At 53.8% G+C, this 82,129-nt stretch carries 67 protein-coding genes, 15 tRNA genes, 1 rRNA gene, 1 pseudogene and 1 riboswitch (1 of these 85 cut by a window edge); of the genes and pseudogenes, 59 read left to right on the top strand and 25 right to left on the bottom strand.

All coding sequences use genetic code 11. The features are described from left to right. From PSTEL_RS22040 to PSTEL_RS21965, 16 genes are all read left to right on the top strand, one after another. A 23S ribosomal RNA gene (locus PSTEL_RS22040) occupies positions 1–467 on the top strand; it begins 2,584 nt to the left of the window's first position. A 77-nt stretch (positions 468–544) separates the two neighbouring features. After that, positions 545–620, top strand: a tRNA-Asn gene (locus PSTEL_RS22035). Positions 621–625: 5 nt separating this feature from the next. After that, positions 626–717 (top strand) — tRNA-Ser (locus tag PSTEL_RS22030). Positions 718–730: 13 nt separating this feature from the next. Next, positions 731–802 (top strand) — tRNA-Glu (locus PSTEL_RS22025). 118 nt (positions 803–920) lie between these two features. Further along, positions 921–996: transfer RNA gene (locus tag PSTEL_RS22020), tRNA-Val, on the top strand. A 90-nt stretch (positions 997–1,086) separates the two neighbouring features. Then, a tRNA-Met gene (locus PSTEL_RS22015) sits at positions 1,087–1,163 on the top strand. Between the two features lie 28 nt (positions 1,164–1,191). Continuing rightward, a tRNA-Asp gene (locus tag PSTEL_RS22010) sits at positions 1,192–1,268 on the top strand. Between the two features lie 21 nt (positions 1,269–1,289). Next, a tRNA-Phe gene (locus PSTEL_RS22005) sits at positions 1,290–1,365 on the top strand. A gap of 18 nt (positions 1,366–1,383) precedes the next feature. Beyond that, positions 1,384–1,459, top strand: a tRNA-Thr gene (locus tag PSTEL_RS22000). An 8-nt stretch (positions 1,460–1,467) separates the two neighbouring features. Continuing rightward, a tRNA-Tyr gene (locus PSTEL_RS21995) sits at positions 1,468–1,553 on the top strand. A gap of 4 nt (positions 1,554–1,557) precedes the next feature. Further along, positions 1,558–1,631 (top strand) — tRNA-Trp (locus PSTEL_RS21990). 18 nt (positions 1,632–1,649) lie between these two features. After that, positions 1,650–1,725 (top strand) — tRNA-His (locus PSTEL_RS21985). A gap of 29 nt (positions 1,726–1,754) precedes the next feature. Further along, a tRNA-Gln gene (locus PSTEL_RS21980) sits at positions 1,755–1,829 on the top strand. Positions 1,830–1,833: 4 nt separating this feature from the next. Then, a tRNA-Gly gene (locus PSTEL_RS21975) sits at positions 1,834–1,908 on the top strand. A 7-nt stretch (positions 1,909–1,915) separates the two neighbouring features. After that, a tRNA-Cys gene (locus PSTEL_RS21970) sits at positions 1,916–1,989 on the top strand. Positions 1,990–2,033: 44 nt separating this feature from the next. Next, positions 2,034–2,112, top strand: a tRNA-Leu gene (locus PSTEL_RS21965). A 185-nt stretch (positions 2,113–2,297) separates the two neighbouring features. Here PSTEL_RS21965 and PSTEL_RS21960 read toward each other — a convergent pair. From PSTEL_RS21960 to PSTEL_RS21950, 3 genes are read right to left on the bottom strand one after another with little or no spacing between them, the layout of a single operon-like run. Beyond that, on the bottom strand, positions 2,298–2,768 hold the full coding sequence (locus PSTEL_RS21960) for a hypothetical protein (protein WP_038698673.1): 471 nt from the start codon (positions 2,766–2,768) through the stop codon (positions 2,298–2,300). A 20-nt stretch (positions 2,769–2,788) separates the two neighbouring features. Beyond that, positions 2,789–4,906: a hypothetical protein gene (locus PSTEL_RS21955; RefSeq protein ID WP_156995939.1), complete on the bottom strand. Its 2,118-nt coding sequence runs from the start codon at positions 4,904–4,906 to the stop codon at positions 2,789–2,791. Next, positions 4,801–5,223, bottom strand: coding sequence for a hypothetical protein (locus PSTEL_RS21950; protein WP_169744617.1), 423 nt, complete (start codon positions 5,221–5,223; stop codon positions 4,801–4,803). Before PSTEL_RS21950 ends, PSTEL_RS21955 begins: the two co-directional genes overlap by 106 nt. A 207-nt stretch (positions 5,224–5,430) precedes the next feature. Here PSTEL_RS21950 and PSTEL_RS28230 point away from each other — a divergent pair, with 207 nt between their 5' ends. The 6 genes from PSTEL_RS28230 (at position 5,431) to nifH (ending at position 10,657) form a co-directional block, all read left to right on the top strand. After that, positions 5,431–5,715: a helix-turn-helix domain-containing protein gene (locus PSTEL_RS28230; protein ID WP_218917565.1), complete on the top strand. Its 285-nt coding sequence runs from the start codon at positions 5,431–5,433 to the stop codon at positions 5,713–5,715. Between the two features lie 78 nt (positions 5,716–5,793). Continuing rightward, entirely contained in the window at positions 5,794–6,240 is a 447-nt protein-coding gene (locus PSTEL_RS28225; RefSeq protein WP_218917564.1) for a GyrI-like domain-containing protein, read from the top strand. Positions 6,241–6,356: 116 nt separating this feature from the next. Further along, on the top strand, positions 6,357–7,583 hold the full coding sequence (locus PSTEL_RS21940; RefSeq protein ID WP_245625005.1) for a HipA domain-containing protein: 1,227 nt from the start codon (positions 6,357–6,359) through the stop codon (positions 7,581–7,583). Positions 7,584–7,895: 312 nt separating this feature from the next. Next, positions 7,896–8,813 carry a sensor domain-containing diguanylate cyclase gene (locus PSTEL_RS21935; protein ID WP_052098829.1) on the top strand — a complete coding sequence of 306 codons (918 nt, stop codon included), beginning with the start codon at positions 7,896–7,898 and terminating at the stop codon, positions 8,811–8,813. Positions 8,814–9,278: 465 nt separating this feature from the next. Next, on the top strand, positions 9,279–9,740 hold the full coding sequence (locus tag PSTEL_RS21930; protein WP_038698665.1) for a NifB/NifX family molybdenum-iron cluster-binding protein: 462 nt from the start codon (positions 9,279–9,281) through the stop codon (positions 9,738–9,740). Between the two features lie 29 nt (positions 9,741–9,769). Then, positions 9,770–10,657: a nitrogenase iron protein gene (nifH, locus tag PSTEL_RS21925; RefSeq protein WP_179944908.1), complete on the top strand. Its 888-nt coding sequence runs from the start codon at positions 9,770–9,772 to the stop codon at positions 10,655–10,657. Positions 10,658–10,783: 126 nt separating this feature from the next. Here nifH and PSTEL_RS21920 read toward each other — a convergent pair whose 3' ends face one another. Beyond that, positions 10,784–13,306: a glycoside hydrolase family 31 protein gene (locus tag PSTEL_RS21920; protein WP_084065260.1), complete on the bottom strand. Its 2,523-nt coding sequence runs from the start codon at positions 13,304–13,306 to the stop codon at positions 10,784–10,786. 603 nt (positions 13,307–13,909) lie between these two features. On the opposite strand from PSTEL_RS21920, the gene PSTEL_RS21915 reads away from it, so the two are divergent. From PSTEL_RS21915 to PSTEL_RS21840, 16 genes are all read left to right on the top strand, one after another. Continuing rightward, entirely contained in the window at positions 13,910–15,103 is a 1,194-nt protein-coding gene (locus PSTEL_RS21915; protein ID WP_038694187.1) for a transposase, read from the top strand. A gap of 332 nt (positions 15,104–15,435) precedes the next feature. Next, the gene (locus PSTEL_RS21910; RefSeq protein WP_038698663.1) at positions 15,436–17,211 is read left to right on the top strand and encodes a glycoside hydrolase family 66 protein; all 1,776 of its coding nucleotides are present in this window, start codon (positions 15,436–15,438) and stop codon (positions 17,209–17,211) included. Between the two features lie 81 nt (positions 17,212–17,292). Beyond that, positions 17,293–19,089: a cache domain-containing sensor histidine kinase gene (locus tag PSTEL_RS21905; RefSeq protein ID WP_038698661.1), complete on the top strand. Its 1,797-nt coding sequence runs from the start codon at positions 17,293–17,295 to the stop codon at positions 19,087–19,089. Between the two features lie 18 nt (positions 19,090–19,107). Continuing rightward, positions 19,108–20,679, top strand: a complete 1,572-nt coding sequence (locus PSTEL_RS21900) for a response regulator transcription factor (protein WP_038698659.1) — start codon at positions 19,108–19,110, stop codon at positions 20,677–20,679. Between the two features lie 20 nt (positions 20,680–20,699). Next, complete coding sequence (locus PSTEL_RS21895) at positions 20,700–21,968, top strand: extracellular solute-binding protein (RefSeq protein WP_038698657.1); 1,269 nt, start codon at positions 20,700–20,702, stop codon at positions 21,966–21,968. 69 nt (positions 21,969–22,037) lie between these two features. Further along, positions 22,038–22,724, top strand: a complete 687-nt coding sequence (locus PSTEL_RS21890) for a Crp/Fnr family transcriptional regulator (protein ID WP_038698655.1) — start codon at positions 22,038–22,040, stop codon at positions 22,722–22,724. Between the two features lie 196 nt (positions 22,725–22,920). Next, the gene (locus tag PSTEL_RS21885) at positions 22,921–23,223 is read left to right on the top strand and encodes a LiaF transmembrane domain-containing protein (protein WP_038698653.1); all 303 of its coding nucleotides are present in this window, start codon (positions 22,921–22,923) and stop codon (positions 23,221–23,223) included. A gap of 48 nt (positions 23,224–23,271) precedes the next feature. Continuing rightward, positions 23,272–23,946 (top strand): PspA/IM30 family protein, encoded by a 675-nt coding sequence (locus PSTEL_RS21880; RefSeq protein ID WP_038698651.1) that lies wholly within the window; start codon positions 23,272–23,274, stop codon positions 23,944–23,946. A 4-nt stretch (positions 23,947–23,950) separates the two neighbouring features. Continuing rightward, positions 23,951–24,475, top strand: a complete 525-nt coding sequence (locus PSTEL_RS21875; RefSeq protein ID WP_038698649.1) for a PspC domain-containing protein — start codon at positions 23,951–23,953, stop codon at positions 24,473–24,475. A 2-nt stretch (positions 24,476–24,477) separates the two neighbouring features. Further along, positions 24,478–25,179: a PspA/IM30 family protein gene (locus PSTEL_RS21870; protein ID WP_038698647.1), complete on the top strand. Its 702-nt coding sequence runs from the start codon at positions 24,478–24,480 to the stop codon at positions 25,177–25,179. A 180-nt stretch (positions 25,180–25,359) separates the two neighbouring features. Next, positions 25,360–26,007 (top strand): cell wall-active antibiotics response protein LiaF, encoded by a 648-nt coding sequence (liaF, locus tag PSTEL_RS21865; protein WP_038698645.1) that lies wholly within the window; start codon positions 25,360–25,362, stop codon positions 26,005–26,007. A 51-nt stretch (positions 26,008–26,058) separates the two neighbouring features. Then, on the top strand, positions 26,059–27,111 hold the full coding sequence (locus PSTEL_RS21860) for a sensor histidine kinase (RefSeq protein ID WP_052099319.1): 1,053 nt from the start codon (positions 26,059–26,061) through the stop codon (positions 27,109–27,111). Between the two features lie 254 nt (positions 27,112–27,365). Beyond that, positions 27,366–28,019 (top strand): response regulator, encoded by a 654-nt coding sequence (locus PSTEL_RS21855; protein WP_038701472.1) that lies wholly within the window; start codon positions 27,366–27,368, stop codon positions 28,017–28,019. A gap of 98 nt (positions 28,020–28,117) precedes the next feature. Continuing rightward, entirely contained in the window at positions 28,118–28,936 is an 819-nt protein-coding gene (locus PSTEL_RS21850) for a YwmB family TATA-box binding protein (RefSeq protein ID WP_038698643.1), read from the top strand. Between the two features lie 273 nt (positions 28,937–29,209). Continuing rightward, entirely contained in the window at positions 29,210–30,760 is a 1,551-nt protein-coding gene (zwf, locus tag PSTEL_RS21845) for a glucose-6-phosphate dehydrogenase (protein WP_038698641.1), read from the top strand. 575 nt (positions 30,761–31,335) lie between these two features. Then, positions 31,336–32,922, top strand: coding sequence for a peptide chain release factor 3 (locus PSTEL_RS21840; RefSeq protein WP_038698639.1), 1,587 nt, complete (start codon positions 31,336–31,338; stop codon positions 32,920–32,922). A 402-nt stretch (positions 32,923–33,324) separates the two neighbouring features. Here the strand turns inward: PSTEL_RS21840 and PSTEL_RS21835 are convergent, their stop codons facing one another. Beyond that, positions 33,325–33,567 carry a small acid-soluble spore protein SspI gene (locus tag PSTEL_RS21835; protein WP_038698637.1) on the bottom strand — a complete coding sequence of 81 codons (243 nt, stop codon included), beginning with the start codon at positions 33,565–33,567 and terminating at the stop codon, positions 33,325–33,327. Positions 33,568–33,721: 154 nt separating this feature from the next. Here PSTEL_RS21835 and PSTEL_RS21830 point away from each other — a divergent pair. The 3 genes and pseudogenes from PSTEL_RS21830 to PSTEL_RS21820 all read left to right on the top strand — a co-directional run. Beyond that, positions 33,722–34,387, top strand: a pseudogene (locus PSTEL_RS21830) (potassium channel family protein); the annotation flags it as partial. Between the two features lie 130 nt (positions 34,388–34,517). After that, positions 34,518–35,315: a TrmH family RNA methyltransferase gene (locus PSTEL_RS21825; RefSeq protein WP_038698633.1), complete on the top strand. Its 798-nt coding sequence runs from the start codon at positions 34,518–34,520 to the stop codon at positions 35,313–35,315. Between the two features lie 330 nt (positions 35,316–35,645). Next, complete coding sequence (locus tag PSTEL_RS21820) at positions 35,646–36,116, top strand: hypothetical protein (protein WP_038698631.1); 471 nt, start codon at positions 35,646–35,648, stop codon at positions 36,114–36,116. Between the two features lie 202 nt (positions 36,117–36,318). On the opposite strand, the gene PSTEL_RS21815 is transcribed toward PSTEL_RS21820, so the two are convergent. The 3 genes from PSTEL_RS21815 to PSTEL_RS21810 all read right to left on the bottom strand — a co-directional run bounded on the left by PSTEL_RS21815 (position 36,319) and on the right by PSTEL_RS21810 (position 38,038). Continuing rightward, positions 36,319–37,284 (bottom strand): HAMP domain-containing sensor histidine kinase, encoded by a 966-nt coding sequence (locus PSTEL_RS21815; RefSeq protein ID WP_218917563.1) that lies wholly within the window; start codon positions 37,282–37,284, stop codon positions 36,319–36,321. Between the two features lie 77 nt (positions 37,285–37,361). Then, a complete protein-coding gene (locus tag PSTEL_RS29015) occupies positions 37,362–37,637 on the bottom strand; it encodes a winged helix-turn-helix domain-containing protein (protein WP_425415247.1) in 276 nt (91 codons plus the stop codon). Further along, positions 37,589–38,038, bottom strand: a complete 450-nt coding sequence (locus tag PSTEL_RS21810; protein WP_425415246.1) for a response regulator transcription factor — start codon at positions 38,036–38,038, stop codon at positions 37,589–37,591. The genes PSTEL_RS29015 and PSTEL_RS21810 overlap by 49 nt, the downstream gene beginning before the upstream one ends. A 186-nt stretch (positions 38,039–38,224) precedes the next feature. On the opposite strand from PSTEL_RS21810, the gene PSTEL_RS21805 reads away from it, so the two are divergent. Beyond that, complete coding sequence (locus PSTEL_RS21805; RefSeq protein WP_038698627.1) at positions 38,225–40,603, top strand: ABC transporter ATP-binding protein/permease; 2,379 nt, start codon at positions 38,225–38,227, stop codon at positions 40,601–40,603. Between the two features lie 119 nt (positions 40,604–40,722). Here the strand turns inward: PSTEL_RS21805 and PSTEL_RS21800 are convergent, their stop codons facing one another. Then, positions 40,723–42,750 (bottom strand): serine hydrolase domain-containing protein, encoded by a 2,028-nt coding sequence (locus tag PSTEL_RS21800; protein WP_038698625.1) that lies wholly within the window; start codon positions 42,748–42,750, stop codon positions 40,723–40,725. Positions 42,751–43,068: 318 nt separating this feature from the next. On the opposite strand from PSTEL_RS21800, the gene PSTEL_RS21795 reads away from it, so the two are divergent. From PSTEL_RS21795 to PSTEL_RS21785, 3 genes are all read left to right on the top strand, one after another. After that, positions 43,069–43,320 carry a GGDEF domain-containing protein gene (locus PSTEL_RS21795; protein ID WP_038698623.1) on the top strand — a complete coding sequence of 84 codons (252 nt, stop codon included), beginning with the start codon at positions 43,069–43,071 and terminating at the stop codon, positions 43,318–43,320. Positions 43,321–43,513: 193 nt separating this feature from the next. Continuing rightward, positions 43,514–45,301 (top strand): ABC transporter ATP-binding protein, encoded by a 1,788-nt coding sequence (locus PSTEL_RS21790; RefSeq protein ID WP_084065255.1) that lies wholly within the window; start codon positions 43,514–43,516, stop codon positions 45,299–45,301. Next, positions 45,298–47,361 carry an ABC transporter ATP-binding protein gene (locus PSTEL_RS21785; RefSeq protein WP_038698621.1) on the top strand — a complete coding sequence of 688 codons (2,064 nt, stop codon included), beginning with the start codon at positions 45,298–45,300 and terminating at the stop codon, positions 47,359–47,361. Before PSTEL_RS21790 ends, PSTEL_RS21785 begins: the two co-directional genes overlap by 4 nt. Before the next feature lie 276 nt (positions 47,362–47,637). Here PSTEL_RS21785 and PSTEL_RS26490 read toward each other — a convergent pair whose 3' ends face one another. Together PSTEL_RS26490 and PSTEL_RS21770 are read right to left on the bottom strand one after the other, a co-directional pair. Further along, positions 47,638–50,901 (bottom strand): polysaccharide lyase family protein, encoded by a 3,264-nt coding sequence (locus PSTEL_RS26490; RefSeq protein WP_052098824.1) that lies wholly within the window; start codon positions 50,899–50,901, stop codon positions 47,638–47,640. Positions 50,902–51,104: 203 nt separating this feature from the next. Further along, positions 51,105–51,199: riboswitch (cyclic di-GMP riboswitch) on the bottom strand. Between the two features lie 258 nt (positions 51,200–51,457). Beyond that, positions 51,458–52,426, bottom strand: coding sequence for a LacI family DNA-binding transcriptional regulator (locus PSTEL_RS21770; protein ID WP_038698615.1), 969 nt, complete (start codon positions 52,424–52,426; stop codon positions 51,458–51,460). A gap of 100 nt (positions 52,427–52,526) precedes the next feature. On the opposite strand from PSTEL_RS21770, the gene PSTEL_RS21765 reads away from it, so the two are divergent. Then, positions 52,527–53,942: a glycoside hydrolase family 1 protein gene (locus PSTEL_RS21765; protein ID WP_038698613.1), complete on the top strand. Its 1,416-nt coding sequence runs from the start codon at positions 52,527–52,529 to the stop codon at positions 53,940–53,942. 91 nt (positions 53,943–54,033) lie between these two features. Here the strand turns inward: PSTEL_RS21765 and PSTEL_RS21760 are convergent, their stop codons facing one another. The 3 genes from PSTEL_RS21760 to PSTEL_RS21750 form a co-directional block, all read right to left on the bottom strand. Then, positions 54,034–54,954, bottom strand: a complete 921-nt coding sequence (locus tag PSTEL_RS21760; RefSeq protein WP_038701466.1) for a DMT family transporter — start codon at positions 54,952–54,954, stop codon at positions 54,034–54,036. 23 nt (positions 54,955–54,977) lie between these two features. Further along, a complete protein-coding gene (locus tag PSTEL_RS21755) occupies positions 54,978–55,802 on the bottom strand; it encodes an AraC family ligand binding domain-containing protein (RefSeq protein ID WP_038698611.1) in 825 nt (274 codons plus the stop codon). A 305-nt stretch (positions 55,803–56,107) separates the two neighbouring features. After that, entirely contained in the window at positions 56,108–56,593 is a 486-nt protein-coding gene (locus PSTEL_RS21750) for a DUF6803 family protein (protein WP_038698609.1), read from the bottom strand. A 342-nt stretch (positions 56,594–56,935) separates the two neighbouring features. Here PSTEL_RS21750 and PSTEL_RS21745 point away from each other — a divergent pair, with 342 nt between their 5' ends. Then, positions 56,936–57,850, top strand: a complete 915-nt coding sequence (locus tag PSTEL_RS21745) for a hypothetical protein (RefSeq protein WP_038698607.1) — start codon at positions 56,936–56,938, stop codon at positions 57,848–57,850. A gap of 221 nt (positions 57,851–58,071) precedes the next feature. Here the strand turns inward: PSTEL_RS21745 and kduD are convergent, their stop codons facing one another. Genes kduD through kduI form a run of 3 tightly spaced genes read right to left on the bottom strand, consistent with a single transcriptional unit; the run spans position 58,072 to position 60,498 of the window. Continuing rightward, positions 58,072–58,827, bottom strand: a complete 756-nt coding sequence (gene kduD, locus PSTEL_RS21740; protein WP_038698603.1) for a 2-dehydro-3-deoxy-D-gluconate 5-dehydrogenase KduD — start codon at positions 58,825–58,827, stop codon at positions 58,072–58,074. A gap of 45 nt (positions 58,828–58,872) precedes the next feature. Next, positions 58,873–59,628 (bottom strand): DeoR/GlpR family DNA-binding transcription regulator, encoded by a 756-nt coding sequence (locus PSTEL_RS21735; protein ID WP_038698601.1) that lies wholly within the window; start codon positions 59,626–59,628, stop codon positions 58,873–58,875. Positions 59,629–59,664: 36 nt separating this feature from the next. Then, positions 59,665–60,498, bottom strand: a complete 834-nt coding sequence (gene kduI, locus PSTEL_RS21730) for a 5-dehydro-4-deoxy-D-glucuronate isomerase (protein WP_038698599.1) — start codon at positions 60,496–60,498, stop codon at positions 59,665–59,667. 177 nt (positions 60,499–60,675) lie between these two features. On the opposite strand from kduI, the gene PSTEL_RS21725 reads away from it, so the two are divergent. Next, positions 60,676–62,349: a hypothetical protein gene (locus PSTEL_RS21725; RefSeq protein WP_245625004.1), complete on the top strand. Its 1,674-nt coding sequence runs from the start codon at positions 60,676–60,678 to the stop codon at positions 62,347–62,349. A 212-nt stretch (positions 62,350–62,561) separates the two neighbouring features. Here PSTEL_RS21725 and PSTEL_RS21720 read toward each other — a convergent pair whose 3' ends face one another. After that, positions 62,562–63,506 (bottom strand): substrate-binding domain-containing protein, encoded by a 945-nt coding sequence (locus PSTEL_RS21720; RefSeq protein WP_342666528.1) that lies wholly within the window; start codon positions 63,504–63,506, stop codon positions 62,562–62,564. Positions 63,507–63,719: 213 nt separating this feature from the next. Here PSTEL_RS21720 and PSTEL_RS21715 point away from each other — a divergent pair, with 213 nt between their 5' ends. Continuing rightward, positions 63,720–64,559: a sulfite exporter TauE/SafE family protein gene (locus PSTEL_RS21715; protein WP_218917562.1), complete on the top strand. Its 840-nt coding sequence runs from the start codon at positions 63,720–63,722 to the stop codon at positions 64,557–64,559. A gap of 165 nt (positions 64,560–64,724) precedes the next feature. On the opposite strand, the gene PSTEL_RS26485 is transcribed toward PSTEL_RS21715, so the two are convergent. Genes PSTEL_RS26485 through PSTEL_RS21700 form a run of 3 tightly spaced genes read right to left on the bottom strand, consistent with a single transcriptional unit; the run spans position 64,725 to position 66,363 of the window. After that, entirely contained in the window at positions 64,725–65,297 is a 573-nt protein-coding gene (locus tag PSTEL_RS26485) for a guanylate kinase (RefSeq protein WP_052098818.1), read from the bottom strand. 3 nt (positions 65,298–65,300) lie between these two features. Further along, positions 65,301–65,747, bottom strand: a complete 447-nt coding sequence (locus PSTEL_RS21705; RefSeq protein ID WP_038698593.1) for a GNAT family N-acetyltransferase — start codon at positions 65,745–65,747, stop codon at positions 65,301–65,303. A gap of 58 nt (positions 65,748–65,805) precedes the next feature. After that, positions 65,806–66,363, bottom strand: coding sequence for a GbsR/MarR family transcriptional regulator (locus PSTEL_RS21700; protein WP_038698591.1), 558 nt, complete (start codon positions 66,361–66,363; stop codon positions 65,806–65,808). A gap of 261 nt (positions 66,364–66,624) precedes the next feature. On the opposite strand from PSTEL_RS21700, the gene PSTEL_RS21695 reads away from it, so the two are divergent. The 8 genes from PSTEL_RS21695 to PSTEL_RS26480 all read left to right on the top strand — a co-directional run bounded on the left by PSTEL_RS21695 (position 66,625) and on the right by PSTEL_RS26480 (position 75,061). Further along, the gene (locus PSTEL_RS21695; protein ID WP_038698589.1) at positions 66,625–67,821 is read left to right on the top strand and encodes a quaternary amine ABC transporter ATP-binding protein; all 1,197 of its coding nucleotides are present in this window, start codon (positions 66,625–66,627) and stop codon (positions 67,819–67,821) included. Then, positions 67,818–68,651 (top strand): ABC transporter permease, encoded by an 834-nt coding sequence (locus tag PSTEL_RS21690; protein ID WP_038698587.1) that lies wholly within the window; start codon positions 67,818–67,820, stop codon positions 68,649–68,651. Before PSTEL_RS21695 ends, PSTEL_RS21690 begins: the two co-directional genes overlap by 4 nt. A gap of 12 nt (positions 68,652–68,663) precedes the next feature. Further along, complete coding sequence (locus PSTEL_RS21685) at positions 68,664–69,554, top strand: glycine betaine ABC transporter substrate-binding protein (RefSeq protein ID WP_038698585.1); 891 nt, start codon at positions 68,664–68,666, stop codon at positions 69,552–69,554. 335 nt (positions 69,555–69,889) lie between these two features. Then, on the top strand, positions 69,890–71,248 hold the full coding sequence (gene guaD, locus PSTEL_RS21680; RefSeq protein WP_038698583.1) for a guanine deaminase: 1,359 nt from the start codon (positions 69,890–69,892) through the stop codon (positions 71,246–71,248). 264 nt (positions 71,249–71,512) lie between these two features. Then, positions 71,513–72,124, top strand: coding sequence for a TVP38/TMEM64 family protein (locus tag PSTEL_RS21675; protein ID WP_038698581.1), 612 nt, complete (start codon positions 71,513–71,515; stop codon positions 72,122–72,124). A gap of 157 nt (positions 72,125–72,281) precedes the next feature. Further along, on the top strand, positions 72,282–73,469 hold the full coding sequence (gene yunB / locus PSTEL_RS27250) for a sporulation protein YunB (protein ID WP_084065252.1): 1,188 nt from the start codon (positions 72,282–72,284) through the stop codon (positions 73,467–73,469). 254 nt (positions 73,470–73,723) lie between these two features. Next, positions 73,724–74,260 carry a DinB family protein gene (locus PSTEL_RS21665; protein ID WP_038698578.1) on the top strand — a complete coding sequence of 179 codons (537 nt, stop codon included), beginning with the start codon at positions 73,724–73,726 and terminating at the stop codon, positions 74,258–74,260. Between the two features lie 120 nt (positions 74,261–74,380). Beyond that, a complete protein-coding gene (locus PSTEL_RS26480; RefSeq protein WP_052098815.1) occupies positions 74,381–75,061 on the top strand; it encodes an alpha/beta hydrolase in 681 nt (226 codons plus the stop codon). A 69-nt stretch (positions 75,062–75,130) separates the two neighbouring features. Here PSTEL_RS26480 and PSTEL_RS21655 read toward each other — a convergent pair whose 3' ends face one another. Further along, positions 75,131–76,237, bottom strand: coding sequence for a M23 family metallopeptidase (locus tag PSTEL_RS21655; RefSeq protein WP_038698576.1), 1,107 nt, complete (start codon positions 76,235–76,237; stop codon positions 75,131–75,133). Between the two features lie 252 nt (positions 76,238–76,489). Here PSTEL_RS21655 and lipA point away from each other — a divergent pair, with 252 nt between their 5' ends. Both lipA and PSTEL_RS26475 read left to right on the top strand, forming a co-directional pair. Then, complete coding sequence (gene lipA, locus PSTEL_RS21650; protein ID WP_038698574.1) at positions 76,490–77,392, top strand: lipoyl synthase; 903 nt, start codon at positions 76,490–76,492, stop codon at positions 77,390–77,392. Positions 77,393–77,490: 98 nt separating this feature from the next. Next, on the top strand, positions 77,491–78,333 hold the full coding sequence (locus PSTEL_RS26475; protein ID WP_245625003.1) for a YutD family protein: 843 nt from the start codon (positions 77,491–77,493) through the stop codon (positions 78,331–78,333). Positions 78,334–78,426: 93 nt separating this feature from the next. Here the strand turns inward: PSTEL_RS26475 and PSTEL_RS21640 are convergent, their stop codons facing one another. The 3 genes from PSTEL_RS21640 to PSTEL_RS21630 form a co-directional block, all read right to left on the bottom strand. Continuing rightward, positions 78,427–79,875 (bottom strand): S41 family peptidase, encoded by a 1,449-nt coding sequence (locus PSTEL_RS21640; protein WP_038698572.1) that lies wholly within the window; start codon positions 79,873–79,875, stop codon positions 78,427–78,429. Between the two features lie 40 nt (positions 79,876–79,915). Beyond that, positions 79,916–81,085 (bottom strand): copper amine oxidase N-terminal domain-containing protein, encoded by a 1,170-nt coding sequence (locus tag PSTEL_RS21635; protein ID WP_038698569.1) that lies wholly within the window; start codon positions 81,083–81,085, stop codon positions 79,916–79,918. A 202-nt stretch (positions 81,086–81,287) separates the two neighbouring features. Continuing rightward, entirely contained in the window at positions 81,288–82,091 is an 804-nt protein-coding gene (locus PSTEL_RS21630) for an NAD kinase (RefSeq protein WP_038698567.1), read from the bottom strand. Positions 82,092–82,129: the final 38 nt, after the last annotated feature.

Raw genomic sequence — 82,129 nt, 5'->3', positions numbered from 1 at the left:
AACGGATAAAAGCTACCCTGGGGATAACAGGCTTATCTCCCCCAAGAGTCCACATCGACGGGGAGGTTTGGCACCTCGATGTCGGCTCATCGCATCCTGGGGCTGAAGTAGGTCCCAAGGGTTGGGCTGTTCGCCCATTAAAGCGGTACGCGAGCTGGGTTCAGAACGTCGTGAGACAGTTCGGTCCCTATCTGTCGTGGGCGCAGGAAATTTGAGAGGAGCTGTCCTTAGTACGAGAGGACCGGGATGGACGTACCGCTGGTGCACCAGTTGTTCCGCCAGGAGCACGGCTGGGTAGCTATGTACGGACGGGATAAGCGCTGAAAGCATCTAAGCGTGAAGCCCCCCTCAAGATGAGATTTCCCAATTCGTAAGACCCCTTGAAGACGACAAGGTTGATAGGCTGGGGGTGGAAGTGCAGCAATGCATGGAGCTGACCAGTACTAATCGGTCGAGGGCTTATCCAAAAAGACCCCGAAAAGGGCAAGACGCAAGATTCGTTTCGATCCAGTTTTCAGGTGATCAAGCCTGAATTAAATATTGTTCCCTGATAGCTCAGTTGGTAGAGCACTCGACTGTTAATCGAGTTGTCACAGGTTCGAGTCCTGTTCGGGGAGCCATTTATGGAGAGGTGTCCGAGTTGGCCGAAGGAGCACGATTGGAAATCGTGTAGGCGTCAAAAGCGTCTCGAGGGTTCGAATCCCTCTCTCTCCGCCACTATTTTTAGCATGGCCCGTTGGTCAAGGGGTTAAGACACCTCCCTTTCACGGAGGTAACAGGGGTTCGAATCCCCTACGGGTCATATTTGCTTCTTCGAATGGGGATGAGAACCCCTAAAGGTTCGTCGGAGCATAGACATCGTAAGGAATGCATCGCAGTCGGCTCGCTTGCGAGGCGTATCCCCTACGGGTCACCAATATGGAGGCTTAGCTCAGCTGGGAGAGCATCTGCCTTACAAGCAGAGGGTCGGGGGTTCGATCCCCTCAGCCTCCACCATGATCATCCCAAAAAGTGAAACAAATGCTTCGCAGGGAGTTCCGATTACTTTTCGGGGACCCCGGGACATAAAAAAATATTTTTAACTGACGCGGGGTGGAGCAGCCCGGTAGCTCGTCGGGCTCATAACCCGAAGGCCGCAGGTTCAAATCCTGCCCCCGCAACCAAATCTTCCTTAACCAGGAAGGGCCTTGTGGAACCGTGGTGTAGAGGCCTAACATGCCTGCCTGTCACGCAGGAGATCGCGGGTTCGAATCCCGTCGGTTCCGCCATTTAATTATGGAACATGGTACGGCTCGGTAGCTCAGTCGGTAGAGCAGAGGACTGAAAATCCTCGTGTCGGCGGTTCGATTCCGTCCCGAGCCACCATATTTGACAATTGAATATGCCGGTGTAGCTCAATTGGTAGAGCAACTGACTTGTAATCAGTAGGTTGGGGGTTCAAGTCCTCTCGCCGGCACCATTTATTCTGGAGGATTAGCGAAGTGGCCAAACGCAGCAGACTGTAAATCTGTTCTCTTACGAGTTCGGTGGTTCGAATCCATCATCCTCCACCAGTTTAGGGGCATAGTTTAAAGGTAGAACAGCGGTCTCCAAAACCGTTAGTGTGGGTTCAATTCCTGCTGCCCCTGCCACTTTTTTATTTGAATATGGCGGTCGTGGCGAAGGGGTTAACGCACCGGATTGTGGCTCCGGCATTCGTGGGTTCAAGTCCCATCGATCGCCCCATTTACTTTATACAAAAATAAGCTTCATGTTGGGGATTAGCCAAGCGGTAAGGCAACGGACTTTGACTCCGTCACGCATAGGTTCGAATCCTATATCCCCAGCCATTATGCGGACGTGGCTCAGCGGTAGAGCATCGCCTTGCCAAGGCGAGGGTCGCGGGTTCGATTCCCGTCGTCCGCTCCATTATTACGGCGCCATAGCCAAGTGGTAAGGCACAGCTCTGCAAAAGCTCTATCCCCAGTTCGAATCTGGGTGGCGCCTCCATTGCTTTTTATGATTTCAGAAATATTATGGTTTCCATTATCCGCGCCGGTGTGGCGGAATGGCAGACGCGCGCGACTCAAAATCGTGAGGGAAACCGTGGAGGTTCGAGTCCTCTCACCGGCACTAGTTAAACGGATCTGTAAAATTACTTTAAAAGTAATTTTACAGATCCGTTTTTATTTTGAGGCTTCAGCCCGTTGATTACGCGAAGTGTACGAAACAATAAACCACCCGCTATGAAGGTGGGGAGCAGTCCATTTTGTTCGGCCGTTATTGAAGATCAGAGCAGCGGAATCAACTTTTGTTCCCTACTCAAACAACCTTACAGGAATAAATGCCTCCATCTGTGCCCAACCTTGAGCTTTAATAATATCTGGCGGCGTGATAATGTGTCCCATAGAATAATGGTTCTTGCGAATATCAAGGGCAAATATTGCGGACTGCTCTATATAATGCAATGCCTCCTGGTACAGCTTGTCACGGGCTTCATCATCGCCATCCCTATAATCAAACGTAAGATAATACCCGCCCTCAAAATCCAGCGTATCAAAGCCGCCAGTCTCGCCGCTCTCTGTTAATGCCCAAATCCAGACCATACCCTCTTGCTGCTCATCATAGTAGAGAAAATCTCTTGGCATAAAGCTTTCATGTGGTTTTGGTGTAATCGTGGAGAAAAACGCATCGAAAATGCCTAATTTTCCTGTGGAAGAAAAATCAAACTCCTTGTCTACCTCTGATGCTACCGCCTTGAATGGCGGCAAAGAAATGATTCTGAACATAAGTACCTCCCGGGTTATCGTTATTTAGAATGTGGATTTTTAGCCTTGAATTGGTCAATTGCTGACACAACCTCGTCTATACAATCTGCAAAGCTTCTCAGCTTATCCGCAATTTTCTTGCGTCTTTCCTTATCCTGTAGGGCATCCAGCGTCACATTGAATCCGCCACCCAACGCCTCTAAATCCGTCCCGTTGTCGTTGTTCCAATATCGTTCCATTTGCTCATACAGCACAATTATATCCTGGATAAAGGTTAGGTCGGGATTCAGCACCAGCGCCTTCTCCAAAAAGCTCTTGCTGACGCTGCTGTTGGTAGCAAGACAGCACACGTAGGCCGCATGCTTCTCCCAGTATTCAAAGGCTTCCAGTCGGATCTGCTCAAAGAAGCCTTCATCTATGCTTGTGGCCCATGCACGAAATGCCGTTACTCCAAAACAGTAGTTGTCGGTTTCAAAGGTGAGCAATTTCGGCAAAGATAAAATCGTTTCTCGGTAAATTTCAGCCAACTCCTTGCTTTCCTGTTTGTCCCCGACCAACAGCCAGCCATAGCAATGCTCGCCCTCCTCCTTATAGTCTTTTGGCAGTAGATCCTCCAAAGAAATCGAATCGGGTTCTGTTCCGTCACCGCCCATATAGAGCAGGGTTTTGCCGTAATCTCCATAGCCGACGAGCACACTCCAGCCAAAACGGTTATGCGGATTACTGCCGTAATCATTGATAATAACGGGCAGGCCCTTATCGATATACGCCATCAGCATCTGCACATACATATCCCGGTCGGCCAAGATTTGCTTCAGCGGAACAAAAGAACTGCTATAACCGCTTTTTTCAAAAATCAGCTCAATAGAATGGTGGTTATCCTTTTCGCTGAGGAGGTAATCTACCACACCGTTTCCTCTGAAATGATTGTTTGAGAAAATCTGCGCAAAATTCTCGCCTGTTACCCCTGCAAAAAACCAGTAGTCTAACTCCTTGTGGCCCAGGCATTCCATCAAGTAAGCGGCGCAGCCATTGAACCAGTAGTTTTCGCCATATTCAGGATGGACGATTTGCCTTAAATTCGGTAGTGTATTATTGCTTCGCTTGACATTTATGCTTAATATGCCTTGCTTTATATTGGTTTTCGGTGAGGTTTTCAGCTGTGAAATTTTGATGGAGCGGAACAGCTTTTTCCCTTGTCCGTTTGTGCCGATTATAACCGTCTGAGGTGCTTCCAAATGTAAATCCATATCCATATAAGTGAATTTTACTCCACTAAAGCGGACCTCGCCGTTTAAAATAACCGCAAAATGCTTTTCACCGACAATCCATGTAAGCTTGTTATATTGGCCGTGGGGGTAATTGCCGATATCAGGATACAGAAGTTCATTGCCCAGTACAGGCTGGTGAAAGGAAATAGCGTGCTTTTTCTGGGCTTTGTCGGCGTAGTTATCCGCATTCATAGTGTAGGTGCAGTTACCGTGGGAAAACCATAGATTGCTCTCGGTAGTCCCCCAAAGGTATTCCTCGCTGTTCTCATCTGCCAAAAACTCAATATCAATGCGGAATGGCAGTCTTACGGCAACGTTCGTATCAAGCTTTCTTTCGGAAATCCATGCGATAAACTCTGCTTCACCATTTTCCAAAACCTGATAGTGTGGATAGTAAATGGGCGTGATTTTACGGAAATCCACGTCATATTCACGTAAAACCGGATTGGTTTCTTCAATTTCCTCTACGGTGATACCATAAGCTTTCTCAAAATCATCATAATCCGAAAAAATCGGTTTGCGCTGCTTCACAGAAAGGTAAATGTTCACCCGTTCTCGCTTGCTATCTGGAGAAAATACGGATTCAATAAGGGTTGCGTGGCGTAAATCTCCGTTGTGCAGAAAATCAACTTCATAGTTTGGATTATCGTCAAAACCCTGCAGCATTCTGTACTGCAAAGCTCCTAAATCCTCATCTGCAAAGGCAGAAGAGACTGCGAACAAGCCGCCGGAGAATTCTCTGCACACAAATGGGCAATTCTCAACAAGATTGTCTAACCTATTCATGAAAATAACGTCATCCCCATGCTGATACTCGAACAAGGTTCGGCTTCCCGGCATGCCAAAAGGAATTTGATTAGCGGAAAGCCAGTCCCAAAAACCATCCATGTCCGAAATTCCGTCATCCGACCGTATAGAAGTCGCCGCGAGCATCGGTGGCAAAGCCACAATATCCATTCCAGCGGTTTTGCCAGCCGGTCTGAAAGCGTGTTCAAAGTTTCCATGGATAAATCCCGTTTTTCAATGGACAGAAGATCTGCCTCTACCTTGTCATAGAGCAGGGGCAGGGCAGAAATCTGCGTGATTCCGTGTGCGGTCATAGCGTTTAAAAAATCGCTGACATAAGTTTTAAGCTGGGAGAGGGCATTAATTTCATCTTCGATTTCCTCAATGCGTTTGACAAAGCTCTGCACCAGTATGGCCATGTCCTGACTTTCATAAATCCGCAGAATATCCTTGATCGGAATCTGCATTTTCCGCAGCACCAGAATTTGCTTCAGCCGAGGATATCCCGAATTTTTCCGTCACCTCGGTAATTTTCACTAAGTCCATCACAATGTCCTCCATGTTATTTTAGTGCTATTATATCAATTGACCTAACGTCAATGTCAAAGTCAAATACTTCAGATAGGATGAATCATGCCATCGACTATTTGGAAGCTCATTTATGTGATGACATCAATCCTGATGAGATAAGCCGGATTATGGCATGTCCTTACTCTGTGTTTCAGCGTTCTTTTGCTCCGATTACCGGAATACAGCTATCCGAATATTTGCGACGCAGAAGACTGTCTTGCGCTGCATATGATCTTCAACATTCACATCAGCGTATTTTGGATATCGCAGTTAAATACGGTTATGATTCCGCGGATGCTTTTGCTGCGGCATTCAAGCGCATGCATGGGATCACTCCATAGGAAGCGCGCAGACCGGAGGCCATTCTTAAATTCTATGCTCGCCTGACCTTCACACTTATGATAACGGGGGTACAGGAAATGGATTACAGAGTTGTTGAAAGGAATGCCTTCCGCGTTCTCGGCATCCGGCGTACAACGTCTAACGGCGGCACTTGGGGAATTGTCAAATTCGATGGCACTCGTGAAAAGATGGAAGAGCTAACCGGACAAAAGTGCGATTTGGGCTTATGTTTTGGTTTTGACTCCGAAGATAACAACGACTATATGTGTGGAGTTGAGTATGACGGCGAAGATATTCCCGGCTATGATTACTATCAATACCCCAACACCGCCTGGTTGGTCTTCGCTGCAAAAGGCACAATTTCCAGTGGTGTTCTAGGCCAAACATGGAAGCGTATTTATGGAGAATTTATGCCGCAAAGCGAATACCGCCAGCTAGACCTGCCGACCATTGAAAAGTATATTAAATGGAATGAAACCTCAGATGTCTGTAATGTAGAGATCATGATTCCGGTTCAAAAATAAATAAACTTTTGAATTGTTCCTATGAAGCCTTGAAGGGATTGCTATAATAGAAATAAGGTGGGAATCTCGAACGGGGGAATCATATGTCGGACGTCTGGAACAAAACCTATACACTTATGCACAAACACATACCCGTAGTCGATATGGAGCTGGATGAGGCGTCCGGCTCGATCTCTGCGATCGGCCATGTTCATGCTGAGCAGCATGTGCCTGTAGGCATACCCGTAAAAAAGGGGAGAATTGACCGGGCTGCACTCAATGAATGGTGGAGAGGTCGAGCGATTCCGGCCAGCCGAGACGGAATCAAAGAGGCGTTGCTTGAGTTTAATTTGTCCACCACACAAAAGCTTCTGGATAAAAGCTTGGGACTCAGCTTGTCCGATAAATACTGGATTCGCCCAACGGGCTCGGTAATGGAGTGGTCCTCGATCAATTTCTTTGACCACCCGTTCTCCGAAGATGTCGGGAATGTCTTGTTTGGCAAAGGCTCATCCGGTGAGCCAATCAGTCTGATGTCTCCGGACAATACGTCGGATGGCTGGCTGCGGAAAAAATGGACCATCATTGAGGGCAAGCGTTGTCTGGTGAAGGGCGGGAGCGGCGCGCTCCAGCAGGAACCCTATAATGAAGTAGTGGCGACTCGCATCATGGACCGGCTGGGAATCGAGCATGTTCCCTACCAATTGATAATGCAGGAGGAGTACCCCTATAGCGTCTGTGAAGATTTTATCACACCGCAGACAGAATTGGTTACGGCCTGGTATGTGATGCAGACCCGGCCGAAGGCCAATCATATTTCGGTGTATCAGCATTACTTGAATTGTTGCGAGGCACTGGGCATTCCCGGTGTTGTAAAGTCCCTGGACCGGATGATCGTCGTGGATTATCTGATCGCCAATGAGGATCGGCATCAGAACAACTTCGGCGTCATTCGTAATGCTGAGACGTTGGAATGGGTCGGACCGTCGCCGATCTACGATAGCGGCACATCTCTTTGGTTCTCCAAGCCGCTTTCCTTGATTTCGCCCACCGCCAAGCTGACCTGTAAGCCGTTCAAGCAGACGCATGGCGAACAAATCAAACTGGTCACGTCGTTTGACTGGCTCGACTTGTCGGCATTGCATGGCATAGAGGAAGAGGTCAGAGCGGTGTTTCGTGATTCGGTATTTGTGGATGAGGCCCGGTGCGAGGCGATCTGTCAGGCTTTGAACAAGCGGATTGAGATGCTTACGGAGATCGTTCAATCCCGCCATGCCAAGGGGTGGGCGGATGACCGAAGCGCAGATGTCACCCGGGATATCGCATATAGCGGAGCGCAGTCAGAAGAAGAGCGGGATCAATAAGCTGATAACTGGTAACACGTCCTGTACATTCCGAAGGGAGGGTACAGGACTTTCTTGCTTGTAACAGAACACAGCCGATCTTCTGATCGTGCGAAATTGGCTGAATCTCAAAAAACATCACAATGTGGTCGATTAATATAGGTATACAGGTATCCAGATTCAGGGGAGACACAGACATGATTACGCATAATCATTCACTTCAGACGAGAAAAAGGGTAAGCTTGTCCGCTGTATTAATCGGATTTGTCGGTCTTTCGCTGCTGCTGACTCAAAGGGCGCTTGCTGTATCATCCCGACAAGGCAAGAATCGGAATGGATATCAGTGCGGTTTCCGTCGTCCAGCAATTGATGAAGGATCATGAGGGAAAGGGACAGTACATCAATTTGAGCGGAGTGGATCTGCTGGCGGGGTATGCCAAGATTCCCTCCACGCACTGGGGGCTTGTCGTAGTTTCGCCTACTCAGATCATCTACGACCAGTTATATCGGCATGTCAAGCTATTGCTTCTCTACACGTCGCTTCCCTTGCTGGTGCTGATCCTAATTGTGGTCTGGGCGGCCCATCAGCTGGCCAAACCGTTCGTGGTCCTGGCTAATCTGGTCCAGCAGTTTGAAGAGGGCGGCGTGGAGCTGCCCGAAAGGAGAGAGCATTGGAACCGGGAGGCGGATCTTCTGACTCGAACGGTAGTGGGGGCTCTGCGGAATTTCCAGCGGCAGAACGATCAGTTAAGCCAGGAGGCGAACACGGACATGCTGACCGGGCTATCGAACCGCAGAACATTCGAGGATACCATCCAGAGCTGGGCCGATCAGCACATCGCTTTTGCCATACTTGTTCTGGATATTGACCGGTTCAAATTCATTAACGACACCTATGGACATCAGGCGGGAGATTTGGTGCTGAGGCAGGTGGCTGCGATCATTCGGGAGGAAGTGGCTCCGCAGGATCTAAGCTCCCGATTCGGCGGTGAGGAATTTGTCGTGCTGCTGCAGGGGGCGCATGGTGATGAGGCCTATCTGAAAGCAGAGCAAATCCGGCTGGCGGTGGAACGGGCATCCATGCCGGTCGATCATACGGTAACCGTCTCGATTGGCATAGCCATATATCCGCTGCACGCTTCGGTACCCACGGAGCTGTTTCATCTGGCGGACAATGCCTTGTATCAGGCTAAGGCTGAAGGAAGAAACCGCACGGTCCTCATTCAAGCGCTGGATCTGCCGGGTCAATAGATTAGCATCACTTAAACATCAGGATCGCTACTCCAATGGCATGAAATGCTTGTTGGCTTCTAGAATTACCGCTAGACCGGTTCTCCAAATCAAAGGGAGCCGGTTTTTTTGTATTTGTTGGAGACACATCTGTTGAAACTGTTAACAAAAGGTGAAACTTCTCTTCAACCTGTCTGCGATCTCTCCAATAAAGAAATCATGGAAGGCAAATAGTTGAAATATGTAAACGCTATACTTGAGATATGAAAGCGTATAATAGGAGGTTTATGTCAGTTAATATGACGCGAAATTTGAACGATTTGTCAATACGCCCTGTATGCGCTTTAGTGTCATTGACAGGCTTGGAAGCGGAAGACTAAGATGGCTCTAATAAGTAAAACCCTATGCCCTTTTGGGTTATATAATCTGACATTGAGTTGCTGCTGACGTTCTTTGCACAATCCTTTTTGGCAGGGAGGTGCTGCGGTGGAAGAGAGAGAAGCCGTAGACGAATCAACTGTACGGGTCACGGAGACGAAGCCGAATAATGAAGGCGGCGCCGAAGCCGACTCATCGTCATCCGCGTCCAATAGTGTCCGAATTGCGGTAGCAACCCGGGGGGACGGCAAGGTCAATGTCCATTTCGGTCATGCCACCGAGTTCTGGATCTATAACGTTTCCGGGCAGGAGACGGAGTTTCTGGAGAAACGCAGCGTGGAAGCATACTGCAGCGGACGAACCGATTGTGTGAGTCCCGATGACAAGAAGAAGATTTTTGACGATACGGCGGAGATGCTGGGCGACTGCCGGATTATCCTGTGTGCGGGGATCGGAGACTCGCCAAGAAGCAAGCTGCTAAAGAGAGGAATTATAAGCTTGGCCGGCAGAGGCGGCATCGAGGAACTGCTGCTTGAAAGCCTGGAATTTTATCGCGACCTAGGATTTTAAATAGAAAAAAATTATGGAGAGTGATACACATGGCAAAGAAACTGAGACAAATCGCATTCTACGGTAAAGGCGGTATCGGTAAATCCACTACTTCGCAAAATACACTGGCTCAGCTGGCCACTACTTTCGGTCAGAAGATCATGATCGTTGGCTGTGACCCGAAAGCTGACTCCACTCGTCTGATTCTGAATACGAAAGCTCAGCAAACCGTGCTTCACCTGGCTGCTGAAATGGGTTCGGTTGAAGATCTCGAGCTCGAAGACGTAGTAGCTACCGGCTTCGGCGGCATCCTCTGCGTTGAATCCGGCGGTCCGGAACCAGGCGTAGGCTGCGCAGGACGCGGTATCATCACTTCGATCAACTTCCTGGAAGAGCAGGGCGCTTACGACGGCATGGACTTCATCTCCTACGACGTACTGGGTGACGTTGTGTGCGGCGGTTTCGCAATGCCGATCCGCGAGAACAAAGCGCAAGAAATCTACATTGTATGCTCCGGTGAAATGATGGCTATGTACGCAGCCAACAACATCGCTCGCGGTATTCTGAAATACGCGCACAGCGGCGGCGTTCGTCTGGGTGGTCTGATCTGTAACTCCCGTAACACTGACCGTGAAGATGAGCTGATCATGGAACTGGCTCGCCGTCTGAACACGCAGATGATTCACTTCGTGCCTCGCGACAACGTCGTACAGCATGCCGAGCTGAGAAGAATGACGGTTACCCAGTACAACCCGGAACACAATCAAGCCAACGAGTACAAGCAATTGGCTGACAAGATTCTGCACAACGAAATGCTGACCATCCCGACTCCAATCGAAATGGACGAACTCGAACAGCTGCTGATCGAATTCGGTGTGGTAGAAGACGAAGAAACAGCCATTAAGAAACTGGAAGCCAAAGAAGCAGCCGGAGCCTGATTGAAGAGCACACCTTTACCTAGGTTGTTCTGGTTATTACCGCATAATTTTGACAGAAAAGAAAACGGGTGAAGCCGAAATGGCTTACCCGTTTTCCTTTTTTTTCAGTAACAACCTTGAGTGGTATTACTGAATTTTTACGCTGTGGTTTTCACCGGCCGGTATCTTGACATACAGAACTTTTTCGGCTGAATCGAAATAGTAGCCGTTTTCCTGTCCGTTTAGTTGCTCTAAGCTGCCCGCTTGGTCATATTTGTGATCGGCTGCCTGAACTTTGTTCGGCTGCTCCGCATCATGCAGCTTAAGCGTGTAGGACGTAATGGCGGAAGCGTAGTTTTGAGCCTTTTTATCCTGCTTGAACTCGATGTGGTTGCCTTTCTTGTCCACTTGGAATTCAGTGATGTTGAATTCGCCTTGCTTGTAGTCCAGAGTCTCGGCATCGTCCTCATAGAAGCTGTAGGTGGCTTTATCGTTCAGGTACGTGTCGAGAATTAGATTTTCCAGCTTCTTCTCATCAGTAGATTGCTCCACTTCCTGACGAGGAATGATCGAATTGTTCTTCACGAACATCGGCAGTGTTCCAAGGTCGGCGTTTACCGTGATCGACTGGTTGCCTTCATACTTCTTGCCTGTCCAATAATCTACCCATGTCTCGCCTGCAGGCAGATACACTTCACGGCTCGTTTGGCCTTCTTTAACAACAGGTGCAAGCATCATCGAATCGCCGAACATAAACTGATCTTCGATGTTATACGTTTTTGGATCGTCCTGGAACTGGTATACGAGCGGTTGTTGAACCGGCTGGCCGTTCTCGGACGACTCCTTAAACTGGTTGTACAAGTAAGGCATCAGCTCGTAGCGCATCGAGATGTATTTGCGGCTGATATCCTCAACCTCTTTGCCAAATTCCCAAGGCTCCTGTCCGGTTCCGAGTCCTGATTTGGCACTATTGTCATAGTGATCGCGGGCAAACGGCAGGAAGGCGCCGACCTCGATCCATCTTGCGAACAGTTCAGGCGTCGGAACGTTGCCTGGCGATTTCGCAAAGCCACCGATATCATTGCCGACAAACGGAACACCGGACAAACCGACGTTTGCATTCATCGGGATCGACATTTGCAAATGTTCCCAGTTGCTTACGTTGTCGCCGGTCCAGAGCGCCGCGTAGCGCTGCGTTCCTGCGTACATGTCGCGAGTCAGCACAAATGGGCGGGTGTTCGGTTTGTTTTTGAGGTAGCCGTCATAGGTCGCTTCAGCTTCATGATGTCCATAAAGATTGTGATATTCCGAATGGGTTACCTTCTCTCCATTGTCGTCTTCAAACACGACATCCAGCGGCATCGTATGGAAAGGGCCGTCAAATACGGCAGGCTCGTTCATATCATTCCAAATGCCGTCAACTCCCTCGTTTAAGAGAGTGCCCAGATTGTTGCCCCACCAGTTCCGGACATCCGACTTCAGGAAGTTCGGGAAAGCGGATTTGCCCGGCCATACCTCACCTATGAAAGTGGAGCCGTCCGGATTTTTCGCCCAAAAATTCTTTGCGGTTCCTTCTTGATAAACGCTGTAGTTCTCGTCCTGCTTGACGGCCGGATCATTGATCGTAATGGCGTGGAAGCCTTCGTCCTTCAGCGTCTTCAGCGCTTGTTTATACTCGTCGTTCCAGGTGAACACGCGGTATCCATCCATGTAGTCGATATCAAAATGCATCGTATCCAACGGAATTTTCTTCTCGCGGTAGGTTTGGGCTACCTTCACGAGTTCTTCCGGTGTGTATCCCCATTTACTTTGATGGAAGCCCAGCGACCACATCGGAGGCGTCTCCGTTTTCCCCGTCAGCTCGGTATACCGATCGATAACGTCGCCGATTTCCGGACCGTTGATGAAGTAGTAAGTAAGCGTGCCGCCATTGGCGTAGAAATAGTAATAGTCGTCTTTTTCGCTGGCCATTTCATAATAGGAGCGATACGTATTGTCGAAGAAAATACCGTAAGCCTTTTTATCTTTCAGCCCGATGAAGAAGGGAATGGACGTATACAGATACTTCGTATTTTTGTTATAGGAATAAGCGTCCGTATTCCACATGCCGAGGCTTTTGCCGCGTTTGTTCAGCCCGCCGGATTGTTCGCCGAAACCGTAGAAGTTCTCCGTGCTGTCTGTTTTTTTAAATACATACGGCTTGCCGTTTTCATAGCCGACACCCTGCGCGGCATCTTCATTAATGACATTTCCCTGCTTGTCCAAAAATTTGACGCCGAACGGACTTTTGTTAATTTTCACCGTGATTTCCTTAGTGGACAGAATATACTCCTGATCCGTTTCTTTTGTTTCAAAGTCCGGTGTCTTCCAGTCCTTCTTGGCAATTCCAGGGGAGATGAACTCGTCTTCGCCGTTTTTAACGACCGAGATTTTGGCCATGTCCTCTGAAAAGAGCCGAATAAATCCTTGATAATCCCCCAGGTTCAACTTTACTCCGTTTTCAAGAGTTTCCAACGATTGTACAGATAATGGCTTAAGATTCTGCTTGTCCAGCGGAGTATCCGCTTCCGGCTGCGTTTCCGCAAAAGCTACGTTTGCCGGCAGGACTGCAGCAAATGTCCCGGTCAGCAGACTCAGGCACACGGCTGCCTTCGCCAGTTTTTTTGACATGATTGTAGGCTTTAACCTTTTACGCATTCGTTTCTCTCCCACTCTGTAATTGTATTGTGCAGCAGGTATCCATTCCGTGGAGCGCAAGCTCCCGCTTCCGGCCGCCTATATCAAGTTAGCAAGGATAAAACGCTTGAACAATGGGGAGAACCTCCTATGAGATTGTCGGAAAAACAGATAAGAGCTAAATGAAAACGATCCCAAACATAACGTCCGTTCCGGATAAAACCAGGTCTGACAAGGAGTTCGAGCTTTTTCGCTTTTTATTTTCCTTTCGTGAAGGAATTGAATTTATTAACACTAATATGGGAGTATATGTAAATTTATAGTTCTGCAAGTCTAAGGGACTGCTGCTCTGAAGCTTTCATCAGGCGAGAGTCAACCTCTTCATTTATTGGATTTAATAAAATAGGACACTGAAACCGGAAAATCCTTCAGCGAATACACGATTTTTAATAAAATAACCCGGTTTTTAGGTGAGCATTTTGCATTAATCTAAGCCCTTGTTACACAAAGCAATTTTGAGCATAAAAAAGGACTTCACCCCAACTTGGAGAAGTTTTCAAGTGACCAAACGAGAAAACCCAAGGGAGTGAAGTCACTATGTATATTCTCCAAGAAAGTCTATTTTCCTTTGAAGAGCTTCAAAAAATCGAATCGAAAGAGCGATTGCCCATCTTTTTCAGCGCTTTGGACCTGCGACCTTACGCAAGAGAATTGAGAAATCCCTCACCCCGAGGAGCAGACGGACACTGTCGTCAAGGCATTCTTCGCGCGCTACTCGCAGCTCCTTTAGAGAATATCGATACGTTCACCGGCCTAGCGCGCAGACTAAAGTTTGACCTCCGTTTCCGTTACCAATGTGGGCTTCGACTGGATATCCCCGCTCCTTCGATTTCTACATTAAGTCGAGTCTTTGCCGAGTTGACTGGCAAAGGCCTTGCCAAGCAGTTGTTTGAGGATCTTGTGACTCAGTGCCAAGAAGCTGGAATCATCGACGGAACTCATGTCGCTATCGACAGCGCCGCTATTCACGCTTACGAGAAAAAGGAACCCAAGCGAAAAAGTGAACTCACCGGCAATGCCAACTGGGGTGCCAAGTTTGACACCTTTGGCAACAAAGTCAAGTGGTTTGGCTATAAGTTGCATCTGGCCGTCGATGCCAAAAGTGAACTTCCCATGGCGCTCAAGGTGACCTCTGCCCATGTGAACGACGGAGACGAAGGGCCTGCACTCATGACGACTGTCGCTGCGAAATCTAAAGTGAAATTCTTCATGCTGGATGCGGGCTACGACCAAATAAAAAACTACGAGGCCGCCCGGAACGTCAAGGCGCAAGCCATTATTCCGCTGAATCCACGGAATGAAAAGGAACCGCCAGCGGGGATTACCCGCAAAGGCACGCCCTGTTGTTCGATGGGATTTCCCATGACGTATTGGGGACAGGAAAAGGTGCATTTAAAATTCCGTTGTCCACATGCGACAGGTCAAGTGGATTGTCCTTTGGGCATGGCCGCTTGTTCGTCCTCCAATTATGGAATGGTGGTTAAAATCAACAGTCAAACGGATCTCCGGCGTTATGCGCTACCGCATCGGGAAAGCCGAGGCTGGAAGGAACTTTACAATAAACGAACCAGTGTAGAACGCTGCAATTCTCGAATGAAGACCTATTTAACTGCAGACCAGCTTCACGTCTGGGGGATTCAAAAAGTGACAACTCACCAATATTTAAATGCGATTGTGTTACTTGCCTCTGCGCTTGCCATTGCGAAGCAACGAGTACAGAACGCCGCTTAAAAACTTCCGATTCATTGAAATTCTGTCCGTCTGTCTATTTTTCACTCCACTCTCACAACACTGAGATTTCGTTGTAACCTAACTTTGACTTTAAATCAAAATATGAATTATGCAAAATGCTCAGGTAAAAAAGAGGAGGGGGAAAATTCTTTTGTAATTTCATAAAAATAAGACACTGTATCAAATTGTCAGCGTATACATACTTGATATGACAACAAAAACTCGGACGGAGTGCTAAAAAATGACGATTTGCTCCACACAAGATTTTCCCGGATAATGAACAAAAAGTTAAGAACCGGGGTGGGAGTATGAGATACACGAGGTTTATTCGGATGGCCGGCACTATAGCGATCGGCGCTGCTGTAATGGTGGCTTCGGCTTGCGGGAAAGCGCCGGATCCAGTCGAGAGCCCTCCTGAAAATGAAGAAATTCAAAAAGTTTCCCTGCTGAAGGAGCTGTCCACAGATAAAGCGGCTTATTGGCCCGGGGAGGCCGTTCGCTTTCAATTGAAGTTCAAGCAGGCTTCACCGGGCGGAACCGTCAATATCCGGTATTTGCATTTGAACCGGATCATAAAGGAAGAGAGGCTGCAGGCCGAAGGGGACAAGCTGGTCTGGAGCTGGGAGCCGCCCATGGAAGAAGGGCAAGGTTATTTGGCCGAAGTAGTGTATGAGCGTGACGGCAAGGGGGATCAGATCAACATCGCTGTGGACGTATCCTCCGATTGGGGGAAATTTCCCCGTTACGGTTATGTAGCTGATTTCCAGTCTATGAGCACGGGCGAGATGTCCCGGGTCATCGAACGCTTGAACCGTTTCCATATCAACGGCATCCAATTCTACGATTGGCAGTACAAGCACCAGGAGCCTATTCGTCTGGAAGAAGGCAGGCCGGCTGCGGAGTGGAAGGATATTGCCAACCGATCCGTATCGTTTGATACGGTGAGAGACTATATCGGCTTGGCCCACAATCACGGCATGAAGGCTATGAATTACAACCTGCTGTATGGCGCCTATACGGATGCGGAACAGGACGGAGTGAGCAGAGAGTGGGGCTTGTTCAAGTCCCCGGGCGGTGCCGATCAGGATAAACACCCGCTTCCGGACGATTGGGCAAGCGATATTGATCTGTATGATCCCTCTAACCCCGATTGGCAGAACTACTTGATCGGGAAGGAAAGCCGGACTTTCGAATGGCTTCCTTTTGACGGATGGCATGTGGATCAGCTCGGAGACAGGGGAGAATTATGGACCCATGACGGCAAAAGCGTCAACCTTGCCGCCACTTATCCATTATTCTTGAATGCGGCCAAGGAAAGGCTTGATGTCGATTATGTCATGAACGCAGTCGGCCAGTTCGGCCAGGAATTGATTGCCCGGGAAGCACCGGTCAAGTTTCTGTACACCGAGGTTTGGGGCAATCATCCGCATTATCGGAATTTGAAGGAAGTGATTGATGAGAATTCGAGGTACAGCGGAAACCGGCTGAACACGGTATTGGCCGCATACATGAATTATCATTTATCCGATTCGCCGGGAATGTTCAACACACCCGGAATTCTGCTGACGGATGCGGTGATATTTGCCTCCGGGGGGTCCCATCTGGAGCTTGGGGAGAATATGCTGTCCAAAGAATATTTTCCTCATAAAAATCTAAGCGTATCTCCCGAATTGGAAGAACAGTTGATCAAGTACTACGATTTTCTGGTTGCCTATCAGAATCTTCTACGGGATCACCCGAAAGAGTCAAGCCTTAAAGCTGAAGGGACGGAAGAAATCGCTGTATCCGATCAAGCGGAACAAGGCAAAGTATGGTCCTTCTCCAAATACAAGGATGGAAAAGAAATCATGCACTTTATCAATTTCACGGATGCTTCCACCATGGATTGGAATGATGCTCACGGAACGCAATCGGAACCGGAGGAAAGGCGGAATGTTTCCGTCTCTGTAAAAACGGATCGCCCGATTTCTAATATATGGTTCGCCTCCCCGGATCAAAATGGAGGATCACCCCAAGCGTTGCCGTTCTCGCAGCAGGATGGGGTTGTCGAATGGGAGCTGCCCGTGCTGAAATACTGGGACATGGCCGTTATTGAATATTGGGAGTAGAGGTCTTTCCTGTTTTATACATTGGTATTGAGTCTGACATCGAGTATCCTTTTAGGGGAGAAACGAAATAGGAGAGACTGTATGCTGCGAAACATGACCATATCCAAAAGCTTCACCGCCAAAATCATCGTGGTCCTCCTGCTCGTTATTTTGATCCCGACCATCTTTACGAGCTTGTCCTTTTATTGGGTATCGGACGCTATCCTCAAAAAGAACGTGAGGGAGTCCACTCTCCAAATCGCCGAGCAGACGGCGGATTCGCTCTCTTTTATCCTTAACGTGGGGATTGACACCTCCGATTTCATTTCCAGCGATCCGAATATCCAGCGTGCCGCAATGCAGGTTAACGCCGATCCGTCCTATGAAGACAACTGGAATTTTCAATATATCAATTTACTGTTGAATAATTATGTCTACTCCAACTCCTTCGTCAAAATTGTGTATCTATTGAAGGAGGAGGGCAAAGGATGGGGCAGTGGAACCTTTTCCGACTCTGAGCTTATGCAGATACGGCTTTCCGACGAGGAGTGGGTGAAAGAAGTGAAGCGGAAGGACGGAGAGCTGGTGTGGCAGGGCCTCCAGTATGACCATTTCAGCGGCGGGGGGGAGAATACGGACCTGGTGCTACCGGTTGGAAGACTGCTGAAGGACTTTGACACGCTGAACAATATCGGACTGGTACAGGTTAATTTGGACGGTCAATCGATTCTGGATACAATCCGGAAGCTGAAGCTCGGAAATACGGGGAAGTTCTTCGTCGCCGATTCCGAAGGGCGGATCATGATCGATTCCAACATCGAAATGATCAATAAGAGAGTGCGGAATCCCGATTTGTATAGAAGCATTGTCGACAATGACAGAGTGGAGTTCGAATTTGAAATGGAAGGCATCCCATATTACGGGGTTAAGCAGCCGTTGAGCAATGGTTGGATGGTTGTGGGAACCGTTCCCGTAAATGAAATCAGCGGACAGCTGGAACGGCTTCAGACCCAGATATTGCTGACTTCCGCCATATTCTCCATCCTGGCAGTAGGTATCGGGCTTTTTGTAGCCAGGACAGTGACCAAACCCGTAAAGCAGCTTACCCAAAGCATGCTTCGCGTTCAGCAAGGAAATCTGGAAACACGGACGGATATTCGAACGAGCGATGAAATCGGATTTTTAAGCAAGCAGTTTAACAAAATGGTTCATGAAATCGGGAAGTTGATGCAGCAGGTGGAGAATGAACAGAACGAGAAGCATTATGCGGAACTTCGGGCGGTTATGCACCGGATTCAGCCGCATTTCCTGTTTAACACATTGAGCACGCTGCGTTGGCTTATCGATTCCGGCCAGAAAGACCGCGCATCCGAGGTATTATCGGCGCTTAACCATCTGCTTGAAGCCAACATGGGCAAGAACGGCGTCATGATTACAGTGGATCAGGAGCTCAATATTATTCGGAAGTACCTGATCCTTCTGGAACTGCGCTACGAGAAGCACTTTCATCTGGAGCTGGACGTCCAGCCAGGAACAGGGGAAATCATCATTCCCCGGATGCTGCTGCAGCCGCTGGTGGAGAACGCCATATTCCATGGAATTGTACCGAAAAATACAGATGGCAGGATCACCATCACGATCCGGAATAGAGGGGAAGGCCTCGAAATTCGGGTACAAGACGATGGCAGGGGTTTTGAGGAGGACAAATTAGGACTGTTGAATAAAGCGAAGAACGGTGCGGAAGAAGGAGAAATCGGCATCGGCCTGCGCCATATCTTTGACTCACTGCGGCTCTATTACGACAATGATTGGGAATGTTCATTTGAAAGCAGTCCCGGGCAAGGAACGATCGTACGCATTGTATTAAAACAGGCGAAAGAAACAACCTCTTGGAACTAGCGGAGCAGGGGGAACACTATGTACAGAGTACTTATCGTAGATGACGAGCCGGTAATCCGCCATGGGATCAGCGCATTTATCGATTGGGAGAAAGAAGGGATGTCTGTAGAAGACCACTACGCGAACGGTGTGGAGGCAATGGCCGCACTGGAGTGCCGGTCCTTCGATATTCTGATTACGGACATCAAAATGCCCTTGATGAACGGCATTGAGCTGATGAAGCAGGCACAGGCGGTTTGCCCTTGGATCAAGGTGATTCTGATCAGCAATCACAGCGACTTCGAATATGTAAAAGAAGGACTTAAGCTGGGCGCTGTCGATTATTTGTTAAAGCTGACCTTGGAAAAAGCGGAGCTTCTTGCCGTCCTGCGTCGGAGTATCTCTATGCTGGAGGACGAGAAGAAGCGGGATTCCGAGCTGAGCGTGTATCGGCAGGGAGCTCTTTATCTGGAGCGAAAGCGCGAGGAACAGGAAATGAAACGATGGATCGTACAGGATCAGGTCTCAACGGATGCCGTTGCATGCGCTCCGGGGTGGCTGGAAGAACCCTATGCCTGTGTCTATCTTACGCTGGATGGCTCTGAAGATTGGAGAGAAAATAACGGGTATCTGTTTGTGCAGCTCTTGCTTGAGGACTTGCAGGAGGCCTTCTATGAGCGGATGGAGAAGGGAAGCGCGCTGCTGGTAGCGGAAAGCAGCCTGTTCCTTGTCTTTCCGGAACAGAAGGGGGAGGCGTTACGGCAGCTCCAGGTGTGGAAACGGGAAGTTGAAATGGAATGGAACATTACAACATCGGCAGGCTTAGCTATATGGCAGGGGGCAGGCCGGCTTATTAATGGATATGCTGAAAGCCGCTTGGCCTGTCAAAGGCGCTTTTTCGAGGGGGTGGGCGGTTTGTTCGAAAGCAGAGGTCCGGAGAGCATTCATGAACCATCGTTCCCGGTTCGGGATAATCCGGAAGATTGGGAACCTTTTTATGAGATGATCCGCAATGGCGAACCGGCTTCCCTTGCGGTTGATTTCGCGCTTGAACGCTGGAAGAGCAGGGATAAGAGCCCGGAGCAGGTCCAGTATGAGGCAGGCGTACTTCTTGCCGGCACGTACCGGCTGCAGGGAAGCAATGAATCATTGCCTGTCGAACAGCTTGAACTGATCCGCAAGACGGAAACATTGGAGCAGCTGGCTTCATTCATGGTCGGTGAGCTGGAGCAGAATGGCATGTCCATCATTCCCCAATTGTCCGATAACGGTTACAGCGGACAGCTGATTGCCAGGGCATTGGAATATATAGCCGCTCATTTCACGGAAAATTTGACGCTTCAGAGCGTAGCGGATACGATCCACCTAAGCAAAAGCTATTTCAGCTTGTTATTCAAAAAACAAACCGGCCGAAACTTTATCGATTATTTGATCGAGCTGCGGATTCGGGAAGCCAAGCGGCTGCTCGCCCAGGATGACAGCCGGATTTATGATGTGGCTCAAGGCGCGGGATTTAATGACGTGAAATATTTCAGCAAAGTATTCAAGAAAGGGACAGGGTTCACTCCGGTGGAATACAGGGAAAGCCTGAAGTGCAGTGTTGAGCCGTGAAGAAAGGGGGGATTCCCATCTTGGTAATCCGTTGGTTATCCTTTTTGATGACGATCATGTTAACGGCCGGTTGTGCGGGTGCGTCCGTAATCTCGGAACCGGACAAGGTTCAAAAGCTTCACGGGAATGACAAGACGGTCATTACCTTCTGGCATACGTACAATGATAAAGAAACCCGGCTGCTGGTAAAGGAGCTCATACCGGCTTTTGAACGGAACCATCCGGACATCCGGGTGAAGGGTATAAATTTGGCCAATTCCAATGAACTGAAATACAGCTTGATCGCCCGCGCTTCCTCCAACCGGGGCCCGGATGTCGTACGTATGGATATTGCCTGGGTTCCGGAATTTTCGCAGAAAGGACTCCTTGAATCGTTAGACGGATTACCGGGATTTGAGCCGCTCAAACTTGCATTTCACTTTAAGGCGATTCGCGTGGGCCTTTATAAAGATCAATACTATGCTTTGCCGCTTAACTTGTACACGAAGACGGCAATATTTAACCGGGAGCTGCTGAAAAGGGCAGGATATTCCGAGCCGCCCCGCACCATGTCCGGAATTTTGGAGCTTGCCCGCAAGCACCGCTTCACAATTGGACTGGGGGGATTGGAAACCTGGGACACGCTTCCGTATATCTACAGCCTCGGAGGCTCGTTTACGGACTCGGGATTTACAAGGGCTACCGGATATTTGAACGCTCCGGGCACCGTCCGTGCGGTCCAGGAGTTGACCGATCTATATAAGGAAAAGCTTGTTTATCTCTCGGCGGTGACGTTAAATGGAGATAATTGGGAAAAAGTGCGGAACGGAAAGATGCTTGTTACAGACGACGCGCCGTGGTTCTACAGTTTATTAAAGCCTTCGGAAATCCGTCCTGCTCTTAAGCAGACGCTGCCGGTACCTTTCCCGCACTTATATAGCCCTTCCTCGATTATCGGCGGCGAATATCTGGTTATAATGAAGGGCAGTCAGCATCCTTCCGAGGCATGGGCTTTTATCCAATGGATGACCGGCAAGGAAGCGCAGCTCATTATGTCCCGAGCCGGGTTGATCCCGGCGAACAGGGAGGCTTTCAAGGCTATGAAAGTAAGCGGAAGTTCCTACCTTTATCCCTATGTTGAAGCTATGGATGATGGCTTTATACGGCCGCCTGTCAAGAACTGGGGCAAAATCGATGAGGTATATTCCTATTACCTGCACAAAATATTTCTGAACCAACTTTCGGTCAAGGAAGGTTTGGATCTTGCGGCCGCTGAGATTGACGGACTTTTGGGAATCCCGGATGATTGAACAAAACACGATTCGTGAGTTAATCTATGTTAGTAGATTCACTATTTGCTGGAGAGTGGGGAGACGACGATGAAGCCGGATATCGGAGAGCTGCAGGAGCTCATGCTGTTTCAAACCGTTCGGGAGGATACACTGGAACAGCTCCGTGAGATTTCCAAGGTGCTCCTGATGAACAAAACCGAGCTGCTGTTCTCCGAAAAAGCTAAGCTGGCGCACGCCTATGTCGTGCTTTCGGGCAATATGACCGTCTTTCGCTACACCGAATTCGGGCAAAAGCGGGTCATTTATCTTCTTTCCAAAGGTGATCTGATCAATGAAATTGTGGATGACCATGACATTGCTTCGATCAATTGCGAAGCCTTTGAAAAAAGCAGGGTGCTTGCCGTTCAGCGGGAGGGGCTGCTTCAGCTGATGCAGAGCGATTTTGCGCTCACTTCGTGTCTGATGAATGCCATGGCCAGAAAAATCCGCAGGCTGTACTGGCAGATTAAGAACACTATCCCCTTGAAAATGGAGAAGAAAGTGGCCGCCAAGCTGTGGAAGCTCTGCAAGGACCATGGCGTGGAGACGGAGGGCGGAATTCGCATCGATCTGGACATTACCGCAGGCTATCTTGCCGACATGCTGGGAAGTTCCAGGGAGACGGTCTCCCGGGCGCTGACGGAGCTGGAGAATCTTGAGCTCATTCTAAGGCAGAACCGCCGTATCATCGTTGTGGACCGGAGCAGGCTGGCCGGGTATTTCAAGAGCTTATAAAGGATAGGACGGGCATTCTCCAGATGGAGTGTGTCCGTCTTTTGCTATCGGTTCAATTTAACTGCCGTTCGGCGGTCTTAGGTGTGCCCCGACTAAGGTCCAGTTCCAAAAACCGTCCCCGGTCCGTTTTGAGAAACGCGGATTCATCCTACAATAAGTACATAAGGAAGAGGTTAACGAAAGGCGGTGAGAAGTAATGAGACAGAACAAAGGAAACGGACTCGCGGTTATCCTGATCGCTATCGGAGCAATTATGCTGCTGGGTATGGCGCTTCCGCTGATCCACGGTATTTTCAGACTGTTGTTCCCGGTGATCCTCGTGGTGCTTGGTTATTACGGAATCAAAAGCGGACGCAAGCTGATCGGATGGATCGTGATGTTCATCGGCGTGATGTCCCTGATCGCGAAGCTATCCTGGCTGATCGGACCGCTGCTGGGTCTGGCGCTGGTCGTGTGGGGAATTTCGGTTCTTAAAGGCAAGAGAGGCTCCCACTATTAATCGGGAGATGTACATCATCTAATACTGGCAGGGAGGGAACGGCAAATTATGAGCGTTTTTCGACGAATGCGGGATATAACGGTAGCCAATTTGAATGAGAAGCTGGAGCAGAGTCAGGATCCCGTGAAGCTCATCGATCAGTTTCTGTATTCGACCCGGGAGGAGATCGGCGAAGCCGAGAAGCTGTATCAACAGTATGCGAATCATACGAAGCAGCTTCAGCATCAGGTAGATCAGGCAACGTCGATGCGTAACAAGCGTGAAGAGCAGGCGCTGCTCGCGCTGAAGGCTGGCGAAGACAATCTGGCCAAGCTGGCGCTGCAAGAGAAGATCATCTATGAAGAGAAGCTGGAGCAGTACAGTACGCTGCTGGAGCAGAGCCGCCAGTCGCTGATGGAGCTGGAGCAGCAGGTCGGCGAACTGAAGCTGGAATATCAGACAGTATACAGCAAGCGCCAATATTATGCGGCCCGGATGGAGACACTCCGGCTGCAGCAGAGAATGAACCAGCGTGCCGCCGCTTACGGCGGAAGCGATATTCCGAAGGTATTCGGCCGCATTGAGGACCGCCTTACCGATTGGGAGCTGGAAGCCAAGAGCCTCAGCGATCTTCGTCGGATGGGACAGGAGTATGCGGTTCAGGCCGGCGAGACTGTGGCTACCGTGCTGGAAAGGGAGCTCGCGAAGCTGAAGGAGAAGCTGAACAAAGATGGAAAGGAGTAGCGAAATGACGAGGTTGTATCGTTCTACCCGCGATAAAGTACTTACAGGGCTTACCGGCGGATTGGCGGAGACGATCGGCATCGACTCCACGCTGCTGCGGATTTTATTGCTGATCAGCATCCCGTTCACGGGCGGCGCCGTGATTCCGGTCTATCTGATCGCGGCCCTGATCTTCCCGAAAGAAGTCCCGCCTTATTACCCGCCGCCTTTCGGGTTCGGTCCCGAAGCGGCGGAGGGAGGCTACGGACCGTATCATAAAGGCCACGACGACGGTTATGCCCGCCGCGGCTGCGACCCGAAGCGGCCGCCATTCGGCCCTTACGGACCGCATGGCTCGCAGCACGGCCGCCGGCCTTATGAAGCGCCGGGTCCCCGGGATGCCGGATATGGCAGAACTGGCGCATTTGGCGCCCAGGATTCCGGACTGGATGACATGATGAAGGACATTGAGAAGAAAGCGATGCAGAAGGAAATTGAAGAACTCAAGCGCAAGCTTGCCCAATACGAGAACGAGAAGGGAGATAAGTAATCATGGGAGTTTTCAAAAGAATTAAGGATATGACCAAAGCCTCTGTCAACGATCTGCTGGATAAGGTGGAAGATCCGGTTGTGATGCTGAACCAGTACCTCCGCGATATGGAGGCTGAAATTCACGAAGCCGAAGTAACGGTTGCCAAGCAGATGGCGAACGAACGCCGTATGAAGCAGCGCGTAGAGGAAGCTGCGAAGCTGGCCGCACAGCGCGGTTCCCAGGCGGAGCTGGCTCTGAAGAACGGCCAGGAGGAAGTGGCCCGCAAGCTGCTGGAAGAGAAGATCTATTTCGATCAGAAGTTCGCCGAATACAGCGATCTGCATGCGCAGGCTGAAGTTCACGCCAAAGAGCTGGTTCAGCAGCTGCACGACATGAAGGATGAATTCTACAAGCTGCGCAACAAGCGCAATGAGCTGGTATCCCGCGCCCAGATGGCCAAGGCGAAGAAGCAGATGTCGCAGATCAGCAGCGTCCACAGCATCGAGAGCGGCAGCGCTTCGCTCGGATTCCACCGCATGGAAGAGAAGATTATGCAGCTCGAAGCCGAAGCCGATGTGCTGCGGGCGCCATACAGTCCGGCATCGCCGGTTGCCTACAGCCCGGTAGATGCGGAGAAGCAGCTGAAAGTGGAAGAACAGCTGAACGCGCTGAAAGCGAAGCTGAACGATGCTCCAGGCCCTTCGCTGAGCAAAGAAGAGTAAGCGTCGGTCTCTTGGGCCGTCTCTAAGAATCTATCTTCATAAAACGAGAAGGTTATGATATGCTGAAACGAGGTTAAAGCCATACGGGTGGATATCCATCACGTCATGGCTTTTCCCTCCGTTTGGCGGCAAGTATAAATAAGCCGGTTGTCCGGATGATAATACGAGGGAGGTGCGGGAATGGAGAAGCGGAATCGAATCATTGCCCTGGGATTGATCGCGGTCGGATGCATGATGATATTCGGCAGATGGATCGGCTTTTTTTCCATTGCCGCCCTTCTGTTTCTGCTGCTGGGGATATACCGGACAACGTCGGGGAAAGTCAAACAGGGCTACACGCTGCTCGGAATCGGCGCGGTCATGCTGCTGCTCGATCATCTGGTGCTGGTGCTGGGCATCTGCCTGATCTCCCTCGGAATATTCTTTGTAAAGTCGAAGGGGCTTCAGCAGGGCAGAAACCATATGCAGAAGCAGAATTTCTCCTCCAGCTTTAACTGGGACCGGTCACCTTGGGTGATGCACAGTCTTAGCGCCTGGCATGTGCTTGGCGAGACGGATCTGGATTTGTCGCTGGCTATGGCGGAGGACAAGGAGACCATCATGCTGTTCCAGGGCATCTTCGGCGATATGGATTTGCATCTGGCGGATAATTACGGCGTAGAGATTGAGGCGTTTGTGCTGTTCGGCTCTATCGAATTCGGCAATCACCGCGATACGGGCATGATGAACCGGCTGAACTGGAAATCTCCGAATTACGAAACGAGTGAACAGCGGATCAAGGTCAGCGTATCTTATTTAATGGGAGATCTGGATGTCAGACTGCCGTAGCTTGGCACTAAGGAGGAGAAGCTTCAGGTGGATAAAAAGAACGCCAACATCATGTCGCGCAGCATGGGCGAAGGGGCTTTGTTCTCCTTTGTCCTGCTTCTGGTTATACTGTACATCCTGTATACATACGGATATTTAAAGCCGTTCACCAGTTGGGATTTCGGTGTGCGCACCGTATCGTTGCTGCTGCTGCCGGTGGGTCTCGGGATCGGCTTCAGCTTCTACCAGAGCTTCCGGGTCAAGCGCAGGCTGGAGCGGATGCGGGAAACGCTGCTCATGTGGGAAAAAGGGAACCTCACTCTCACGATGCCGTCCCTCGGCGAGGATGAACTGGGCCGGCTCGCCGAGCAGCTTAATGTCATCGGCGGCAAGTGGGAGAACCAGGTCACGACGCTTCAGCGTCTCTCCACGAACAACGCCCAGCTCGCGGAGCAGGCGAGGGTGTCGGCCATCGTGGAGGAGCGCCAGCGTCTGGCGCGGGAACTGCATGACGCCGTCTCCCAGCAGCTGTTCGCCATCTCCATGACGGCGACGGCCGTAGGGCGGACGCTGGAGAAGGATTTCGACAAGGCCCAGCGCCAAATCGCGCTGATCGAAGAAATGGCCGCTGTGGCGCAGTCCGAGATGAGAGCGCTTCTGCTGCATCTGCGTCCGGTCTATCTGGACGGCAAGCGTCTGGAGCAAGGCATTCGCGAATTGATCAAGGAGCTCAAGGTCAAGGTGCCGATGGATATTCATTTTGAAATGGACCCCGGCGTTCAGCTCGTGAAGGGCGTGGAGAATCATTTGTTCCGCATTGTCCAGGAGGCGATCTCCAATACGCTCCGGCATGCGAAGGCGGAGAAGATGGAAATTCGCGTTCACCGCAGGGGCGACACCGTCCGCATGAGCATCCGTGACGATGGGATCGGCTTTGAGATGGATGAGTCGAAGCAGACCTCTTACGGCTTGTCCAACATGCAGGAACGGATCACGGAGACCGGCGGGTCCATTCAGTTCATAACCGCGCCGGGCAAAGGCACGCGCATTGAAATCATGGTTCCGCTGCTCGCCGAGAGCGGGAATATGAAATCGCAGGAAGCTGCGGGAGCAGAACAAAGCTAGAGGCGGAGGCTGTTCTTCGTGCAAGGGCAGTAGGCGGTGCGGATATGGACATGGATATGGATATGGATATGGATATGGAGACTGCCGGAAATCTTTCGTCCAGTTCCCGTCAAACGTCAAGTCCGGCATTTCAGCAAGGACGAGAAGCGTTTGAGGGGATTCGAGGGAAGAGTTCCGCCGGAACTCACGGCTGCGATAACCGGATATTTGCCAAAGGTCGGATACAAAATTCAATTCTGGGAGGGAATGCTTCAATGGAAACGGGTGAGCCGATTAAGGTGCTGCTGGTGGACGACCATGAAATGGTGCGGATCGGACTGGCGGCGGTGCTGGGAACCGAGGATGGCATAGAGGTGGTTGGAGAAGCCGGAAGCGGCGAGGAAGGCGTCCGGCTGGCGCGGGAGTACAAGCCGGATGTCGTGCTGATGGATCTGGTGATGGAAGGCATGGACGGCATCGAGACGACCCGGCAGATTATGAAGCTGTATCCGGAGTGCAAGGTGATCGTGTTAACGAGCTATCTGGATGATGAGAAAATGTATCCAGTTATCGAAGCCGGAGCTTTCAGCTATCTGCTTAAGACCTCGCGGGCGAACGAAGTGGCCGACGCGATCCGGGCGGCCGCGCGCGGCCAGTCCGTTCTGGTCTCCCAGGTGGCCTCGAAGATGATGAACCGGTTCCGCAGCGACGCTCGGATCGAAGCGCCGGCCCATGCGGAGCTGACGGACCGCGAGATGGAAGTGCTGAAGCTGCTGGCCCAGGGCAAATCCAACCAGGACATTGCCGACCAGCTCATTATCGGCATCAAGACGGTGAAATTTCATGTGACGAACATTCTGGCCAAGCTGGGCGTTGAGGACCGCACACAGGCGGCGATCTACGCCTACAAGAACGGGCTGGCTGAGTAGTCCTGTCTGCTGGATCTGATTCCCCGTATAAAATCTCTCAAACCGGTTATCCTGACTAGTAGATTGCTAGAACGGAATCGGTAAGGGAGAGATACGGGATGAGAGTTACAGTGAGATGGGGAAAAATGATTGTGCTGCTGGCCGGCTGCTGCGTTATCGCAGCGGCGCTTGCCGGCTTCGGCGACTCATTGCGGAATGAAGCCGAGGCGAGCGGGGCGGAGCGCGGAGCAGAAGTACAGCGCGCCGGAAGCGGAGAACCGGCGGAGACACTGACCCGGCTGGCCGCTATTGCCGGCCGGGTGACCGAACCGGGCTCGAAGGTTCGGGTCGTGTTGAAGTGGCAGGGCGAGACGGAGACTGCTCCTGCCGAAGGCGCGTCCGCCTCTGCGGAGCTGGCGGAAGACCTGGGGCTCTCGCTCCCCGTTCCGGCGGATATGGAGGGACATGCCGCTTACCGGGCGGCAGGAGAGAGCGGCGGCGTGCAGATCAAGCTGATGGAGACGGCGCTGGATGACGGCTCCAGCTATGTGATCGTCACGCTGGAGACCGCCGATCTGGCGGCGACGGAGGCCGCCTTCCGGGCGGGAGCGGATGCTGCTGGTGCGGCGCTGGCTCGCGCAGGCATCACGGCGGACTGGAACATGTCGATGCAGGGCACGGCCCCTGGACAGGGAGATCCGCAGTCCGCTCTGGCATTGGCGCAGCGCGGCCTCGCAGCGTCGCTGCCTGGCTTGAAGGCGGAAGAGAGCTACACCGACGCGGCCACGGCGAGCTTGTCGTACTCGGCGCCGGGGCTGGGACGCTCCATTCGAAGCGGGAACCATTTGCTCGGGGTTCAAGCCGCCGTGCATTATGACGGCATCCGGGATATCAACCGGGTGACCATCGGCTTCCCGTTAATTACGATCGAATATTGAGAGATGACAGAGCCGTCCGGGCGGAACGCCTTGGCGGCTGAGTTTTTTTTCATGGATATGATCAGGACTCCACACCGTATAAGTCATAATAAAATTATCCATAAGAAAGATTAATGGAAATTTGCGAAATCCCGATGTAATCTGTCAGGAATCTAATGGCATCCTTTTTCGGAATATGATAAAATGACATCACGTCGTGATATCATTTTTGTGTAACTAACGACTGAGAATCGATTTCAATAAACTATATTACATAGAGAAAGATGAGGAGCCATGGCTGAAAATCAAACCTTTGACGCACAGAAAGCACCAGGCGCAGTATTTTTTATTTTTGGCGCAACCGGCGATTTGGCACGGCGCAAGCTTTTCCCGGCGATTTACAGCCTGTACCGCGAAGGAAAGCTGGCTGAAGACTTTGCGGTAATCGGCGTGGCCCGTCGTCCCCGCACACCGGACGAATTTAAGGATGATGTCAAGCAGTCGATCTCCGAATTCAGCCGCTACCAGGCTGTTGACGACCAGGAGTGGGCCGGCTTCGTCGATCATTTCGAATATAAATCCCTCGATATCAACAACATCGACGGCTTCCGCGAGCTGAGAGCGCAGACTGAGGCGCTGGAGGAACGGTTCCACATTCCGGGCAACCGGCTGTTCTACCTCGCGCTTGCGCCCGAGCTGTTCGGCAGCGTATCCTTCAACCTGAAGGAAGGCGGCATGCTGGACGGGGAAGGCTGGAGCCGCCTTGTGATCGAGAAGCCGTTCGGCTACGATCTGGAATCGGCCGAGAAGCTGAACGAGCAGATTCGCCAGGTGTTCAAGGAAGAAGAGATTTACCGGATCGACCACTACCTCGGCAAGGAAATGGTTCAGAATATCGAAATAATCCGTTTCGCCAACGCCTTCTTCGAGCCGCTGTGGAACAAGCAGCATATTGCCAACATCCAGATTACGCTTGGCGAGACCGTAGGCGTAGAGGAACGCGGCGGTTACTATGACCATGCCGGCGCGCTGCGCGATATGGCTCAGAACCATATGCTTCAGCTGCTCACCATGATCGCGATGGAGCCGCCAAGCCGTCTGCTTGCGGAGGACATCCGCGACGAGAAGGTGAAGGTGCTGCGCTCGCTGCGGCCTTACCCTACTGCTGAAGAAGTGCGCACGAATATCGTCCGCGGACAGTATACCCAAGGCCTGTTCAAGGGCAAGGCCGCTCCGGCTTATCGCCAGGAGGACAAGGTGAATCCGGAGTCCAACACGGAGACTTATTTTGCGGCCCGCGTGTTCGTGGACAACTTCCGTTGGGCTGGCGTGCCGTTCTACATCCGCACAGGCAAACGCCTGCCGGTGAAGACAACCGAGGTCGTAGTGGAGTTCAAACGCATGCCGACCAATGTCTATCTCGGACAGAAGCATAACCTGGAGCCCAATCTGCTTGTCATCCGCGTAAATCCGATGGAAGGCATCTATGTGAAGATCAACGCCAAGAAGCCGGGCTCGGAATCGGATATCGAGCCGCTGGCGATGGACTTCTGCCAGAGCTGCATGGTCGGAATCAACTCGCCGGAAGCCTATGAGCGCCTCCTTCATGATGCGGCGCGCGGCGACTCCACGTACTTCACCCGCTGGGACGAAGTATCGTCGGCTTGGTCATTCGTGGACCATATCGCCAAAGCCTGGAGAGAAGAACCCGGCGATCTGGCCTTCTATCCGGCCGGAACCTGGGGACCGGAAGAAGCAGACAAGCTGCTGGCACAGGACGGCTTCCACTGGTGGCCGGTGAACGGCCAGGAAGAAGACAATGTGGTGTGGAAGGTTAACGAATAACCGGCGAATTACTGGACACTACGGAATCTCTATAGCTGTAACCGACAGTCTCCCTGCCGAAAGGCGGGGGGATTTTTTGCATGGATACAGAGTTTGGTAGGGACACTATGGGGATTGAGGGAAGCGGCTTGAGAGTGCGGACAGGGTGGATTTTTGCATGAATATAAGTTAGTAAAGGTTAGTAAAGGCTAGTAGAGGTAAAGTTCTGCAAACTGGTAATGTTCGATGTCGAGCATTCATGAAGGGCTTCATTTTCCCGGTAAATGCTTTGACTTGAGAAGGGCATGTGTTAGGTGATTATCCCCGAGAGTTGAGGCGGTTTGGGGTAGCGACATATTTTTTCGGACGGCAGGGTTTTGGGTAGATAACGTATGCCCCATTTTGATATAATTTAAAGGATGCCCGTGCTGCCGGTTCTCAAGCAGAGCTCCGGGATCGCATGTATAGAACCGGGACTCCAGCCCGATTTGCTTGATAAGGAGCGCGGAAGAATGAAAGCCACACCGATTTGATTGTAAATGTAAACCGATTGCTTACCGAACGGTTCACAATACAGATATGAAGGGATATGTGCAATGAGTCAAATAACCGATCAACTGCTGCAGCAGGAAGTGGACAAACGCCGGACGTTTGCGATCATTTCCCACCCTGACGCAGGTAAAACAACACTTACCGAGAAGCTGCTCCTGTTCGGCGGCGCCATCCGGCTGGCCGGAACGGTCAAAGCCCGCAAGGCGAGCAAGCATGCGACCAGTGACTGGATGGAGATCGAGAAGCAGCGCGGGATTTCCGTTACCTCCTCGGTAATGCAGTTCGATTACAATGGACACCGGATCAACATTCTGGATACTCCGGGTCACCAGGACTTCAGTGAAGACACCTACCGGACCCTGACTGCCGCGGATAGCGCGGTCATGCTGATCGACGTCGCGAAGGGCGTCGAAGCGCAGACGATCAAGCTGTTCCAGGTATGCGCCAAGCGCGGCATTCCGATCTTCACCTTCATCAACAAGCTCGACCGCGAAGGACGGAGCCCGTTCGATCTGATGGAGGAGCTGGAGCAGGTGCTCGGCATCCGTTCGGTGCCAATGAACTGGCCGATCGGCTCGGGACGCGAGCTGTGCGGCGTATATGACCGGATGAAGAGCCAGGTCGAGCTGTTCCAGGGTGACGATCATTCGGTCATCAAGGTGCAGAAGGTGGAAGATTATAAAGACCCGGTTATCCGTGAGATGGCGGGCGAATATTTACACGACCAGCTGTGCCAGGATCTGGAGCTGCTCGATGTGGCGGGCGATCCCTTCGATTACGAGAAGGTGCTGCGCGGCGAGCTGACGCCGGTATTCTTCGGCAGCGCGATCAATAACTTCGGTGTGCAGACGTTCCTGGAGAACTTCCTGCAACTGGCGCCGAAGCCGGAGCCGCGCAAGAGCACGGCGGGCGTGGTTGAGCCGACGAATGAGAAGTTCACCGGCTACGTGTTCAAGATTCAGGCCAACATGAACCCTGCGCACCGCGACCGGATCGCCTTCCTGCGGATCGTGTCCGGGAAGTTCCAGCGGGGCATGAGCGTGAAGCATGTACGGGCCGGCAAGGACATCAAGCTCTCCCAGCCGCAGCAGTTCCTGGCCCAGGACCGCGACATTGTTGAGGAGGCTTATCCGGGCGATATTATCGGCCTGTTTGATCCCGGCATTTTCCGGATCGGCGATTCGCTGAGTCAAGCAGGGGATGTGGAATTCGACGAGCTGCCGACGTTCTCTCCGGAAATTTTCGCCAAGGTCAGCATCAAAAATGCACTGAAATCGAAGCAGTTCCAGAAGGGGATCGACCAGCTGACGGAAGAAGGCATGATCCAGGTGTTCCGGACCGTCAGCTTCGACGATATTATTCTCGGTGTTGTAGGACAGCTGCAGTTCGAGGTGTTCGAATACCGGATGAAGGGCGAATACGGGGTGGATGTGCAGCTTCAGCGCATGCCGTATCAGTTCGCGCGCTGGATCATCGATGAGAACAAACCGGATACGAGCAAGTTCCGCATCAACTCGACGCTTGTGACGGACAAGAAGGGCAACTTCGTCGTCCTGTTCGAGAATGAGTACGCGATGCGGACGGCGATGGAGAAGAATCCAGGCGCCAAATTCCTCGAAACCGCGCCGTAAGCAGCGTGGCGACGGCGGGAGCGGCGTTCGCTCCATTCGAATTGATCAGTATTCGATCAGTGTTCGATCGATAGGAGAAGATACAGCAAAGCCTTCGCGAAAGCGCCGCAGGAAGCGGCGCGATTCGCGAAGGCTTTTTTGGAAATATAAGAAAGTATAAGCTGCGCGCTTATCACAGTCTTCTATTTCTCGGCAAACGCATGGCGTCTAAGGACGCCGTCAGGCGTTTATCCTTGGCTGTGTCAGCCGTGTCAGCTACGTCGGATATGTCTGATTGTGTCCGGCTGTATCTGGCTGCGTGAGAAAAGATGTCTGACATATGATATACACCTGCACAGAGCATCCTTCCGTTGTCTGGGTTACGTCGTCAAGCGCGCTGCGCAGCGGTCTACGGCTCGCGTATCAGTTCTCCGTCGTCAGCGAGCCGAGCGAAATCTTGTCCAGCCGATCGTGGAGCATTTCGATCACTTTGTCTTTTTTCGCGGGATCGAGGTCCTTCCAGACCATTTCGAACAGGACGCCGAGTCCCGGCAAGGCGGTCTCCGGACCGTCGACGGAGCCGTCGATCATTTCCCGCAGAGTATCCTTGGACTGGCCGTGGGTCTTATGGATAATGGCCTGTCGCAAATCGAGCGTGACGGGCATGGGGCAGCCTCCTTTTTTGATAAGCAAATGGGTTATGCTTCGCTGGATCAATCAACTAAGCTTGCCTTAATATATCCGGAATAGGCCTTGAAAATTCAAGTTTCTCCGGCCGTATGCTATACTGTTACCGATATTGTAGACAACGGGAGGTTGCGGAGGAATGGCCAAGAAGCAGTACGCCATCATCGGGATGGGCCGGTTCGGATCGAGTGTAGCCAGGGCGCTGAGCGGCATGGGCTATGACGTGCTGGCGATCGATGCGGACGAGCAGCGTGTTCAGGAGATTTCAGCTATTGTCACGCATGCGGTGTCGGCGGATTCAACGGACGAGGAGGCGCTTCGGGCTCTCGGCATCCGCAATTTCGATGTCGTTGTCGTGGCGATCGGAGAGGATATTCAGTCCAGTATTTTGACGACGCTGATCCTGAAGGATCTTGGCGTTCCCGTCATTCTGGTGAAGGCGAAGAGCGAGCTGCACGGCAAGGTGCTGAGCAAAATCGGAGCCGATAAAGTCATTTATCCGGAGCGGGATATGGGGACACGGGTGGCCCATCATTTGGCTTCGCCGAATATTTTGGAGTATATAGAGCTCTCGCCGGACTACAGCATTCTCGAAATGAAAGCGGCGGCGCCAATGATCGGCCGGAACCTGCAGGAGCTCGATATTCGAGCTAAATTCCGCTGCAACGTAATCGCCATCCGGCGTGGGGATGAAATGAACATCACGCCAAACGCCGATGACCGGCTCACCAGAGGGGATGTACTGGTTATTGTTGGGCACAAGGACAGCTTGACCAAGCTGGAGATGGCGTATCAATAGGTGCGGGGGAACGGAGAGCAGTCCTGCTGCGCGAGAATGTGCCGGTAGTTGGCGTCATGCGAGTACATGAACATGATTTCGGTTTGAAAATTGATACGTTCTTACAAGCTGTGAAGAAAGGTTGGACCCTATGGAGATTATGTCCCCGCAGAACGCGCGGGTTAAAGAATGGGCGGCCCTGCAGGAGAAGAAGCATCGCGACCGCCAGGGCAAATATATTGTCGAAGGCATCCATCTCGTTCAGGAGGCGCTGCTGGCGGAAGCGGATGTGGAGGTTCTGGCTTACGATCTGGACAAAGGCATGCCCGCCGAGCTGGCCGGGCTGCTTCAAGCCGTCTCCGGCATGGAGACCGTGGCGGTCTCGGCCGCTGTCATCGCCAAATGCAGCAGCACCGGCACGCCGCAGCCCGTATTCGCCATTGTGCGCAAGGCGAAGAATGCGGCAGAGGAGGCGCTGCTGGGGCCAGGCGCCCTTGTCATGGTCCTGGACGGTGTGCAGGACCCCGGCAATGTCGGCACGATCATCCGCAGCGCGGATGCGGCCGGCGCGGATGGCGTCGTGCTCGGCCGGGGCTGTGCCGACCTGTACAACCCGAAGACCATCCGTTCCACGATGGGCTCGATGTTTCATCTGCCGGTAGTGGAGGCAGATCTTGCGGAGCTGCTGCCCAAGGCGCGGGAGCACGGGGCGCTGCTGGTCAGCACTTCGCTGCAGGGAGAGGATTCCTGCTACAGCCATGATTTTCGCGGCAGCCAGTGGCTGCTGATCGGCAGCGAGGGCCGGGGCATCTCGCCAGAAACGGCGGCCCAGGTCGACAAGAGCATCATCATTCCGATGCGCGGCCGGGCCGAATCGCTCAACGCAGCAATGGCCGCAACGATTCTGCTGTTTGAAGCGATGCGGCAGCGGGGGATGCATAGCAAATAAACCCATCTCAAAGCAAATAAACTCATCCCGCAGCAATTAAAGTCGTCTCACCCCACCCATTTTCCACTCATTTCCCAAACCAACCACGGGCAAATGCGGCAAGGGCGGCGAACTGCGGCAAGGGCGGCGAAGTGCGACAACTGCGGCAAATGCGACAAGTTGCAGCAACTGCGGCTAAAACCGCAACCCCCGCCACAGCAAGGAAAATCCAAGGGAAGAGCACCAGGGAAAAGCCAGAAGGCGGCCCTGTCTAAATCGCTCTTCCCCTTCAATTGGCTGAGAGCTTGAGCAAATTAAGGTCGTATCGGGAAATGCATAGGAGAGGCGGGGATGAGATTTAAAGCAATTCTATTCGTTATACTCTGTAGCTTTTTTCTTACAGCATGTACATTTACTAAGGAAAAAGAACCTTCAGGGACGCTATCCTCGATTAATCTATTTCTGTACAGAACGGACTCGATCAAATCACAGCCTGAATTGATTGATGTTACAGTTGACCCTGAATCTTTGAACTCAACAGTATCAGAAATTGACAAGGCTGAACCTGCAAATATTCCCGAAGCCGACCGATTGGATCGAATTTATATTTTACAGTTATCCTATGAATCGAATGGATCTGTTGTAGAGACAAAATATTTTATGTACATCCTTGACGATAGCCAGAATCAATATATTAAACCTTTCGATATGACATCCGACTACAACGTAGATAAGTATGATACAAGACAAAAAGAGACTATACTTCGCATGATCGGTACCGATAACTGGAAAAGGCTATCTACATCTATACTTAATGGCTAGCCAGAGCTCAGCTGTCTTTATCATGTCTCAGATGCTCTTTATGATGCAATGTGTGCGAGCAGTTATGTCTAATAGGGTTGCTGACTAACAGAACAGCAACCCTTTTGCTTTCAGACAATTTTATTTTTCGCTTGGGTTACTCCAGATTCTTAATTCTGACATTTTGCCAATTGGTTGTATTCTTCGGCAAGGAATACTTCAATCAACCCCCAGCAACCGCAGGCAACCTGACCGTAAAAGTTGAGCCTTGCCCGGGTGCGCTGGTTACCTCAATCGTTCCTCGGCTCAAGCTGATAATGCGGGCCACCAAAGGCAAGCCAAGGCCGTTGCCTTCGGCAGAGCGGGCTGGATCACCCTGATAGAATTTCTCGAAAATATGCTTGCTGACGCCTGGCGGCATGCCTATGCCGGTGTCGGATATGACTACCGAAATCCAGGGGCCGTCGAGATGGAGAGAAACCGAGATTTCCCCACACTCCGGGGTGAATTTGATCGCATTGCCGAGCATGTTGAGCCACACCTGCATCATGAGATCTTCATTGCCATAGTAGCGCAGCTCGTCCAAATCAATATTGAGGCTTAACTGCTTGGGAGTCCACATCGATTCCAGTAGCAATAAAGCCTGCCGAAGCTGTTCATCCAGCCGGTATTCCGTTAGTTCTGTGAGCATTTCCTGGTTCTCCAGCTTGGATATTCGGAGAATATTGCCGGAGAGGGTGGACAATTGCCGGGCGCTCTCTATAATCATCCTGGTATATTCGTCATGTTCTTCCTGGCTAAGATTGTCTTCCTGCAACAGGGTTGCGTAGCCTTCGATAGCCGCAATAGGCGTCTTGAATTCGTGGGATACATTGACCACAAAATCATTGCGGAGAGTCTCAATGCTGCGCAGCTCTTGAACCATAATATTAAAGTGATGGGCTACGTCGCTGATCTCGTTGACCCGGTGCGATTCATTCAAATAAATGTCGAAGTTGCCGTTGGCGATCTCCTTGGCCGCATTGCTGAAATCCTTAATCGGGGATAAGATTCTCCGGCCGACCTCTATGGTGATGGATGTCCCGATGACCAGACTGAACAAGACAAGCAGCAGAATGGGAGGGAAGGGATTTTTGTGCACCGTAGTGTTATTGTCTATCTGGAAGTATAGATAAGCAAGAATCGACATGATCAAGATAAAAAACAGAATAATAACAAACACCAGCGATACAAAATACCACCACAAGCCTCTATTTTTTTTACGTCTCATCCCAGCCTCACAGCCTTATATCCGAGTCCTCTTACCGTGACGATTTCAAAGTCGGAACTCTCCCTGAAACGCTCACGCAATCGGTTGATATGGACAACTACCGTATGCTCGTCGGATTCGGAATCCATCCCCCATATTTCATCCATCAGCTGCTGTTTGGTAAAGATTTTGTTCGGATAGGAGATCATTTTGTAGAGAAGATAGAACTCCTTCTGCGGAAGAATTATGCTCTCCCCTCCCTGATGAACAGTAAGCTCATCGTAATCCAGCACGGCCCCCCCCCCCATGCGATCTTGCGTTCATTGTTGATTTTGGCCCGGCGGAGCAGCGCCCCGACGCGGAGAACCATTTCATTGACATTGATCGGCTTGACCATATAATCGTCGATTCCGACGAGGAACCCCTGCTGTTTGTCCGCGAAATTCTCCCGCGCAGTCACCATCAGAATGGGAAGCTGCTGGTTGTTCTCTCTAAGCGTCTGCGTTAGCTCGAAGCCATCCATACGAGGCATCATAACATCGCAAATAATCAAATCGATAAATTCTTTATCAAGTACAGCCAGCGCATCCTCGCCGTTCACTGCCGGTATGGCATGGTATCCATTTCGGGTCAGAACGGTGCAGAAGAGCTGGCGCAATTTACTGTCATCTTCAACGACAAGTACATTAAACATAAGGTCTCCTCCCGGGCGGGTCGTTGTATTCCGTACATAGATAGTTCAAGTGTACCTCATCAAGATCAACTGAATCTCAACTGCTGCAGTTGAGGTTGAGTTTATATTAGACGTTTACAATGGGGGCAGCAAGAAGAGCAGAGACAGAAGATTACATGGATGGAATAGAAATGGAGAGTGGAAAAATTGCTGCAATTGAAAAACGTCACCAAAAGCTACAGGACTGGAGAATTCACGCAGGTTGCGCTGGATAAGATCAATCTGAATTTCAGGAAAAGTGAATTCGTCGCGATCCTGGGCCAAAGCGGATCAGGCAAAACAACACTGTTAAATATCATCGGCGGACTTGATCAATATGACAGCGGAGAGCTGATTATTAACGGACAATCGACGGAGCACTTCAAAGACAGTGACTGGGACGCATACCGTAACAATAGTGTGGGTTTTATTTTTCAAAGTTACAACCTGATTTCGCATTTAAGTCTCTTGGATAATGTAGAAATGGGAATGACGCTCAGTGGGGTGGCTTCGGCTGAGAAACACCGTAAGGCTCTTGAAGCCCTGGAGAAGGTCGGATTGAAGGATCATATCCATAAGAAACCGAACCAGCTCTCAGGGGGACAGATGCAGCGGGTAGCCATTGCCCGTGCACTGGCCAACAACCCGGATATTATTCTCGCGGATGAGCCGACTGGTGCGCTGGATACGGAAACCAGTGAGCAAATCATGGAGCTGATCAAGACCATCGCGGAAGACAAGCTGGTTATCATGGTTACGCATAATCCGGAGTTGGCCGAGAGCTATGCGGACCGCATCATCCGCTTCTCGGACGGTCATGCCGTATCGGACAGCAATCCGCTGGCGAATCAGAAGACCACAAGCTCCTATAAGCTGAAGGAAACCAGCATGAGCTTCTTCACGGCCTTGAAATTATCGGGTAAAAATATCGCGACCAAGAAATGGCGGACGGGCCTGACCGCTTTTGCTTCAAGTATCGGAATCATCGGCATTGCCTTGATCCTGTCCCTGTCGAATGGATTCGATAAGCAGATCAGCTCGTACGAAACCGGGGCGCTCTCCAACTTCCCGATCTCGATTAATCAGACGGCAACGAGTGTGCAGATCGGGCCGCCGGACGAGGGAGAATCGAAGCTTCCCGCCTATCCCGCAGAGAAAAAATTATATCCCTATGACCCCAGCGAGAATTCCAGGCAGCACACCAATGTGCTGACCAAGGAATATATCGACTATTTGAATAAAATCGATCCGGCGCTCATTGATGGAATCTCTTATACCCGCAGCGTGAATATGAATGTACTGGTGTCGGATGGAGAAAAGGCGGCGGCTCTGGATAAGAGCAGAATCAGTCTGACCGCGTATCCCAGCAAACAGGGAAGTGAAACGGGAAGCTATCTGGAGCAATATTATGATGTGCTGGACGGTAAGTTCCCTGCAAGCAAGAACGATGTTGTGCTTATCGTCGACGAATATAACCGCCTGACCGATGCAGCGGTATCTGCTCTGGGACTGGATTATAAGGTGGACAGCATCGATCTGGGCGATCTCGTCGGAACGAAGCTGAAGCTCGTAATGAACAATGACTATTACCGTAAAAATGGCGACCAATTTGTCGTAAACGGAACAGCAGCGAATTTAATGGAGCTGTATAACAGTCCTAAAGCAGAGACGTTGAACATCGTTGGGGTGCTTCGCGCCAAGGAAGGAACCAGCATATCTTCGCTGAATCCGGGCATTGCCTATTCAGACGAGCTTGCCGCTTCTTTTATAGCGGATGCGCAGAAGTCGGAAATCGTGTTGGCACAGCAGAAAGCAGATTTCAACGTGTTGACCGGTCAGGCATTGTCTGATGAGGTGTCAGGCAGTGGTTCAGCCATAGCGGGCGGAAGTCCGCTAGAGAGAATGGGCGCTGGCGCCGGTGCAGCGGGAGGCGCAGCTTCCTTGACCAAAGAGGAGGCGCTGGCGTCATTGGGAGCAACAGATATCCCAACTTCCGTCTCGCTGTACCCGATTGACTTCAGTGCCAAGGAATCGGTTATCGCTTATCTGGACAAGTGGAATGAAGGACGTGACACCAAAGATCAGGTGATCTATACCGACCTGGCGGCTATCGTTACGAACATCTCCGGCAGTATTATGGACGGGATTACGCTGGTACTGATTGCTTTTGCCGCAATTTCTCTAGTTGTATCCTTGATCATGATCGCAATTATCACGTATATTTCCGTCATGGAACGGACGAAAGAGATCGGCGTGCTGCGCGCGCTGGGTGCCCGCAAGAAGGATATTACGCGGGTGTTCAATGCCGAGACGTTTATTATCGGGGCCTGCTCAGGCATTCTGGGGATTGGCATTACGTATCTGCTGACGATCCCGGTCAATGCGATCCTGCAAAATTTGACGGATCTGTCGAATGTCGCTCAGTTAAATCCGCTGCATGCGCTCATTCTTGGCGTAATCAGTGTAGGGCTTACGATGATCGGCGGCTCCATTCCGGCCAAGATGGCCGCGAAGAAAGATCCGGTCGCAGCGCTGCGCAGTGAGTAAAGAGTCCACAAATTGTAAATTGTATTTCAAAATGTTGTAATTCAAAATGCACAAGGCCCCCTCAACCGCTTGAGGGGGCCTTTATTATGCGCTTATGAAGCCGAACGTTCTACCGGGGGTCAGGGAATCAGCGATTGTTCCGGCAGCACCAGGGAGTACTGGATCGCGGCGCATTCCGCTCTCGTCAGACCCCTCTGCGAGCCGTAGTCATACCGTCCGTTCTGCTCCGTAACTTCGGGTCCGTACATTTGAAGATCGATGAGCGTCTTCACGGCCGCCTCCGCCCACGGCGAAGTTCCGCTCGCCAGCTTGGTGCTGCTCTTCTGCGGCTGATATCCGGAAATCTGCAGCAGCTTCAGCGTTATCATGGCTGCTTCCTCGCGCTTGATGACGCGCTGCGGCTCGAACCGGCCGTTGCCTGTACCGGACAGCAATCCGAGCTCGGCTGCCGCCTGGATCTCCGCTGCATACGGCGATTTCGCTACATCCTTAAAGACATGCTCGTTCTGTGACGGTGGCAGATTGAACTGGCTCATGATTCCATGAATAAAAGCTTCCCGGGTAACCGGTTCCCCGGGACCGAAAGCCTGCGCCGAATCGCCCGTCAATACGCCGAGCGACTGCAGCCCGTAAATGTAATTGGCATACGGATGATCCCGGGGCACATCCGGGAAGCCGGACCCCTCAGCCAGTCGGCCCGCATAGCTGCCGGGATTGCTGTACTTCAGATAGGCGATATTGCCCTGGCTGTCTTCCTTAAACGCCATCGGGTAGCCGTCCTCATCGACAAACAGCAGTCTTCCCACCTGCTTGAGCGTCGTGTGCCGGCCCGTCTGATTGCTGCTGGTCAGCGTCCCGTCTCCGCTGGCCGTTACCTTGTTCAGCAAGATGCCTATTCGCAGGTCTCTGTAAATGCCTTCGAACCGTTTGAGTTCGGACTGCGGCTGCGGCGTATACTCCGCGTCGCCTAATTTCTCCGTTCCGGGATAGAAGGCATCCATGAAGGCTGCATATAGCTGCGTCGTTACATCCGATCCCGTCACGGCCGAGACGAAGACGCCGGTCTTCTCGTCAGGCAGCAGGAACATATAGGATTCGAATCCCGGTATGCTGCCGCCCTTCGCAATGATGCGGCGGCCGTTGGCATCCGTCAGCGGTGCGGGCGCTTCGAAGCCGTAAGTCATATCCGGGACATCGGGGTTGATCGACACATGGTAGGTCGACATGGCTTCTACGGAGGAAGTCGACAGGAGCGCATGCCCGTCCTCCGTCTTGCCGCCGTTCAGCCAAGCGATCATGAACCGCGACATGTCCTTCGCTGTTGTAATCATGCTGCCTTCCGGCAGCACTTCCGGCGACAGGCGGTAGAACGGCGCTTCCTTACCGCTGGCGTCATACACCGCCGGAAGCTGTGAGGCCAGGCTGCCTGCCGAATCAAAGGTGCTGGAAGTCATGCCTAGCGGCCCAAACACATGCTTGTTCATATAGTCGTTGAAAGGTTCGCCGCTGACCTCCTGAACGATGTAGCCCACAACCTCGGAAGCGAAGTTGTCATACATGTAGGAGGTTCCCGGCTCACGCACGACTGGCGGGAAATTAGCGAACACCGACTCTTTAAGCGTAAGCGCTTTGGCGGAAGGATCATACAGAATGCTGGCCACCGTGGGGTCTCTTACTTCAAAGCCCGTCGTATGGGTCAACAGCATCTCCACCGTAACCGGCTTGCCGAACGGATTCTTGATTTTGTAGCCGCCGAGATACTTCTCAATGTTGTCCTGAAGCCCGATCTTTCCTTGGTCGACAAGCTGCATCAGTGCGACGACCGTAAACACCTTGGACACTGAGCCGACTCTGAACGGCGTGCTCGCAGGATCGACCTTGGTGCCGGACGATTTGTCACTCTGCCCGTAACCGGCCTCTGCTATAACGCTGCCGTCCTTGACTACGGTTACCGCAGCCGCGCTCGTCGCCGCTTCCTTTTGTTCATCCTCAAAAAATTTGTCCAGAAATGCCGCCGCTGCCCTCGCATCCAGAGCCGTCTTGCTTACTGCTGCCGCATGGATGCCTGCCTGCGCATTTACCGGCACCGCGGCCGAAAGCGCCATCGCCAGAACCAGCAAACCTGCCGCGGCTTTTGTCCTTTTCATCAGATCAGCCTCCGTCGTTCGAAATTGGAATTTGTTGCAAAAAGATCGTACCATTCCCATTCCTTCGGCTAAAACCTACCTAAGACTGTATTTTCAACTGGTCTTAAGTCCAGCTCAGCTGATGAATTCTTCGGGAAATCCTTTGCCTGATCACCCCGGTTATTTTATATTTGATCTTATGGCCGCCGATATAAGGATGATGAGGCGTTCTTTCTCAAACTTAGCACATGGATGGGAGGGGAGCCGCAGTGAACCATACTCTGCTGGTAGTAGACGACAATCCCAACAACGTAAGGCTGCTCCAGGATATTCTGGAGGATGAGGCGTTCACGGTCTGCACGGCCAGCCGGGGCGATCAGGTGCGAACGGATACGGGAGCAGGTCAAGGATCATCTCTTCTCCACGGGCAGCGAGCAGATCCGCATCACCGTGTCGGCTGGCATATACACAAGCGAGGGAGGCGCCGATTCCAGGCCCGAAGAGATGATCAAGAAGGCGGACCATGCGTTGTACCAGGCTAAGAACAACGGCAGGGATCGTGTAGAAGTGTATACCCCTGACGAGGAATAGTCTTAAGCATATCGCGCAAGCCCAATCCAGTTTCGTCAGAGACCGGGTCGGGCTTTTTTGGATTGTCGGATAACCGGTTATAAATCTGTTGGATTTTCGCCTTTGCGGCCGATGTTATATACCCTTAAAATAGGAGAGTATTCCGCATAAATCCAGCGAATGGCAATCTTTTCTCCAGGAAAGGAAGAACTTCATGCGAAGAAAGCATAAGCCTGGCGGGAGCGATACTCGGCGCAGTCCCGGACTGTACCGCAACATGCTGGTCCGCTATGTGCTGCCGCAGCGCCGGCTGCTGGCAGGAATGACGGTACTGCTGCTGGCGTCGATCGGGCTTGCGCTCGTGAATCCGCAGATCATCCGTTATTTCATCGATACGGCACAAGGGCAGGGAGACCTTAAGCTGCTCTATTACGCGGCCGGTCTATTCATTGTCTTCTCGCTTCTTCAACAGGGCGTGTCGGTAGCGGCCGCCTATTTCAGTGAAAACCTGGGCTGGTCGACGACGAACAAGCTGCGGGCCGAACTGGCGGAGCACTGCCTGTCCCTGGACATGAGCTTTCACAAGACACAGACCTCCGGCTCGCTGATTGAGCGGGTGGACGGGGATGTGAACGCGCTTGCGAATTTTTTCTCCAGCTTCATCATTCATCTGTTCGGCAATCTGCTCCTCATGATCGGGATTCTGGCGCTACTGTTCCGGGAAAATATCTGGATCGGCCTGACCATGACCCTGTTCGTCATCGGAGCCGTCTTCCTGATCCAGTACATCCGCAAATTCGCCGTTCCGGCGTGGAAGCAGTGGCGGGTGCTGAACGCCGAATTCTACGGCTTCATCGGCGAGCATCTGGAAGGAACGGAGGATACGCGGGCGAACGGGGCGGCCGGTTATGTGATGAACCGGTTCTATGAGCTGGCCCGCCGGATGCTGCCGGTCCGGGTGCGCTCTTTTTTAGGCTTTTTTCTGATGTGGAGCACGACGATTCTCGTCTTTACGCTGGGCAATGCCGCGGCTTTTCTCGTATGCGCCGCCCTGTGGAAGAACGGGCATGGCACGCTGACCATCGGTTCCATTTATATGGTCTTCTATTATACGGAGCTGCTGGCGAAGCCGATCGAGAAGATCCGCACTCAGCTTGAAGATTTGCAGAAAGCCGACGCCAGCCTGATGCGCGTGCATGAGCTGCTGTCCACGCAGCCGAAGATTACAGACGGCCCCGGTGCGAAGCTTCCGGATGGTCCGCTTGCGGTGGAATTTCGCGATTTGACCTTTGCCTATGAGGATGGAGAGGCGGCGACGCTGTGTGATCTTCGCCTCCGGCTTGCGCCGGGGCAGACACTCGGCCTTCTCGGCCGCACAGGCAGCGGCAAGACGACACTCGCGCGCCTGCTGCTCCGTTTCTACGATCCGCAGGAGGGCAGCATCATGCTCGGCGGCACCGATATAAGGAGCTGCAAGCTGCATGAGCTGCGGCGCAAGGTGGCACTTGTCACGCAGAACATCGAAATTCTGGAAGGCTCTGTCCGCGACAATCTGACCTTGTTCGATGACCGGATCGAAGACGGAAGAATATCGGCTGTCCTGGAGGAGCTGGGACTCGGAAGCTGGCTGGCTTCGCTGCCCGAAGGGCTGGATGCGGAGCTGGCCTCGGGAGGCGGCGGTCTATCGGCAGGGGAAGCCCAGCTGCTGGCCTTCGCCCGCGTCTTCCTGACGGAGCCGGGGCTGGTCATTCTGGACGAGGCCTCGTCTCGTCTTGACCCGCTTACGGAGCACCGGATCGAGGCGGCGATCAGCCGCCTGCTGACCGAGAAGACCTGCATCATCATAGCGCACAGGCTGGCCACCGTGCAGCGTGCCGATCAAATTCTCATCCTGGAGAACGGCCGGATGATCGAGAACGGTCCCCGTGAGGCGCTGGCGAAGGACCCGGATTCCCGGTTCAGCCATATGCTGGCTGCCGGAATGGAGGAGGAGCTGGCATGAAGACAAGACATTTCTTCTGGCGGATAATTCTGTACAGACCAGGCCTATATTTGCTGAATCTGCTCGCCTGGTCGCTGATTCATATGGCTCCGCTCGTGCCCGGATTGCTGACGAAGGCGTTCTTCGATCACCTGGAAGGGACGTACTCCTTCCCTTATGGGGTATGGGGCATCGCCGCGCTGCTTGTCGCTGCCGCGCTCGGACGGATCGCGCTGATCTACGCCGGATTCATGACCGACGTGAATTTCCGCTACCGGGTCACGACATTGTTGCGACGGAACATGCTGGGCCATGTGCTGAAGGAGCCGGGCGCCAGAGCCATTCCGTGTTCGCCGGGCGAGGCGATCAGCAATTTCCGGGACGATGTGGAGCAGGCGGAGGAAGCGACCAGCTGGTCTGTTGACACACTCGGTCTCGTCGGCTTCGTCATCGCTGCGAGCTGGATTCTCGTCTCGATCGATCTGCAGCTGACCGTGCTCGTATTCGTTCCGCTGATCCTGGTTGTTACCGCCGCGCAAATCGCCACCGCCCGTATCCAGAAATACCGGGCGGCCAGCCGTGAATCGACGGCCAAGGTAACGGGAGCGATCAGCGAGATGTTCGCCAATGTGCAGGCCATTCAGGTGGCGGGCGCCGAGAAGCGGATCGTGGAGCGCTTCGTCTCCCTCAGCGAGCGGCGCCGCCAATCGATGGTCAAGGACAAGCTGCTGACGGAGACGCTGTCGTCGATTTTCACGAACTCCGTCAACCTGGGAACCGGCCTTATTCTCGTGCTGGCCGGGTACAAAATGCGCAGCGGCGGCTTCACGGTCGGCGATCTGTCGCTGTTCGTCTACTATTTGACCTTCGTAACGACGCTGATTTCCAATGTAGGCAATTTCATGACCTACTATAAACAGCTCGGCGTCAGCTTCGAGCGGATCAAGAATATGCTTCAGGGCGCGCCGGCGACGCTGCTGACAGAGCCGAATGAAATCGGCATCGAACGGAAGCGCAAAGCCCGCAGCCGCGAAAGCGAGGGCGGAGGGGGCCGGCCAGCAAGAGGCGGTCCGGTCGAGACCGCCTATGTAAGCGGCCAGAGAGACGGTGGCAGTTCGGTCGAGACTGCCTATGTAGGCGGCCAGAGAGGAGGAGGCGGTCCGGTCGAAACCGCCTATGTAGTCGGCGATTCCGGGGGCGGCGAACGCGGATCTGCAAATGTAAGCGATCCGGATGGAGACGACGAGTTCCCGCCGCAGAGAACCGTCGCGGGAGGACCTGGCGGCGGTGAGCATCCCGCCGCCAGTCCGGCCGAGGCGCTCCCTGCGCAAGCCCCGCCGCTTACGGAGCTGTCCGTCCGCGGACTGACATACCGCTATCCCGAAACCGGACGGGGCATCCGGAACATCGACCTGGACCTCCGCCGCGGCTCCTTCACGGTCATCACCGGGATGATCGGCAGCGGCAAGACGACGCTCGTGCGGACGCTGCTCGGTCTTCTCACGGCGGATGCAGGCGACATCCGCTGGAACGGCCGGCGGGTAGACAGCCCCGCCGATTTCTTCGTTCCGCCGCAGAGCGCCTACACCGCGCAGATTCCGCGGCTGTACAGCGACACGCTGCGGAACAACATCCTGCTCGGGAATCCCGAGCAGCCGGGGCGCCTCACGCAGGTGATTCACGCCGCCGTGATGGAGGAGGACGTTCCGCATCTGCAGAACGGCCTCGATACCATGGTCGGACCGCGCGGCGTGAAGCTGTCCGGCGGCCAGGCCCAGCGGACGGCTGCCGCCCGGATGCTGGTGCGCGAGGCGCAGCTGTACGTGTTCGACGATCTGTCCAGCGCGCTGGATGTCGAGACGGAGCGGCGGCTGTGGGAGAGATTATCCCTCATCCGGGGCAACACGGCCTGCCTCGTCGTCTCCCACCGCAAGGCGGCATTCAACCGGGCGGACCATGTGATCGTGCTGGCGGATGGAGAGATCGAAGCGCAGGGAACGGCGGAGGAGCTGCTGGACAGCAGCGAAAGCTTCCGGAAGCTGTGGCACGGGGAAGAGACGAGGGACGAAAGCTCAGGTTAATTTTCCAATTTAAGGACGTCCATTGTTTCAAATTATGCATATTGTATGGAATTACACGTTGATGAAGAGGCCGGTCAAGAAGGTTCTTGGCTGGTCTCTCATTGTCAAATAACAGAATGTGCTGCGGCAATCTCACCAGTCGTTTACCCTCCTGCAGCGCGGCATGAAAGCCGCATATCAATCGCTACAAGCGCAGCCCCAGCTCCGGTAAGTACCGGCTCTGGGGCTGCTGCCATTCATAAACCCAAATGTTAAGAAGCGGATTGCGGCGCTGTGCTATTCCGCCTGTTGCAGACTCTGCTCCGGGCCGTTGATGCTGTATTTATTGAAGGTGATTTTGCCGTTCAGGGTGACGATTTTGAGGGTGTGGCTGCCATCCGCCAGGCCCGTTTTCTCAAATACGACCTTGTTGTAGCCTTCGAGATTGGCGGCGGTAAGATCGACCGTCTCTTGAAGAATATCGTCAATGTACACGCTCGCCAAGCCCATGTTGCTCTGGACATTGGCCAGCCAGCGGACGCCCGTTCCCGTGAAGGTGAAGGTAGCGGTCTCGGATGGCGATTCGGTCTCGTTCCAGCTGCCGTTGTCATTGGTAGTGATGCCGGGCGAGTAGTAGATTCCGATGTCGTTGAAGGCATAATCGTTCCAGCCCGGGTCTGTCTGTGAGGTCTGTGTAGGTGTGATCTCCATAAAGTCGAGATTGACGCCGCCGGTATTGCCGCCGTCATGCCGCAGTATGACGGTGTTCGGGCCGTCTGCAAGCGCAATGTCGGTCGAGATGCTCTTGTAGGCGCCAGCTCCTGAGGCTTTGCCGGTCGAGACGAACGTCAGCTTCCGGATCATTTGGCCGTTCACATACAGATTCAGCGTGGCATCCGCCGAGGTGGCGTAGCCGACGCGCAGGGTGTAGCTCCCGGCGCCCGGCATAATGTTGATGACGCTGACGCTGGAGCCGCTGGCATGCATGTCCCGGACATAGGCGCCACCTGAGGCGTAGGAGTCCGGCGTCGTTTTGGCGATGCCGCCAAGCTGAGCTTTCTCTGTCTCATAGAGCGGTCCGCCCGGCGTAACCGGCATGTCCGGCACGGTGAGCTGCAGCGGATCGCTCGCTGGCGAGAGATTGCCGGAATCGTCGCCTGCCTTGACGGTATACGAATAAGTCCGGTCATAGCTGATCGTCGTATCGGTGTAGCTGGTCAGCGAAGAAGGCAGTACGGCGATTTCTTCACCGTCCCGATATACCCGGTACGAGGTCGTCTCCGCGTTGTCCGACGATTCGTTCCAGCCGATGACTGCGGTGTTCCAGGTCGCCATCTCGGCCTTCACGAGAACCGGCTTCTGCGGAGCCTGCGTCTCCTCCTTAGTCAGGTACAGCTGAACGGCTTCACCGGCCGCCACGGTCAGGTCGAGATCGAGATAAGGGGACGCGGCCAGGTCGCTGACAGAGTAAGCCGCGTCAAGCGTCTGGCCGTCCCGGTACTGCAGAGCCCGGTACGTGCCGCTCTCCGGCAGCGTCACGCGCACGCTCACATGCCGCGCCGGCGTACCGGCAGGCCCGAAGCTCACGACGCTGACGATCTGCTTGTCGGCCGAGGCTCCTACGGCCGACGTTCCGAGTCCGGCCGTGTCGACGGCGCGGACATAGATCTTGCGGCCGGCGGAATCGTCGCCGCCAAGGAACGAGTACGGCAGCGGCGAGCCGTGCGTGGCATAGGCCGCGGCCAGGCGGCGGAACGTGCGCAGCCGGGTCTCGCCGCCTTCGGCGGAATTGGCCGCCCAGGCCATTGTGTCGGCGGCTTTATGCGTGCTCCAGTTCGCCGGACGAAGAAGCAGTGCATAGTTCGGATAAGATGAGTCGAAGGCGGTATGCTGCATGATATGGTCGGCGTAGCCGATGTCCGCGCGCATCTCCCGGTCGAAGACGGCTGCGTATTTATAGGCCGATGCCCCGAATTTGCTCTGGTCGGTGTGCAGATCATTCGCTCCGCTCTCGGTCATAACCATTTCCTTGGGCAGGCCGTCATCGGTGCCTCCGTCATAGCTGAGCAGATTCTCATTCAGCGCACCGCCCCGGGCCTGGGCCAGGCCGGACAGCGAATAGCTGTGTCCATTCGTCAGATCGGACAGCGCCTCGATCGGCTTCCGCTGCGCGGGATCGCGTTCCCATCCGTAGGGCGTGCCTTTGGTCGGCCAGTAGGCCCAGCCCGGGGCGACGATCTTCAGCCAGGGCGTGCTCGCCTTCTCGGATTGCAGGAACTGGGCCAGCTCCACAATCGAAGCCTGATTGTGGCTGAATACACCCGGTTCGTTGTCCATTTCGAGATAGGAGAAGTATGAGCCGTACGAGGCCATGAACTGGCGGTAATAGGTCTTCATGCTGTCTGTCATATGACCGGCGAGCATGTCCGGACTGTTCATGAAATCGGAGCCGAAAATACCGACCATCGGCTGCAGGTTCAGATCTTTCATCGTCTGCAAGTAGGAGACGATGCCGTTCTGCCAGGTGCTCTTGGTGTCCGACCAGAAGCCGGTGCGCAGCATGTTGCCGCTGTAGGCGATGCCGAGCCAGCGGGTCAGGTCCGGCAGCAGCCGGGTCACATTGTCATCGATAACGAAGCCGTTCGCGATGGCAGTCCCCAGATGGATGTAGCGCCCGTGGATTGGCTCGTCCGCCGGGGCGGCGAGTGCGGTCAAGGACAGCTCATCCCACTCGTACCACAGATTGGCGTCGCCTGCCGTGGTCGCGTAGGAGCCGGCGTATACCTCGAGCTTCAGCTCATTGACGCCGGCCTTCAGCAGCTCTTTAGGGATATAGAGCCGGTACAGCTCGCGGAAGGGATAGGCGGCTCCGCTGCCCGAGGTTCCGGCAATTTGCAGCAGGCCCGCGAGACGGCCGTTCGAGTAGACGGCCATTTGGGGCACAGAAATATAGGCGTTCAGAATATGAACGTCGAATTCCGCTCCGTAAGCGGGTAGGGCTTCCAGCGAGTAGCTGATGGAGAGCGTCTTGTTCACGCTGGCTTTCATGCCTTTGGGGAAGGTCTTCCAGTCGTTAGGCGCGCTTCCGTCAGGCAAATAGGCGGAGTAGCTGCCGGTCATGGCGCGATAATCGGAAAATTCAGCGGAGCTGCCGTCATGGGCGCCGATGGTCCAGAGCGGCCCCTCCGGCTGGACGGCTAGGCTGTCCGCCGAAGCGGCGTACACGCTTTGGGTAACGGCGCTGTCTCCAATCTTCCCGGTAACGGCGGTCTCCCCGGTAACAGCGGGTTCCCCGTCTGTTCCGGTCGCTCCGGTGACTGCGGTCTCCCCGTTATCAATGTAGCCGATGCCGTTGCCGGTGCTTGTGGCGGAAACGGCGCTCTGCCGCTCGGCGAACACGGTGTGCTGCGGGAGGGATGGGACGCCCAACACAAGAGCAAGCGCCGTCAGCAGGGCGATACCCTTGGTCAAGAGACGGCGCCGACGCGCGGTTGTGGTCGTGGCGGTTGCTGCGGATGCAGCGGGGACGGACTGATCTTGATGCGGATGCGGATTTCTCATGCTAATTCTCCTCCGGTTCTGGATACCCTTGTACGCCGCCGCTTCGCTCGGGTAAGCGTCGCGGCGCCCGGTACGGGCGGAGGAGGAATGACTTTCACAAACGGTGGCAATATTCAAATAGCGGATTCGTTCAAAAAAGCTCTTCCCCCGAAATGTCCGGGAACCGCGCCCTGAGGCGGGCGCAGCTTCTCGCATTTCTTTTTTCCGGCAGCGCGGCTGCCACCTTCGGCTCGTGTGAGACGAAGAAGGCCCTATGGCTTTGCGTCCTTGCCTTTCGGCAAGTTTGCCTTTGTCACAAATGGGTGGGACGGTACATGCAACTTGTATCAGGATGGGACAACAGCGGCGGGCAGCATCTATGTTAACGCTGCGGCTGAGGGCGAAGGAGGGGGAAGTGCGATTGGTACGTATGCCTCTACTAGGATGAAAGCCGGTACAGCCAAAGTCTTGCAGCGGTTCATGATTTACTATCGGAACGAAAATTGTCATTTTTTAGCGAAAAACAAAGAACGGTTCTATATAACTAGAAGAACCGTTCCAAAGGCAGGCCGTTAGACTAGGTCGTCTCCCGGATGGCAAGGCTGAATGCCAGGGGCTGAAGCGCCAGCGCCTTTCCCAGCAGCGCAGGAGCCAGCAGCCTGAAGGCGTTCTCCGCCTGGCCGGCAACCGGGTTCCGCACGGTCGTGATGCCCATCGTCTTCGCCAGCTCCGTATCGTCAAAGCCGACGATCGCCAGATTCTCCGGCACGCCCAGTCCCTGTCTGCGAGCTTCGCTTACTATACCTGCGGCAACTAGATCGTTCGCGCATAGAATCGCCTCGGGACGGTTCTGCTGCTCCATCAGGGAGCGCAGCACGCGCTCGCCGTCCGCGATGCTGTAGATGGAAGAATAGTACCATTGCTCATCTACAGGGAGGCTGTATGCAGCCATTGCCTGCTCGTACGCCTCCCGCCGGCTCTGCGTATTGATGCTGCTGGGACGGCCGAACGCATTGGCGATGCGGGTGTATCCTCGCGTGAGCAAATGTTCAAGGGCGAGGGCATAGCCCTCGAACTGGTTCATGGCGACCGACGGGATATCTGGATGGTCCATGCGCTGCCAGGACACGATAGGCCCGTATTTGCGGTAAGAGGCAATAAGGCCCGGGGAGCTGACGGAGGTCAGGATGAGCAGGCCGTCTACTCTTTTTCGCTTGAGATCCTCAAGGGCTTGAAGCTCCTTCTGGCTGTCTCCTCCGGTTGTATAAATGATCGTCTGGAACCCGTGCCGTCCGGCGCTCTCCACGAAGCCGTTCATGAAATGCAGAATCAGCTCGTTCAGATTCATCGTAATCATGCCGATCTGCTGGGTCCGGCCTTTGGACAGGGAAATGGCGTTCCGGTTGGGTACATAGTCCTGTTCCTTCATGATGGCCAGTATTTTCTTGCGGGTGTCCGGACTTACATGCCGTGAGCCGTTGAGCACCCGGGATACCGTCGCTTTGGAGAAGCCGGACAGCTTGGCTATTTGATCGAGTGTGGACATGGGTTGTCTCCTTGCCGTGATCTAATGCTTGACATGTAACGCGTTCCAAGGTTTAGGATGCCGGTATATCCTTATCATAACGAAAAAGGCGGGAAAAAACATGAAACTTCAGTTTCCGGAAGGATTTCTCTGGGGCGGCGCGGTAGCCGCGAATCAGCTGGAAGGGGCGTATCAGGAGGACGGCAAGGGCTGGTCTACCCAGGATGTGAGTCCTCATGGCGTCAAGACGCCGCCGACGGATGTGCCGACCGAAGACAATATGAAGCTGATCGGCATCGATTTTTATCACCGGTATAAGGAAGATATCAAGCTGTTCGCGGAGATGGGCTTCAAGGTGTTCCGGACGTCCATCGCCTGGTCGCGGATTTTTCCGAAAGGGGACGAGCTGGAGCCGAACGAGAAGGGGCTGCAGTTCTACGACGATCTGTTCGATGAATGCCATAAATACGGCATCGAGCCGCTGGTCACGATTTCCCATTATGAAACGCCGCTGCATCTGGCCCGGGAATATGACGGCTGGGTGAACCGCAAGCTGGTGGGCTTTTACGAGCGGTATGCGGAGACGATTTTTACCCGTTACAAGCATAAAGTGAAATACTGGCTGACCTTCAACGAGATCAACTCCATTCTGGAGTTTCCGTTCATGAGCGGCGGCATCGGTACGCCCAAAGAGAAGCTGAGCAAGCAGGACCTGTACCAGGCCATTCACCATGAGCTTGTGGCGAGCGCGGCGGCTGTTAGAATTGGACATGAAATCAATCCGGACTTCAAGATCGGGTGCATGGTGCTGAGCATGCCGATCTATCCGCTAACGCCGAACCCGGACGATGTGATCCAAGCGATGAAGAGCGACCATAACAATACGTTCTTCGCAGACGTGCACGCACGCGGTTATTATCCGGGATACATGAAGCGGTTCTTCCGCGAGAACGGTATCGAGATCCATTTTGAGCCGGGGGACGAGGAGATTCTGAAGCATACAGTGGATTTCGTCTCGTTCAGCTATTACATGAGCATTTGTGAGACGGCCGACCCGGCGAAGCAGATCAAGGGAGAAGGCAATCTTCTGGGCGGCGTGCCGAATCCGTACCTGAAATCGAGCGATTGGGGCTGGCAGATCGATCCTCAGGGACTCCGGTACATTCTGAATGCGTTCTGGGACCGTTATCAGAAGCCGCTGTTCATTGTGGAAAATGGCCTCGGCGCCGCCGATCAGCTGGTGACCCTGGAGAATGGCGAGAAGACGGTGGAGGACGGCTACCGGATCAATTATTTGAAGGAGCATCTCGTTCAGGTTGCCGAAGCAATCGCGGACGGTGTGGATGTGATGGGATATACGACCTGGGGCTGCATCGACCTCGTCAGCGCCTCAACCGCGGAACTGAAGAAGCGTTACGGCTTCATCTATGTCGACCGTCATGACGACGGATCGGGAACGCTTGAGCGGTACCGCAAGAAGTCGTTCCATTGGTACAAAGAGGTGATCGGGACGAATGGGCAGAGCCTGTTTGAGTAAGCGGGGAAAATGGACAAAAGGATCGGGCATAAGCGCCGGGTCCTTTTTGTTGCAGGCTTTAGCCCGTTGAGTACGTGAAAAACGATTCAGATTAGAATCGCCCACTCTCTAAAGCTCCTTTTGTTTTTGCAGAGGTTTTAATCTCTGAAATAAATAGTCCGGCTAATGTAAGTACAATCCCGAACACAGAAGTACGGGGAATCGTTTCATGAAGTACAAGAACAGAGGTAACAACGGTTATGACTGGAACCATATAAATATAAACGCTGGTTTTCACTGCACCCAATAGTTTAACCGCAGAGTTCCACGTTACAAAACACAGGGCGGATGCTCCCAATCCCAAGAACAGAATGTTAAACAGATTGACCGGCTGTATCAATTGATCAAGGTTTGGTTCAAACTCAAAGAGGAATAAGGCGGGAATCATGAATATTAATCCATAGAAGAAAATTCTCCGTGTTGCCTGGATCGTGTTATAGTGAAAACCGCTGATTTTCTTTGTCAGGACCGAATAGGCGGCCCATATCACAGCGGCTAAAACAGCCAGTATATCTCCCAATGGATTCAATTTCAAATGACTGCTTCCGTTAAAGCTAATAAGAAAAATTCCGATAACAGCAACCGCAAAACCTATAAAAAATTGCAATCTCAATTTTTCTCCATCTAAAAACAGATGCGCCAAGATAGCAGTAAAAAACGGTGCAATTGAAATAATGACCCCTACATTGGATGCAAAGGTATAAGTCAGGGCGATGTTTTCAAGCAAATAGTATAGGGTGACACCACATAAACCAGCCGCAGCAAAATACAACTCCTGTTTTCTTTTCTTGACTCTTAGCCTGCGAGGGTAAGCCACAAGCAGCACAATGAAACCGATTGTAAATCTTAAAAACAGTACTTCAGTTGGAGAAATGGCTTTCAAAAGTATCTTTGTTGATATGAATGTTGTTCCCCAAATAAAGATTGTAATAAATGCGAATAAATGTCCCGTAATCTCTTGTCTTCTGTCCATAAGAACCCTTTCTATACAAAGACTCAATTGTGAGCATCCTTGAAAATGTTCATGTATTGTTTTGGCGTTAGCCCTATAAACTTCTTGAAGAAGTTGGAAAAGTGGCTCTGGTCGGTAAACCCTGTCTGTAATGCCACATCTATTGGCAAAATGCCTTGCTCCAGCATTTTCTTTGCTTTGTCAATTCGGATCGTTTCTAAATAACTATAAGGAGAGATTCCCTTCTGCTTGGTAAAAGAGCGAAGAAGATAGTATTTGCTTAGTCCGGTCAGCTTGCACAGGTCGTTCAGCGTAATGTTTTCCATGTAGTGATTTTCCAAAAAATCACAGATTGCCCTTGCTTCCATGCTTTGCTCTGTATTTCCTGCTGGTACGGCCTGCTCCGTATATTCTTCTACCAGCTGCTCCAGAAGGAAAAAAAAGATTTCCTCTTTTCTAAAATCGCTTTCCTCCTCCATAAGCATTTGATGTAATTCCCGAAGCACAACAACCAAATCGCTATGAAAAACTACTTGTGACGTAAAGTAGGGTAAATATTCTTTTCCTGTTATTTCACAGATTGCCTTGCTCATAATTTCCGGTTGGATATTGATGCAGCGATAATCCAGTGTTTGACCGTCGATTTGTTCGCAAGCATGGTTATCGCGCGGATTAAACAGTAATAAATCTCCCGGTTCTATGGTGTACTCTTTGTTCTTGCAAGACAAAAGCCGCTGACCTTTTTCAATAAAACCAATCACATAATACTCATGAAAATGATTGGGGAATTTCTGCATAATTCCTTGAAAATGATAGACTTCCACTTTCAGCTCCGTATCATATTTTACCGTTCTTATTTCTTGTTTCAAAAACGTTCCTCCTTTCCTGAATGTCTGATACTTAGTGTACCCCAAGAGGCATCAGCATTCTTGTATGATATTGCTCTATTGGTTTGGGGCAAGCCGCCCCAAGCCCTGCAACTTCGGGCCAGCATGGCCCGAAGTTCCGCTATCCGGATACAGAAATACCGCCCATCTTGTCCCAATGGGCGGTATCTTGTGTAATGTGATAGCTCATATGTAAGTACAGTAGGCTTGAATGAAGCAATCGCAGCTAAATACATTCGTGCACATAAAACAGGAAGGCCGGTGTTCCGCCATGTCGGAAACAGGAATCAGTGACTCATTCCCGCCATGCCGCTGATGATCTCGGGATTAACCATGCCGAAGATCATGGCGATGTGGGCGACGACGAGAAAGCCGCTGACGAAGATGAAATGCAGCTTCATCTTCCGCTCTTCCGGACTCCGGCGGGCGATAAGTCCCAAATCGAGCAGAGCCAATGGCAGCAGGAAGAATACGCCGCTCAGGTAAAAGCTGACAGCCACCACATCCACCCAGGTATGCCATTCCCCGTTCACGGTTAAAGGCACGAATGCGGTAGGGAACAGATACAGGAAGATGCCTGTAAAATACAGGCCGGCCAGGATGCTGCAAACCCGGTTGAAGGAGCGCAGGCCGCCGCCTGTGTTTTTGCCGAACAGAATGAAAAATTCCGTCACCGTAATCGTCTCGGCGAAGATCACGGGGATCGCCATGAAGATAATCAGATTCCAAGGCTGGTTGTCCGCCAGAAGGGACATGTAATGCGTCATATTCATACCCAACAATTCCCCCAGTACAATTCTTTACTATCACACTCAGTGTAAGGGGGAATTGTGTGGAAAGAATGGAGAAAAGCAGATATCGGCAGAGAACACGGGCTGTCCTGGCCGACTAGTGGGCGTAAATGTTCCAAGATCGATATCCGCTTGCAGCAAATGTCTCTTGTCCCGGACTGTTCGCCCGGGCTGTTTGGATGCTGCAGCAGGGTAAGCAGAAGTTGTCAGGGCGAGAGACGCGCCTTCTTCCGCCCCCTTCTTGTGGAAGAAGGAAAGCGCATTAAATCTGTGATATGATCTAGATATACACTCGTTTGTCCGCTCAAGAAGGAGAGAGAACCGTTGAACGATAAGGTGAAGGAAGCTTACGAGTTTCTGGGACTTCCCGAAGAGGTCCAGATGGAAGAAGTGAACCGCCGTTTTGACATGCTGCTGAAGCGCCGCCGCTCGATCGGAGCACCCGGGACCGCGGAAGCACTGGCCTTCGAGAAGGAGGTGCAGGCCTACCGCCTGATTCTGGACACGCATGCCAAGCAGGAGGTGGAAGAAGCCGAGAGCAACCGGCTGCAGAAGTACGGGCGCTTTGCAGGCACGGCACGGCGGCTTGAGGATTTCTTCAGACTATACCGGACACAGGTCATACTGGGAATCATCGCTGTGGCCGTGCTAATCGGAGGCGGAATTGCCTATAAGAATCATCTGGATAAACAGCGCTATCTGGCCAGTCTGCCTCCGGTTGATCTGAATATTTTGTTCCTTGGCAACTTCATGGCCGAGGATGACCCCGAGGGAGACGGCGCCCCGCTGGAGGCTGCGATCCTGAAGTCCTTCCCGGACTGGAAGAGGGTGGAGACACGGCTTATCCCGCTAACTTCGAATGGAGGAGCGACCGAGGTCGCTTACAGACAGAAGGCGATGGCGGAGATGTCGGTTGATCCGCCGGATCTCGTCGTGCTCGACAAGGATACCCTTGCCTGGCTGGCACAGGGAGAAGGTATCGAGAAGCTGAAGGATTCCTGGCTTGCGGAATGGCTCGGAGGCAAGAGCGGAGACGGCATTGTGGAGAAGGCTGTCAATACGGAAGACGGCATTGAGTCGGCTTATGGCATCAATTTTACGGATAGCAAGCTGGCGGCATCCCTGCCGGTTCTTCATAACGATACGAAATTGATCGCCGGGATATTCCCGAACTCCAAAAATCATGATAAAGCGCTGGAGTTCTTGAAGGAAGCTGCTGAGCAAGAGTCTGCGAAGTAAGAGCGGCATTCGTCCGCCAACTTATCGACTACAAGCTCCCCGATGGCATGATAATCATCCCGCAGCCGCTTCGGCATCCGGATGCCTGGAGCATTCGGCCCGGATAACAATACCGGATGAATACCTTTTTGCAAAATAAGCACAGGTCGCTGCTGCAACACAACAAGAAACCGGCCTCCCCAGGGAGAACCGGTTTCTTGTGCTTGCTTGCGGACGGGTGATCAGCGCGCCAGCCAGCCGCCGTCGACGCAGAGAATATGGCCGTTCAGATAATCGGAAGCGGCGGAAGCCAGGAATACAGCTGGCCCCTTCACGTCATCCGGCGTGCCCCAGCGGCCGGCCGGAATCCGGTCAAGGATGGAGCTCGAACGGTTCTCGTCGGCGCGGATCGGCGCGGTGTTCTCGGTCGCCATGTAGCCCGGAGCGATGGCGTTGGTGTTCACGCCATACTGCGCCCATTCATTGGCGAACGCCTTGGTCAGGCCCGCTACGCCGTGCTTGGCGGCGGTATAGCCCGGCACATTGATGCCGCCCTGGTAGGAGAGCATGGAGCAGATGTTGATGATTTTGCCCGATCCTCTCTCGATATAATGTCTGCCCGCGATCTGGGACAGCAGGAATACGGTGTTAAGGTTCAGGTTGATGACGTCGAACCAGTCTTTCTCGCTGTGATCCTTGGCTGGTGCACGGCGGATGATGCCGGCGTTGTTCACGAGGATGTCGACCTTGCCGGTCAGCGTAATGGCTTGGTCGAATGCGGATTGCAGGACGCTGTGGTCGCCGAGATCCGCTTCAACGCTGAGGGCTTTCACGCCGAATGCTTCGGCCTGCTTCACGGTCTCTTCGCTGGTATTCAGCGATACGGATACGATATCGGCGCCGGCTTCGGCAAGCGCCAGGGCGATGCCTTGGCCCAAGCCCTGGGCGGCACCGGTTACGAGCGCTGTCTTGCCTTTCAGGCTGAATAAAGTTGACATAAGCGATATGCTCCTTTTCGGGTTAGAGATGAATGTGTAATCTGTTCACCCGCAGTCGATATCGGCGCCGGCGGCCCGGAATGAAGCCTCTGTTTCGGACGGGAGGCCCTTGTCGGTAATCAGCGCATCGACTTCCCGCAGTGTCGCGAAGGTGCGGAGCGCGGTCCGGCCGAATTTATGGTGATCGACGACGGCAATGACCTGGTTCGCCGTCTTGACGAGCGCCTGCTTATATTCCAGGGCATCTCCCGTATACACCGAGAGCCCGTGCTCGATATGGACGGCGGTAGCCGACAGAAATGCTTTTTTTATATTAAGACTGCTTACATAGGAGACGGCTTCTGGACCGGTCAAGGTGTTCCGGACGCGGTAGCCCCCCGGGACGACAAGCTGAATCTGATCCTTGGGAACAAGCTCGCTGATAATATGGACGTCGTTGGTTATCACGGTCAGGGGAAGATTGTCCAGACGCCGGGCGATGGCCAGCGTGGTGCTGCCTCCGTCCAGTGCGATAATATCCTCACGCTCGATATAGCGGACCGCCCGCTCGGCGATCTCCGCCTTCTCGCCGGAGAATGTGCCCAGCGGCTCTTTGGAGGGGAGTATGCCGAATTGGTCGCTCTGCGCCAGCACGGCTCCGCCGTGCACGCGCTTGATAAGACCCTGCTCCTCCAGTCTGGTGAGGTCCTCGCGGATCGTCTTCCCGGTTACCTGCAGCTTCTCGCTCAGTTCGTTAACCGTAACGTCTTTCTGATTCAGCATCACTTCCATGATTAGTTCGTGCCGTCTGATCGGGTTCATGACCTGTCTGCCTCTCTATCCGTGCGTATTTTGTCTCTATTGTAACTCTTTCATGGAGACAGGGTCCATATCGTCGTACCGGATATTATCTCCGGCCATACTCCAGATGAAGGTATAATTGCTCGTGCCAACGCCGCTGTGAATCGACCAGCTTGGGGAGATGACGGCTTCTTCGTTGCGCATGATGATGTGGCGCGTCTCCTTCGGCTCGCCCATCAGATGCACGACTACGGCGTCTTCCGGAAGCTCGAAATAGAAATAGGCTTCCATCCGGCGCGGATGGGTGTGAGCCGGCATTGTGTTCCACATATTGCCCGGCTTCAGCTGGGTCAGGCCCATAACGAGCTGGCAGCTCTGAATGCCATTCGCATGAATAAGCCGGTGAATCGAACGTTCGTTGGAGTTCTTGATGTCGCCGAGATCCGCAAATTCGGACGATTCCAGCGTCGCCTTGACCGTCGGATATGTCTTGTGGGCCGGAGCGGAATTCAGATAGAACTTCGCCGGATTTGCACTGTCCGCACTCTTGAACTGCACATCCTTCGTCCCCGCGCCGACATACAGACATTCCTTGGCGTTCAGCTCATACTCGGCTCCGTCCGCTACCACGGTTCCTTTGCCGCCGACATTGATAATGCCGAGCTCGCGGCGCTCCAGAAAATAAGTGACACCGAGCTCCTTCAGATCGGTTGCGAGCACGACCGGTTCTTTCACCGGCATGGCTCCGCCGACAATCATGCGGTCCTCGTGAGTCAGCACCAGCTTGAGTTCGTCCGCTGCGAACAGCACCGGCACATGAAATTCTTGCCGAAGACGTCCGGTATCGAACTGCTTGACTTCATTCGGATGGGAAGCAAAGCGTCTTTCCATGATTTTGCATGCTCCTTTTTATAAAAAATGTGGTTCATATTAGTACAATCTACTCCATTTACGTTCATTTATCAAGGTGTGTTTTCGGATTATTTTGTATGTTTAGGTTTATGTGAAGACTTTTTTATTGTAAAATGAACGCGTGAGCAGAAAATGAACCGTATGAACGGAGGCATAATGATGGGGAAAGATGCTGCAGTTCCGGGAACACCCCGGGAACGTCAAAGACAGCTGATCATTGCAATTGCGGAAGCAGCGGCAGAACTGCCGCTGCTTGAAGGCGGATTATGGTTTCATGATGATGTGCGGAATAATTTCTATTATGCGTCCTACTTGTTTGCGGCAGCCAAGGATCAGTCCCTGGACGTAACCTTCGACCGGATCGAGGCGGTGTCGCAGGCGGAAGGCGTGCTGGAGCGGACGCTGCTGCTGCAGAACCGTGTCCCCGGTACGAAGCAGTATGGCCACTGGCCGCTTGGGCTGGCGCCAGTTCCGGCAGAGGCTCTGCCGCATGAGCTTCCGGTTGAAATCATGGGCAGCCTGATGGCCTATTTCCGTCAAAGATACGGAGATGCCCTCAGCGAGCGCGTTCGGGAACTGTTGGATTCGGCGATCGAGCATGTGTACGCCAGCGGCTTCTTCCGCAAGCCGCTTGAATATTATGGACATCACGAGGCGAAATACACGGCGGCCAAGCTGATCTTCGGCAGCCTCTTCGGCGACAAGGAGCTGGTGGAAGACGGGAGAGCCTGCCTTAAGGAGACCTTGCGGTATATCCGGGAGAGCGGCATGCCCGAATACGGCAGCCTGCCTTGGTTCTGGCATTGGGTTCAAGCCTATACCTGCGCCCTGGAGATGGCGGGGGAGAGCGACGAAGACCTGCGCAGCGGTCTGAAGGAGATGCTGGATTACTTGTGGGGCCAGCGGGCGTTGTTCTATTTGCAGGGCGCCTGGGTTGGCGCCCACTCCAGAGGCTGGCCGCATGATGTGCCGGGCGATGCCAATGTGCTGCATGATTATGTGCAGTTCGGGGATTTCGCGCTGCCGGAGAAGATGCCGCGAACGGAATATGCCGGCTTTCTCTATTATGAAGCTCCGGAAGCGGCGCGGCGTCTGGCGCTGGACCGGAGCCAGCCGTCTGAAGCGAAGAAGGCTACGCGGAAGGTTGTCCCGGTCGGCCCGGCTCAGCCGGAGCTTCATTCCTACGCCTATATAACGGAGGACTACGCCGCCGGCGGGCTGTGGGAACGGGTGGACGAATTCGACAACGAGCAGCTTCGCTGGGCTTATTCGCTTCCGGTGAAGCCCGGTCGCCGGGTCAACCGGCTGTATTTCTTCCCGCCCGGCGACGGCTATAGCGAGGGCGATCCGCGCCACCAGAGCCGCCATATGGAGGTGCTGTACCGGCGGAATGTGACGGCCGCCCTGTTCACGGGGCCGGAGGGAAGCCCAAGCCCTGTCGGCATACTGCCGCCCGGCACATGGCTGGCGAAGCCGCGGGCGCTGTACGGACAGACGGACTCCGTCTATTTCGCCGTCTACTTGTCCGGCGAATACGGACTAACCGAACGTCCGGATTATACAGAGGTTAACTTGCAGCAGAGACAGGGCGGAGTCATTGTCGAGGCGCTGGGAGCGGCTGAAGCGTCAGCCGCTGGAATCGCCGGGCTGGAAGCCTTCGCGGAAGCGATGGAGACGGGACAGCCCGCCTTCGACTGGGATGGATCGGCCATCCGGTCGGTCGCCTGGGACAGCTCGGCGGGCGAGCGGATATTTCTTGCAGCCGGGCCGGAGGGGCCGAATGCCTTGGTTGACGGCGTGCCGGTGTCTTTTGAAGATTACTTGGTGTAAGGAAAAAAATTCCATATATCAGGATCAGGGCGTGAAGCAAGCGGCCCTGGTTCGTTCAATATTGTGCTTGATAAATGCTGTTCTCATCGAAAAAAGCTCTTGTCTGCCCGAGATGGGCTGGACAAGAGCATTTTTATTTTGCCGGAGTCTGATCCAATCGGCCTCTGGTCTAATCGGATCTCTCCCCGTAACCAATAACCGCGCCTTCCCCCTCACACCTCGCCCACGATTTCCCCGCACAGCGAGACATCGTAGCCGCCAAGACCGGCCACTTCATGCTTGAATTCGGGCGAGCGGAGTACCGCGAGCAGCGCCCGGAACGCCGGCTTGTCCATATCCTTCCGGTCAAAGACGAGATCATAGCGTTCCTTCTTGAGCGGGATAAAATCGACCCCGGATACTTGCTCCGCAGCCTTCTCCGTGCCGAGTCCCGTATCCGCAAGTCCCCGGGCAACCGCGCTCGCCACCGCGATATGGCTCAGCTCCTCATGCTCATACCCCTGAATGCGCTCCGGCTCAAGCTGCTTGCCCCGCAGCCATTCGTCCAGCATGATCCGGGTTCCGGAGCCTTTCTCCCGGTTGGCGATGGTGATTCCCGGCTCCAGCAGGCTCTCCCAGGAGACGATGCCTTTCGGATTGCCGGGGGCGACATAGAGGCCCTGCTGGCGGAACACGAGACCGACAACGACGCTCCGCTGCCCGGGCAGCAGTCTGCGCACATAGGGCAGGTTGTATTCGTCGGTCTCTCCGTCCCAGAGATGGGCGGCGGCGACATTAGCCGTTCCCCGGTACAGGGCGAGCAGCCCGTCCAGGCTTCCGATATAGGAGCGCAGGGACCGGACGCCGGGATAGCCGGATTCAATGTGACGCGACAGCACGTCCAGCACAATATCCTGGCCGCAAATGATAAGGCCGTGATTATCCAGAATAAGCTTCTCGACGGACATCGGGGGAGCTGAAGTCGGCCGCTGGCCTGCGCCATAGGCGGGGCGGGTATAGGCTTCGAGGTCGGCGGGAGCGACGCGAAGCTTCTTGCCGATCCGGTAAGAGGGGAGCTCGCCGCGTTTCAGCAGATCGTAGACGGTGCCCTTGGAAATTTTCAGGATTTTGGCCACTTCTTCGGGAGAGTAGGACAAAGGCTCGGTCAATGATGTCACCTCGCATGATTTTTCAACATATCGTAAATTTGCGTTTAATTTTGCTCTTGTAACTGATTATAAACTGGGATAAACTTTTTTTAAAAATCCGGTTTTGTTGTGTTTTGTATCAAAATGTAACGTTTCGTTCGGTTTTATTCAATAAATTGATTCGAAAATTGATTCAAAAATGCAGTGGAGTCTTACAGTCTCCGCCGAAGGAGTTGTTTCTCCGTGAAAGATACACCCCGAAAAATGCTGCTCGCCCTGCTGACCGGTGCGCCCATCGGCTGCCTTGGCGGCCTGATCGGGCTGGGCGGCGCCGAATTCCGCCTTCCCGTGCTGGTGGGGATGTTCCGCTACAAGACCCGGCAGGCCGTTGCTTTCAACCTGGCTGTCAGCCTGGTCACCTTGCTGTCTTCCCTGGCCTTCCGGCTGCCCCATGCGTCCTATAAGGAGCTTGCGGATACGCTGCCGGTCATTCTGTCTTTTATTGCGGGCGGATTGGGCGGGGCGTATGCGGGAGCGAATTATTCCAAGAAAATGTCCGAGCGGACGCTGGAGAAGGTCATCCTGATTCTGCTTGTCTCCATCGGCACGCTGCTTGTCACGGAAGGCTTCGTTCCCATCGTTCCGGGCGGCATTCCGATGCCGCTTCCGGCCGCCGTGGCTTCAGGCGTAGTCTTTGGCATTCTGATCGGCATCGTCAGCAGCATGCTGGGGGTTGCGGGGGGAGAGCTCATTATCCCGACTCTGCTGCTCGTCTACGGCGTCGATATCAAAACGGCGGGCACTGCAAGCGTGCTGATCAGCCTTCCTACCGTGGTGATGGGCATGCTGAAGCATGCCTCCCAGGGGGCTTACTCGGAGCGCAAGGAGTGGAAGGAACTGGTGCTGCCGATGGGGATTGGCTCGATCATCGGGACCTTTGCCGGCGGCCTGCTCATCAGCTATGTGTCGTCCCGTCTTCTTAAGTTCGTTCTTGGAGCCGTCCTGATTCTTTCTGCGCTCAAAATGTTCACCAAAGCGCTAAAAACAGCCCGAAGCCAGGAAAAGCGCCCTTCGGCGCTGTAATAGCTGTAATATTAGAAGAGCCCGGCCGAAGGCCGGGCTCTTCATTATGCTGCGGACTTACCGCAGGTCGGAAAACCCGCCTGTCCACTGGGCAGGCCCACACTCCGGCGGAGTGGCTGTCGTCCTTCCTGAATTCGCGTGAAGGTTCGTTAACGTCCCGGACTCTCAATTGCTCCGCCTCTGCAGAGCCGCCAGCGCTTCGCGCAGCTTCTCCATCGTCTCATCGATGCCGGTGCCGTCGCTGTTCCAGATGACGGCATCCGCCGCTGCCCGGTAAGCTTCGCCCAGCTCCTGCGCCAGCGCCTTCTTCAGCCGGGCAGCGCTCTCGGCCGGATCGCCGCCCCGCTCCGAGAGCCTCCGGGCCAGCGAATCGGGATCGGCGCCGACGTAGACGGCCGACACCTTGTCCGGATAAGCGGCCTTCAGCGCAGTCACGCCTCTCAGGTCCAGGATCATGACCGCGTCATTCGGACCAGCCAGCGCCTCCCCGATGCTGGACAGCAGCGTGCCATACAGCTCGCCGTTATATTCCGTCCACTCGGCGAACCTGCCTTCTCCGGTACGCTTCCGGAAGCTCTCCCGGTCCAGGAACAGATAGTGTACGCCATCCTGCTCACCGGCCCGCGGCGGGCGGGTCGTCGCTGTTATGATCCGGACATAGCCTTCCTCCAGCAGGCGGCGCTGGAGCTCGCTTTTGCCAGCGGCTGACGGTCCGTAGAGAATGAACAGACGCCCCATAGGCTACGCCTCCTGCAGCAGCATATCGAGATGCGGAATGCCGTCTTCGTCATAGACTTCCGATACCGGAATGAACCCAAAGGAGGCGTAAAATGACTGCAAATAAGCCTGGGCCTGGATTTTCACGCCGCTATCTCCCGACGTATCCCGGATAAAGGCCAGACCTCGCGTTAGCAGCTCGCGGCCAAGCCCGGTTCCGCGCCTCGAAGCGTCCACGATAAAGCGGCCTACTGAGGCTTCCGGATAGGACAGTCCGGGCGGCAGAATACGGAGGTAGGCGATCAATTCCCCTTGATCCTCAAGGAACAGATGATGGCAGGAGGGGTCTTTGCCGTCCACCTCCGGATAGGGGCAGTTCTGCTCCACGACAAAAATATCGGTTCTGGCTTTCAGAATGCGGTAAAGCTCCAGATTGGACAATTCCTCGAATGTCTTCAGATGCCAGTTCACTGTCTTCACCTCAACCCGTATGAATGCCGTGCTCTTGAATGATGCCTGACGATTCTTCCTATTCTTCTTTTGGAATAAGTTCGTAAATTTTTCCCGTCTCCAGCGCCTCAATCAGTCTCAGCAGCCAGCGGTAATATTTCATGGCGTCGGCGATTTTCTGTTCATCGTTCGCCAGCAGAGCCGTCACCTGCTCATTGTCTCCATATTCGTGTTTCATGTCCTGAATTTCTTTAAGCGACCGGTTCATGACATTCATGTTGCTCTCGACCGCTTTTCTCCATTTGATGGAGAAGTAATCGCTGAAGGTCTGATACCAGTCGGATGAGGGCTCGAAGAGATCCTTGCGCGTGCCTTTTCCCCATACCTTCTCAATCATCTTCAAATCCAGCAGCGTGCGGACGCCGGTGCTCATGGACGTCTTGCTCATGCCAAGCGATTGGCTCAGCTCGTCCAGCGTGACGGGTCCCTGTTTGAAATACATATATCCATATAAATGCCCGATGGACAGGGTAACGCCATAGAGATCCATGTTCTTGCCGATGGAGTCGATGACGCGCTCCCGTGTCTTGCGTATGCGTTCAGTCTGCTCGGGCGTCAGCCCTTCTATATCGTACATGCTGTCCCTCCTGAAGGAAGCTTATGATTTCGCAAAATCTCTCCTAGTGTATTGTAATCTCAACCCGGAAAAGAAGTAAAGAAAGCATGAAAGATGAAAAAGGGAGGAAAACGGAGCATTCGTTACATAAAGTTTGTAAAGTAAAAACTGTACGTTAAATTATAACGGTATACACTATTTGCCCAAAACTCCCCCAAAACGATACACTAATCCAAGTGAATGACCCGGAATCAAAGACAGAAGAAGGGGGATGAACGTTCCATGTCTATACTTGAAGTGAAGCAGTTGACCAAAATATTCGGTCAGGACGTCCGCAAAGGACTGGCGCTGCTGGACCAGGGCTGGTCCAAAGAGCGGATTGCCAAGGAAGCCAAGCTGACCGTCGGCGTGAACCGGGCGGACTTTCAAATTAAAGAAGGCGAAATCTTCGTGATCATGGGCCTCTCGGGCAGCGGCAAATCGACGCTCGTGCGTCTGCTTAATCGGCTGATCGACCCGACGGCGGGCCAGATTCTATATCGGGGGCAAGATGTCGTCAAGATGAATGCCGAGGAGCTTCGTCAGTTCCGGCGCAAGAATATCGGTATGGTCTTTCAAAAATTCGGCCTGTTCCCGCACCGGACAGTGCTTGGCAATGCAGAATACGGCCTTGAGGTTCAAGGTGTGGATAAAAAAGAGCGCCGTGAGCGCGCCCGGCAGGCGCTGGAGCTTGTCGGTCTTGGCGGATGGGAGAATCATCGTCCCGACCAGCTCAGCGGCGGCATGCAGCAGAGGGTCGGCCTGGCCAGAGGTCTGGCCAATGATCCCGACATTCTGCTGATGGACGAGGCGTTCAGCGCGCTCGATCCGCTGATCCGCAAGGATATGCAGCAGGAGCTGCTGGAGCTTCAGGACCGGGTGAAGAAGACGATCGTCTTTATCACCCATGATCTGGACGAGGCGCTGCGGATTGGCGACCGGATCGCCTTGATGAAGGACGGCGTGATCGTTCAGATCGGAACGCCGGAGGAAATTCTGATTCAGCCTGCCAACAAATACGTCGAACGCTTCGTTGAAGACGTCGATTTGTCCAAGGTGCTTACCGCTGCTCATGTCATGAAGCAGCCGGAAACGATCCGCCCCGAGCGCGGACCGCGCGTCGCGCTTCAGCTGATGCGGGACAGCGGCGTGTCCAGTCTGTATGTTGCAGACAAGGACATGAAGCTGCAGGGGATTGTTACAGCGGACGATGCTTCGGCCGCTCTGAAGGAAGGCAAGACGATTCCGGATGTCATGCACCGGGAGGTTCCGCGCGTCAGCCCGGATACGCTGCTGAACGATCTGTTCGAGCTGATGGGCGAGACCCATCTGCCCGTTGCTGTGACGGATGAGCGGGACCGCCTGAAAGGAATCGTCATTAAAGGAGCGGTACTGTCCGCGCTTGCGGGCAATGCCGTTCCTGAAGGGGGTGCAAGATGAATATTCCCAAGCTGCCGCTCGGCAGTTTCATTGAAAGGATTGAAGACTGGCTCACGCTGTACTTCGGTCCTCTATTCGACTTCATTCATTCGGTCATCGGCGGGATGGTCGGCGGTATTGAGACAGGACTGACCTTTCTGCCCGCCATTGTGGTCATTTTTCTGATTACGGCACTTGCTTATTGGATCGGCAAATGGCGTCTGGCGCTGTTCGCGCTGATCGGCCTGCTGCTGATTGACAATCTGGGATTGTGGGGACCGTCCATGCAGTCGCTGGCGCTGGTGCTGACGGCATCCGTGCTGGCCGTGCTGATCGGCGTTCCCATCGGCATTCTCTGCGCGCAGAGTACAGCGGTCCGGAATATTGTAACGCCGGTGCTGGATTTCATGCAGACGATGCCGGCCTTCGTCTATTTGCTGCCCGCGGTATCGTTCTTCTCGCTGGGCGTCGTTCCCGGCGTCATAGCTTCTATTATATTCGCGATTCCGCCGACAATCCGTCTGACCAATCTGGGCATCCGGCAAGTATCGGACGAGCTTGTTGAAGCGGCCGACGCTTTCGGCTCGACTCCGGGCCAGAAGCTGTTCAAGCTGCAGCTGCCGATCGCGCTGCCGACCATTATGGCCGGCGTGAACCAGACGATTATGCTGTCGCTGTCGATGGTCGTCATCTCCTCGATGATCGGGGCCCAGGGCGTTGGCGCCTATGTGTACCGTGCCGTATCGCAGGCCAATACCGGCGCCGGCTTCGAGGCCGGCATCGCGATTGTCGTGCTCGCCATTCTGCTGGATCGTCTGACCCAGAATGCACTCAAACTGAAACAGAAATAGGAGGATTCATTCATGAAAAAAACCAATCGCCGAAAGCTGTTCACTGTCCTTATGTCCGGTCTTATGCTGTCCGCCGTCATGCTGGCGGGCTGCTCCAGTTCCGCTTCGGGCGGCTCGGGCAACGTTAAACTGGCCTATGTGGCCTGGGATTCCGAAATTGCGAGCACATATGTTGTGAAAGAGGTGCTGGAATCCAAGCTGAACAAGAAGGTGGAAATGCTTCAGGTCGACGCGGGTCCGATGTTCGCCGGCGTCGCTGACGGAAGCGCGGATGCCATGGTAGCCGCCTGGCTGCCAAGCACACATGCTTCCTACCTGGAGAAGTACGGGAAAGATATGGAGGATCTCGGAGCCAATCTGGAAGGAACGAAGATCGGCCTGACGGTGCCGGCCTATATGGATATCGATTCGATCGAAGATCTAAGCGATGACGCCGTGGCCAGCTCGCTGGATCATAAAATTATCGGCATCGAACCCGGCGCGGGCATCATGACCGCTACCGGCAAGGCATTGACGGAGTACAAGCTGGATAATTACACGCTGGTCGAGAGCTCTTCGGCCGCCATGGCCCAGGAACTGCAGAAGGCCTATGACAGCAAGAAGCCGATCGTCGTGACAGGCTGGACGCCGCACTGGATGTTTGCGAAGATGGATCTCAAATATCTGGACGATCCGAAGGGCGTGTACGGCGGAGACGAGCAAATCCATACGATGGTGCGCAAGGGACTCCAGGACGACCAGCCGGATGTGTACAAGCTGCTGGACCAGTTCAAATGGACGCCTGACGATATGGCTCAGGTGATGGTAGCCATTCAGGGCGGCCAGTCTCCGGAAGACGCCGCCAAGGCATGGGTGGAAGCCAACCCGGACAAGGTGAACCGCTGGATCGCGGGCATCGAGTAACCTGCATAACTGCACCTTACGCCGCGACCCCAGAGGCAGCTGCATCTGTGCAACTGCCCCAACGCAGCTGCACCACTACGCCACCGCAGGCAGTGCAGCTGCACCCCTGCCCCACAGCAAGCTACGTAGCTGCATCCCTGCCCCACAGCAAGCAGCGCAGCTGTACCCTACGCCACAGCAAGCTACGCAACTGCACCCTATGCACCTGCATCACAGCACCCCGAAAGGGGTGCTTTCTTTTTCCTATGTGGACATGCATCCGGCGCAAGCTTAACATAGGAGGAGATGAATCATCATCGACGATAACGCTGATAAAGAGTGGTGGACAACCAGATATGAAGACTTATGCGCTCGTGTTTCAGGGGACGGCTTATACAAGCAAATCTCCCAAAGAGGTCGAAGTGCTGGAGAATTATTTGTTCTGCGTGAACGATGACGGAATGATCGAGATGGTTATTGCTCCCGGCGATCCCGCTTACCGTGCGACCCAGAATACCCATGAAGTCCGGCGCTTGGCCGAAGGGCAGTATCTGCTCCCCGGATTTATCGACCTGCATGTTCATGCCCCGCAGTGGGCGCAGGCGGGTCTTGCATTGGATGTACCGCTGTATGAGTGGCTTCATACGCATACGTTTCCGCTTGAGTCGAAGTTCTCCGACCTGGAGTTCGCTGCGGATGTCTATGATGACCTGGTCGGTACGCTGCTGGCGAACGGAACGACGACCGCTCTTTATTTTGCCACGGTTCATAAGGAAGCCAGTCTGCTTCTGGCCGAAATCTGCGCGAATAAAGGGCAGCGGGGGCTGGTCGGCAAGGTTGTGATGGATGATCCGGAGCAGAACCCCGAGTACTACCGGGATGCCGACACCAAGACGGCGCTGGCCGAGACGGAACAGTTCATCCGGGAGGTCAAACAGCTTGCGGAATCCGTCAAGCAGGGCGTCTACCCCGTCGTCACGCCGCGGTTCATCCCAAGCTGCACGGACGAGGCCTTGCAGGGGCTGGGCGAATTGGCCGCCCGATATGACGTCCATATTCAATCGCACTGCAGCGAGAGCGACTGGGCGCATGAATATGTGCAGAAACGCTTCGGGAAGCATGATGCTGCGGCACTTCATGATTTCGGGCTCCTGGGCCAGAAGTCTGTAATGGCGCACTGCAATTTTCTCGATGACGAAGATGCGGACCTTTTTGCCAGAACGGGAACGGCGATCGGCCACTGTCCCCTCTCCAACGCCTATTTCGCCAACGGCGTCCTCCCGCTCGCGCGCTGGATGGACAAGGGGGTCGAGATCGGGCTGGGAACCGATATTTCGGCCGGATACACGCCAAGCCTGTTCGATAATGCGAGACAAGCCGTCATCTCCTCCAGAATGCTGGAGGATGGCGTTGACACTGCGCTTCCCGCCGATCGGCGCGGCGTCCCGGAATCTCGCATTACGATCGACGAGGCGTTCTATCTGGCAACAGCCGGCGGAGGCGAAAGCCTCAGTCTGCCGATCGGCCGGCTGGCCGAGGGCTATGCCTGGGACGTGCAGATCATCGATCTGACTGCGGGGGGCATGAAGCTTCCGGTCTTCGGAGGGGGCGATTCGAAGCGCGAGCTGTTCCAGCGGATCATGTATCTCTGCCGTCCCGAGCATATCCGCGAGGTGTGGGTTCAAGGGGAAATGGTTCATTCCCGCTCGCGCTGATGGAACCGGGCGAAATGCGCATACGCGTAAGATTCGCCCGGATTATTTTACACCGAAATCCCGAATGTGCTATGATGAACAAAACTAAACGCATTCATGCCGCCCTTCGCGGCGAATAACTGGACCTGCCCCAGAGGGCGTAGTTATTTCAGGATTAACATTGTCATATTTATATGAGGAGCTGCGCCTGGACGCGGCCGAGAATAGCGTAATGCACGAACACCCCGGACGGGGTGTTTTCTTTGAAGAAAGGGGGAGAAATCCATGACGGATGCGATCAACAGCTGGGTCGAATGGCTGCTGGGCTACTTAGGTCTCAGCGGTCCGGAAATTCTCCTTGTGACGATTCCGCTGGCGGTCTTTCAAAGTCTGATCGGATTAATCCCGTTTATTCTGTTGATTGTGCTGCATGTGTCGGTGTTTCATATTATCGGCGGAATGCTGGTCACCTGGCTGATCGGCACGCTGGCCGGGCTGATTGTATTCGCGCTGTTCCGGCGCTATTTATTTCAATGGTTCGAGACGAGATGGAGCCGCAAGCTCAGGCGTTATGACAAATGGCAGCGCTACTTGAACCGCTACGGCATCTGGACGATTGTGCTGCTGCGCACGCTACCTATTGTTCCCAATAATATCATTAATATAATGGCGGCGGTCTCGCCGGTCTCTCTTTCCGCGTTTATCTGGGGAACATTATTGGGAAATCTCTCTTTCATTTGGCTCTTCGGCACCATCAGCTCGTCGCTGATCGTTCCCCGGGAGCAGTGGAGCTTCTATCTGACCGGTTACGGCTTGTTCCTAGCCGTCATGATTGCCGTCTTCATCTGGAAGCATTGGGGCCATCTGCAGGAAGACAGACGGGAGCGGATGATTTGAAAAAGCCGATGGCTCAGCAAAATCATGAACATTCATAATGAAATCGGGAACGCCTCTCCGGCTTGGCCGGGGCAGGCGTTCTTCTTTTTTGGGACTTCCGCGAATACGATACAGTATAAGGCGGCTTGACCGCCACAGGTGCGGGAGGGATGGCGGAATGGCCAGAGTGAAAAGATGGGGACCCCGGCGGCTTCGCACGCCGCAGGTCCGGTTCCCGCGGCTGCGTCTGCCGCGGATCAGCTGGACGCCGCCCGCCAGACGGCGGGCGTTCCGCTCCGCCGGGCCGCGAAGGCCGGCGGCCGGGTCATGGGGAAGCCGCAGCTCCGGCTTCCCCGCCGGTGGGGCCTTGAAGCCGGGAGCCCGCTTCAAGGCAAGGCCGGGCCGGTCGCCGCGCCCGGCCCTGGGGTTTGGCCGCCGCCGCAGCTCGGGCGGCGGACCCGGCCTGGCGCCGGCGGACGGCAGCCGGCGCAGGCCAAGGAGCCGCCGACGGGCATGGCTGATATCGGCGCTCCTGTTCCTCGCCGTCGTTCTGGCCGGCGTGGGCTATGTCGAGCGGCAGATGAAGCCGCCGATTGTGCATCTCGCGCAGATCCGCGTGAAGCAGATCGCGACGGAGGCGATCAACAAGGCGATCTCCTCCCAGGTGGCGGGAGGGAGCAGCGCTGAGAAGCTGATCGACTGGAAGACGGACAGCGCCGGCAAAATCTCCGGCTTCATGCTCAATTACAACGAGCATATGCGCATTACCTCGGAGGCGGCGGATGTCATCCAGTCTACTTTGAGCGAGCTGCAGACCCGGAAAGAGCATATTCCGCTGGGCCAGGCATTGGACAGTCCTCTCATCGCTTCGTTCGGTCCGGACATTCCGGTTAAGATCGAGCCTCAGGGGGCCGTCAAGGTCGAGCTGAGCACCCGGCAGCAGAATGCCGGAATTAACATGATCCTTGTCGAAGTGTACATCCACATCGTAACCGAGCTGGCGGTCGTCGTGCCGTTCGACATGGAGCCACAGGTGGTCGATACGGAGATTCCCGTCTCCTATCTCATGGTCGTCGGCGATGTGCCGATGTATTATTACGACAACCAGGGCAGACCGGTTGGCGAAGGCAGCGCGAGCGCGCCGAATATCGCGCTGCCCGCCCCCTCCACGGGCGGCGTGTCGAACGGAGCGGCGGCGGGCACCGGCCAGAGCGGCGCAGCGGCGGGTGATGGCGGTACAGGCAGCGGCGCGTCCGCCGGCAAATCCGGCGGCGGAACTGCTGCGGACGGAGGAGCCCGCGCAGGGAGCGGCGCGTCAGGCGGCGGGACGACGCTGCCGGAAACGCCTGCAGAGGGCGGCGAATAGAGAGTCCGGCAGTGAAGCGTGCCGGTCCGGGTTGTGTTGATTGGAGATTTTGTTCCATCTATAATGGTAGAGAGCGCAGCTTCTTGAAGCATTTTTTTAACAGCCTCTTGTTAATGGACAGATCAATCATTCGAATGATTGGCAGGCAAGTCTTGTTAATTGCGGACAGAAGGCTCTGTATTTCGAAACAGGGCCTTTTTTGATTTCGGCATTTTGCATCATTCGATAATTAATAACACCCGGGAGGTACAGCTATGCTGGAGATCGTAACGGACGTGCTCGAAGATATGGACAAGCAGCTCAATCGCATTGTGAAGAGTCTGGATCATCTCGATGATGAGTTGATTTGGACCAGGCTGAAAGCTTCGACGAACAGTATCGGAAATCTGTGCCTGCATTTGGCAGGAAATGAATATCAAAACTTGGCAAGTGCAATCGGCGGCAAACCGTTCATCAGAGAACGCTCGCGGCGTGAGTTTGATCCGGAAGGCGGCATAACGAAGGAGGAACTGAAGGAGCTTCTCTTAAGTACACGCGCTGAATCGGCCCGTATTTTATCCAGTTTAACCGAGGAGGATCTTAACAGGGAAGTTATCATCCGTTATTCTCTGGAGGACTGGAACAGGATGCACCGGGTTAACGCGTCGGAAGACGAAGCCCATGATGTAAGAAAAGTGAGAACTCTGCTTATTCAGGTTGCCGCACATTACGGTTACCATGCAGGGCAGATTGTGCTGATTTCTAAATTGCTGAAAGATAGAGATGACAACATAACCGGTCAATACCATTAATTGTTCAAAATGCGGGAATAGCAGTTGACTATGCCGAAAGTCTGTTGAAAGGCTGCGGGAGTTGCTGGATAGGAGACCGGGCGAGACTTGTACATCCTGTGAAAGAGGGAAGCTTATCTTATGGAGCACTGTCTGTTCATACACGGCTTTACAGGCGGCATATTTGAAATATCGCCTCTGGCGGAATATGCGGAGCGGCGGGGCCTGAAGGCCCATACCTTTACGCTCGGAGGGCACACGGGACGAAGATCCGATCTTGCCCGTTTCGGGCGGGCGGAATGGCTTCGCCAGGCTGAAGGGGAACTGACGGAACTGGCCAAGGCCGCAGCAGCAGGCGTTCATGTCATCGGCTTCTCCATGGGGGCGCTGCTCGCGTGCCATCTGGCGAACCGGTATCGGGAGATGGTCAAATCGCTGACTTTGCTGGCCGCGCCGGTGTTTCCGCTGAATCCGGGTGAGATCGTCCGGACACTGGGAAAACCCGCCATGCTGAAGAACTATTTCCGGAAATTCGGGTCTACGCCGCTTCGGGCCAATCGTGAATTTAACCTTCTGGTGCGGGAGAGTTTCACCGTATACCCCGGCATTTCGGCTCCTGCCCTGATTGTGCAGGGAACCCGCGACCATCTGGTCAAGACCAGAAGCGCATCTTATCTGCAGCAGCATCTGGGATCGCCACGGTCAGAGGTGCTGATGGTGGAGGGAAGCGGGCATCTGCTCTGCTACAGTGAGGAGAAGGACAAGGTTCTGTCCGAAGTGCTGAGATTTATTTCAATGGAAAAAAATACCGGAATGGAATGACCGTCCATCCTCCATTCCATCTCCGCGGGGCGCGCATAATTCTCGCACATGCCAAGAAGCGGCCGCATATCAGCGGCCGCTTCTTTTGCTATGGAGGGCTTTGCGCTCCGCATTTTCCCATTGTCTGAGCAGAGGGTACGGATCGAAGGCCCATTCCATGAGTCCCCGGTCTTTATAAATTCCATAATGCAGATGGGGCGGGAATTTGCCGCTCGTTCCCGGCTTGCCGTAGCCGGAGCTCCCTGCCCAGCCGAGCTGCTGGCCGGGGGCGACGATATCGCCGAGCTTGAGTGTCTTGTCATAGCCGGACAGATGGGCATAGTAATGGTAGCGGTTCTCGATATCGCGGATGCCGATGCGCCATCCCCCATACCGGTTCCAGCCCTTCGTCTCGACAATGCCATAGCAGGTGCTCCGGACGGTAACGCCGTATGGTGTGAACAGATCGGTGCCCTCGTGGATGCGGGCTCCTCCCCAGCTGCGTCCGCTGCCCCAGGTGCTGCGGTAGGAATAAGTGCTGCCGAGTGGCAGAGGGAACGCGCTGCCGGACAGATCAAGCCGTCCGAAATGGCGGTACAGGTTCGAGAACTGCTCGATGCGCTGGGAGGCCCGCCCGTTATGATAATATTCCCAGACGGCAATATTGAAATCATTGGCGGAGGCGCTATGCTTCCGAATATATTGCGCCATGCTGAACAGTACGTCGATATCGCTCTCCGGGTCGGCTCGTCCGTCTCCGGAGCCGTCCTGGCCGAAGCCGCCGAAGAAGGACAGCGAGGAGGGAGAGGCGTCCTCCTGATCAGGATTCAGCGGCCCGCACCAGACCGGAGCCGGGATTTGAATCGCGGTCAGACGGGCGGTCTTGGCCGGCTGATCCGGGTTATGGCTGCCGGACGCTTTGACTTTGGCAATTGTCCGTTCATACTGGTCGATGGCGGCCAGCCGGTACCAGGGAATTCCCGTGGCCGCCTCCATCTGGTCATAGAGCGCCTGGCGGGTGGCGTAGACATCGCCGCTTCCCTGCGCAGAGGCGCTTCGAGCGCGCGGGATCCCGGGTACGGGCTTCCCCGCACCGCCGTTCGCGGAATCGCCGAAGACCGCCGGCCCGCCGGCAACCAGCAGGGAGGCGGCTGACAGGGACACCAGTGTCCGCAAGGCCGCCTTGATAAGGGACATTATGGTGAAAGCCTCCTTTGATGTTTTATGTGAAGTCCTTAATGAATAAGGCCTTAAGCCTTTGGCTGAATTGCAGATGAGGGCCTCGCCCGGTTAGCTTGCGCGAAACGGGAAGTTTTATCCGCCTAAAGTGCAAGGGTGTGAAGTGACACAGCTCATTCACAAAAAGAAGCATTTCCCCTGCGCGCATGTTATAATGTAAGGCAGCACTTTACAACTTTTCACATTCAGGCGAAAGAGGGGATTGTTCATATGGCACAGAAAAATGCGAAACCACTTAAGCCGGACTGGATTCGGATCAAGCTGACAACAGGAGAGAACTATCAGGATATTAAAGGTATGATGCGTTCCAAGACTTTACATACAGTATGTGAAGAAGCCCGTTGCCCCAATATTTACGAATGTTGGGCCAACCGGACGGCTACGTTTATGATATTAGGCGATATTTGTACCCGGGCGTGCCGGTTCTGTGCAGTCAACACAGGCATGCCAACCGAGCTGGATCTTCAGGAGCCGGAACGGGTGGCTGAAGCCGCCGAGAATATGAACCTGCGCCACTGCGTCATAACGAGCGTAGCGCGCGACGACTTGAAGGACGGCGGGGCGACGATTTTTGCCGAGACGGTAAAAGCCATGCGCAAGCGGCTGCCGCTGTGCAGCGTGGAGGTGCTGATTCCCGACTTCATGGGCGACCGGGACAGCCTGCAGATCGTCATGGACAGCAAGCCTGATATTCTCAACCACAACATCGAAACGGTTGAGCGGATGTCGGACCGGGTGCGGGCCAAGGCGAAATACCGCCGTTCCCTGGAGCTGCTTCGCCGGGCGAAGGAGATGCAGCCGAAGATTCCGACCAAATCCAGCATTATGCTGGGCGTGGGCGAAGAGTGGGATGAAATTCTTCAGGCGATGGATGATCTGCGCGAAGTCGACTGCGATATTCTGACAATCGGCCAGTACCTGCAGCCTTCGCCACAGCATCTGAATGTCGTGAAATATTATCCGCCGGAGGACTTTGCGAAGCTGAAGGAGGAAGGACTGAAGCGCGGCTTCAGCCATGTGGAATCAGGCCCGCTGGTGCGCAGCTCCTATCATGCGCATGAGCAGACCCAGTCTGCCGCGAAATCTCGCGAGGAGCGTACGGCAGCGAATTAGGAAGAGACGAAGTCTTGTTATAAGGCTTCGCCGAATTTATATGTGGAAAGGCAGGCGAGTCTTGCTTGATCGTTATTGGCGGAAAAAGCTACGAGCTCATGGCAAATCATAAGGAAGGCTGGAACCCGGAGGGCTTCCGCGGAAGATACAGCGAAGTGCTGGACCGCTACGACTATATCGTCGGCGATTGGGGCTACGGCCAGCTGCGCCTGAAAGGATTTTACCGGGATAATCATCCGAAGGCGAACAGGGACAGCGCGATTTCGGGCTTCGTTGATTATATTAATGAATACTGCAACTTCGGCTGCGCCTATTTTGTGCTCCGCAAGATGAAGGATGCTCCGAGAGATCCGCTCGCCAAGGACATTCTGATCAAGGAACCGGCCGAAGTTCCCAAGGAATCCGCAGGTGCGGCCGAAGCCGGGGATGCCGCAGGAGCCGAAGCGCCTGTCCGAGACGAGGAAATCCCCCAGATTTCCTCCCGCAAATATCAGGTTGAATCGGCGGTGTCCAAGGAACAGCCGGTCAAGGAGCAGGGAGCCAGGGAGAATGCTCCCCGTGACAAGGGCGCCAAAGAACGGGGGCGCGACAACCGGAACAAGGAGTTCCAGGGCAAGCGCAACCGCGACAGCCAGCCCAAGGAAGCCGCTGGCCGCGAGGGCCAGGCACGCGGCGGGCAGCGCCGGGATAATCAGAATCGAGATAATCAGAATCGAGATAATCAGAATCGGGATAATCAGAATCGGGATAATCAGGTGCGCGAAGGGCAGGGACGGGAGAATAGTTCCCGGTCCGGCGGCCCCCGCGAATCCCAGAACCGCGAGCCAAAGGCAAGGGAGCAAAGGGAGAGCCGTGAGAACCGCGAGAACCAAGGCTCTCCCAAAGCCCAGAACAGCCCGCAGAATAACGCACAGAATAATAACCCGCAGCAGACCTCATAACAGCCTGCCTATATGATGGATAACAAAGAGTGCCGCTAACGTTCCCGGGAACGTTTGCGGCACTCTTTTATTTCAGTTATAGAAGCTGTGCGATTACTTGACGGACAATGTTAACCGGTTCTGCGCTGTGTCGTATTTATAGACGAGCGCAGGGAATTTCTTCTTGAACGCATCCAGGGAGATAAGGGTTTCGTCGTTCTGGTACAGCGCCTCTTTGGAGGCAATGCTGAAGCCGTACGCTTTGCCGGCTCCGGTTGTGACAACCGCCTTCTTGTTCTTGGAATCCCAGGTAAGGTCAGCTTCGACCAGAGCCGCCAGAACACGGGCGGAGGCGTAGACCGTATTGCCTTGCTTCACCAGGCCGACATTGCCGGAGAACGCCTTGCCGTTGACGTCAAGGATGTGGTTGTCTCCGGCTGCCTCGATGGATTTACTGCCGGCGAGCTGCATCGCGGTGATGATCTGGGCTGCATCGCCTTTTACTTCGATATCCGGCGTCAGGCCGATATGGTTGAAATCGACTTTGTCCGGTGTCAGGTAGCGCTCAGTGGTCAGCTTGAGCAGTCCGCCGTCCGACAGGTTGAACAGACTTTGAATGCGGGCTTTGCCGTATGTCTTGACGCCGACGACCGTTGCCAGATGATTGTCATGCAGCGCGCCGGTCAACGCCTCGGAGGCGCTGGCGGTGTATTCATTCGTCAGGATGACGACTGGTACGTTCATCTTGGTTCCGTTCGTGATCGTCACAGGCGTCAGGGTGCCGGTATTATCGGCCGTGTACATCATAATTCCCTTGTCGATGAACTGGGAGGCGATGTTGTAGGCGGAATCCATGTAGCCGCCCCCGTTGTTGCGGAGATCGAGAATCATGGACTTCATTCCGCCGGCGCGCATTTTGGACAGCACACTCGTGAACTCTTCGTCGGCGTCCTCCGTGAAGCCGTTCAGGGAGATGTACGCAATGCCCGAACCGAGTATCTGACCGGTAACGGATGGATAATCAAGCTCGCTTCGGGTCACGACCACGTTCTTGACGGTGCTGCCGCGCTTGATGGTCAGCGTGACGTTCGTGCCCGCTTTGCCGCTCAGCGTGTCGCTCTGCAGATCTTCAATCTTGACGCCGTCGATCTTCAGGAGGGTGTCGCCGCGCTTCACTCCGGCTTTCTCCGCAGGAGATCCTGCCATTACCGATTCGATGTACAGTTCGCTGCCCGAATAGACGAGCTGTACGCCGATGCCCACATAATCGAGTGCAAGCTCACTCTGAAGCTCCTTGGCTTCCTCTGTGCTGAAGTACTCGCTGTAGGGATCGTTAAGCGATTCCACCATGCCGTCGACGGCCGCGCGGATCAGCGCATCCTTGTCGGCGCCCGTCAGATTGTAGCTCTCGACATACTGCATCACTTCATTGATCAGATCGGTGCTGGAGGCAGACTGGGCTGTTGTCTGGGTGCTGTCTGCGGCGAGAGCGGCGGGAGAGAAGACAAGGGATAAGGCCAGGAAGCTGCCGGCCGCCGCAGCCGTGAACTTTTTGAATGTCATGATTCATACATCCTTTGCGGATTATTTGCTGTCCCGGCCCTTAAGGGGAGACAGTATAGCTGTCGCTGATGCTCCATGTCCGATCGTATTTGTCCACGACGAGAATGAGAGTCTGATCAGTCGTGGACGAATCGCTCTTATCTGTCACTTGAAGCTCCACATATACGGCGGCTTCACCGTCGCCATAATAGAAAATATTGGATGATTTCACGAAATAGCTCAGGTCATACTGTTGGAAGAATTTTTCCAGAGCGCTCTGCTGCGCGTCGGTGTAATCTTTATCATCGTAAGAAGTAAGGCCGCTCATCACTCCGGCAACATTTTCGGTATTCATGTTCTGATAATGATTGGTCAGCAAGGTATGAATGGCCGCCTGCTCGCTTACCGGAACGTTGGCTTTGGTGATGCCCTGTTCCCGGGTCAGAAGAATGGTCGATTTCTCGGTCGTGATCTTCGATACCTTCCAGCTGCCGTCGGTATTGACGAGATAATAGATGGTCTCATCCTGCGAATTCGGCACGTAATAGCCGCCCGTCCGCGTGTTGATTTCAACGGTGGAGACGGTCGCATCAGAAGCCGTAGCGCTTACGACCGAGAGGCTCTTGAGCTCGTACTTCAGATCATAGTACTTGAACATGGAGTCCAGGCTATCGAGACTGTTGGCAAAAGAAGAGCCGGATGCCGCAAGCGATTTGACTCCCGCTTCATCCTCAGCGTTGAAATAATCGTTCAGCTTGTTGATGACAGCGGTAATGTCAGCCTCCGAATTTCCGGTGTCAGCCGCGGGCTTGGATATTTGCACGCTTCTTGCAGCCGGGTCCCATTTCACATCTCCGCCGGTCGCTTCGCCGATAAAACGTAACGGGACGTATACGGTTCCTCCATTCTGCACAGGCGCTGCGAGAAGCTTGCTGACCACATTATTGACCGAGGCGCGGTTGCTGCCCACCGTCAACGTGATTGCAAGTCCATTGCTGGTGCCGGTTACCGATTTGGTAGAGGGGTCCCAGCCTACCGTAAGGCCGAGGCTTTCGAATACGGCTCTGAACGGAACCATGACGGAGCTGTTCAGGATATACGGAGAGCCGGCGGGGAATGAAACCTGAGCGCCGTCCACATACACCTTAATCGGCGTCTGCGCCGCAAATGCGGGCACGGCGAGAACCAGGGACAACAGGATTGCCCCCAGCGAAGCACACCACTTTTTCAATTTGTTCTCTCCTTTAATTATGTAAGTCTTTGTAAAATAGGATCATTATACCATCCGTTTATTTCTGGTGTCTATTATTATTCGACAGCTATTTTACTAGATTTCCAGGTGCTGCAAGACGCGGAAGAGCGGCAAGCGGAGCGGGGCGCAGAAGGACTTAAGACCTGGCCGGGCCTGCCGCTCGTCCGTTCTTCGATGTACGCTAGACCAGGAAGGACGAGCGCACGCGGTTCCAGAAAGGAAATGGACGGTAGCGCGCGAAGCTGACCTTCTTATCGGATACCTGGCACCGGACGGAAACCAGATCGTCAATCGGGTAGTTGTTATGGTCCACTGTCAGCATGAGCCGCTGCTCCTTGCAAGAGAAAATATCGCAGTGATGATGCTTTGGCAGCAGCAGAGGGGAGCCCATCGTCCGGAACACCCGATTGTTGATCGATGCAATTTCTGCAATCTGAAGCGCCTCGATCGTGGGGTGAACCATCGCTCCGCCGAGACTTTTGTTATAGGCTGTGCTTCCGGAAGGGGTGGAGATGCAGATACCGTCTCCCCGGAACATCTCGAACGTCTCGTCATTGATATCAATCTGGATGACGATCGTTCCGTCTATGCCCTTCAGTGTGAATTCGTTAAGGGCGATATGCGAAGTAGTGCCCGATTTCTTATGAATTTCGAGCTCAAGCAGCGGATATTTGACGATTTTGGCCCGGCGCGCTCCGGCATCGGAGCGTCCGCACATATAGTCCACAAGCGCGGGCAGCTCGTCGGCCTGCCAATCGGCGTAGAAGCCCAGATGACCGGTATGAACGCCTACGAAGGCGAGCTGGGAGATCCGGTCTATGAAGGTGTGAAAAGCATGAAGCATAGTGCCGTCTCCTCCGATGGAGACGACGATTTCCGGCGTTTCGGCGTCAAGCTGCATGCCCCGAGCCTCCGCCAGCTTGTGAAATTGCTGGCTGAGATCGATGGACAACTGATCGCCCCGGTCCAAGACATAATATCTCAAGGTGAATGGACTCCTTTGTTAGGGTTCTGTCATACACC

Source organism: Paenibacillus stellifer, from assembly GCF_000758685.1.
Lineage (GTDB): Bacteria > Bacillota > Bacilli > Paenibacillales > Paenibacillaceae > Paenibacillus_AQ > Paenibacillus_AQ stellifer.
Note: the sequence above shows the minus strand (reverse complement) of the source record. Positions and strands in the feature narration are given on the sequence as shown.

What these genes read in the sequence shown, in the direction of transcription:
- PSTEL_RS21960 (WP_038698673.1), bottom strand. Translation starts at nt 2,768, where the DNA reads ATGTTCAGAATCATTTCTTTGCCGCCATTCAAGGCGGTAGCATCAGAG.
- PSTEL_RS21955 (WP_156995939.1), bottom strand. Translation starts at nt 4,906, where the DNA reads ATGGATGGTTTTTGGGACTGGCTTTCCGCTAATCAAATTCCTTTTGGC.
- PSTEL_RS21950 (WP_169744617.1), bottom strand. Translation starts at nt 5,223, where the DNA reads ATGGCCATACTGGTGCAGAGCTTTGTCAAACGCATTGAGGAAATCGAA.
- PSTEL_RS28230 (WP_218917565.1), top strand. Translation starts at nt 5,431, where the DNA reads ATGAATCATGCCATCGACTATTTGGAAGCTCATTTATGTGATGACATC.
- PSTEL_RS28225 (WP_218917564.1), top strand. Translation starts at nt 5,794, where the DNA reads ATGGATTACAGAGTTGTTGAAAGGAATGCCTTCCGCGTTCTCGGCATC.
- PSTEL_RS21940 (WP_245625005.1), top strand. Translation starts at nt 6,357, where the DNA reads ATGCACAAACACATACCCGTAGTCGATATGGAGCTGGATGAGGCGTCC.
- PSTEL_RS21935 (WP_052098829.1), top strand. Translation starts at nt 7,896, where the DNA reads ATGGATATCAGTGCGGTTTCCGTCGTCCAGCAATTGATGAAGGATCAT.
- nifH (WP_179944908.1), top strand. Translation starts at nt 9,770, where the DNA reads ATGGCAAAGAAACTGAGACAAATCGCATTCTACGGTAAAGGCGGTATC.
- PSTEL_RS21920 (WP_084065260.1), bottom strand. Translation starts at nt 13,306, where the DNA reads ATGTCAAAAAAACTGGCGAAGGCAGCCGTGTGCCTGAGTCTGCTGACC.
- PSTEL_RS21915 (WP_038694187.1), top strand. Translation starts at nt 13,910, where the DNA reads ATGTATATTCTCCAAGAAAGTCTATTTTCCTTTGAAGAGCTTCAAAAA.
- PSTEL_RS21910 (WP_038698663.1), top strand. Translation starts at nt 15,436, where the DNA reads ATGGCCGGCACTATAGCGATCGGCGCTGCTGTAATGGTGGCTTCGGCT.
- PSTEL_RS21905 (WP_038698661.1), top strand. Translation starts at nt 17,293, where the DNA reads ATGCTGCGAAACATGACCATATCCAAAAGCTTCACCGCCAAAATCATC.
- PSTEL_RS21900 (WP_038698659.1), top strand. Translation starts at nt 19,108, where the DNA reads ATGTACAGAGTACTTATCGTAGATGACGAGCCGGTAATCCGCCATGGG.
- PSTEL_RS21890 (WP_038698655.1), top strand. Translation starts at nt 22,038, where the DNA reads ATGAAGCCGGATATCGGAGAGCTGCAGGAGCTCATGCTGTTTCAAACC.
- PSTEL_RS21885 (WP_038698653.1), top strand. Translation starts at nt 22,921, where the DNA reads ATGAGACAGAACAAAGGAAACGGACTCGCGGTTATCCTGATCGCTATC.
- PSTEL_RS21880 (WP_038698651.1), top strand. Translation starts at nt 23,272, where the DNA reads ATGAGCGTTTTTCGACGAATGCGGGATATAACGGTAGCCAATTTGAAT.
- PSTEL_RS21875 (WP_038698649.1), top strand. Translation starts at nt 23,951, where the DNA reads ATGACGAGGTTGTATCGTTCTACCCGCGATAAAGTACTTACAGGGCTT.
- PSTEL_RS21870 (WP_038698647.1), top strand. Translation starts at nt 24,478, where the DNA reads ATGGGAGTTTTCAAAAGAATTAAGGATATGACCAAAGCCTCTGTCAAC.
- liaF (WP_038698645.1), top strand. Translation starts at nt 25,360, where the DNA reads ATGGAGAAGCGGAATCGAATCATTGCCCTGGGATTGATCGCGGTCGGA.
- PSTEL_RS21860 (WP_052099319.1), top strand. Translation starts at nt 26,059, where the DNA reads ATGTCGCGCAGCATGGGCGAAGGGGCTTTGTTCTCCTTTGTCCTGCTT.
- PSTEL_RS21855 (WP_038701472.1), top strand. Translation starts at nt 27,366, where the DNA reads ATGGAAACGGGTGAGCCGATTAAGGTGCTGCTGGTGGACGACCATGAA.
- PSTEL_RS21850 (WP_038698643.1), top strand. Translation starts at nt 28,118, where the DNA reads ATGAGAGTTACAGTGAGATGGGGAAAAATGATTGTGCTGCTGGCCGGC.
- zwf (WP_038698641.1), top strand. Translation starts at nt 29,210, where the DNA reads ATGGCTGAAAATCAAACCTTTGACGCACAGAAAGCACCAGGCGCAGTA.
- PSTEL_RS21840 (WP_038698639.1), top strand. Translation starts at nt 31,336, where the DNA reads ATGAGTCAAATAACCGATCAACTGCTGCAGCAGGAAGTGGACAAACGC.
- PSTEL_RS21835 (WP_038698637.1), bottom strand. Translation starts at nt 33,567, where the DNA reads ATGCCCGTCACGCTCGATTTGCGACAGGCCATTATCCATAAGACCCAC.
- PSTEL_RS21825 (WP_038698633.1), top strand. Translation starts at nt 34,518, where the DNA reads ATGGAGATTATGTCCCCGCAGAACGCGCGGGTTAAAGAATGGGCGGCC.
- PSTEL_RS21820 (WP_038698631.1), top strand. Translation starts at nt 35,646, where the DNA reads ATGAGATTTAAAGCAATTCTATTCGTTATACTCTGTAGCTTTTTTCTT.
- PSTEL_RS21815 (WP_218917563.1), bottom strand. Translation starts at nt 37,284, where the DNA reads ATGTCGATTCTTGCTTATCTATACTTCCAGATAGACAATAACACTACG.
- PSTEL_RS21810 (WP_425415246.1), bottom strand. Translation starts at nt 38,038, where the DNA reads ATGTTTAATGTACTTGTCGTTGAAGATGACAGTAAATTGCGCCAGCTC.
- PSTEL_RS21800 (WP_038698625.1), bottom strand. Translation starts at nt 42,750, where the DNA reads ATGAAAAGGACAAAAGCCGCGGCAGGTTTGCTGGTTCTGGCGATGGCG.
- PSTEL_RS21795 (WP_038698623.1), top strand. Translation starts at nt 43,069, where the DNA reads ATGAGGCGTTCACGGTCTGCACGGCCAGCCGGGGCGATCAGGTGCGAA.
- PSTEL_RS21790 (WP_084065255.1), top strand. Translation starts at nt 43,514, where the DNA reads ATGCGAAGAAAGCATAAGCCTGGCGGGAGCGATACTCGGCGCAGTCCC.
- PSTEL_RS21785 (WP_038698621.1), top strand. Translation starts at nt 45,298, where the DNA reads ATGAAGACAAGACATTTCTTCTGGCGGATAATTCTGTACAGACCAGGC.
- PSTEL_RS26490 (WP_052098824.1), bottom strand. Translation starts at nt 50,901, where the DNA reads ATGAGAAATCCGCATCCGCATCAAGATCAGTCCGTCCCCGCTGCATCC.
- PSTEL_RS21770 (WP_038698615.1), bottom strand. Translation starts at nt 52,426, where the DNA reads ATGTCCACACTCGATCAAATAGCCAAGCTGTCCGGCTTCTCCAAAGCG.
- PSTEL_RS21765 (WP_038698613.1), top strand. Translation starts at nt 52,527, where the DNA reads ATGAAACTTCAGTTTCCGGAAGGATTTCTCTGGGGCGGCGCGGTAGCC.
- PSTEL_RS21760 (WP_038701466.1), bottom strand. Translation starts at nt 54,954, where the DNA reads ATGGACAGAAGACAAGAGATTACGGGACATTTATTCGCATTTATTACA.
- PSTEL_RS21750 (WP_038698609.1), bottom strand. Translation starts at nt 56,593, where the DNA reads ATGAATATGACGCATTACATGTCCCTTCTGGCGGACAACCAGCCTTGG.
- kduD (WP_038698603.1), bottom strand. Translation starts at nt 58,827, where the DNA reads ATGTCAACTTTATTCAGCCTGAAAGGCAAGACAGCGCTCGTAACCGGT.
- PSTEL_RS21735 (WP_038698601.1), bottom strand. Translation starts at nt 59,628, where the DNA reads ATGAACCCGATCAGACGGCACGAACTAATCATGGAAGTGATGCTGAAT.
- kduI (WP_038698599.1), bottom strand. Translation starts at nt 60,498, where the DNA reads ATGGAAAGACGCTTTGCTTCCCATCCGAATGAAGTCAAGCAGTTCGAT.
- PSTEL_RS21725 (WP_245625004.1), top strand. Translation starts at nt 60,676, where the DNA reads ATGATGGGGAAAGATGCTGCAGTTCCGGGAACACCCCGGGAACGTCAA.
- PSTEL_RS26485 (WP_052098818.1), bottom strand. Translation starts at nt 65,297, where the DNA reads ATGGGGCGTCTGTTCATTCTCTACGGACCGTCAGCCGCTGGCAAAAGC.
- PSTEL_RS21700 (WP_038698591.1), bottom strand. Translation starts at nt 66,363, where the DNA reads ATGTACGATATAGAAGGGCTGACGCCCGAGCAGACTGAACGCATACGC.
- PSTEL_RS21695 (WP_038698589.1), top strand. Translation starts at nt 66,625, where the DNA reads ATGTCTATACTTGAAGTGAAGCAGTTGACCAAAATATTCGGTCAGGAC.
- PSTEL_RS21690 (WP_038698587.1), top strand. Translation starts at nt 67,818, where the DNA reads ATGAATATTCCCAAGCTGCCGCTCGGCAGTTTCATTGAAAGGATTGAA.
- PSTEL_RS21685 (WP_038698585.1), top strand. Translation starts at nt 68,664, where the DNA reads ATGAAAAAAACCAATCGCCGAAAGCTGTTCACTGTCCTTATGTCCGGT.
- guaD (WP_038698583.1), top strand. Translation starts at nt 69,890, where the DNA reads ATGAAGACTTATGCGCTCGTGTTTCAGGGGACGGCTTATACAAGCAAA.
- PSTEL_RS21675 (WP_038698581.1), top strand. Translation starts at nt 71,513, where the DNA reads ATGACGGATGCGATCAACAGCTGGGTCGAATGGCTGCTGGGCTACTTA.
- yunB (WP_084065252.1), top strand. Translation starts at nt 72,282, where the DNA reads ATGGCCAGAGTGAAAAGATGGGGACCCCGGCGGCTTCGCACGCCGCAG.
- PSTEL_RS21665 (WP_038698578.1), top strand. Translation starts at nt 73,724, where the DNA reads ATGCTGGAGATCGTAACGGACGTGCTCGAAGATATGGACAAGCAGCTC.
- PSTEL_RS26480 (WP_052098815.1), top strand. Translation starts at nt 74,381, where the DNA reads ATGGAGCACTGTCTGTTCATACACGGCTTTACAGGCGGCATATTTGAA.
- PSTEL_RS21655 (WP_038698576.1), bottom strand. Translation starts at nt 76,237, where the DNA reads ATGTCCCTTATCAAGGCGGCCTTGCGGACACTGGTGTCCCTGTCAGCC.
- lipA (WP_038698574.1), top strand. Translation starts at nt 76,490, where the DNA reads ATGGCACAGAAAAATGCGAAACCACTTAAGCCGGACTGGATTCGGATC.
- PSTEL_RS26475 (WP_245625003.1), top strand. Translation starts at nt 77,491, where the DNA reads ATGGCAAATCATAAGGAAGGCTGGAACCCGGAGGGCTTCCGCGGAAGA.
- PSTEL_RS21640 (WP_038698572.1), bottom strand. Translation starts at nt 79,875, where the DNA reads ATGACATTCAAAAAGTTCACGGCTGCGGCGGCCGGCAGCTTCCTGGCC.